General features: G+C 56.2%; 72 protein-coding genes, 3 tRNA genes and 3 pseudogenes. 53 read left to right on the top strand and 25 right to left on the bottom strand.

What is annotated here, in order from left to right; translation table 11 throughout:
* Positions 1-58: 58 nt before the first annotated feature.
* A pseudogene (locus BN1125_RS18515) lies at positions 59-421 on the bottom strand (integrase core domain-containing protein); the annotation flags it as partial.
* Positions 422-631: 210 nt separating this feature from the next.
* Between BN1125_RS18515 and BN1125_RS07685 the strand changes: the two are divergent.
* From BN1125_RS07685 to BN1125_RS07595, 20 genes and pseudogenes are all read left to right on the top strand, one after another.
* A complete protein-coding gene (locus tag BN1125_RS07685) occupies positions 632-1348 on the top strand; it encodes an SGNH/GDSL hydrolase family protein (RefSeq protein WP_084202281.1) in 717 nt (238 codons plus the stop codon).
* Positions 1345-2637 carry a hypothetical protein gene (locus BN1125_RS07680; protein ID WP_042011566.1) on the top strand — a complete coding sequence of 431 codons (1293 nt, stop codon included), beginning with the start codon at positions 1345-1347 and terminating at the stop codon, positions 2635-2637. Before BN1125_RS07685 ends, BN1125_RS07680 begins: the two co-directional genes overlap by 4 nt.
* 34 nt (positions 2638-2671) lie before the next feature.
* Positions 2672-3277 carry a hypothetical protein gene (locus BN1125_RS07675; RefSeq protein ID WP_042011565.1) on the top strand — a complete coding sequence of 202 codons (606 nt, stop codon included), beginning with the start codon at positions 2672-2674 and terminating at the stop codon, positions 3275-3277.
* A 122-nt stretch (positions 3278-3399) separates the two neighbouring features.
* Complete coding sequence (locus BN1125_RS07670; RefSeq protein ID WP_042011573.1) at positions 3400-4710, top strand: IS4 family transposase; 1311 nt, start codon at positions 3400-3402, stop codon at positions 4708-4710.
* 238 nt (positions 4711-4948) lie between these two features.
* Complete coding sequence (locus tag BN1125_RS19015; RefSeq protein WP_156993202.1) at positions 4949-6166, top strand: phospholipase D family protein; 1218 nt, start codon at positions 4949-4951, stop codon at positions 6164-6166.
* 87 nt (positions 6167-6253) lie between these two features.
* Positions 6254-6604 (top strand): annotated as a pseudogene (locus BN1125_RS07665) (transposase); the annotation flags it as partial.
* Between the two features lie 261 nt (positions 6605-6865).
* Complete coding sequence (locus BN1125_RS07660; protein ID WP_042011563.1) at positions 6866-7309, top strand: hypothetical protein; 444 nt, start codon at positions 6866-6868, stop codon at positions 7307-7309.
* A 153-nt stretch (positions 7310-7462) separates the two neighbouring features.
* Positions 7463-8062, top strand: coding sequence for a DUF1819 family protein (locus BN1125_RS07655; protein WP_042011562.1), 600 nt, complete (start codon positions 7463-7465; stop codon positions 8060-8062).
* On the top strand, positions 8059-8682 hold the full coding sequence (locus BN1125_RS07650) for a DUF1788 domain-containing protein (RefSeq protein WP_042011560.1): 624 nt from the start codon (positions 8059-8061) through the stop codon (positions 8680-8682). The genes BN1125_RS07655 and BN1125_RS07650 overlap by 4 nt, the downstream gene beginning before the upstream one ends.
* 98 nt (positions 8683-8780) lie before the next feature.
* Entirely contained in the window at positions 8781-12500 is a 3720-nt protein-coding gene (gene brxC / locus BN1125_RS07645; RefSeq protein WP_042011559.1) for a BREX system P-loop protein BrxC, read from the top strand.
* A 110-nt stretch (positions 12501-12610) separates the two neighbouring features.
* Entirely contained in the window at positions 12611-13888 is a 1278-nt protein-coding gene (locus BN1125_RS07640) for an AAA family ATPase (protein ID WP_042011557.1), read from the top strand.
* A 2-nt stretch (positions 13889-13890) separates the two neighbouring features.
* Entirely contained in the window at positions 13891-14652 is a 762-nt protein-coding gene (locus BN1125_RS07635; RefSeq protein ID WP_042011556.1) for a hypothetical protein, read from the top strand.
* 50 nt (positions 14653-14702) lie between these two features.
* Positions 14703-18302, top strand: a complete 3600-nt coding sequence (gene pglX / locus BN1125_RS07630) for a BREX-1 system adenine-specific DNA-methyltransferase PglX (RefSeq protein ID WP_042011555.1) — start codon at positions 14703-14705, stop codon at positions 18300-18302.
* Between the two features lie 155 nt (positions 18303-18457).
* The gene (locus tag BN1125_RS07625; protein ID WP_042011554.1) at positions 18458-19168 is read left to right on the top strand and encodes a DUF3944 domain-containing protein; all 711 of its coding nucleotides are present in this window, start codon (positions 18458-18460) and stop codon (positions 19166-19168) included.
* Between the two features lie 24 nt (positions 19169-19192).
* Positions 19193-20140 (top strand): hypothetical protein, encoded by a 948-nt coding sequence (locus BN1125_RS07620; protein ID WP_042011552.1) that lies wholly within the window; start codon positions 19193-19195, stop codon positions 20138-20140.
* Between the two features lie 352 nt (positions 20141-20492).
* On the top strand, positions 20493-21554 hold the full coding sequence (locus tag BN1125_RS07615; RefSeq protein ID WP_042011551.1) for an AAA family ATPase: 1062 nt from the start codon (positions 20493-20495) through the stop codon (positions 21552-21554).
* Positions 21551-22372 carry a DUF4435 domain-containing protein gene (locus BN1125_RS07610; protein WP_042011549.1) on the top strand — a complete coding sequence of 274 codons (822 nt, stop codon included), beginning with the start codon at positions 21551-21553 and terminating at the stop codon, positions 22370-22372. The genes BN1125_RS07615 and BN1125_RS07610 overlap by 4 nt, the downstream gene beginning before the upstream one ends.
* Before the next feature lie 17 nt (positions 22373-22389).
* The gene (pglZ, locus tag BN1125_RS07605) at positions 22390-25035 is read left to right on the top strand and encodes a BREX-1 system phosphatase PglZ type A (RefSeq protein WP_042011548.1); all 2646 of its coding nucleotides are present in this window, start codon (positions 22390-22392) and stop codon (positions 25033-25035) included.
* Between the two features lie 130 nt (positions 25036-25165).
* Positions 25166-27454: a protease Lon-related BREX system protein BrxL gene (brxL, locus tag BN1125_RS07600; protein ID WP_156993200.1), complete on the top strand. Its 2289-nt coding sequence runs from the start codon at positions 25166-25168 to the stop codon at positions 27452-27454.
* A gap of 180 nt (positions 27455-27634) precedes the next feature.
* On the top strand, positions 27635-29296 hold the full coding sequence (locus BN1125_RS07595; protein WP_042011546.1) for an MBL fold metallo-hydrolase: 1662 nt from the start codon (positions 27635-27637) through the stop codon (positions 29294-29296).
* Between the two features lie 210 nt (positions 29297-29506).
* On the opposite strand, the gene BN1125_RS19495 is transcribed toward BN1125_RS07595, so the two are convergent.
* From BN1125_RS19495 to BN1125_RS07560, 8 genes are all read right to left on the bottom strand, one after another.
* On the bottom strand, positions 29507-29698 hold the full coding sequence (locus BN1125_RS19495; protein ID WP_244268479.1) for a DEAD/DEAH box helicase family protein: 192 nt from the start codon (positions 29696-29698) through the stop codon (positions 29507-29509).
* Positions 29699-29818: 120 nt separating this feature from the next.
* Positions 29819-33052, bottom strand: coding sequence for a tyrosine-type recombinase/integrase (locus BN1125_RS07590; protein WP_042011544.1), 3234 nt, complete (start codon positions 33050-33052; stop codon positions 29819-29821).
* Positions 33049-35442: a hypothetical protein gene (locus BN1125_RS07585; RefSeq protein WP_052446094.1), complete on the bottom strand. Its 2394-nt coding sequence runs from the start codon at positions 35440-35442 to the stop codon at positions 33049-33051. The genes BN1125_RS07590 and BN1125_RS07585 overlap by 4 nt, the downstream gene beginning before the upstream one ends.
* The gene (locus BN1125_RS07580; RefSeq protein WP_010674957.1) at positions 35432-36016 is read right to left on the bottom strand and encodes a hypothetical protein; all 585 of its coding nucleotides are present in this window, start codon (positions 36014-36016) and stop codon (positions 35432-35434) included. The genes BN1125_RS07585 and BN1125_RS07580 overlap by 11 nt, the downstream gene beginning before the upstream one ends.
* Before the next feature lie 232 nt (positions 36017-36248).
* On the bottom strand, positions 36249-37481 hold the full coding sequence (locus tag BN1125_RS07575) for a J domain-containing protein (protein WP_042011543.1): 1233 nt from the start codon (positions 37479-37481) through the stop codon (positions 36249-36251).
* 151 nt (positions 37482-37632) lie between these two features.
* A tRNA-His gene (locus tag BN1125_RS07570) sits at positions 37633-37708 on the bottom strand.
* Between the two features lie 123 nt (positions 37709-37831).
* Positions 37832-37908, bottom strand: a tRNA-Arg gene (locus BN1125_RS07565).
* Positions 37909-37944: 36 nt separating this feature from the next.
* Positions 37945-38021, bottom strand: a tRNA-Pro gene (locus BN1125_RS07560).
* 213 nt (positions 38022-38234) lie between these two features.
* Between BN1125_RS07560 and folD the strand changes: the two genes are divergently transcribed.
* A complete protein-coding gene (folD, locus tag BN1125_RS07555; RefSeq protein ID WP_042011542.1) occupies positions 38235-39089 on the top strand; it encodes a bifunctional methylenetetrahydrofolate dehydrogenase/methenyltetrahydrofolate cyclohydrolase FolD in 855 nt (284 codons plus the stop codon).
* A 117-nt stretch (positions 39090-39206) separates the two neighbouring features.
* On the opposite strand, the gene cspD is transcribed toward folD, so the two are convergent.
* Positions 39207-39425, bottom strand: coding sequence for a cold shock-like protein CspD (gene cspD, locus BN1125_RS07550; RefSeq protein WP_005300025.1), 219 nt, complete (start codon positions 39423-39425; stop codon positions 39207-39209).
* Positions 39426-39655: 230 nt separating this feature from the next.
* Between cspD and clpS the strand changes: the two genes are divergently transcribed.
* On the top strand, positions 39656-39973 hold the full coding sequence (gene clpS, locus BN1125_RS07545; protein ID WP_005337111.1) for an ATP-dependent Clp protease adapter ClpS: 318 nt from the start codon (positions 39656-39658) through the stop codon (positions 39971-39973).
* A 59-nt stretch (positions 39974-40032) separates the two neighbouring features.
* Entirely contained in the window at positions 40033-42288 is a 2256-nt protein-coding gene (gene clpA / locus BN1125_RS07540; protein WP_042011540.1) for an ATP-dependent Clp protease ATP-binding subunit ClpA, read from the top strand.
* Positions 42289-42356: 68 nt separating this feature from the next.
* Here the strand turns inward: clpA and infA are convergent, their stop codons facing one another.
* From infA to aat, 3 genes are all read right to left on the bottom strand, one after another.
* On the bottom strand, positions 42357-42575 hold the full coding sequence (gene infA, locus BN1125_RS07535; RefSeq protein ID WP_005300033.1) for a translation initiation factor IF-1: 219 nt from the start codon (positions 42573-42575) through the stop codon (positions 42357-42359).
* A 68-nt stretch (positions 42576-42643) separates the two neighbouring features.
* Positions 42644-43360 (bottom strand): arginyltransferase, encoded by a 717-nt coding sequence (locus BN1125_RS07530; RefSeq protein ID WP_042011539.1) that lies wholly within the window; start codon positions 43358-43360, stop codon positions 42644-42646.
* Positions 43357-44064 (bottom strand): leucyl/phenylalanyl-tRNA--protein transferase, encoded by a 708-nt coding sequence (gene aat, locus BN1125_RS07525; RefSeq protein ID WP_042011538.1) that lies wholly within the window; start codon positions 44062-44064, stop codon positions 43357-43359. Before aat ends, BN1125_RS07530 begins: the two co-directional genes overlap by 4 nt.
* Positions 44065-44083: 19 nt before the next feature.
* Here aat and BN1125_RS07520 point away from each other — a divergent pair, with 19 nt between their 5' ends.
* Positions 44084-44554, top strand: coding sequence for an outer membrane lipoprotein (locus BN1125_RS07520; protein ID WP_042011537.1), 471 nt, complete (start codon positions 44084-44086; stop codon positions 44552-44554).
* Here the strand turns inward: BN1125_RS07520 and BN1125_RS07515 are convergent.
* The 3 genes from BN1125_RS07515 to ald form a co-directional block, all read right to left on the bottom strand.
* Positions 44548-45780 carry a diguanylate cyclase gene (locus BN1125_RS07515; protein ID WP_042011536.1) on the bottom strand — a complete coding sequence of 411 codons (1233 nt, stop codon included), beginning with the start codon at positions 45778-45780 and terminating at the stop codon, positions 44548-44550. The genes BN1125_RS07520 and BN1125_RS07515 overlap by 7 nt on opposite strands.
* Positions 45781-45878: 98 nt before the next feature.
* A complete protein-coding gene (gene trxB / locus BN1125_RS07510) occupies positions 45879-46835 on the bottom strand; it encodes a thioredoxin-disulfide reductase (RefSeq protein ID WP_042011535.1) in 957 nt (318 codons plus the stop codon).
* 196 nt (positions 46836-47031) lie between these two features.
* A complete protein-coding gene (gene ald, locus BN1125_RS07505) occupies positions 47032-48147 on the bottom strand; it encodes an alanine dehydrogenase (RefSeq protein WP_042011533.1) in 1116 nt (371 codons plus the stop codon).
* A 150-nt stretch (positions 48148-48297) separates the two neighbouring features.
* Between ald and lrp the strand changes: the two genes are divergently transcribed.
* The 14 genes and pseudogenes from lrp to BN1125_RS19010 form a co-directional block, all read left to right on the top strand.
* Positions 48298-48789 (top strand): leucine-responsive transcriptional regulator Lrp, encoded by a 492-nt coding sequence (lrp, locus tag BN1125_RS07500; RefSeq protein ID WP_005300047.1) that lies wholly within the window; start codon positions 48298-48300, stop codon positions 48787-48789.
* Positions 48790-48992: 203 nt separating this feature from the next.
* The gene (locus BN1125_RS07495) at positions 48993-51488 is read left to right on the top strand and encodes a DNA translocase FtsK (protein WP_042011532.1); all 2496 of its coding nucleotides are present in this window, start codon (positions 48993-48995) and stop codon (positions 51486-51488) included.
* 80 nt (positions 51489-51568) lie between these two features.
* Positions 51569-52177 (top strand): outer membrane lipoprotein periplasmic chaperone LolA, encoded by a 609-nt coding sequence (gene lolA / locus BN1125_RS07490; protein ID WP_042011569.1) that lies wholly within the window; start codon positions 51569-51571, stop codon positions 52175-52177.
* Entirely contained in the window at positions 52177-53514 is a 1338-nt protein-coding gene (locus tag BN1125_RS07485) for a replication-associated recombination protein A (protein ID WP_042011531.1), read from the top strand. Before lolA ends, BN1125_RS07485 begins: the two co-directional genes overlap by 1 nt.
* A gap of 304 nt (positions 53515-53818) precedes the next feature.
* On the top strand, positions 53819-55114 hold the full coding sequence (gene serS, locus BN1125_RS07480) for a serine--tRNA ligase (RefSeq protein ID WP_042011529.1): 1296 nt from the start codon (positions 53819-53821) through the stop codon (positions 55112-55114).
* A gap of 186 nt (positions 55115-55300) precedes the next feature.
* Positions 55301-55789 carry a CvpA family protein gene (locus tag BN1125_RS07475; protein WP_042011528.1) on the top strand — a complete coding sequence of 163 codons (489 nt, stop codon included), beginning with the start codon at positions 55301-55303 and terminating at the stop codon, positions 55787-55789.
* A gap of 21 nt (positions 55790-55810) precedes the next feature.
* The gene (gene purF / locus BN1125_RS07470) at positions 55811-57331 is read left to right on the top strand and encodes an amidophosphoribosyltransferase (protein ID WP_042011527.1); all 1521 of its coding nucleotides are present in this window, start codon (positions 55811-55813) and stop codon (positions 57329-57331) included.
* Between the two features lie 217 nt (positions 57332-57548).
* Positions 57549-58307: a tRNA isopentenyl-2-thiomethyl-A-37 hydroxylase MiaE gene (gene miaE / locus BN1125_RS07465; RefSeq protein WP_042011525.1), complete on the top strand. Its 759-nt coding sequence runs from the start codon at positions 57549-57551 to the stop codon at positions 58305-58307.
* A gap of 303 nt (positions 58308-58610) precedes the next feature.
* A complete protein-coding gene (gene adk, locus BN1125_RS07460) occupies positions 58611-59255 on the top strand; it encodes an adenylate kinase (protein WP_042011524.1) in 645 nt (214 codons plus the stop codon).
* A 98-nt stretch (positions 59256-59353) separates the two neighbouring features.
* Positions 59354-60328, top strand: a complete 975-nt coding sequence (hemH, locus tag BN1125_RS07455) for a ferrochelatase (protein ID WP_042011522.1) — start codon at positions 59354-59356, stop codon at positions 60326-60328.
* Between the two features lie 34 nt (positions 60329-60362).
* A complete protein-coding gene (locus tag BN1125_RS07450) occupies positions 60363-60755 on the top strand; it encodes an MAPEG family protein (protein ID WP_042011521.1) in 393 nt (130 codons plus the stop codon).
* A 187-nt stretch (positions 60756-60942) separates the two neighbouring features.
* The gene (locus BN1125_RS07445) at positions 60943-62247 is read left to right on the top strand and encodes an inosine/guanosine kinase (protein WP_042011520.1); all 1305 of its coding nucleotides are present in this window, start codon (positions 60943-60945) and stop codon (positions 62245-62247) included.
* Positions 62248-62427: 180 nt separating this feature from the next.
* Positions 62428-62790 (top strand): DUF2750 domain-containing protein, encoded by a 363-nt coding sequence (locus BN1125_RS07440; RefSeq protein WP_005337077.1) that lies wholly within the window; start codon positions 62428-62430, stop codon positions 62788-62790.
* A gap of 145 nt (positions 62791-62935) precedes the next feature.
* A pseudogene (locus BN1125_RS19010) lies at positions 62936-63049 on the top strand (IS110 family transposase); the annotation flags it as partial.
* 177 nt (positions 63050-63226) lie between these two features.
* Here BN1125_RS19010 and BN1125_RS07430 read toward each other — a convergent pair.
* The 3 genes from BN1125_RS07430 to BN1125_RS07420 all read right to left on the bottom strand — a co-directional run bounded on the left by BN1125_RS07430 (position 63227) and on the right by BN1125_RS07420 (position 66343).
* Complete coding sequence (locus BN1125_RS07430) at positions 63227-64549, bottom strand: Na+/H+ antiporter family protein (RefSeq protein WP_042011517.1); 1323 nt, start codon at positions 64547-64549, stop codon at positions 63227-63229.
* Positions 64550-64822: 273 nt separating this feature from the next.
* A complete protein-coding gene (rnt, locus tag BN1125_RS07425) occupies positions 64823-65500 on the bottom strand; it encodes a ribonuclease T (protein WP_042011516.1) in 678 nt (225 codons plus the stop codon).
* A gap of 99 nt (positions 65501-65599) precedes the next feature.
* Positions 65600-66343 carry a phosphatase PAP2 family protein gene (locus BN1125_RS07420; RefSeq protein ID WP_042011515.1) on the bottom strand — a complete coding sequence of 248 codons (744 nt, stop codon included), beginning with the start codon at positions 66341-66343 and terminating at the stop codon, positions 65600-65602.
* 252 nt (positions 66344-66595) lie between these two features.
* Between BN1125_RS07420 and BN1125_RS07410 the strand changes: the two genes are divergently transcribed.
* The 8 genes from BN1125_RS07410 (at position 66596) to BN1125_RS07375 (ending at position 75989) form a co-directional block, all read left to right on the top strand.
* Positions 66596-67741 carry a 4-phosphoerythronate dehydrogenase gene (locus BN1125_RS07410; RefSeq protein WP_042011513.1) on the top strand — a complete coding sequence of 382 codons (1146 nt, stop codon included), beginning with the start codon at positions 66596-66598 and terminating at the stop codon, positions 67739-67741.
* Positions 67742-67906: 165 nt separating this feature from the next.
* Entirely contained in the window at positions 67907-68923 is a 1017-nt protein-coding gene (locus BN1125_RS07405; RefSeq protein WP_042011511.1) for an aspartate-semialdehyde dehydrogenase, read from the top strand.
* A gap of 271 nt (positions 68924-69194) precedes the next feature.
* The gene (locus BN1125_RS07400) at positions 69195-71390 is read left to right on the top strand and encodes a FimV/HubP family polar landmark protein (protein ID WP_042011509.1); all 2196 of its coding nucleotides are present in this window, start codon (positions 69195-69197) and stop codon (positions 71388-71390) included.
* 189 nt (positions 71391-71579) lie between these two features.
* Entirely contained in the window at positions 71580-72389 is an 810-nt protein-coding gene (truA, locus tag BN1125_RS07395; RefSeq protein ID WP_042011508.1) for a tRNA pseudouridine(38-40) synthase TruA, read from the top strand.
* A gap of 119 nt (positions 72390-72508) precedes the next feature.
* On the top strand, positions 72509-73372 hold the full coding sequence (gene accD, locus BN1125_RS07390) for an acetyl-CoA carboxylase, carboxyltransferase subunit beta (protein ID WP_042011505.1): 864 nt from the start codon (positions 72509-72511) through the stop codon (positions 73370-73372).
* 2 nt (positions 73373-73374) lie between these two features.
* Positions 73375-74631, top strand: a complete 1257-nt coding sequence (folC, locus tag BN1125_RS07385; RefSeq protein WP_042011504.1) for a bifunctional tetrahydrofolate synthase/dihydrofolate synthase — start codon at positions 73375-73377, stop codon at positions 74629-74631.
* 74 nt (positions 74632-74705) lie between these two features.
* A complete protein-coding gene (locus BN1125_RS07380) occupies positions 74706-75500 on the top strand; it encodes an SPOR domain-containing protein (protein WP_042011503.1) in 795 nt (264 codons plus the stop codon).
* Between the two features lie 171 nt (positions 75501-75671).
* Entirely contained in the window at positions 75672-75989 is a 318-nt protein-coding gene (locus BN1125_RS07375) for a heavy metal-binding domain-containing protein (protein ID WP_042011502.1), read from the top strand.
* A gap of 157 nt (positions 75990-76146) precedes the next feature.
* Here BN1125_RS07375 and BN1125_RS07370 read toward each other — a convergent pair whose 3' ends face one another.
* A complete protein-coding gene (locus BN1125_RS07370; protein ID WP_042011501.1) occupies positions 76147-77742 on the bottom strand; it encodes a methyl-accepting chemotaxis protein in 1596 nt (531 codons plus the stop codon).
* Positions 77743-77996: 254 nt separating this feature from the next.
* On the opposite strand from BN1125_RS07370, the gene hutW reads away from it, so the two are divergent.
* Entirely contained in the window at positions 77997-79358 is a 1362-nt protein-coding gene (hutW, locus tag BN1125_RS07365; protein WP_042011500.1) for a heme anaerobic degradation radical SAM methyltransferase ChuW/HutW, read from the top strand.
* An 88-nt stretch (positions 79359-79446) separates the two neighbouring features.
* On the opposite strand, the gene BN1125_RS07360 is transcribed toward hutW, so the two are convergent.
* Both BN1125_RS07360 and BN1125_RS07355 read right to left on the bottom strand, forming a co-directional pair.
* On the bottom strand, positions 79447-80835 hold the full coding sequence (locus tag BN1125_RS07360) for a DEAD/DEAH box helicase (protein WP_042011499.1): 1389 nt from the start codon (positions 80833-80835) through the stop codon (positions 79447-79449).
* A gap of 182 nt (positions 80836-81017) precedes the next feature.
* On the bottom strand, positions 81018-81494 hold the full coding sequence (locus BN1125_RS07355; RefSeq protein WP_042011498.1) for a glutathione peroxidase: 477 nt from the start codon (positions 81492-81494) through the stop codon (positions 81018-81020).
* Positions 81495-81822: 328 nt separating this feature from the next.
* On the opposite strand from BN1125_RS07355, the gene BN1125_RS07345 reads away from it, so the two are divergent.
* Both BN1125_RS07345 and BN1125_RS07340 read left to right on the top strand, forming a co-directional pair.
* A complete protein-coding gene (locus tag BN1125_RS07345; RefSeq protein WP_042011496.1) occupies positions 81823-82431 on the top strand; it encodes a 2OG-Fe(II) oxygenase in 609 nt (202 codons plus the stop codon).
* A gap of 203 nt (positions 82432-82634) precedes the next feature.
* A complete protein-coding gene (locus tag BN1125_RS07340) occupies positions 82635-83624 on the top strand; it encodes a D-alanine--D-alanine ligase (RefSeq protein WP_042011495.1) in 990 nt (329 codons plus the stop codon).
* 162 nt (positions 83625-83786) lie between these two features.
* On the opposite strand, the gene BN1125_RS07335 is transcribed toward BN1125_RS07340, so the two are convergent.
* Positions 83787-84671 (bottom strand): fructose-specific PTS transporter subunit EIIC, encoded by an 885-nt coding sequence (locus BN1125_RS07335; protein ID WP_244268478.1) that lies wholly within the window; start codon positions 84669-84671, stop codon positions 83787-83789.
* Between the two features lie 40 nt (positions 84672-84711).
* Between BN1125_RS07335 and BN1125_RS19670 the strand changes: the two genes are divergently transcribed.
* Together BN1125_RS19670 and BN1125_RS19665 are read left to right on the top strand one after the other, a co-directional pair.
* Positions 84712-85122: a GntR family transcriptional regulator gene (locus BN1125_RS19670; protein WP_280136067.1), complete on the top strand. Its 411-nt coding sequence runs from the start codon at positions 84712-84714 to the stop codon at positions 85120-85122.
* Positions 85095-85430, top strand: a complete 336-nt coding sequence (locus tag BN1125_RS19665) for a UTRA domain-containing protein (protein ID WP_280136066.1) — start codon at positions 85095-85097, stop codon at positions 85428-85430. The genes BN1125_RS19670 and BN1125_RS19665 overlap by 28 nt, the downstream gene beginning before the upstream one ends.
* A gap of 116 nt (positions 85431-85546) precedes the next feature.
* Here the strand turns inward: BN1125_RS19665 and xseA are convergent, their stop codons facing one another.
* Together xseA and BN1125_RS07320 are read right to left on the bottom strand one after the other, a co-directional pair.
* Positions 85547-86926, bottom strand: a complete 1380-nt coding sequence (gene xseA / locus BN1125_RS07325) for an exodeoxyribonuclease VII large subunit (protein ID WP_042011494.1) — start codon at positions 86924-86926, stop codon at positions 85547-85549.
* Between the two features lie 87 nt (positions 86927-87013).
* The gene (locus BN1125_RS07320; protein ID WP_042011493.1) at positions 87014-87652 is read right to left on the bottom strand and encodes a cold shock and DUF1294 domain-containing protein; all 639 of its coding nucleotides are present in this window, start codon (positions 87650-87652) and stop codon (positions 87014-87016) included.
* Between the two features lie 656 nt (positions 87653-88308).
* Here BN1125_RS07320 and guaB point away from each other — a divergent pair.
* Together guaB and guaA are read left to right on the top strand one after the other, a co-directional pair.
* Positions 88309-89772 carry an IMP dehydrogenase gene (gene guaB / locus BN1125_RS07315; protein ID WP_042011492.1) on the top strand — a complete coding sequence of 488 codons (1464 nt, stop codon included), beginning with the start codon at positions 88309-88311 and terminating at the stop codon, positions 89770-89772.
* A gap of 84 nt (positions 89773-89856) precedes the next feature.
* The gene (gene guaA / locus BN1125_RS07310) at positions 89857-91446 is read left to right on the top strand and encodes a glutamine-hydrolyzing GMP synthase (RefSeq protein ID WP_042011491.1); all 1590 of its coding nucleotides are present in this window, start codon (positions 89857-89859) and stop codon (positions 91444-91446) included.
* The last annotated feature ends 478 nt before the right edge of the window (positions 91447-91924 follow it).

Here is a 91924-nt window from a genome sequence, read left to right as displayed (position 1 = left end):
CATGCGTGGGAATACGCAACTGCGGCGTTTTTCAAGATAGTTGTCGCGTAAACCTGTTTTAAGCCGCCTGTTTTTGCTCTGATTCGGACCGCTCTGGATTCAGCATCACGGCACAGATAGGCGTCCAGTTTCTCGTTGTTCGGCTCCACCTGGCTGGATGTCGTGCTCGGGCGGCCTGATACACTGCATCCCGTTTCTCCAGCAGCTCTTGATCCTCGCCCCGATGACGCTCGTTGGGGGTGACGAAGCGGATACCGCTATGCCGGTGTTCGTCGTTATACCAGCCCATAAAGTTGCGAACCCATTATCTTGCCGCTTCCAGACTAGCAAAGCCGTTTGATGGCCACTGCGGACAGTACTTCAGCGTCCGGAACAATGACTCCGAGTACGGATTGTCATTGCTGACCCGAGGCCTGCCCCGCGGCTGAGCTGGTGTTCAACCACCATGGAGGAGGGAGAGCAGGGACGGCTAACGCCGTAGCGCTATCCCTCCCCACCCTGAAAGGACGGGGTTTCTCGCGCAAAATCAGATGAGACGCCACCAAAATGAAGCATGTACCATTTTTCGACACTTACGCATTAATGCCAAGACAAGTACAGTAAGTAAACGTCTCGACAAGTGGAACAAACCATGAATCAAAAAACAAATGAACCAATGGCTAACTATTTACCCGATCAAATCGTCTTACTAGGTGATTCAATTTTTGACAATTCCCCTTATGTGAACACTGGAGAATCAGTTTCTGAGCAATTGGCAGAGTTAATCCAAAAAGAAGCAATGAAAACAGCTGCTGGAGTCAACTCCACTACAACACAGGTTGAATTACTTGCTGTTGATGGCCACGTCCTAGCCGACCTTCCAGGCCAAATTGCACGAGCACGCGCAAAGAAACATTTCAAGACACAAAGAGCTTACCTTTCATGCGGCGGAAATGATTTGCTTGGTTATGCTGCCTCAGGTTTGCTCGAGATCAATGTCAATAACATCGGTGAGGCATTAAGTTCACTTCACCAAGTAAGGGAGCATTTCCGCGAAAACTATCGACACATGCTGAATGTGACACTTAGAAAGTTCCCTATGCTCACAATTTGCACCATTTACGATGGGGTCCCCAATCTGTCTAGTTCTCAGGCCGTAGCATTAGGGATATTTAACGAGGTAATTTTAAGAGAGGCTGCCGAATGTCAGCTCCCCGTATTAGACCTTCGTGTTATTTGTAATCAAGTGGAAGATTACTCCCCCATCTCACCTATTGAGCCTTCAAAACAAGGTGCAGCGAAAATCGCGCAAGCTATCTTAAAGCAACATAACCAGTACAACCATAAAATCTGGGAGATCAACCAATGAGCCTAACCAAAGAATGGTTTGAACAGCGCGATAAGTTCATCGCTGAGCAGCAAGAACTTGGGAGCTACACCCTAGCAGCTGCGCTTGAAGAACTTAATACCAACGCCGCATATTTTTTTGATCTTGGTATTTTGACTCAACGTGAGTTTTCCACTTCGACCATAAATTTCACCCAATTAACAGGAATTGGTGGGCTATTCTTTGTTGAGCGGTGTCAGGCAATATTCATTAAGCCTGAAATGCTGGGTAAATTAAAGCTGGCACTTGAGGATTGGGATAATTTTTCTATTAATTATCCGTTGGTTCTATCTGACTTTACGGGAACGATATCTGTAAGAAATCAATCTTATTTCGAGTTCAAAGTCGATGCAAGGCTATTTCGGCATCGATTAACGTTCCGCATTAAAGATTCACGCGAGGAGTTCGCACAATTTGTGCGTGGTGAGGATTCAACGCAACTGTTAAATGTTTGGAATGACTTTTGCGAATGCGTTACTTTAATTGAAAATGAAGACATGACACCCACTAATATAGATATTGCTTCGGATAGTGATGCCATTAAAAAGCTTTGTTTTCCTTGGCATCCGATCGTCCAACGCTACTTTCGCAGCCGAATGCATCAGATCGGCTTTGAACACAATTTGAAAACTCTGAAGTGCGAAATTGAACAAACCTATTCAGTTCCAAACTCTGAATGGCATTCCCTTACTCAGTTTTTTGATTTAGTCAGACCAAATCGATTGAACAACATTACTAATGCACAGCTAAGTTCAATGGATGACATAGAGGTACAACTACTTACCTACAAAGACGTTAATGAATTTGGTATAGCAGGCTCAGACAAAGTAGAAAAGACAACAAAAAAAAACCGTAATTTGCATCGATATTGTACTGTCATGCCAAGAGACGTTTTGCTATTTAAGGATGTCTACAGAAAAAAAGTCAAAGTAGCTTACTTCCCTGGCGAAGATAAGAAAGCATTTCTTTGCTCAGATTTATTTACTGTGATACGTGCAAAAGCAGGAAGCCAATGGAATGGTGAGCGACTGTTTCTGTTTCTTACCTCACTAGTAGGTCAAACTTTACTTGAATACACCTTCTGTGATTTTTCCGTCAACGAACTGCAACAGGTTCGGCTCACTCCTCGACAACTGAGTAAACTCGAGATCCCGAAGCTTGACCAGAATCGTGCAAGTGAGCTTGACGACAAATACAGTCAACTCAATAAATTAATGCAACAGAAAGCTAATATTGAACAGCAAATCACCAATTTAATGAAGATAAATTAAGCATTCAGAACTCAAGCGATAACAAAGGAACTGTATGAATTACCCAGGACAAGCAGTAACACATGAAGAAGCCAAAGCCTTAGACAAGTTGGAAAACATGACCAATGAAGCAAAGCCAATGTACATAAAAATTGCGCCTACTTCTCCAGTATTACCTCAAATGCTGGATGATAATTTATCAGAAGAGCAAGAGCGGCAACTACTTTCAAAGTGCCCGAAGGTTCACCTATCCGCAAAAACCAGCCATGAACACATTACGACGTTTTTAATTGAGCTGTTCGCTTATTATTTCGAACTTCCTCAAGAGATGATTAAACCTAGCAGTGATCTGGCCGATGATATCGAGCGCATGGTATGGGCGCGAAAACTCGGTGTATCTTTTGAGGAGGTTACCTATGGCAGGATATTTTGTAGTAAAGATGAAAATGGCAATATAGTGGGAGGTATGGAAGACAAAGGCATCATGATCGTAATCATGTTTATGCTAGATTTTTCCGACCTTGTCGGTATCAAAGTGGTAGCTGATTCAGCCGAAGCTACACTTGAAACAATGAAAAATGAGTTTGGCAGCTACTATGACTGCGCAACGATTGGTGATCTGGCAGATTTGATTTATTCGGTATGTAAAAAGCTAAAATAAACCAAAGAGCAATAGCCAACCCTTCATACTGACTCTTATACACAAATATTGTGAACTGATTGGCACTTTTCCCGATTTCCAGGATCTGATCTCCTATGTGACTCCCGAACATGGTAACGATCATGCTAACTTTTGCTCTTCATCGTGCGGCCGATTGGGCTAAATGCGTTTTCTCTTTGGCTGCTCTGGGTGATCCGCGTCGCACCGCCCGCTTGGTCAGCGTCGCCACTCAACTGGCAAAATATTCTGGAAAATCAATCACACACTCATCTGAGGGCAGTGAAGCCATGCAGGAAGGTGCTCACCGATTTATCCGTAATCCTCATGTTTGCGCTGCGGCGATCAGAAAGGCTGGCGCCATGCGCACCGTCGAATTGGCGCAGGAATTTCCCGAGTTGCTGGCTATTGAAGACACGACGTCACTGAGTTATCGGCACCAGGTGGCCGAAGAGCTTGGCAAGCTGGGCGCGACGGAAGATAAGTCCCGCGGGTGGTGGGTTCACTCTGTGCTATTGCTGGAGGCCGCCACGTTTCGCACTGTGGGATTGCTGCATCAGGAGTGGTGGATGCGCCCGGATGACCCCGCCGATGCCGTCGAAAAAGAGAGTGGCAAATGGCTGGCGGCGGCGACAACCTGTCGGCAGCGCATGGGCAACATGATGAGCAAGGTCATTGCGGTATGTGACCGTGAGGCGGATATCTATGCCTATATGCAGGACAAGCTAGCCCATCAGGAGCGATTTGTTGTGCGCTCCAAGCATCGACGTAAAGACATCGGGTCCGGGCTGTGCCTGTATGACCATCTATGTCAACAACCAGAGCTGGGAGGATATCAGGTCGCCATCCCGCAAAAGAGCCTGGTGGATAAACGCGGCAAACGCAAAAATCGGCCTGCCCGCAAGGCGACGCTCTGCCTGCGCAGTGGCAGCATCACCCTCAAACAGGGGTCACTCACGCTCAATGCGGTGCTGGCCGAGGAGGTCAATCCTCCTGCGTGGAAAACCGGAGCGGGAGCTGAGCGGCAACGCATGGAGGAGCCTGATAACATGGAGCGCATGGTGTCGATCCTTTCGTTCGTGGCGGTCCGCCTGTTACAGCTCAGGGAAAGCTTCACGCTCCCGCAAGCACTCAGGGCCCAGGGGTTACTCAGGGAAGCAGAGCACGTAGAAAACCAGTCATGTGAAACGGTGCTAACCCAGGATGAATGTCAGTTGCTGAACTATCTGGACAAGGGAAAACGTAAACGTAAAGAGCGAGAAGGCAGCTTGCAATGGGCCTACATGGCGATAGCCAGATTGGGCGGTTTTATGGATAGTAAGCGAACAGGGATTGCAGGCTGGAGCTCACTCTGGGAAGGCTGGCAAACACTGCAAAGTAAACTGGACGGCTTTATTGCCGCCAAAGAGATGATGGCTTCGGGGATCAAGATCTGATCAAGAGACAGAAGTATCACATATAAAAACTTGACGCTTGGTGAACACATTGGGTTTCAAGAAAATCACATTTCTAGTTGCCAAGAAAAGTAATGTCTTATAAATTAACCACTGACTTTAACCCCCACCACACTGAGCTCCGCCTAGCGGCTCAAAGTCCACATTATGCCAGACTGGTGGCGTCCTATTTTTCTAAAATCTCAGACTATTTATTCAAACACTCTAATTTAGGTGAAATATGGAAGTGAAATTTCTTGACTCAAACATGGTTAACACTAGTTTACTGTCTTTAATGCAGCATTATGACGAGTATTATTGGGCGATTGCTTGGGCCACTGACAACGACTTAATAGAGCATTTTTTCCTTAACCATCAAAAGATACGAAAATTTATAGTTGGCATTGATTTTTTACATACCAGCCCAAGTGTTTTGGCTCGTTTACAACCTTACTCGACAACTAGAGTTGCACTGGATCATGAAAGTGCAACGTTCCACCCTAAAGTGTATTACTTCAAACATGGGAACGAGTGTGCTGCGATAGTAGGTAGTGCCAATTTTACTGCTGGTGGACTAGGACTAAATGACGAAGCCGCAATCCTTTTGACAGGAAATGTAGATGACGCTGTATTCAGAGATATAGAGACTGCAATAGAAACATGGTGGTCATCAAGCAGTTTGATCTCACAGTCTTTTTTAGATGCTTATACACAACGCTGGCATATAAGCCAAAGAACTTTACAATATTTGAAACGACCTTTTAGAGTAAGCACTCCCAGTGCAAACTCTCGATACCCAAAACTTTGCTTCATAGACTGGGACGACTATGTTATCACCTTAAACAACTCATACAACCCAAATATTGAAGAACGACTGGAGCTAATAAGAAAAGCGAAGGAGTTATTTATTCGCAGGGGCTCATTTTCTGCCATGAGTGAGTTGGAACGAAAAGCAATAGCAGGTTTTATCGGCACAATTGAAGTTGAACAGGATTCATTTTTATTAGGAACAAACTGGGGATGGTTTGGGTCTATGAAAGGAGCTGGCGTATTTAAAAATCGAGTAAATGAAAATGATGAGAACCTGAATGAAGCCTTGGAACATATTCCTACGACAGGGATGATATCGATTGGGGATTACATGAATTTCATTAACTCATTTAATGCTGCATTTGTAGGTGCAAGTCGTCAAGGCGGGTTACCTACTGCGAGCCGATTATTGGCGATGAAACGCCCAGATTATTTTGTTTGTGTCGACTCAGAAAACTTGGTAGAACTCGCTAGAGATCTTGGTTTTAAAAAGAGCAGTCTTAATCTAGACACGTATTGGAGTTTGGTGATAGAACCCATTATTGATTCTAAATGGTGGAATTCTCCGAGACCATTAGGGCTGCAGGGACATATATGGGATGCCAGAACAGCATTGTTAGATGTAATTTATTACAAATGGGATGAATGATTTTGATAGTTTCCCCCGGTGTCAGGATAGTTGTCGCCTGACCTGATTTGTTTAAAAGTGAAGACTGGGGGTGGAAAAGAGTGTCGAATGGCTCGTTATTCAAGTGAGCGAAAGGCTGCCTTGCTCAAGAAGCTGCTGCCTTCTATCAATATGTCGGTTGCCGAGTTGGCCCGTCAGGAGAACATCAGTGAGGCCACTCTGTATAATTGGCGCAAACAAGCCAAAGACGGAGGGGCTCCTGTGCCCGGAGACAACAAATTGACCGATGAATGGCTTGCCGAGGCCAAGTTCGCCGTGGTGCTGGAAACCGCTGCGCTCTCTGAGATTGAGCTCAGTGAGTATTGCCGCCGTAAGGGGCTCTACCCCGAACAAGTCCAGCAGTGGCGCCAAGCCTGCATCCTGGGTCAGCAATCGGCTCGAGCCCTGCAACAGGCTGAGGGCCAGCCCCAATCAGGTGTGGTCCTGGGACATCACCTACTTGCCGTCGCCGGTACGTGGCCAGTATTACTACCTCTATCTGGTTGTTAAGTGTGACGAGCGTATTGTCCGAAAAACAGGTGCTGATCTAGGGGGCGCTTACAGAATGGCGATGGTAAAACGCATTCCTGCCTGAAAACACGACATGTGCAAAACCCCAGTATCGAAGCTGCGCGGCAGGCCCGGTATAGTCAGCCGAGTTCACATCAGAGAGGGTATTCGATGAGTAACCAACCCGGCTTTTGGTTAGCGACACGCCCGTTGTCGTTGGCTGCTCTGCTGCTTGGCCTGCTGCAATCAACAGCATTGGCTGCCAACTGCACCTATCGAGAAGATGCATTGGGGCATACCCGCTACCGGTGTGACGATGGCAAGCAGGGCACCCTGCGTGAGGATGCGCTCGGCAACATCAAAGACACGGGAACGGGCATTACCTGGCGCAAAGATGCGCTCGGCAACCTCAAGGGCAGCGATGGCACCACCTATCGGGAAGACGCGCTGGGCAAGCTGCGCGGCAGCAATTCCAAAACCGGCGCAAGGGTGACCTGGCGTGAAGATGCGCTTGGTCAGTTGCGTGCATCCGATGGCACTGTCTGCCGCACCGATGCACTGGGGCAACTGAAATGCCGTGGGGAAAGCACACCACCCGTTTTGTTGGGGCAATGACCCTCAAAAAGTGGGGAAAAAGTGGGGAAGTAGTAGCCGTTCAGTGCATGCAAAAGGGATAACTGTGCACTGGGTTAAAGGCAATGCGGCTGGTTTCGCGTATGATAACCGCGTCTTGGAACCCATAGTCGAATTGTTGAATAGAGAGTAGTTATGACGGCCAAAGCATATCTGGGCGACATCATCGGAGGCAGCATCATGCTGCGCGAGAGCCGAATAATCAGTGAACTACTGCTACAGCACCCTGATGATGCAAGCTGGCACGAGGCGATTGTTAGCCACAACCTGTTGCAAAAAAACTCGGTCCACAGCGCCAAGCGGATGGCATCCACGCTGCGCAAAAGAGTTGAGCCGATGGGGCAGGATTTCTGGACTGCATTACTGCAGGTGTCTGATGACCTGGCAAAGCAGATGTTACTGCTGGCAACCCTGTGTCAGTCTCCCGTATTAGGCGATTTTATGGCAACGGTTGTTTCCGATGCTAGGCGCATGTATCGAGAATCACTGCGTAGTGATGACTGGCAGGATTTTATTTTGTCGCGGCAACGGGTTGTTGATGGCCTTGAACAATTTTCAGCGAGCTCAATTCAGAAAATGGGAAATAACGTCTTCAAGATCCTGGCCGATGTCGGGTATCTGGAGTCTGGTCGTTCGAAAAAATTGCAAAATATTTACCTGTTACCCGAAATGAGAGAGTGGTCGATGCGCTTGGGTTGTCCAAAAGCTTACGAGGCGATGGAGTCAGCACGATGAATGTGCACTGGGATAGTGAGCCGCAGCTTAAAGCCCGGTTGGAACAGATCGACGCACGCCTGCGAAGCGACAGTTTTTTGAATAACCGAGAATTGGGGGGGGAGATCGGATTTTATATCTTCGATTATCCGCCGCAGTTTGAATTGATCGTGCGTGAGTATCTCGAATCAAGTCTGCTTCAGGTGCGCAAGCAAGGGCTGCAATTTTTACACCTCAACTTGTTTGAAGAACTACTCGACATGTTGCAGGGAAGAAAGCTGTTAGAAAAAGCCTTTGAACTGGAGTTGAAAAAAGGCACGGATGAGTTGGCCAAAGCGTTGAAAGGCCCGCTCGAGCAGGGGCGTGTTGCCCAGCACCTGATGAGCAAAATTCAGCCGGCCAATCCGCAGTTTGTGCTGTTGTCCGGCCTTGGCCAATGCTGGCCATTGCTGCGCGGTCACAGCTTGCTTAATGCCCTTCACGCACAAATGGGCGCAATCCCTTTGGTGCTGTTTTATCCCGGACAATACAACGGCCTTGAGCTTTACCCCTTTGACCTGGATCGCGCCGAAGTGGCAACGGCCAATTACTACCGTGCATTTCAGCTAGTGCCACATGCCGCCAAATATCAAGGTGGATGAGTCGCCCGGGTTGTCAGCGATACGTCAATGGCGCAATAACCAAATCACCAAACCGCTACCCGAACGGTAACCTGCAAACAAGAGATATGGGATCATCGATGCAAATCAAAGAGCTATTTACCAAACAACTGGATCGTCCAATCAATGGCGTGGTGAAAGCCGAACAACTGGATGAGCAAATTATCTGGACTGAGTTGGATGAGTATGTGGTGACCCGTGAACTTGATCGCCATCTGCGCCATTTCTTCGAGACCTATTTGCCGGGCGTTACCCATCCTGATGATCCCAGCGTGGCGGGTAAAATTGGTATCTGGGTCTCCGGTTACTTCGGCTCCGGTAAATCGCACTTTATCAAGATCCTCTCTTATCTGTTGGGTAACCAGCGTGCTGTTCATGGTGAGCAGAGCAAAGCCGCGATCGATTTTTTCAAAGATAAGATCAGTGACACCCTGCTCTACAGCGACATTCACGCTGCGGTGAATCGCCAAACCGAGGTGATCCTGTTTAACATCGACAGTCGTGCAGATACTGAAGATAAAGAAGATGCCATCCTCAAAGTGTTCCTGCGGGTGTTTAACGAACGGCTTGGCTATTGCGCCGACCATCCGCATATTGCCCACCTTGAGCGGGAGCTGGATGCCCGCAATCAATATCACGCGTTCAAGAGCAAATTTGCCGAATTGAAGCGCTCCTCTTGGGAAGAAGAACGTGATGCCTATGGCTTCTGCCGGGATGAAATGGCGCAAGCCTGGGCACATGCCACCGGCCAGTCAGAAGCCTCCTCGGTGCAGAGCATGGAAAACCTCGAATCCATGTTTACGCTCGATATTAGCAACTTCTGCAAGTGGGTACGGGAGTATCTGGATCGCAGCGCCCAAGAGAGCGGCAAAGATGGCAAACGCATCGTCTTTTTGGTTGACGAAGTGGGTCAGTTTATCGGCAACAATACCAATATGATGCTCAAGCTACAGACCATCACCGAGAATCTGGGCACAGCATGTGGTGGGCGGGCCTGGGTGATCGTGACCTCACAAGAGGATATTGATGCCACCTTAGGGGATCTGGGGGCGAAAAAAGCGCAGGATTTCTCCAAAATCCAGGGGCGTTTTCACACCCGGATCTCCCTCTCATCCTCCAATACCAACGAAGTCATCCAAAAGCGTCTGCTCGAAAAAACCACTGCAGCCAAAGATGAACTGGCCGATCTGTTTATTCAGAAAGGCGATATTTTGCGCAACCAGTTGGCGTTTGATACCACCACCACCGCCGAGCTGGCGAACTATCGCGACAACGTCGAATTTGTCGATCACTACCCGTTTATTCCCTACCAGTACTTGCTGGTGCAGAAGGTGTTTGAAGCGATCCGCAAAGTGGGGGCAACCGGTAAACACCTCTCTCGGGGTGAACGTTCTTTGCTCGATGCGTTCCAGAATGCGGCACGTCAGCAAATGAATAAAGGGGTCGGTGTGCTGGTGCCGTTCCACGCATTTTACCCGGCTATCGAATCGTTTCTGGACACCAACGTCAAACGTATTTTCGAGCAGGCGGCCGAGAAGCAGAGTCTCGACCCTTATGATGTCAGCATCCTCAAATCACTGTTTTTGATCCGCTATGTCGATCTGGTGAAGTCCACCCTCGATAACCTGGTGACCCTCTCAATCGAAGAGATTGATACCGATAAAGTTGCCCTCAGAAAACGGATCGAAGCCAGCTTGCAGCGTCTGGAAAATCAGCTGCTGATCGCCCGCAACGGTGACGAATATGTGTTCCTCACCAACGAAGAGAAAGAAGTCGAGCAGGAGATCAAACACACTCAGGTTGAAAATACCGAAGTGACTCGCTTGCTGTCCAAATTGATCTTTGAAGAGGTGATGGGGAGTCGGCGCCAATATCGCTACCCCGTCAACAAACAAGACTACCCGCTTAGCCGCTTCTGTAACGGCCATCCGCTTGATGGCAGTGTACAAACCGACTTGGTGCTCAAGGTGATCTCGCCGCTTGATGCCAACTTTGATGGCTACCACGATCAGGGCTGCAAGGCGCTCAGTCTGGAAGGGCAGGGCAGCGTGGTGATCCGCTTGCCCGATGAAAAACGGCTCTGGGACGAATTTGATACCTGGCTTAAAACCGAGAAATTCCTGGCTAGCAACCGCAGCCAGCGACCGGAACAAGAGAAACTGTTGGCCGAAAAGGCGATGGAAAATACCCAACGCCGCAATCGTCTGAAGTCGCTGTTTGAGGATCTGGTCAAGCGGGCCCAGTTTTTTGCGATTGGTAACGAACTACAGACCAAGTCCGGCAGTGTCGTGAACATGCTCGATGAAGCCTTTAGCTACGTGATCGAGAACTCGTTCCAAAAGCTCAGTCTGCTCAAAAGCTGCGGCGCCAACCCGATGCAAGAGCTCAAAGCGGTGATCGTGGCTGATGACACGGCGCAGCTCAACATGCATCTTGGCGAGCAAGACCCGAACAGCAGTGCCAAGCAAGAAATTGAGTTTTATCTGAATGTGTCGGAAGAGGCCAACAAACCGGTCTACCTCAAAGAGTTGCTCGAGCGTTTCAGTGCCCGCCCTTATGGCTGGAACCGTGATGAAGTGATGCTGCAAGTCGCCCATCTGGTATTGCTGGGCAAAGCGGCGCTGTCCACTCCTAACGGCGATCTGCCGCTCAACCGCAGCTATGACCAGTTCACCTCGGTGCGCAGCCATACCAGCCTGCGGATCCGCCGGGTGCGCCAGCATAGCGAGCAGCAGATGCTCAAAGCCGCACGTCTTGCCAAAGAGATCTTCCAAAAACCGTTTGATAGCAGCGAAAAAGAGCTGGCGAACAAGCTGCAAGTCGAGCTGGGCCAATGGCAGAAATTGCTCAAAGAGTTCGAATTCAAGGCCAAACAGGGCCACTGCCCGGGGCAACATGTGCTGGAGAGTGGCAAACGGCTGGTGGCCGGCCTGCTGGAACTGGGCAATAACAGCTATGCCCTGATCGACGCGCTCTGTGCCCAAGGCAACGACTTGCAGGATTTTGCCGAAGACTTTGAAGAGGTCGAAGAGTTCTACACCCGCCAGTTTGACACCTGGCAGCAACTGCACCGCGCCTTGGGGGAACAGTTTCGCGCCAACCGTCACGCGCTGGAGCAAGACCCGGCTGCCGCCGCGCTATTTGCCCAACTGCAAACCATTCATGATGACAAGCAACCCTATGGCAAGCTGCGTAATGTCGCCGCACTGATTGAACAGATCAGCGCCATTAACCAGCGCTTGGTGGAGCAGCAGCGCATCCTGAGCCTCAAGGCTATCGAGCAAATTCAACATGGCATCCACTCCTCGGTCAGTGAATTGCCCGGCGATCTGCAACATCAGGCCATGCGCCCCTTTGTTTTGCTCAAAGAGCGGGTGAGCAAGAGCGTCTCGCTCCATGAACTGGTCAGTCTGGTCAAAGAGGCGGATGACGAAGAAGACAAGGTCATTGAGCTTATCAACCGCTTTAGTGAACAGCAGATGCGTGCACAGCTGCAGGCAGAACAAGCCCTTGCGCAAGCGGCCAGCCATGCTGGCGTAGCAACGCCGTCACAGGTGCAGGAGCCAGCCGCAGGGGCGAACAGCGCGAGCGCCCAAGCGACCGTTGAAAAACCGGTTGCCAAACCTCAAGCCGCACCCAAGCCTGCACCCAAGCCGATCGAACTAGTCTCCCCCACAGAGTTGCTGGGCGATAACCACCTCTTTATTGAAACGGAACAGGATATCGACGCCTATCTGGGCAAGCTGCGTAGCCGCTTGCAGCAGGCCATTGAGGGTGGCAAGCGGGTGCGGATCAAATAACCCACACACCCACGAGCAAGCAAACAAGCAAGCCAATCAATCACCCCCTTGTTGCCGCTACCAGCAACAAGGGGGGACAGAACAGATAAAAATCAAACAAGGAGCCGTGGATGCTGACCCGTTTTGAAATCGACAACTTTAAATCGTTGGTTGGTTTTAGCCTGCCGCTTGCTCGCTTTAACTGCTTGATTGGCCTGAATGGTGCAGGAAAAACCACCGTACTGCAGGCACTCGATTTTGCCGCCCATGTCATGAGTGGTGAGGTTCAAGCTTGGCTGGATGCCCGTGGCTGGACAGCCACCGATCTCACCAGTCGGCTTTCAAATGGCAAATCCAATATTGAACTGGCGCTGGAATTGCAAATTAATGGGCTCAACCTCCGTTGGGAGGCCACCTTTAATCGATCGCGCTTGGCCTGTACCCGAGAGTCGATTGTTGCGCTAAGTTATTCACTTAACGCGATAGTGGACAACTCTTTGGTTCTGTCACTGCCAGGTCGATTGGACACGCTCCCGCCCTTATTCGAGCTGCGTGCAGGCAAATATCGGCAATACAAACAGTTGCAAAACCAGCCACAAGAAAATCAATGGCAAGATATCCCCTTTATTTATCAGGGATCACTGTTCTCTCAGCTCAAAGACAATCAACTCTCGCCACTGCTGCGGGCACTGCGTGAGCGCATCAAGGCCATTCGTTCGCTCGATCTGCTCTCGCCAGAGCAGTTGCGCCACAAGACCAAACTCAGTGAACTGCGCGATGACATCGGCAGCGGCGGCCAGCAGCTGGGCGCGTTTATTCACCAATTAAAACCCGCAGAGCGCGCGCAACTGCTGCACAACGTGCAACGCTACTACCCGCAAGTGACCAAGATCCACACCAGCGTATTGCGCGGTGGCGCGATCAAATTGGAATTACATGAGAGCTATCAAGCGACTGCACAAGATGGGCAGGAAAGCTGGTTGACACAAGACATGGTCACCGAAGCGCGCCATATCAACGACGGCATGCTGCGTCTGTTGGCCATCCTGGCTCAGCAATTTAGCCCCTATGAATTTGTGCTGTTTGATGAAATTGAAAACGGCGTCAACCCCGAGATCACCGAAGCACTGGTCGATGCGTTAGTCAGCTCACCCAAGCAACTGCTGGTCACCACCCACAGCCCGCTGGTGCTCAACTATCTGCAAGACGAGATCGCCCGCCAGAGCGTGCTGCTCATCTACAAGCGCCCCGATGGCATCAGCCGCGCAATCCGTCTGTTTGACGTGCCCATGGCCGCCGAGCGGCTGGAATGTCTCGCACCGGGCGAAACCATGCTCGATCTGTCGCTGACCCGTATTGCGGAGCTGGCAGAACAACAGAGTGACACTGGCGCCCAAGGGGAGGGGTAACCATGTTGCAATCCTTACTGGTCTACGGCGAAGGCCCGACCGATATGGGCGGTAGCCGCAATGCCCAAGCCTATGCCCATGGCGTCGATCTGCAAGTCGGCCCCATGTTGCGGCTGGCGCATCGGTTGTTGGGGCGTCATTTACCAGACTGGAATGCTGACCAGTTCGACTGGCAGCAGGAGCACGCCATTCCCTCGGTATTGGTGGCCAAGGCCGAGATGGCAACCAGGACCAGAGCCGGTAAGTTCAAGCTGCTGAGTAAAGACGTCAAACAAGGCTACCTTATCCACAGCAAACGAGCTGCGGTGTTGGGTGAGTTGGCGCAGCAGACCGGTTCATTCACCGAGGCCCAGCTGGCGATCTACTTTCACGACACCGACGGTACCAATCGTGATCCTCATGACCCGCACGATCTAGTGCAGGCCGTGAATGAAGGGTTTCGCGCCGCAGGCTTTGCGGGTCGAGGCGTTGCCATGGTGCCGCAACCGACGTCAGAAGCCTGGCTTATCTGCTCGTGCAAGCCTGATGCCTATCAGCACTGCGCCCAGCTGGAAACCCGACTATCAGGCAATGATCGCTCACCGGATCGCGCCCCCAAGCTGGTGCTGGGGCACCATTTGAGAAACACCGATTATCACCGAGGTGATCTCTTACCTGTGGTGAATGCTATCGAACTCGACCGGTTGGATATGCCGACCTTTAACCAGTTTCGAGATGATTTAAAGCAAGGGATCCGCAATCTGTGCGGGGTGGTAGATGACTAAGCTCGTCACCAGCTCGCACACGTTGCTCAAATAAAAATAATGAGAAAACGATGAACACCAACAACCTGAAAAAAGTCGCGCCGCGGGCGCGCACTGCGTTTATCAACGCCATGATGGCCCGAGCCGGTGAATTTGGCATCACAGCGCAAGGGGTCAGTGTTCCCACTGTCAGTGGCGATGTGCTGCAGGTCGCGGGTTACACCCATCCGGCCCGGGTCAGCGCGCCGCTTAAGCGCTTGAACCAGCGCATTGCCGATGAGGGCTTTAGCGCCGTGATCGAGCAGATGGCCTACACCTGGTTTAACCGTTTTTGCGCTATCCGTTTTATGGAGCTCAAAAGCGAAGAGGGCTATCTTGAGCACGGCGTGCGTATCTTATCGCACCCCAGCCAGCCCCAAGGCTTTGAAGTGCTGGATCGTGCCACCGAGGTGATCGACTCGTTAATCAGCGAAGGCGTTGCCCTTGATAAACCCGCGCTGCTCGACTTGATGCTGGCCGGTAACGAGCAAGAAGCCCTGTTCCGTGAACTGCTGCTCGGTCAGTGCCACCGTCTGCATCAGGCGATGCCGTTTTTGTTTGAAGCCATCGACGATGAAACCGAGCTGCTGCTGCCCACCAATCTCACCCGCACCGATGCCTTCTGGCGCGAGCTGGTGGACGGGATCCCGGAGGCTGACTGGCAACAGGTCGAGGTGATCGGCTGGCTCTACCAGTTCTATATCAGCGAGAAAAAGGATGAGGTGATAGGCAAGGTGGTCAAGTCCGAAGATATCCCGGCCGCCACTCAGCTGTTTACCCCTAACTGGATCGTGCAATACCTGGTGCAAAATTCGGTTGGCCGCCACTGGCTGCAAACCTATCCCGACTCCCCCTTGCAACAGACTATGCCCTACTATGTGGCCCCCGGCGAGCAACCCCCCGAGGTGGTGGCTGAGCTTGCCCGCCTGATCCCGGCCAGTATCGAGCCCGAATCCATCAAGGTGCTCGATCCTGCTTGCGGCTCCGGCCATATACTGGTGGAAGCTTATAACCTGCTCTATCGCATCTATGAAGAGCGCGGCTACCGCAGCCGCGAGATCCCCGAGCTAATCCTTAAACACAATCTGTTTGGCCTCGATATTGACGATCGCGCCGCCCAGCTCGCCGGGTTTGCCCTGCTGATACGTGCCCGTCAGGATGATCGTCGCCTCTTCTCCCGCGACCTCACCCTGCATATCCACGCCCTGCAGGAGAGCCGTCACCTCGATATTCCCAAGCTCTGGCAGGCACTCAATCTCAATGCCGATTGGGATCGCGGTCAGGTACAAGATATGTTTGCAACGACCCCCACCACTCTGGCCGGCAATGATCCGCGCCTGAGCCTGCTCACCGACTTGCACCAGCGCTTTGTCGATGCCAAGACCCTGGGCTCCCTGATCGAAGTCCCGAGCGAGCAAGCCGCTGCCATTGCCGAGTTATACACCACCCTGCAGGGCTTGAGTGTGAGCGGCGATGCAATGCAAAAACCTGCGGCTAGGGCGCTGTTGCCGCTGCTGGCGCAGGCTGGCGTACTGGCCCAGCGTTACGACGCAGTCGTCGCCAACCCGCCCTATATGGGCAGTAATGGGATGAATACAACGCTCAAGGGTTTTGTTGCTAACTTGTATCCAGGCAGCAAGGCAAATCTCTTTGCCGTATTTATGGAACGTACTTTTGGCCTGCTAACTTCAAATGGTTTTAATGCGCAGGTTAATCTTCAAACTTGGATGTTTTTATCTGGTTTCAGTAATGTGAGAGAAAGAATTATTAAAGGGAATTGTATTATCTGTTTAAACCATATTGGGTTGAATAGTTTTCCGGAAATGAACTCTAAAGTTGTCCAGTGTTGTGCATTTGTAGCTGTAAATAAAAATCCGCCTAAATATATATCTACATTTAGTGATTTAACTCGATCTGCCCCATCTTCTGATAAAAATCATGTGTACTTGAACCTGACAGATGAACAGGTATATAAGATTGACATTTCTCGTTTTGTGAATGTACCCGGAGCTCCATTTTCTTACTGGGAAGATTACTCTCGGCTCTACGCTAAAGGCATTCTTTCTGATATTCTTGAGTCTGGAGGTCGATGCAAAACTCATAATGATGAAAAGTATGTGAGGTGTTGGTGGGAAGTTGAATTTGATAAACTTGGGTCTGAATGGAAGTTATATGAAAAGGGAGGGGATTATAGGCCATGGTTTGGAAATCGTGATTTTGTTGTAAATTGGACAGAAGCAGCTAAGAATGTTTATGACTATCATGGCGGGCTCACACAAGAAAAATTTTGGAGTAGAGAAGCTATCACTTGGTCCGCAGTGACAACCTCCAGAAATGCATTTAGGTTAAAATCGGATGACTCAGAGTATTCATCAGGTTCACCTTGTCTATTCGGTGTGGGTTCATTAGATGATGGGGTAATTTATAATTACTTAGGGCTGCTTAACTCTACGACATCTCACTCTTTGCTGAAAATTCTATGCCCTACGATTAATGCCAATCCAGGTGATGTATTAAAAATGCCCAATTTGGCTATTGATGTTTCACATGAGGTTAAAACGTTAATAGATATTTACAGGGCCGACTGGTGTTCGCAAGAACAACGTGTTGGATTTGATGGGCTTAGCTGCATTAATATTAGGTGTGATAGAGTCAAAGATTCTTTTGATAACGTTTTTTTAACTGAAAACAATATGGTTGATGAGGCTCTAACCGTAGAGAATTTGGTCGATAAAAAGTTCTCCGATGCTTTTGGTTTACACTACGAAATAAAAACAAGAAGTGATATTGCATTATCGTGCAATTTTTTTTATAAACAAAGTGATTTAGATGAAGCTAATAAAATAAGAAGTTCAAATACTTTGCAGCAAGTAATTTCCTATTCGATTGGCTGCATGATGGGCCGCTATTCGCTGGACAGAGGAGGTCTGGTCTACGCCCATGCCGGTAATGAGGGCTTTAAGGCGCTGGTGGAAGAGGGGGCCTACCAGAGCTTTGCTGCTGATGGCGACGGCATCTTGCCACTCACCAGTGAAGCCTGGTTTGAGGACGATGTAGCTGCCCGGGTCGAGCAGTTTGTCCGCACCGTCTGGGGCGCAGAAACCCTGGAAGAGAACCTCACCTTCATCGCCGACAGCCTGTGCCTGAGTGCCCTCAAGCCGGTCAAAAATGGTGGCGAAACCGCCCGCGAGACTATCCGCCGCTACCTCTCGACCCAGTTCTTTAAAGACCATTTGAAGACCTACAAGAAGCGCCCCATCTACTGGCTCTTTAGCTCGGGCAAGGAGAAGGCCTTCGAGTGTCTGGTCTATCTGCACCGCTACAGCGAATCGACCCTGCCACGGATGCGCACCGAATACGTCACCCCGCTGCTCGGCCAAATCGCCAGCCGCATCGAGCGCAAACGGATGGAGCAAACCGAGGCCAGCACCGCGGAAGCCAAGCGCATTGGCAAAGAGATCGACAGCCTCACCAAGCAGCTCAGTGAACTGCGCGCCTTTGACGACCAGCTTAAACATCACGCCGATATGCGCATCCGGCTTGATTTGGATGACGGGGTTAAAGTGAACTACGGCAAATTCGGCACCCTGCTCAGTGATGTCAAAGCCATCACCGGCGATAAGGGCGAGTGATCGACCTATCGTCCATCAAATCAAGGCGAGAGCTGCAACTTGTGCGGCAGCTCTCATTTTGCTTATTGCCGTTCAAGATGGCGGGTTATCCCTTGGACTTGGCTGGTGCGAGCGTAGTATTTTATTGATATTTATCATTAATCGGTGGCGTGAATATGGATATTAATATTGCAAGCAGATATTACAAGTACAGAGAAGATGAAGACTTGGCATTTATTGCTCACTGTACCCATGAGCAACTCGCTCCACTGGTCAGTTATTTGACCATTGATCGTGATGGCAAGCCGAGATTGGCTGAAACATTGACCAACAACTCCGAATTTAAAGCAAACAAGCATGATTTTTCTCGGGCATGGCAAGCCATCTGCACTGAACTGCAAACATATGGCAACTCGACAGCATTAAATATCGTGACCAGAAAGGGGGCCGCGTATAAGGATATTGTGCAGTTCACTGCTAAATCCGTTGGCTGCGTGATAGACAAGCAGAGTGATGTGCAGACCCTCGAGCAGGCGATAGTAGCCAAAGTGCTGGAGTTGCAGATGGATAAGATGACGCAGGCTGAACGGGAAGCGTTCATTAAAACCATGAAGAATGACTATCAAGTGAATAATATCGATCCTTTAAAGTGGACGGTCAGGGATTTTAGTGTGATATCGGGCGTACTGGCGGGTGCATTCGGTGGGGCTGCTGCGGCTGGAGCTATGCTGCTGCCAAGAGCATTATTATTTTCTAGTCCACTTGGGCTCGTCGGTGGATTATTCAGTGCTGTGGTAGAAGGGCCTGCACTGCGAGTCACCTTGCCGTGCGTTATCCATATCACCATGTTGCGTGAGTTCCATCGCCACGGTAACCCGTTCAACTAATTCTGACAACACAAGGAGCTTGTCATGCTTGAAGAAGCGATCAAAGTGATTATGGTGCCAGATTGGGATAAGGTTGACCCTGAAATTATTGAATTGCTCCAAACTGGCCATATGCATCTTCGTGAAGGCGTCATTTATTGGGCCAAGGGTAAAAAACTATCAGAGGGGGCGGGGAGTATTGTCAAGCACCTTCCCTTTAAAGAGATGACAGTAGATGTCAGCCAGGGCGTTAATGTCGAGCAGTTGATGAAAGCCACCGCCGCCATGCAGAAAAGCATCGGCTTGGCGGTTGGGTTATCAACCGGAATTATTCTCGCTGCGATAGTGATTCAAACCGCCTATCTCTCTCAAAAGCTCAATAAAATCCAGGCGTCGATAGATAAAATCGCTGTTGAAATTCAAACTCAAAATCAGCTTTTTTATCTTGAAAAACTTTCATCGTATATGGGTAGCATTATGGCGGCCCATGAGATGTTGGCGGTTTCTAAAGAGAGCGAGGCATACCCTGAGGTGATTGCACCATTATTGGCAACACTTGCTCAGCAAAGAAATGAATTAAGTACATTCTTGATGAATCTGATTGGCTGGATCGACCACAGTAAAGCAATCGAGAATAAAATTACCGATGAACATGCTGCATTGATTGTTGATTTTGTGACAAGCGTATTGGACGTCATGCCAAAATCGATTTATGTGGAGTCTGCACTTTATACCACTCTTGGTAAATATCATCATGCAGATGCACTGGTTGAGTCGGCAGCAATAAAATACAAGTCTGTTTTGAACTCTTATCGGTTATGGGCAAAAGATGGTTATGATAAATGGTTAACCGGCAAGGCCAGTCGCAGTAGCCATCTGCTGGTTAATAAATTTGAAGATATTAACAGCCTGTTACGTTCTATCGAAAATCAGCTGCTGCTGGGCAACAGTCAGCAATTATGCAAACAGCAATTGGAGTGTGTTGCAGTGTAGTGACATCACACGGGGCGATCCGAGGTTATCAAAAGTAGAGGCAGGTGGCTCACCTGTCTCTTTATGCCCGGATCACAGGTGGGGTATGTCGACGTACACCAGACGATGACTCCAAGATCTACGTACAGATCAGCATCCCCCAGGATCTCGATCATGGGAGCAAGGTTAACTGCGGCTCCTTGTTCAACGATGTGAAAACCATCACTGCTGATAACAATGACCGTTTGATGTTCAGGCGTCAGTTCGCTGACGCCTGCTTGCGTTACTTTTCGCTGTGGCCAGGGACGCTGTTACAGATACGGACGAGCAAACACGTTAGAATGGCGCTTCGGATTTTGGAGGACCACAACCTATGCATATCACCCATCTCTACCTGAACGGTGTCGGGCCACTGACGCATTCACACCTCGATCTGCGAGATGATTGGCGGGGTGGCGCACATTCTCAGGTGTTGCTTACCGGCCCCAATGGTTGTGGTAAATCAACCGTGTTACGGGCGATAGCCATGTTGTGGGAAGCTGCAGGCTGGTGGCTCGAGCATCGTAAACATTTGCCAGCCAAACATGTAGCCAGTGTTTGGTTGCAACGCTGGCAGGGTGTTGCGGTGATTGTTAACAAGTTGGAGCCTTTTACTACTGAGCCAGTTGGTTTGGTGTTTGGTGCAGCGTCATGGGTCGATGAGTTGCTTGAAAAACATCCTGACGTGCAATGGTTGGGCGAGTCATTCGAACACACGAACAGCTCGAAGATTGTTAAACGCAGTCTGCTGTTATCCGAAGTGCACTGGCTCGATAAGCTAACCGAACAGCGCAGGCGTATGTTGCTTAGCTACGATAAGGTTGACGTGCCCAATCTTATCTATCTCGATGCAGAAGAGCGGCGCTGGGTTAATCCAAGACGCAATGTTGGGTCACCTGAACCAGACCTGCTGAGTCAGCGCTGGCTGACCCGTTATCAAGTCAGCGAGGATTGGAAGGGGCAGTTAGAGCCCTCTTTGATTGCCCTTAAAACCACCCAATTGCATAAATTCCATGAAGTGCTGCGTAATCTGAACCTGTTCTTGCAAGGCAAGGAGATCGAGTCGGATATGGTCCCGGGTGAGAATCGTCTGAGTGTCAAGATCAAGGGGCAGCGCGGGGCACGTCATTCGCTCGATGAACTGAGTGCTGGTGAGCATCAGGTATTGATCCTCGTCTATCTCATCAGCCGCTGGTTACAACCCGGTGGTATCGTGCTTATTGATGAACCGGACCTTTATCTGCATCCCTCACTGGTCAGCGGATTGCTGGCCAATCTTGAGAAGCTGGTAGCAGACAGGCAGGGACAGCTCATTGTGACTTCCCACAGTGTCGATATCTGGCAGCGTTATGAACAGCAAGGACTGCGGATTGAGCTGCAGGGGGAACAAGCATGAGTCGGCTGGATAACCTGCAGACCAAGATTAAACAGCAATATGTCGGTGCAACCGGCAAGCGGGTCTTGTTGGTTGAAGGACCCGATGACATTCAGGCTTTCAGTGCCTGGTTGGGGAAAGTGGATGTAACCTGGGAAAACAGCTGGGTCGTTGCCGACGCGCAGAAGAAGGCCAACGTACTAGAACTGCTGGCACGTGAGCCCAATTGGATTGGTGTGGTTGACCGCGATGAATGGACTGCAGAGGTGATTGCGGACAAGCAACGCGCACTCCCGAATCTCTGGATTCTTCCACGATTTTGTTTGGAAAATTATCTGTGTGATCCTGAAGAACTCTGGGCAATGTTGCCACCTGGACAGCAGCAGAAAATCGAGGGTGGCTATCAGGCATTATATTCGGCCATTACAGATAATTTGCCTATATGGCGCCTGCACGGGGCACTATGGCAGGTGATCAACCCATTGTGGGAAGGACTGCGTGCGCTGGGCTTTAAGGAGCGGTTACTCGATATTCAACAGGCGGGAGATGAGCAAGCCATCCGGCAAACACTGAATGAATGGCATCAGTATTTATCGCCTGAGCCAATATGGGTTGACTACCAGGCCCGCTTAGCGGAGGTGATGGCTTGGCCAGTATCACAGCAATTTCAATGCGGGGTTCATGGTAAGCAGTTCTTCCCGAGCGTAGTCCATGAATCCTTAACTCAATTGCTCGGTGAGCAAGCCAAGGCGAATGAGCGTCAGAATCGTCTCTTACAGAGCGCTCAGCCCCCAGCAGATCTTCGCCCTCTTTGGCAAAAAATGGGCCTGCTTCAATAAATTTTTGAGATGTATTGATGGATATCACCCAACTACAAAACGGGCTTAACAAGAAGTTTCAGCAAAGTCGGATCGTCTTTTGGCATGATCCCGAGCAGAGCTTTACAGCACAGCTGGCAGAGCTTGCCGATCCCCAGGCCGGTTTGACCCGCGAAGGCCAGCCTGTGGTGGTGCTCAACATGTCACAGCACTCCCAATTACAGGTGAGAAGGCGCATAGAACTCGATGAGCCGACCACGCCATTTCTGCTCTACTGGCCAAGCCTTGAGCCTGCAGCAGCCAAAGATTGGCTGCTCGATATGCGCCGCTATAGCGCGACGTTTTATGCCGATGCGGCGTCAATCCTGCTCAATGAGCTGGGGCTGGCCAATATGGCGCTGCGAGATTATATCGCGTCGCGCCGGCGCTTTTTTGCCAGCAAGGAGCGCACCACCGCGCTCAAGCGTCGTCTGGATGGGCGCAGTGGGGTGGAAGATGCGCTGTCGCTCGATCTCAAGATGATCAGTGTGTTGCTGGGCTGCCATGCCCAGCTGGCCGAGGTGGTCAGGGAGCTGGGCGCTCGCCTGTTGGATACTCACCTTGAGCCCGCAGATGCTCTGGCACCACTTGAGCAACATGGGTTGCTGCCGAGCCTTTGGCAGTGGTTAGAACGGGATTACGGGTATCAGGTCGCCGACGGCAATACCCCTTCGTTGCGGGAGTTTATCCGCAAGCTGTTTGCCAGTGAGAGTTATGAGTTGCTGGCGGTGACCAAGCAGGAGCAGCGCCCGGCTTGGTTGCAATCGCAGTTGCTGGCGACGCCAACCGGCCGCGCCAACGCCATGGCCTTGTTGGCGGGCTGGCACGATTCTGTGCAACACCGGGGGGCGTTTGCCCAGCTTTCACACGAGGTGGCGACCCAGCTTGAGTTGTCAAACCGCTTGAATAGCCTGACGACTCAAGAGGTCTGGTGTTGGGCAGAGGTGACCAGTTTTGAGGCGGTTGAGCAGGCGGTGATCCGAGAGTTGGTTGCTGGATTGATGGGGGGCGATCTCGGTTTGAGTCGCAGCGACTTTAGTCAGCTCATCTCGCGCCGTCGTCAGGGCTTTTGGCCCGGGTTCGACCCCAAGTATGCCTATCTTTATCAGGCGCTGCAGCATGCTGAAAATCTGTTGGAACTGCGCAGACACTACCCGGATGGTTTTCATTTTTCATCGTCAGGTGCCATGTATCAGGCGTATGAAACCGGGCTGTTCCAGTTTGATGCGGCCTATCGCCTCTTCAATGAGGCATTGCTGCATGTACAGGGGCAGGCTGTCGAGGTGTTGGCCACCTTGGCCGACAAGATCGAAGAGCTCTATGTTAACTGGTACCTCTACCAGCTTGGCTTGGCATGGGATGGATTGCTGGCCAAGCAGCAACTGCTGGCACGCTGGGAGTTGGGCGTACCAGTACAAGCACGATTCTACGATACCGTTGTTAAGCCGCGTTTTGCCCAGGCTGGGGTAAAGCGGCAGTTTGTGATCATCAGTGATGCGCTGCGCTATGAGGTTGCCCATGAGTTGCAGGGGCAGATCAACGAGGCCAAGCGTTTTGCCGCCAAGATCACTAGTCAGCTGGGTGTGTTGCCCAGTTACACTCAGCTCGGGATGGCTGCCCTGTTACCCCATCAGCAGATTGATTATGCGCAAGGGAGTGCGACCGTATTGGTGGATGGTCAAAGTAGTGCTGGATTAGATAATCGCAGCGCAATTTTGGCCAAAGTGGGGGGCATTGCGATATCAGCGAAGTCGCTGCAAGGTTGGACCCGCGCTCAGGCCAATGAAGCGATTGGCGATGCTCGGGTGATCTATGTCTATCACGATGTGATTGATGCCATCGGTGACAAGCAGGCGACCGAGCAGCAGACATTTGCGGCAGTGCGTAAGGCCATCGATGAGCTCAATAATCTGGTCAGCAAGATCATCAATGGTTTTGGTGTTACCCGGGTCATCGTCACGGCAGATCATGGGTTCTTGTTCCAGCGTGAGGCGCCGGAAAGTGGGGTCAAAGCGCAACTGCAGGCAGAGCCTGCTGGCACGCTTGAGGCCAAAAAACGCTATCTGATCGGGCGGCAGTTGCCTGTTAATGATGATGTCTGGCAGGGCCGGATCAGCGATACGGTCGGCGGAGATTCCGATGTCGGATTCTGGCTGCCCAAGGGGGTAAGCCGTTTCCATTTTGTCGGCGGTGCGCGTTTTGTGCATGGCGGGGCCATGTTGCAGGAGATCTGTGTGCCGGTGCTTGAAGTTCAGGAGCTCCGTGGCAAAAAACAGGCACAACATGAGAAGAGCAAGGTGAATATTGTACCTGCCTATCAGCCCATCAAGTTGGTCAATGCCATCGACAAGATCCGGTTTCTGCAGACCGATGCCGTGGATGATCGACATAAGCCGCGCACGGTGCGTTTTGTGGTGATGGATGCCAATGGACAGCGGGTATCCGCTATCGAGAAGCTCAGCTTTGATGCGACTTCCGGCACCCTTGAGCAGCGCCAACAGGATGTTCGCTTGAAACTTACCGGTACCGATTTTGACCGCAAGGCGCACTATTTGTTGCTGCTGGAAGATGATGAGGATGGCATTGAGCTGGCCCGCTACCCGGTGACCATTGATCTGGCGATCCAGAACGACTTCGGTTTTTAATGTCGGACGTTGTTGAGACGATTTGTCAGAGACGATTTGTCAGCGACTATTTGTCAGTGATGATCCCGAACGTCTTGAACTTTTATTGATGAAATAAGGCATGGCTCAGGCCATGCCTTGGAGTGACCCGATGCCACACGATGAAATGAGTGCCACTGAAGGCGAATATATCGGTAAAGAGAAACCGGAGCAGCCAGCCACCTCTGTTACCCATATCACCAACAATGTGTTGATCCAGCAGATGGATGTGTATCCGGGCGGTGAGCCAGGTGATGATGAGCGCCATGTTTATGACAACAGTGCCGAGCCCGGTTTGATATCTGGTTATCCGTTTGCCGATGCGGCCGATGCGGCCGGTGCGGCAAGTGCGGCAGATGAGCTGGCGCAGCATGCCAGCCTGGATCTCGATGCGCGCCTGAATCGCTATTTCAAAGGCAAAGTAGTGCGCAAGGATCTGACCAAACAGCTCAAGGAAGGGGCCAATGTGCCTGTCTATGTGCTGGAATATTTGCTCGGCATGTATTGCGCCTCGGATGATGATGAGGTGGTGCGCGAGGGGTTGGAAAACGTCAAGAAGATCCTGGCCGAGAATTATGTGCGCCCCGATGAGGCAGAGAAGGTCAAGTCACTGATCCGTGAGCGGGGCAGCTTCAAGGTGATCGATAAGGTTGGGGTCAAACTCAATCAGAAAAAGGATGTTTACGAGGCGCAGCTCTCTAATCTGGGCATCAAGGATGCGGTGATCCCGGCCAATATCGTCAAGCAAAACGAAAAACTGCTGACCGGCGGGATCTGGTGCATCATCACCCTCAATTACTTCTATGAGGAGGGACAGAAGATCTCCCCCTTCTCCATTTTTACCTTAAAGCCGATCCAGATGCCCTCTATGGATATGGAGGAGCTGTTTGCCGCACGAGCTCACTTTAATACTGATCAGTGGCTGGATGTATTAATCCGCTCCATCGGCATGGAGCCGACCAACTTGCAGCAACGGGTTAAGTGGCATCTGCTGACCCGGATGATCCCCTTTGTTGAAAATAACTACAACGTCTGTGAGCTGGGGCCGAGGGGGACGGGTAAAAGCCATGTCTATAAGGAGTGTTCACCCAACTCCTTGTTGGTCTCCGGTGGGCAGACAACGGTAGCTAACCTGTTTTACAACATGAGTTCGCGCCAGGTTGGTCTGGTGGGCATGTGGGATGTGGTGGCTTTTGATGAGGTGGCGGGGATCACCTTCAAGGATAAAGACGGCGTACAGATCATGAAGGATTACATGGCCTCTGGGTCCTTCTCCCGTGGTCGTGATTCGATAGAAGCCAAGGCATCCATGGTCTTTGTTGGCAACATTAACCAGAGTGTCGAGACCCTGGTCAAGACCAGCCATCTGCTGGCGCCGTTCCCGGAGGCGATGATCGATACGGCCTTCTTTGATCGCTTCCATGCCTATATCCCCGGTTGGGATATTCCCAAGATGCGGCCGGAGTTTTTTACCAACAGTTATGGCCTGATCACCGATTATCTCGCCGAGTATATGCGCGAGATGCGTAAACGCAGTTTCTCGGATGCCATCGATCGCTTCTTCAAATTGGGTAATAACCTGAACCAGCGCGATGTAATTGCGGTGCGTCGTACTGTGTCCGGGTTGTTGAAACTCCTGCATCCCCATGGCGTGTTTGATAAAGAAGATGTGCGCCGTTGTTTGACCTATGCGCTGGAGCTTCGTCGGCGTATCAAGGAGCAGCTCAAGAAACTCGGTGGTATGGAGTTTTTTGATGTGCATTTCAGCTATCTCGATAATCAGACGTTGGAAGAGTTTTTTGTCAATGTACCGGAACAAGGTGGCAGCCAGTTGATCCCGGAGGGATTGGGTAAGCCCGGGGTGGTGCATATGGTCACCAAGGGCGGGGCAGGGCAATTAGGCCTTTATCGTTTTGAAACCCAAATGACGCCTGGCAATGGCAAGCATTCGACCTCAGGCCTGGGTTCCAATACGCCAGCGAAGGAGGCGATCCGGGTCGGTTTCGATTACTTCAAAGGCAACCTGAATCGGGTCAGCGCAACGGCCAAATTCTCCGAGCATGAGTACCATTTGCATGTGGTCGAACTACATAACTCCGGCCCCAGCACCAAAACCAGTCTGGCTGCGCTGGTGGCGTTTTGTTCCATTCTGATGGGCAAGCCGGTACAAGAGCAGATGGTGGTACTGGGTGACATGACGCTAGGCGGTGTGGTCAATCCGGTTGAGGATTTGGCCGGTAGTCTGCAACTGGCGATGGACAGTGGCGGAAAACGTGTATTGCTGCCGATGGCGTCTGCCTCGGATATTCCAACCGTACCGGCGGAGATCTTCTCCAAGTTTCAAATCAGCTTTTATGCTGATCCGGTGGATGCCGTGTATAAAGCGCTCGGGGTGCAGTGAACCGTCATGGCTGAAAAAAGGCGAGCAGGGTGCTCGCCTTTTGATTAAATATCATATTAATGTGTGATCCCTGCCAAGGTTTTCCATAAGGGGAAACTGAATAATAGTAAAGTTTAACCCGATAACATCGCCTGTTTAGGCAGGTTTTTATCAGCAACGTATCTATGGATGGATAGCTGAATGTTAAAAGTTAATTTTGTTGGGGCCGTTAATAGTGTTAGCGGATCTTGCTCATGGTTGCATCATACGGCAACCAATACACAATTTTTGGTAGACTGCGGAGCTTATCAAGGAGGGGATGAACCTCAATATTGTGATGTGGATAAAAACTACTTTCCTTTTCAACCTGAACAGATTAACTTTGTTTTACTGACGCATGCACATCTCGACCATTGTGGTTTATTGCCAGAGATGGTTGAGCAGGGTTTTACGGGCAAAGTCTATGCGACCAGGGCAACCAAAGAAATTGCAGAGGTGATGTTACGTGATGCCTTGAAAATAAATGGTGGTGATCTGACCTTGCTCAATGGTATTTCATGGAGCGTGGTCGATGAGCAACCATTCAAATGGGGACAAACGCTGTCACTGACTGATGGTTTAAAATTCACTTTCCTGCGCAGTAGTCATATTTTAGGTGCGGTACATATTTCGATAGCCTGGAAAGAGCCGAATCATCCCGAAGATCCCTGGCGTACTATTATGTTCAGTGGTGATATAGGTTGTAATATTGATGGTCATGAATATTTACCGCTGTTAAAGTCAGAGCATTATCCCTATCCCCAGACTGATTATCTTGTGGTTGAATCCACCTATGGCAGCAGACCCAGAGACGCGATGTTAAAATCAAGGGCGCAACGTCTTGCGGCATTATGGCGCGTCATTGATGAGGTCTGCCTTGTTGGGGATGGGATATTACTTATTCCCGCCTTCTCATTACATCGAACCCAGGAGTTGATGTGTGATATATGGCAAGCTATCGAATTAAACCGGCATGCCGTTTTTGATGAGCATGGAAAACCAAGACGTTTTGAATGGTGTGTCCATTCACCATTGGGGCATAAAATCTCAAAAATTTATAGCGAGAGATTGTTCGATAAGTCGTCTAATAATAAACATATGTATTTGAATGACGATCTGCTGCAGTCATTGGGTTTTATAGAGAATGAACGCTTGCAACAATTTTTTGCCGATCGAAACATAGTGACTGATCGTCAAATAATGAGAAAAATTGATACTGGCATAAAAATGAAAATAAAAACGCCAGCAGATTCGATCACTACCCATAAAATTATTATAGCCAGTTCAGGGATGTGCAATGCAGGCCCGGTAGTCGAATACCTTGAGTTATTGAAAGACAATCCCCAAAATGCAATTTTGTTGACTGGATATCAGGCGCAAGGGACCGCTGGTCATAGCCTGTTACAAGCAGCAGGGAAGAACCAGGGCAGTGCCAGGCTAATTGATATGTCAGGCTATTATTCCGCTCATGCTGACCAGAGCGGTTTGCTCGATTTTGTTCTGAATCCGCAAAATGAAAATCTGAAAAAATTTAGTCCTTTGACCGTTTTCATCAACCATGGTTCTGATGAGAGTAAACTGGCACTGCAAGATAAGCTGCGTGATGCTCAATCGCCATCAACCAGAAAAATTAATAATACATACTTGGCCAAGCCACAGTGGTTTGATCTCGATGCAGGCAAATTTTTATCGGATGAGTTGTTGCAAGAGGTTGAATTGACACTGGAACAACAAGTTGCATTGCTAAGTGATGAATTACGGGATATCAAATCACTCCTTAGGCAGGTATTGCGGAAACTACCTGCAGGGACTGACAGGGCGTAGAGACCACATCATTCACGCAGTGAGTAAAATATTGGCCATGGCTCGGGGTAAAAATGGTAACTAAATAATCCTACTCGGATGCATGGCCATCATCGGTGAGCCAGTCAAACGAAGCTGAAAGGAGTGCTCTAATAGCCAAGCCAGTTCGTGCGCCACGGCAAGGCGGTATAGTCGATGGTGTCATCAAGGATGCAGTGATAGGCCGCGGGACTAAAAATGTTGTTCGATGGCCTCGGCAAAGTGGCATGCAAAAACCTGATTGTTATCACACAGAGAGAGAATATCAGCATGATCGGTGCGCTCCGGCGAGGCGGTCAAACCCAGCAAGAAGCGGGGTTGGAAGTGATCCAGTAGTCGCCGAGAGGTATCCGCAGCGGCATGATGAAACTCATCGACTACGATGTAATCGAAATGATCCGGCGCAAACGCCGTAAATGGTGACGCTTGCCTAAGGTCTGGATCGAGGCAAATAACCAGTCAGTCTGATCTTGCTGCTTCCCCTGATTTTTGGCATCCATAAACCTATCGCGCGTCTTTCTGACCGCGCTGATCGCGGGTGTCATCCTTGCCCCACCCCTCAATCTCCTCCTGGGTAAACAACTGTAAACTGATGACGTAGGCGAGCAGGATCAGCACCGGGCTGCTGTAGTGCTCAAAGCGGGCCCCCGGGCCTGATTTGGCCTGCTGTCTGGTGAGGATGCCGTGTTCATCCGGGTGCCGTACCCGCAATATGGCGCGGTTGCGCTGCTGGGGTGTACCGGTTGGCTGGTGCTGGGTGATGCCTTTGGGTAGCCCTCGTTGCCAGGTGGCGAGATCGGCCGGTTTGACGTGCAGGGTGACCTCCAGCCGCTGGGCGGGCAGCAGCCGACAGGTGGTGGCAATAAACGGCTGCAATTGAGCGGGGTCACTGAAGTGGATCCCATGTTTGCTGGTGGTGGTGTGCAGCAGCAGGTAGCGCAACCAGTGGCTTAATGCCACGGGTTCACGGCGATAGAGGCGGCGCGCCGCACTGACCAGTTTGGTTAATGCTTGCTGCTCTGCATGGCTGCGAGGGGCGCCGGGCAGCACCGGTCGTTTGCGATGCTCGGCCAGCAGCCGGGAGCGCTGGCGGCGGGTGCGCAGTTGCCCCAGCGCCCGGGCTTTGCCCAGCCATTCGCTGATCTGGGCGGGCGACAGGTCATAGCCAGCCAGCAGGCTTTGCAGGTTTTTGCCTTGCTCCACCTGGCGCAGTGCATCGACGATGACAAAAAAGTCGATCTTGCGTTTGGGTGGGGGCGGCAGCGGCGAGATCTCGCTGTGCTGCACGGCCAGCAGGTGGAGGTGGCGACGCATCTTGTGTTGCAGCAGTGGCCAGCAGCGAGGGTAGCTGAGCGACCCTTGCCCGAGCCCGCTTTCGCGTAACTGGTTATCGCTCAGCCCGGTGAAGTAGCGGCGCTGGGTGGGTGTCCAGTCAAACTCGGCCTGCTGCAAGCAGCCCGCGCTGATCCAGTCGCACAGGTGCAGGTAGCTGTGCAGGGTGGTGTCTGGTCCCAGGTGACCGGCACATTGCGCCAGTGCCCAATAACTGCTTGGGGCGTGGTCTGCGGTGATGGCGGTCACAATGGCCCGGCACTGGGCAGCGTCCCACGGCAGCACATTAGGCCATAAGCCGACCGGGTGATGATGCAGCGCCAGTTCATGGTGATGCAGCGCCAGCTGCAGCTTGCCTAATGCGCTGTGGCGCAAATGGTGAAACACCAGGTTGTGGCCGCCGCAGGCACGCAGCAGGGTGATGATCGGGGTGGTGATCTGTGAGGGGGTGAGCGGGATCTGGCTGCCCTCGTGGCTGGCAAACAGCAGGGCTTGCGGCGCCTTGGCATAGCGGTTGTGCATTTGATGCACATATTGCTGCAGTCGCGCCGCTTCACTCTGGGTAAGCAGCACGCTGATCGGAATATTGCGCCGGGCACTGGGGCTCTTGCCATCATCGAGCGGGGTATTGCGGACTCGCAGCCAGCCCTCGGGGTGATCATCGATATCCTGCACCCGCAGTTTGATCAGCTCCGACAGCCGCAGCCCGGCGCGCCCGGCCAGCAGGGTGATCATGATCAGCTGTTCTCTCAGGCGGTCATTGAGGCCGGGGTGGGCGGCCAATGCCTGCAGCAGGGTGTTAAATAGCGGTTCGCTGATCAACCCGGCGCGCACATGGGGGTGACTGCGTACCCCATCGAGCAGGCTCTCGGGCAGGGGCGCCAGACCATGGTGCCTGACCCCGTATTGATGCAACTGGGTTAACCGCTCGGCGACATAGCTGGCATGCCGGGTTAAGGTCGCTGGCGAGTCGGTCGCAGGGGGGCCATCCGGGGTGGGGTGATCGAACTGACCCGGGGTAATGGCCGGGTTACGATACTCCTCCAGCAGGGCGTGATAGTGAGCCAGCCAGGTCTCGCCCGACCACTGGCCAATGTCGTGACCATGGCAGCGGGTCAGCCACTGTACCCCGCCATTGGCGAGGTAGGTACGCAGGCTGGAAGGCTTGTTGCGGCGATGTTCAAGGGCATGGCAGCACCAGCCATGCAGGATCAGCTCCGCCAACCCCAGCGCCCGGGTGTCGATGGCGCGCACCGCCTGCAGGCTGGCGGAGGCGGTCATCTTGGTGGTCGCGCTGGCGCGTTCGGCCAGGGCGCGGCGCAGGGACTCCAAAAAGGGCGAAAAATGGCGCCCCCGTTGCCGTTGTGAGGCGGGGGTGGCCAGCTCATCCGGATCTGCCGGCGCAGTCAGGGGCAGCTGGCAGAGGTCGCTGACCGAGGGCAAGTGGCTCTGATGCAGGGCCTGCCAGCTGGCGTGGGGCAGGCTGGTGGCACTCAGGCTGCCGTTGGCCACCCCCACCAGGATCTGCGGCCAGGCCACCCCCGGTTGGCACTCGGCGACGAGGGTGCCAAAGCGCGCCAGCTTATCGAGGGAGGGCAGGGGGTGGGCCAGCCGGGGTCGCAGCCAGAGGTCAAAGCCAGCCAGATCAGCGGGCAAGGCACACTGATGCTGGCCCCGATACCAGCGCCAGAGCAGCCCCAGGGTCGGCAGCGCCGGGAAAAAGCGCCATTCACAGCAAGGCTCATGGCCTGTTGTGGCGTTGGTGGGATGAGGGCGCCCGCGGTCACTGAACGCCAGCCACAGCTGCTGGCCATTGTGCCAAAGTGGCGTGCGCTGGTTGACCGCCAGGGCCAGCTGATAAAGGCGGGCCGCACTGTTGAGCCCGCTGTGCATGGCGGCACTTTGCACAATATCGACCAGCAACTGCTCGCTATCGGGAGTGTTACGTTGGTCGATGCGTGTCAGCCACTGTTGCTGGGCGGCCAGGACTGCGCTGCCGTGTTGTAGCCAACTTTCGCTCTGGCGTTGCGGTCGGCGCTGCACCGTCACTGGCAAGGTGGGCAGGGGCAGCGACCAGCACTGGCGGGTATTGCCCAGATGGAGCAGTTTCACCACCACCATCAGCGCGGCCCGATAGTGCGCCTCGCTGCGGCAGGCCAGCCCCAGCCCCTCGATAAAATGGGGCCACAGGATGCTGAATTGACCCACCTCCGGGGTGGGATGAAATAGCTTGGGCAGGTATTTTTCCAGCGCCGTGAGGGCGATCCGTTCGATCTGTTGCTGCGCTAACCGTCGTCTCTTGCTGCGGGCCTGATGGCCGTGGCGGGGGGCGTCCTCGGTTGCCTTGCGCAGCCGTTCCCGAGCCTCCCACAGGGGATTGCCGTTTAGGGTCTGTGGCCCATTCATCGGCAGCCCCAGCCCGCCAGGGCGGTCAAGCCGAGTGCCTCCAGCCACGTCTGGATCAGCGGCGCCAGTGTCCGCAGGCTTTGCAAAGAGGCGCCACTGAAGGGATGGCCAAACTCCTGTCCCATCTCCTCATGACCGAGCATGGCGTTGATCAGATGGGTAGGCTGCGCGCGTGCCAGCAGCTCTGAGCGCAGGGCGTGGCGGTGCCAGTTGGCGGGCAGGGGTAAGAGTGTGTCGAAGTGATCGCACATCGACTGCACCGTGATGGGGGCGACCTGCCAGGGGATGGTGCTGTCGGTGCTGTCGTCACGTTCAAGCCAAAACAGCATGGGGCGCTGATTATCCCGTGCGGCCTGCGCCGCAGTGGCGGCAGCCTGCAAGCCCGGTGCACGGCTCATCGCCAGCTGGGCCAGGTGATCATCGAGCGCCTGTAATTGCGCCAGCGCCAGCGGGGGCAATGGCACCAGCCGGGCCGCACTGCAGTCGCGGGCTTCTTTGTCGGTCAGCAGCATCACGGCGAGCCGCGGATCATAACTGCGACGCTCACCATACATGTCGGTCACCGGGCGGGCCCCGGTGGCCAGATTGAGGATCAGCAAGGTGTGGCGCACCAGCAGGTTGTGATAACGCGGGTCATACTGGCGGCGCAGGGCGACTATCTCAGGCTGGCTGAGATAGTGCTGATAGGGGGCCAGCAAGGTGCGCAGTGTCGCACTGTCGGGATAGAGCCGACTGCCGATTGCGGTGTCCGGTGCCGGGGTGGCGTCGGTGGCACAGCCCAGCTGGGCCAGATAGCTGTGCCACACCCTGAGCACCGCCTCATGCTGGAGGTGGCTGTAGGCCAGCGGCGCGCATTGCTGGGCGGTTTTCCCGCGCAGCAGACCGCTGATCGCCTCATCCACCTGATGGCGTTTGAGCCACTGAGCCAGGTAACGGCTGAGCTGGGCCAGGGTCAGGGTGAGGCGGTAGCGCTGACACAATTCGCCAAGCGTCTGCTGCAGCATCTGGCGGGTCACCGGCTGCCACCGATCATCGACAATCAAGGGGCGCAGCTGCTCTGGGAGCGGCAATAACAGGTAAAAATGCACCTTGGGCAGCAAGGCGTTCAAGCCCCGGTGCACCTGACTGTTGGCCACCTGATGCCAACGCTGCAGCGCAAAGTGCGTTTCCAGGCACCAGATCCCGTTGTCATTGAAGTGCTCCTCATCCTTGCCAAAGGCACGTCCGGGGCCAGGCCACTTGGCAGGCCCCCGGGTCCACACCGGTAACTGGCCAAGCGCTGGCCAATCGAGCCCCAACACCAGCATCGCCAGCAGTGCCAGCATGGCGGGTTGATGCGCCGCTCCTTTGCACAGTGCCTTGACCAGGGTGGTGATATCACGCGCCTGCGCGCAGCCCGGATCACAGGGCAGTAACTGCGCGCGCAGCGACATGCTCAAGGCCACCGACTGACTCTGCTGGGCGCGAGCCTGCCAATCCATCAAGGGGGGGACCGCTTCGAGGTCATCGCCTTGCTGGGTGATGAGCCAAGTCTCTTGATCGGTTGGCCTATCGCGCTGAATTTCCAGCTCCCCGTCGCTGAGCCCGCGCCGTCCCTGATGGGTGAGCAGGGCACTGATGCGGGAGATCTGCACCTGATCCTCGGCCAGGGTCAGTGGACTGAACTCCAGTTTTTGATTGGCATGCTCACGGTGGGCACCGCCCCCCCGTTGCTGCTTGACGCGCTGCTCGACCAGCCGCTCAAGTACCCGCAGCAGGGTATCGACCTGACCGGTCAGGGTCTTGTTGTTGGCAAATTCGGGGCGTTGATCCTCGATCGCCGTGATCAGGGTGTCGAGTGGCAAGGTGAGATCGAGCTTGGACAGAAACACCAGCAGCGAGCCGCGGCGCTGATCGGCCGCCAGACGGACATTGCGCAGGGCCGCATCGATGGACCCATCTTCCCGGATCTGCTCGCTCAGATTCAGGCGAGTGAGGGTGATCGCCGCCAGCAAGGTCAGCTTTTTGAAGAGGGCAAACAGCGTCGCATTGAGGGTCACCCCGTGCTGCAACTCGGCCAGCACACAATCGACAAAATAATATTTACTGAGGGTTTTTTGCTGTTTGAGCTGACCACGCAGGGCCCGTGCCGCACTGTCTTGCTGTGTTAACGAGCACGGTGGTTGCATCGCATCCGGCTGCACTGACTGTGCCATGGCATCGAGCCGCTGCGTCAGCCACTGCCGATCCGCTGCCAGCAGCTGATCAAACTCGCGGCCCAGGTCGATATCTTCGGCAATTGCCTGGCACAGCTTATGAGCGATCAGTGAATGGTCGCGGGTCAACGCGACCGGAAATAGCAGCTGCCAGACCCGTTCGGCAGGATCAAGGGGCGCCGGATCAATGATCACACTGTGCCGCTTGCCACTGGCTGAAAAAAGCCGGCTCTGCCACGGGGTCTTCCCGGTGGACACGGCCCTGCGTCAGGTGCCTGGCCTGATGGGCCAGTTGAGCACGGCTCAACCCCAGCCAATCGGCAACATCCTGTTGCGACAGCTTGCTGGTCTGACCGAACAGCCGCTGGCGGGCGGCCTGATCCAGCGCCTGGTTGAGGACGCGGCGTCCCCACTCAGGCACCGTCCCGTCGGGGGATAACTGCATATAGCGCAGCAGTTCGGCGCACAGCATGGCCTCTAGTTTGTCATCAGTTAACGTGACCTGGGTCAGTGGCAAGCCGGCGGGGGGCTGATCGAGCGCAGGCCACCACAATAGCGGCAACAACGGGCCGAGCAGGGTGATCTGATGGCCGCGCTGATCGGGGCGTTTGCATCGCTCGCTGACCAGCAGCGGGGTCAGGCTGGCGATCCGGGTCAACGGCGAGGGACGTCGCAGGGCGTCATGCAGCGGGTATGAGCTCGCCAGCGTCGCAAAGCGGGCGAGCATGGGGTGCAGGGTAAAGGCATCATACTGGGTTGATAAATGCATGCGTCCAATCAGCGTGAGGCAGATAGCCCCTACATTAGGGAGCCAAGCGAATTTGGCTAGTCGTTCGACGGGGAGGATGGGTAAAAAATGATGAGATTGCGGAGGTGATCACAAAGCGGGGTGGGGCGTGTTGCCAGCGCGGTCACATCCTAACTACGGGCTCTTGTCGGCGGGATGTGGTCAAGGCCCATGGCGGTCCCTGACCACAACCGGTGTTAAGTCAGCGAAACTGTCAGCGAAACAGCGAGTCCAGATCGAAGCCATCATCCCAGAAGGCGTCTTGCTGCGCATTCAAGCGGGCGGACAGATAGGGCTTGAGGGTCTGCAAGGAGCGGATCTCGGCCAAATGCTGCTGGAGGTCGTCAATATCTTGCTCCAGATAGGCACGATGCTCGGCAAACGCCGCCTCGGTCTTTTTCTTGGAGCGTTGTTTGAACCGTCTGAGCACCACCGCCAGCAGGCCCTGCTCCGTCTCGAGATAGTACTGACGTTCGAGGTCGCGCAGCCGCCGTTTGAGCAGCGGATTGATGTAGGCCAGATTGTCGGCACTGAGCAGGCTCTCCGACTCAGGCAGATGGGTATGTGCCAACTGCAAGAGGGTGAACATCTCCTGATGCTCCCAGGCGTGGCTAAGCTGACCCATCAGCTGGTTTTTTTCCTCACGTTTAACCGGATCTGGCTCGCGATCGGGGTGCAAGGCCATGGCCAGCTTGCGATAGAGCTGCTTTAAGCTGGATTTATCAAACAGCGCATCGACCTGGCCGGCGGCGTGCTCCGGTTCATCGTCTTCGAATGCGTGATCAGCAAAGGGATTGTCCTCGTCCTCGTCCTCATCGATCCCCTCGAGATCCCAGTCAAAGGAGACGTCATCACCTTCCTCACCCGCGTCGCCATCGTCTTGGTCGGCGGAGTGCGCCTGGGCCCGAGCATTGAGCATGTAGTCGCGCAGCTGGTGCGGGTCGCGTACGAATGCCCGCAACTGTTCCCGGTCGTCGGGGGCGTGGCCGCAGGCCTCCATCAACATGGCGTACATCAAATCGCACTGCTGCTCGATCATCTCCTCATCCATGAGTGCGCTGCTGTTGGCCTGCAGGTCGATGGCGATGGCTTCAAGATCCAGCTCCCCGCGAAAAGGGTTGGACTCGAGGTAGCTAAACAGCTCGTGGATCCAATCATGCAAGGTCTCGCGCTGCCACTGGGTAAAGCTCTTGCGCGCAGTGAAGGTGGTGAGGCGCTGGCAGAGCTGATAGATGAGGGCACACTGCTGGCGCTCGAGCGGTTCGATCTCGTGGCAGAAACGGTCATAGATAGCACGCCCGTCGCTGGCGAACTTGTCCATTTTGGCTTGCTGCTTCTCGATGGCGTGCCAGTGACGATGAAAGAGGTCGAGCGCGGGGTTGGCGCTGGCGCGAGGAGGGGATGCACGGCGAGAGGATTTGTTGCTGCGTGGCTTGATCAGGGACATACAGGTCGCCTCCTTGGGACACTGGTGTGATCGCGTTAAAAACAAAAAACCGGCACAAGGCCGGTTGGAGTTGTGCGAGATAGCACAGTGTCAGCGAGGCTGACGGGCTGACGGTTATGACCCCGGAGGAGCAGAACGCAACAGCGAAAAATGGGGTGGCTGATGGGGCTCGAACCCACGACAACCGGAATCACAATCCGGGACTCTACCAACTGAGCTACAGCCACCACAGAAACTTTTGCCATCAGTGTGTGCCAAGGGCTTGCCAAGGCGAACAAGGGTGAGGATAGCGAACGGGGTGAAATCACCAGTTAACACGCCTAACCACTTGATTTACAACACATAATTAATGGCACGCCCTACAGGATTCGAACCTGTGACCCACGGCTTAGAAGGCCGTTGCTCTATCCAACTGAGCTAAGGGCGCTTTGTATTGATTTGTCGTAAAACAAATCAATGAACTTGGTCGGTGATAAAGGATTCGAACCTTTGACCCTCTGGTCCCAAACCAGATGCGCTACCGGACTGCGCTAATCACCGAAAATCCCTGACCAGCATATCGACATGCGTCGTACTGGGCAACGGGCGGGCATCATAGCCAAGCGTAAGGGGCAGCGTCAATGACTTTTTCCCCCAGTAAATTCAAGTGTCTACTTATTGCCCGCTACAGGTCTGGCGTGCGTCTGCCGCTAACATCCCGGCTAAAAAAATGCGACAATGCGCGGCAGTTGAACACATGGTGAGTGGAGAACGATGTCTGCCAAAATCATAGATGGAAAACAGGTTGCGCAAACGATTCGCAACCAGGTCGCGGCGCAAGTCCAACAGCGGTTGGCAGCAGGGAAACGGGCTCCAGGGTTGGCAGTCATTCTGGTGGGGGCGGATCCCGCCTCTCAGGTTTATGTCGGCAGCAAACGCCGGGCCTGTGAGGAGGTGGGTTTTCTCTCCCGCTCCTATGATCTGAGTGCCACTGCCAGTCAGGAAGAGCTGCTGGCGCTGATTGACCAGCTGAATGCGGATAGCCACGTAGATGGCATTCTGGTTCAGCTGCCGTTGCCTGATCACTTTGATACTACTCAGGTGCTGGAGCGGATCCAGCCTGACAAGGATGTAGATGGATTCCACCCGTATAACGTCGGCCGTCTGGCCCAACGTATTCCGGCGCTGCGCCCCTGCACTCCGAAAGGGATCATGACGCTGATCGAGACCACCGGCGTGAAGACGCACGGTCTGCATGCTGTCGTGGTGGGGGCGTCCAACATAGTGGGGCGTCCTATGACCCTCGAATTGCTGCTGGCGGGCTGCACGACCACGACCTGTCACCGCTTTACCCGGGATCTGGAAGATCAGGTACGCCGTGCCGATCTGCTGGTCGTCGCGGTTGGTAAAGCCAACTTTATTCCGGGCGAGTGGATCAAGCCCGGGGCGCTGGTGATCGATGTGGGCATCAACCGCTTGGCGGATGGCTCGTTGGTCGGGGATGTGGAGTTTGAGACGGCGCGCTGCCATGCCTCTTTCATTACCCCGGTACCCGGTGGCGTTGGCCCGATGACGGTGGCCAGCCTAATGGAAAATACCCTGATCGCCTGCAGTGACTATCACGACTGATCATGGTTGGTGATAACCCTTTTATCCCGTGAGGAGGCAGGGTTCGCCAGAAATCTGACAATAAAAAACCGGTTGCTCACAGAGGAACCGGTTTTTTATTTATCCAACGGGTGTTATTTACATATTTTGTGCTTCGTTTGGCACAATCACAGAGGCGTGATTTCCTTTCGGCCCCTGTTGCAGTTCAAAATTGACGGCCTGACCCGCTTTCAGGGTCTTGTAGCCCTCCATTTGAATCGTGGAGTAGTGAGCGAAGATATCCTCACCGCCTCCTTCCGGACAGATAAACCCAAATCCTTTTGCGTTGTTAAACCACTTAACTGTGCCGGTTGCCATACTTCTACATCCTTATTATTGATTACCCAGAAGTCGTTGAGTAACCTGCGCCAGCCCATTATAACTAGGGACATGAGCCCATAGCAGACGGGCACAGATTAGCAAGTAACCAATCTAGTCTAACTTTTGAGCGAGTCAAGGAGTTGTTAACAGCTCATGTGATCTGGTTAACAAGTCTATTGACAACCTTGTGTTAGACGGTAGTAATCTAGAGGTACCAAAGCGCGATTATGAGCAAGCAGAAAGAACTCTTTGCTAATGAAGAGATTGCAGAAGCAGAGAAAACAAAGCTGCAGCCGCCACCCATGTATAAGGTTGTGTTGAACAACGATGACTACACACCCATGGAGTTTGTGGTGGAGGTGCTGCAAAAGTTCTTTGGTATGGATTTGGACAAGGCGACTCAGGTCATGCTGAGTGTGCATTATAGTGGTAAGGGTGTCTGCGGCATGTTTACCGCAGAGATCGCCGAAACCAAGGTTGTCCAAGTCAACACCTATGCACGTAACAACGAACATCCACTGCTCTGTACTATGGAAAAGGCTTGAATCTGATGACTTGATGGCGAGTGTGACACCACATTGTAGCTGTACTAGGGGAGGTGCCTATGTTGAATAAAGATCTAGAAAAGACGCTGAACGAGGCTTTCAAACTGGCCCGTGACGAGCGCCACGAATTCATGACCGTCGAGCACCTGTTGTTAGCCCTTCTGGATAACAGTTCAGCCCATGAAGCGCTGAGCTCCTGTGGTGCCGATGTCGAGCAGATGCGCAAGGAGATCCGCGCATTCATCACTCAAACAACCCCGCTTATTCCACGTGATGACGAAGATCGTGAAACCCAGCCGACACTGGGCTTCCAGCGCGTGTTGCAGCGTGCCGTCTTCCATGTGCAATCCTCCGGCAATACCGAAGTCAGCGGTGCCAATGTGCTGGTCGCTATCTTCAGTGAACAGGAGTCACAAGCTGCCTATTTCCTGAAAAAAGCCGAGATCAGCCGTCTCGACGTCGTCAATTTCCTCTCCCACGGGGTGCGCAAGGACAACAAGCCGGATCTCGGCAACAATAACAATCCCGAGTCTGATGATGATGTCTCGGCCGCACAGATAGAAAGCTTTGCCACCAACCTGAACCAGCTGGTGCTGGAAGGACGCATCGATCCGCTGATTGGCCGCGATCAGGAGCTCAACCGTACCATTCAGGTGCTCTGCCGCCGTCGCAAGAACAACCCGCTGCTGGTGGGTGAAGCGGGCGTGGGTAAAACCGCCATTGCCGAAGGTCTGGCCTATCGCATCGTCAAGGGGGATGTGCCCGAGGTGATTGCGGGCAGTACCATCTATTCGCTGGATATGGGGTCTCTGCTGGCGGGCACCAAATATCGCGGGGACTTCGAGAAGCGCCTCAAGGTACTGCTCAAACAGATTGAGCGTCAGGAAGGGGCCATCCTCTTTATCGACGAGATCCATACCATCATTGGCGCCGGTGCGGCATCCGGTGGTCAGCTGGATGCGGCCAACCTGATAAAGCCGCTGCTCTCCAATGGTTTGCTCCGCTGTGTGGGATCCACCACTTATCAGGAGTACGCCCAGATCTTCGAGAAAGACCGTGCGCTGGCCCGTCGCTTCCAGAAGATCGATATCGTCGAGCCGACTATCGATGACACCACTCGTATCCTGATGGGGCTCAAGAGTCGCTATGAAGCCCACCACGGCGTGCGCTATACCGCCAAGGCGATCCGTGCAGCTGCCGAGCTCTCTGCCAAGTACATCAATGACCGTCATTTGCCCGACAAGGCGATCGACGTGATCGACGAGGCGGGTGCTGGTCAACGGTTGCTACCTGCGAGCAAGCGCAAGAAAGTGATCAATGTGCAGGAGATTGAGTCCATCGTAGCCAAGATAGCCCGCATTCCTGAGAAATCTGTCTCATCCTCTGATAAAGAGGTGCTGAAGCACCTGGAGCGCAATCTCAAGATGGTGGTCTTTGGTCAGGACAAGGCCATTGAAGTGCTGGCTGATGCCATCCGACTATCACGCTCAGGACTTGGCAACGAGCGTCGCCCGGTTGGTTGCTTCCTGTTTGCCGGTCCTACCGGTGTCGGTAAAACAGAGGTGACCCAGCAGTTGGGCAAGGCATTGGGTGTCGAGATGCTGCGCTTTGATATGTCCGAGTACATGGAGCGTCACACTGTTTCACGTCTGATTGGCGCGCCTCCCGGTTATGTCGGTTTTGAACAGGGGGGGTTGTTGACCGATGCGGTGATCAAGCATCCCCACTCGGTGGTGTTGCTCGACGAAATTGAGAAAGCGCATCCGGATGTGTTCAACCTGCTGCTGCAGGTGATGGATAACGGTACGTTGACGGACAACAACGGGCGCAAGGCCGATTTCCGTAACGTGATTCTGGTGATGACTACCAACGCCGGTGTGCAGGAGACCCAGCGCAAATCGATTGGTTTCCAGCAACAGGATTTGAGCCACGATGCCATGGCGGTGATCAACAAGACCTTCAGTCCGGAGTTTCGTAATCGGCTTGATCACACCATCTGGTTCAACCATCTCGATATGACGGTGATCCATCAGGTGGTCGACAAGTTCATTGTTGAGTTGCAGGTTCAACTGGATGCGAAGGGAGTCTCCCTCGAGGTGTCCGAGCGTGCCCGCCACTGGTTGGCGGAGAAGGGATATGACAGAGCCATGGGCGCCAGACCGATGGGTCGGGTGATCCAGGAGCACCTCAAGAAACCCCTGGCCAACGAGATCCTGTTTGGCGCACTGGTTGACGGGGGGATTGTGAAGGTTGAGTTGGTAAATGACAGCCTCAGCTTTGATTTTCAGGTCAATGTTGAAGCTGTTTCCCACTAAGCGTCAGTGATCAGAAAACGACAAAAAACCCCAACCGAAAGGTTGGGGTTTTTTGCTGAATTCCTGGCTTAGCGAGAGCGGAAAACAATACGTCCCTTGGAGAGATCGTAGGGCGTCAGTGCTACCGTTACTTTGTCTCCAGTCAGGATACGAATGTAGTTTTTGCGCATCTTGCCGGAAATATGAGCGATAACCACGTGACCATTCTCCAGTTCCACACGGAACATGGTATTGGGCAGGGTTTCGAGAATAGTGCCCTGCATCTCAATACTGTCTTCTTTAGCCATTGAATCCTCTTGATAAGCCACAACAAAAAACCGCTGGATCATGCCGGATTTAAGGCTATGTGTAAAGTTTACTCGGTCTTGCTATCGATATTTTTCCATTCCCCCTGGAACAGCACCTCATGGGGAAGGTAATTACGTTTGTAATTCATCTTTCGGCACGCCTCCACCAGATAGCCGAGATAGAGCCAGCTACGTCCGGTGCGTTTGGCCAGATCCAGCTGTCTCAGTATGGCAAAGGTGCCGAGCGAGCGGTCGGCATAGTCGGGGTCGAAAAAGGTATACATGGCGCTCAGGGAGTGGGGAAGCAAGTCTGTGGTGGCCACGCCGACAAGGCGTCCCTCCTTGCGCATCTCCAGATAGAGAGGGGGCATCCAGTCACAGTGAAGGAAACCGCGGTACTGTTTTCGATTAGGTGGATACATACTGCCATCCTGATGACGTTCGCGGATATAGCGTTCATACAACGCATAATATTCTGGCTTGTCATCGTAGCTCAGGACGATCTCGATATCCCTGTTCAGCTGGCGGATGCGTTTTTGCCCTCGGCTCGGGCGAAACGCCTCGCTGTGAATACGCAGTGACTGGCAGGCATGGCAAGCGGGGCAGTGTGGCCGGTAGATGTCGTTGCCGCTACGGCGAAACCCTGCTGTCAGTAGACGCTCATAGCCGCTGGCATTGAGCAGGCTGTGATCCATGAGCACCAGCAATTGCTCCTGCTCATGGTCCAGATAGCTGCAGGGATGTTTGGGGGTGAGCCCAACCTTGAGGATCACTTCTTCGGTCATAACCAGATCTCTCCCTCTTGCCAGCAGGAATCCAGCAGTGGTTGATGACTCAACTGCGCCAGTTCAGCCAGAAAACGCCTTCTCGGCCACTCTTCGATACCCAGCGTTGCCAGAAATGGATTCTGCATCTGACAATCAATGAGTGCTCCACCATGGCGTGAAAAGTGACGACAGAGTGCTACCATGGCCAGCTTGGCGCCGTTATCAATCCGGCTGAACATGGATTCACCGCAAAACAGTCGGCCGATAGAGAGGCCATACAGCCCCGCTTGCAGCTCACCCTCCTGCCAGATTTCGATAGAGTGGGCATGACCCAGCCGGTGCAGTTGCTGGTAGGCTTCGATCATGGGTTGGCTTATCCAGGTGCCATCAGCGGTGCGACGAGGGGCGGCGCAGGCGGTGATGACTTCATTAAAGGCGCGATTGACGGAAATATCGAATGGGGTTTTGCGGATAATCTTCTGCAAGGTACGTCCAATATGCAACAGGTCTGGACGTATTACTCCACGGGGGTCCGGTGACCACCAGAGCGTCGGCTGGTGGGGGTCATTCCATGGGAAGATCCCCTTGTGATAAGCTGCCAGCAAGCGAGCAGGTGAGAGATCTCCCCCGATCGCCAACAGACCATTGGGCTCTTCCAAGGCATGCGAGGGGTCGGGAAACCAGCAGCGCTCATCATCCAGTTGGGTAAGATAGCGAGACATAAGGCAACGAGGTTCATAGATGAAGGCCATTATCCTGATAGTATCCAGCTTGCTCTGCTTTGTCACTGCGCCCGCCGGGGCGGAGGTTTACCAGCGCAATACCGCGCGGCCGGTCAATCAGGTGGTGTTTGGCCAGGTTGAGACGGTGCGCAATATCACCCAGCGCCAGATCCTGGAGTCCGAACACTCCGGTTGGAAGACGCTCGGCGGTGCTGTACTGGGTGGCCTGCTTGGCAACCAGTTTGGCGGCGGTCATGGCCGTGAAATTGCCACCGCCGTCGGTGCGCTGGCGGGGGCTGCGGCCATGCAGCAATACCAGTCAGGGGGGAGCGTTGTGGAAAATAAGCTGGTGGAGCTGCTGATCCGCAACGAGCAAAATGCCCTTATCAACGTGATCCAGGATTATGATCCCGCCATGGTCTTTGCCAATGGTGACAAGGTACGTATTCTCTATTTCGATGATGGGGTGCGGGTAGATAAAAGCTATTGATGCTCTCGCTGCATGATGCAGTTGCGGCCAGCGTGTTTGGCCTGATAGAGCAGCTGGTCGGCATCGTTGAGCAGAGTGCCGATCTCCTCTGCAGGGCTGTTGGTGATACCAAAGCTGATGGTGATCGAAAAAGTGGTGCTGTCTACGCGGATCTCTTCCCGTGAAATCGCCACTCTGAACAATTCCAATTGCTCAAGCAGGTACGAAAAACGCGTCTGTTTAGTGATAATGCAGAACTCTTCACCGCCGAGCCGGGCAACCAGATCTTCCTTGAAGTATTCCCTTAACTTTTCCGCGACCAGTTTCAAAACGATGTCACCAACCTGGTGGCCGTACTGGTCATTGACGCGTTTGAAGTGATCGATATCGAGTACGCAGGCGGTCAGCTGAGATTGCTGTTTCAACCATTTATTGGCGTGTTCAAATAGAAAGCGGCGATTGTAGAGGTTGGTTAGATAGTCACGATTGGCGGTATCGCGGATGGTATCCATCAGCTCCAGCGTCTCCAGATTATGGTCAACCCGGCAGTAGAGCTCCTCAGGGGTGAAGGGTTTGCTCAAAAAGTCATTGGCTCCCAATTTGATGAAGCGGGCCGAAAGGGTTTTGTCTTCAGAGCTGGAGAGGCCAAGAATGGCAAGCGACTGTTTATCGAAGAGCTCCCGCAATCGGCGGATCAGTTCTATGCCATCCATCTGCGGCATCAGATAATCTGTTACGATCAGGCGAATAGCGGGATGTTCTCTGAGCAGTTGCAATGCCTGCTGGCCAGACTCTGCTTCAAAAACGGTCAACAGCTGGCGACGTAGCAGGTTGGCAATGTGGTGGCGTGACATCATGGAGTCATCGACTACCATGGCTTTTATCGTACGGTTATTGGAGAGGCGTCGCACCATGCTGACAGTGTATTGAGCACTGAAGCGGGAATCCTTGATGATGTAGTCGAGAACGCCTTGCTCGAGCCAGTAACGTCTGGAGTCCTCTGATAGGTTGGCGGTCAGGATGATGACAGGCACCCCGCGAGTCAGTAATGCGCTGGCGGCTTCACCATGAGGTGCATCGGGTAATGTCAAATCGACCAGCGCCACAAAATAGTCATCATGGCGTTTGGCCAGACACTCGGCCAAGGTATAGACGGCATCGACTTCCAGATTGATATGTTGGCGGATAGCTTGGGCCAACATACGACTGATGGTTTGGCTATCTTCCACCAGAAGAATTTTGTTCATTACGCGAGTTCCCTACCAAGATATATTGTCCAATATGGCAAAAGGTATACCAGATAATACCTTTTGCCACTCATCGCTCTGTCGTAATGGATAAGCGCTTATTGCGCTTGCGCGTCGAGGTAGCGTTCGGCATCCAGGGCTGCCATGCAGCCGGTACCGGCGGAGGTGATGGCCTGACGGTAGTTGTGATCGGCCACGTCGCCGGCAGCAAACACCCCTTCAATGCTGGTCTGGGTGGCAAAACCGTCGAGGCCGCCACGTACCTTCAGATAGCCGTTTTGCATCTCCAGCTGGCCATCGAAGATCTGGGTATTGGGCTGGTGGCCGATGGCGATGAAGACGCCCATCAGCGGCAGCTCGCTGGTGCGGTTATCCTGAGTGTTGCGCAGGTGCACACCGGTGACCCCCATCTGATCGCCCAGCACTTCGTCCAGGGTCTGGTGGGTATGCAGCACAATGTTGCCGCTTTTGACCTTGTCGTGCAGACGCTTGATCAGGATCTTCTCGGCACGGAACTCGTCACGACGATGAATGAGGTGCACCTTCTTGGCGATGTTGGCCAGATACAAGGCTTCTTCAACGGCGGTGTTGCCGCCGCCGATCACGGCCACTTCCTGATTGCGATAGAAGAAACCGTCACAGGTGGCGCAGGCGGAGACGCCACGTCCCTTGAAGGCCTCTTCAGAGGGAAGACCCAGGTATTTGGCGGAGGCACCGGTCGCGATGATCAGCGCATCGCAGGTGTATTCACCATTGTCCCCCTTGAGGCGGAACGGACGCTGGGTCAGCTCGACGCTGTTGATATGATCGAACAGAATGCGCGTATCGAACTTTTCTGCGTGGGCTTTCATGCGCTCCATCAGCGCCGGGCCGGTCAGCCCTTCCGGATCGCCGGGCCAATTCTCTACCTCTGTGGTAGTGGTCAGCTGGCCACCTTGCTGCATGCCGGTAATGAGCAGCGGATTGAGGTTGGCACGGGCGGCGTAGACGGCAGCAGTATATCCGGCTGGGCCTGACCCTAAGATCAGCAATTTGCTGTGAATGACTTGGCTCATGATGTGATTTCCGAGACGTGATGAGTTTGCGAGATTGTAGGTAATTCGTGATCCGGGGTCAAAGGCCAGTGAGTCGATTGTTTCAATCGCCTTCCTGCATCGCGGTACAGTCCCGTTGGGCATAAAAAAGAGATAAAAAAACCGCCCATCGCGGGCGGGTTTTCACTCATCGTTGACTGGCTAGCGCCAGCGCGGATCAGTTCAGCAGGGTAAGGGGATCCGTATAGGCAAGGCCATGAGCTACGGCAACTTCCTTGCAGGTGAGCTTGCCCTCCATCACGTTGAGGCCATGACGCAGGTGTACATCTGACGACAGGGCATCGCGGTAGCCTTGCTGGGCCAGCTTGATGATAAAGGGGAGGGTGGCGTTGTTGAGTGCCACGGTCGAGGTACGGGCCACCGCGCCCGGCATGTTGGCAACGCAGTAGTGCACTACGTCGTCGACGATGAAGGTGGGATCCTCATGGGTGGTGGGGTGCGACGTCGCCACACAGCCACCCTGATCGATCGCCACATCGACGATGGCCGAACCCGGCTTCATACGTGCAATGTGGTCACTGCTGACAAGTTTTGGCGCAGTAGCGCCAGGTACCAGCACACCGCCGATGACCAGATCGGCCGCCAGCAGATGGCGCTCCAGCGTCTCGCTGTTGGAGTAGACCACCTTGGCCGCACCCTGAAACTCGTTATCGAGACGACGCAGGGTCTCGACGTTGTTGTCCAGGATGGTCACATCGGCACGCATACCAATGGCCATGCGGGCTGCATTGGAGCCGACCACACCGCCACCGATGATCACTACCTTGGCCGGTTCGACACCGGGTACCCCGCCTAGCAGCATGCCGCTGCCGCCACGGGATTTTTCCAGCGCTTGGGCACCAGCCTGAATAGACATGCGTCCGGCCACTTCCGACATGGGGGCCAGCAGGGGCAGACCGCCACGGCCATCGGTCACGGTCTCGTAGGCGATGCAGATGGCCCCGCATTTCAGCAACGCCTCGGTTTGCGGCAGATCCGGTGCCAGATGCAGGTAGGTGAACAGGAGCTGGCCCGGTCGCAACATGGCACATTCGACAGGTTGGGGTTCCTTGACCTTGACGATCATCTCTGCCTTGGCGAATACCTCGACGGCAGAGGTCAAAATTTCGGCGCCGGCAGCCGTATAATCTGCATCGCTAAAGCCAATGCCATTTCCGGCACCGCTTTGGACGAAAACAGTGTGGTTTCGTGCTGTCAGTTCACGTACACTGGCCGGAACCATGCCTACGCGATACTCATGGTTTTTTATCTCTTTAGGTACACCGATAATCATGCTATCCCTCGTCTATCGATTGGTGGTTTATGTTGCTGAAATGTTAGGCAACATTTGCGCCTAGTATATTCAGGTATTGACAGGATTTGTGACCATAATTATAAAATGAACGGTGATTCTTACCAAAAAATAGCCAAAGGATGGAATTAAATGATGGAAGCTAAGAGTCGGCTAAAGGATTTGGACAGGATTGACCGCAACATTCTCAATGAACTGCAAAAGGATGGCAGGATCTCGAATGTTGAGTTGTCCAAACGAGTTGGTCTGAGTCCCACACCGTGTCTGGAACGGGTTCGTCGTCTCGAGCGACAAGGCTATATCGAAGGATATGCCGCGATTCTGAACCCTCATTATCTGGATGCGTCGTTGCTGGTTTTTGTTGAAATTACCCTCAATCGCGGGGCTCCTGATGTGTTTGAACAGTTCAACAAGGCTGTTCAGGTACTTGAAGAGATCCAGGAGTGCCATCTGGTATCAGGGGATTTTGACTATCTGCTCAAGACCCGAGTCAGCGATATGTCGGCTTACCGCCGTCTGTTGGGGGAAACCCTGCTGCGTCTGCCCGGTGTCAACGACACCCGCACCTACGTGGTGATGGAAGAGGTCAAACAGAGCAGCCGTCTGGTTATCAGCACCCGATAACGCAGATTATGCCGTAGTATATTTTCCATACGAGACACCATGACAGTCAGAAACGAGCGGCCAGTCCGCTCGTTTCTTCTTGTAAAGAAGCGTGCAAATTTAGCCCCGCCCCATCAGAGACTGGCTGACAATCGATGGGCTTTTCGGGGATACTGGGCCCCCTTATTTTCCTGCATTACATGTTCTCAGAAAGGAGCCGGAGTTTGGCCGATAAAAAGCTGTTTACTCCTTTATCAGGTACACAACGGATCTTCGAAGCCGTCTTGATCGCCATCACCCTGATGGCTGCTTATCTTCTGCTCGCCCTGCTGTCCTATCATCCCGCCGATCCCGGTTGGTCCCAGACTTCCTGGCAAGGGGAGGTGAAGAACCTCGCCGGTAGTGCCGGGGCCTGGCTCGCCGACATGACCATGTTTACCTTTGGTGCTTTCTCCTATCTGGTTCCACCACTGATGGTACTGCTGGGTTGGAGCCTCTTCTGGCGGCCAAGCCGCCTGCTCGATGTGGATTACCTCACCCTGGGGGTGCGGATCATCGGTTTTATTCTGACCGTGCTCGGCATGTCCGCCATCGCCAGCATGAACTTCAACGATCTGCAAAACTTCTCTGCCGGCGGGCTGGTGGGGGATGTGATTGCCTCTGCCGTGGTGCCGCTGTTTGGTGGTGTCGGGGCCAACCTGATGCTGCTCTGCTTCGTGGCGACCGGTATTACTCTCTTCACTGGTTGGTCCTGGCTTACCATCGTCGAGCAGATCGGCGCGGCCTGTACGGGTTCGGTCAGTGCCGTTTACCACCTCCCGACCACCCTGGGTCGCTGGCTCACCGGTGGCTGGCGTCAACCTCGCAACGAGGGGCCGGATCCCCTGCTGGAGGGGGGCGTTGGCGCCATCGCTCTTGATGATGAGGATGAAGACGAGCCTCACAATAACTGGGGGCGTCGCGCCAAGGGTAAAAATCAGAAAGAGTCGCAGGAAGAGTGGCTGCCGGAGCTGGACGACGACACCTTCGAATTTGATCCTCAGTTTGATGACGAGCCGGCTCCTGTGGTAAAGGCCAAACGGGCCGCGCCCGCCAGCAATCGTCGGAGTGCCCTTGCCGATGACGACGATGAAGAGCTCGATCTGCCATGGGCAGAGGGTGAGGATGCTCCGGTTGCCCCTGTCGTCCCCATGGCGGCCAAACCCAAGCGCCGCGTGCAGGCCAATCTGCCGCCACTGCCTAGCCTCGAGCTGCTGGATCGTCCACCGGCCAAGACCCAGATGATGACCAAGGATGAGCTGGAGCGGATGGGGCGTTTGGTGGAGGCCAAGCTCGCCGATTACAACGTTCAGGCCAAGGTGGTCGGCGTCTATCCGGGCCCGGTCATTACCCGCTTCGAGCTGGATCTGGCCCCAGGTATGAAAGCGAGCAAGATCACCAATCTCTCCCGCGATCTGGCCCGTTCTCTGTCGGCCAGCAGCGTGCGGGTGGTGGAGGTGATCCCTGGCAAAACCTATGTGGGGATCGAGTTGCCCAACCGGGTGCGTCAGACCGTCTACCTGCGTGAGACCCTCGACTGCGATGCGTTCCGCGATAGCCGCAATCCGCTCACCATGGGCCTGGGTCAGGACATCGCCGGCGAGCCGGTGGTGGTCAACCTCGCCAAGATGCCGCACCTGCTGGTGGCCGGTACCACTGGCTCCGGTAAATCGGTGGGGGTGAACACCATGATCATCTCCATGCTCTACAAGTCATCGCCGGACGATCTGCGCTTCATCATGATCGACCCCAAGATGTTGGAGCTGTCGGTCTACGAGGGGATCCCTCATCTGTTGACCGAGGTGGTGACCGACATGAAGGACGCCGCCAATGCCTTGCGCTGGTGTGTGGGGGAGATGGAGCGTCGTTACAAGTTGATGTCGGCTGTCGGGGTGCGCAACCTCAAGGGTTACAACGATAAGGTACTGGCCGCCATCGAGGAGGGTGACCCCTTGCTCGATCCGTTATGGCGTCCGGGCGACTCCATGGATCAGACACCGCCAGAGCTGGAGAAGCTGCCCCATATCGTGGTGGTGGTGGACGAGTTCGCCGACATGATGATGATCGTCGGCAAGAAGGTGGAAGAGCTGATTGCCCGTATCGCCCAGAAGGCACGGGCAGCCGGTATCCACCTGATCCTGGCGACCCAGCGTCCGTCGGTGGATGTCATCACAGGCCTTATCAAGGCCAACATCCCGACCCGTATCTCGTTCCAGGTGTCGAGCAAGATCGACTCGCGCACCATCATCGATCAGGGTGGTGCCGAATCTCTGCTCGGCATGGGCGACATGCTCTACATGCCGGCCGGCACCTCCAACCCGACCCGGGTACACGGTGCCTTTGTCGATGACCACGAGGTGCATAAGGTGGTGGCGGACTGGAAATTGCGCGGCGAGCCGAATTATATCGAGGAGATCCTCTCCGGTGAGTCGGGCGGCGAGGGCGGCAGCAGCGAATATGGTGGTGGAGATGACGAAGAGCTCGACCCCCTGTTCGACGAGGCGGTCGCTTTCGTGGTGGAGTCCCGCCGTGGTTCGACCTCCAGTGTGCAGCGCAAGTTCAAAATCGGTTACAACCGGGCCGCTCGTCTCATCGAGCAGATGGAAAATCAGGGCATTGTGAGCGCCCCGGGTGGCAACGGTCAGCGCGATGTGCTGGCACCGCCGCCGGTGCGGGACTAAGGCGCCCCCTTTCACTATTATCCTGGCCATGCCCCCTGTGGGCGTGGCCTTTTATCGAGATGGTCGTTATGAAAAGCATGATGAAAAAACAGCTGTTGATCGGATCCATGCTGCTGGTTGCCAGCAGCCAGGTGTGGGCCGATGCCGCCAGCGATCTCAAACAGAAGCTTGCCAGTGTCAGCCTCTTCTCTGCTACGTTTTCCCAGACGGTCTACGACAGCAAGGGCAAGGAGCTACAACGCGCCAGCGGCGATCTGGTGGTGCAACGCCCCAACCATTTCAATTGGCACACCACTGTCCCTGACGAGAGCCTGATCGTGGCTGATGGCAAGGATGTCTGGGTATACGATCCCTTCGTCGAGCAGGTTACCGCCCTCAACATGAAGGATGCGGTGCTCAACACTCCCTTTGTGCTCATCACCGGCAATGACGACAAGCAGTGGAAGCACTACGACGTGACCCGGCAGGGGGATGTCTACACTGTCACCAGCCGTGACCCGAGCGAGCTTATCTCCTCCTTCCGCGTCACCTTCGATCGCGACAACCACATCAGTCGTTTTGATGTGAAAGAGGCGCAGGGGCAGTGGACCGAATTTACCCTCAATAACTTCAACCGCAAGCCGGTGCTCAAGGGTAACGAGTTTGTCTTCAAGATCCCGCAGGGGGTCGAGTTGGATGATCAGCGCTGATGAGCAATCTCTCGCTGGATTTCTCGTCGGACTTTCGTCCGCTGGCGGCCCGGATGCGGCCGCAAAATCTCGACCAGTATATCGGTCAGCAGCATATCCTGGGGCCTGACAAGCCCCTGCGCAAAGCGATCCTGGCAGGTCACTGCCACTCCATGATCCTGTGGGGACCACCCGGTACCGGCAAGACCACACTGGCGGAGCTGATGGCTCACTACTGTCAGGCGGAAGTGGAGCGGCTCTCGGCGGTGACCTCCGGCATCAAGGAGATCCGTGCCGCTATCGACAAGGCCAAAGAGAACAGTTGGCGCGGGGTGCGCACCATCCTGTTCGTGGATGAGGTGCACCGTTTTAACAAGAGCCAGCAGGATGTGTTCCTGCCCCACATCGAAGATGGCACCATCACCTTTATTGGCGCCACCACCGAAAACCCCTCGTTCGAACTCAACAACGCGCTGTTATCCCGGGCCCGGGTCTATCTGTTAAAGCGACTGGAGGAGGAGGATATCCTCGCCATGATCGATCAGGCGATGCAGGACCCCCGCGGCCTCAATGATCCGGCGCTCACGTTTACCCCCGGCGTCAAAGAGGCACTGGCCAAGGCGGTGGACGGCGACGGGCGCAAATCCCTCAACTATCTCGAGCTGTTGGCCGACATGGCCGAAAGCGATGGTACAGGGGCGCGGGTGATCGACAGCACCCTGCTCGCCGCCGTGGTGGGGGAGCATGTGGCCCGTTTCGACAAGGGGGGGGATCACTTCTATGACCTCATCTCGGCGGTACACAAATCCATTCGCGGCTCGGCGCCGGATGCGGCGCTCTACTGGTATGCCCGCATGGTGAGTGCCGGTTGCGATCCGCTCTACATCGCCCGCCGCTTGCTGGCGATAGCCTCGGAAGATGTAGGCAATGCCGATCCCCGTGCCATGCAGGTTGCCCTGTCGGCCTGGGATTGCTTTCATCGCATCGGCCCGGCGGAAGGGGAGCGAGCCATCGCCCAGGCGATCGTCTATCTCGCCTGTGCCCCCAAGAGCAATGCGGTCTACACCGCCTGGAAGGCGGCGCTTCATGATGCCAAAAACCAGCCTGACTTCGAGGTGCCGGTGCATCTGCGCAACGCGCCGACCAAGCTGATGAGCGATCTGGGCTATGGCGCCGAGTATCGCTATGCCCATGACGAGCCGGGTGCCTATGCCGCCGGCGAGGAGTATTTCCCGCCCGAGCTGGCGGGCAAACGGTACTATCAGCCCACTGATCGCGGCCTTGAGAAGCAGATCGCCCAGAAGCTCGATTATCTCCATGATCTGGACCGTCAGAGTCCCCATAAACGGCGCCCCTGATCCTTGCGGGAAGAGATTGTCTGAAAATTGGCCAACCCCTTGAATAATCTGGCCCCCTTGGCGTGATCCGCCGCGAAAACGAGGCAAATAGTCCCTGTTCGGGCAGGGGGGCGGTCTGCTACACTGCCCTCCTGACCCCGTTTGTCTTGGCTTGGTGCCATCTTCCTGATTTCGACGACCCGCTCCTCCGGGGCCGATTCTGAAGACGATTGGGGTATGCCAACCGATGTTAACTTCCGGATCTGTTTCCAAGCCCGTCATGATGACTCAGGCCCAGATCCCATTTTAAAAAAGTAGGTAAACCATGCTGGATCCCAAATATCTGCGCAGCGACATTGAAGAAGCTGCCGCTCGTCTGGCGACACGTGGCTACGTTCTGGACGTAGCGGCTGTCAATGCTCTGGAAGAGAAACGCAAGGATCTGCAGTCCCGTACCCAGGAGCTGCAGGCCGAGCGTAACGCCCGATCCAAATCCATCGGTGAAGCTGCCCGTCGTGGTGAAGATGTTGCCCCCCTCAAGGCCATTGTTACCAAGATCAACGAAGAGCTGGAAACCAGCAAGGTCGAGCTGGAGGCCCTGCTGGCCGAGCTCAAGACTATCGCCGATATGATCCCCAATCTGCCGAGCGAGACTACCCCGGTCGGTCGCGATGAGAACAACAACGTGGAAGTGCGCCGCTGGGGCACCCCGCGCGAGTTCAGCTTCCCGGTACGCGATCACGTGGATCTGGGTGAAGAGGTCAAGGGCATCGACTTCCAAAACGGCGTCAAGCTCTCCGGTGCCCGTTTTGTGGTGATGAAAGGCCAGATAGCCCGTCTGCACCGCGCCCTGGCCCAGTTCATGCTGGACTTGCATACCCAGCAGCATGGCTACACAGAGTGCTACGTGCCCTATCTGGTCAACCCGGACAGCCTCTATGGCACCGGTCAGCTGCCCAAGTTCTCCGAAGACCTGTTTAACACCGGCATCGGTGGGGAAGGGGAAGATGAGGGCAAGGTGCGCAAGTTCTCCCTGATCCCGACCTCCGAAGTGCCGCTCACCAACATGGCACGCGACGAGATCTTCGACGCGCAAGAGCTGCCAATCAAGATGACCGCTCACAGCCCCTGCTTCCGCTCCGAGGCGGGCTCCTACGGTCGTGACACCCGCGGCCTCATCCGTATGCACCAGTTCGACAAGGTCGAGATGGTCCAGCTGGTTCACCCGGAGAAATCCTGGGAAGCGCTGGAAGAGATGGCGGGCCACGCCGAGAAGGTGTTGCAACTGCTGGAGTTGCCGTATCGCGTGATGGCGCTCTGTACCGGTGACATGGGCTTCTGCGCTGCCAAGACCTACGATCTGGAAGTGTGGCTGCCAGCCCAGAACACCTATCGCGAGATCTCTTCTGTCTCCAACTGCACCGACTTCCAGGCACGCCGCATGCAGGCCCGGGTGCGGATCGATGGCAAGCCGCAGCTGCTCCACACCCTGAACGGCTCCGGCCTCGCGGTGGGCCGCACCCTGGTGGCTGTGCTCGAGAACTACCAGCAGGAAGATGGCCGTATCGCCATCCCGGCTGCCCTGCAATCCTACATGGGTGGCCTGACCCACATAGGGTAAGCGTTCGTTGCAGACAACAACGCCATGGCCATGCCATGGCGTTGTGCATTCTGGCGCCAGCCAACCGTTTTGGTGGCGAAAAAATCAGCGCCAATCGCAGGCTTTCAACAGTTAACACAATTTTATCAAGCAATGCGCAATCGTTTTTGTTAGACTGCGCCGCAATTTCGCAGGACATCTTTTTCTATGGTCTGGATTGATTACGCCATCATCGGTATCGTCGGTTTTTCTGCCCTCATCAGCCTGGTACGCGGCTTCGTCAAGGAGGCCATGTCTCTCGTCACCTGGTTCGTCGCCTTCTTTATTGCCAGCCACTTCTATCCCGATCTTGCCGTCTATTTCACCTCCTTCTCCGATGCCCTGGTACGCAATGGATTGGCGATTGCCGCCCTGTTCGTGGTGACCCTGATCCTCGGCAGTGTGGTCAACTATGTGGTGGGCTTGTTGGTGGACAAGACGGGGCTCTCGGGTACCGATCGGGTGCTGGGAGTCTGCTTCGGCGCAATTCGCGGGGTGCTGATCGTCAGTGCCCTGCTTTTTTTCATGGATACCTTTACCAGCCTCTCCCAGAGTGACTGGTGGGTGGCGTCCAAGCTGGTGCCGGAGTTCAAGCCGGTTATTCAGTGGTTCTTCGGGTTCATGTTGAACTCATCGAGTTTTCTTAAACAGGTATAGTGACTTCGAGGTAGCAAAGACATGTGTGGTATTGTCGGTATAGTTGGCACCACCCCCGTCAATCAGGCCCTCTACGACGCCTTGACGGTGTTGCAGCACAGGGGACAGGATGCCGCCGGGATTGTGACCATTGATAGTGGAAACTTCCGGCAACGCAAGGCCAATGGCCTGGTGAAGGACGTGTTTGAAGTGCGCCACATGCAGCGACTGAAGGGGCATATCGGCATAGGACATGTCAGATATCCCACCGCAGGCAGCTCCAGTGCCGCTGAAGCCCAACCTTTTTACGTGAACTCTCCCTACGGCATGGTGCTGGCCCATAACGGCAACCTCACCAACGCCAAGGATCTCAAGGAGCAGCAGTTCAAGGTGGCCCGCCGTCATATCAACACCACCTCGGATTCCGAAGTGTTGTTGAACGTGCTGGCTCACGAGCTGGATCGCTGTGACAAGATGGCCCTGCGCCCCGAAGATATCTTCGCTGCGGTGCGCAAGGTTCATCAGCAGATCCGCGGTGCCTATGCGGTGGTTTCGCTGGTGATAGGTCATGGCCTCATCGGGTTTCGCGATCCCAACGGCATTCGTCCGCTGATCCTCGGTCGTCGTCAGGACGAGCAGGGGCAGGTGGAGTACATGCTTGCCTCCGAGAGCGTGGCGCTCGATGCCATCGGCTTCGAAACGGTGCGCGACATTGCACCGGGCGAGGCCATCTACATCACAGAGCAGGGTCAGCTCTTCTCCGAGCAGTGTGCGGAGAACCCGCAGATGAGCTCCTGCATCTTCGAATATGTCTACTTTGCTCGTCCCGACTCCTGTATCGACAAGGTCTCGGTCTATGCTGCCCGCCTCAACATGGGTCGCAAACTGGGTCAGAAGATTGCCCGCGAGTGGGAAGATCTCGACGTCGATGTGGTCATCCCCATCCCCGAGACCTCCTGCGACGTGGCGTTGGAGATCGCCCACACCCTCGACCTGCCATACCGTCAGGGCTTCGTGAAGAATCGCTACATCGGCCGAACCTTCATCATGCCGGGCCAGACCCAGCGCAAGAAGTCGGTACGTCGCAAGCTCAACGCCATCAGCTCCGAATTCAAGGGCAAGAAGGTGTTGCTGGTGGATGACAGCATAGTGCGCGGTACCACCTCCGAACAGATCATCCAGATGGCCCGTGAAGCGGGAGCGGCCAAGGTCTACTTCGCCTCGGCGGCACCGGAAATTCGTTTCCCCAACGTCTATGGCATCGATATGCCTACCGCCAACGAGCTGATCGCCCACGGCCGTGAAGTGGAAGAGGTGTGCAAGCTGATCGGTGCCGATGGCCTCATTTTCCAGGATCTGGAAGATCTGGAAGCGGCAGTGCGGGAGATCAACCCGGACCTGCGTCATTTCGAGACCTCGGTGTTCAACGGCCACTATGTCACCTCCGACGTGGATCAATCCTATCTGGATCACCTCAACGCCCTGCGCAACGATGACACCAAAGCGGTGCGTGAATGGCAGGAAGGCACCAGCAATCTGGAAATTTTTAACGAAGGCAGTTAAACGTTTACGGGTTTGCCGGATGGGATAGCGAAATGGGGGCCAGTGGCCCCCATTGTCGTTTTTGCGCGTTTCGGGTCGAAGGCGAGAAGATATCTGTTTGATAAGTATTCACTTATCTTGCCGGATATGGGCACGGCCAGCAGGATCCGCTAGCATAGGCGGCAACGTGTATGACCGATACGCTTTTAACCGACGTGTTTAACAAACGAGAGTTCAGATGGATGATCTGCTAGCCCCAGTGCGCCAGTTTTTGCAGTGCGAGACGCCCGATGAGTGGGTGGCGATGGCGCGGGATCCCGCCCACCTGCCGACCCTGCTCATCGATCACGCCAACTGCGAGACCAAGGCCGCGCTCACAGCCCACAGTCTGGTGCGTCGCTACTGCCTGCCCAAAGGAAAGCGCCATTTGCTGCCCAAGCTAGAGTTTTATCGCGAGCTGGATGCCATCCCGGAGAAGGCCGAGATTTTGGGCAAGCGCACCATGGGGGAGTCTGATCGTACCGTCTTTGCCGAACTGGCGCGCAATCCGCTGCTGTTTCCCATGGTACGGCTTATTCAGGAGGAGCTGCATCACTTCGAGCAGGTGCTGGAGATCATGCAGGCCCGCGGCATCGAGTACGGGCCGGTGACCGCTTCCCGCTATGCCCGCCAATTGATGCAGCATGTGCGCACCCATGAGCCAGCCACCATAGTCGACAAGATGATCATCGGCGCCTACATCGAGGCCCGCTCTTGCGAGCGTTTTGCCAAGCTGGCGCCCCATCTAGACGAAGAGCTGAGCCGCTTCTATGTCTCTTTGCTGCGCTCCGAAGCGCGCCACTATCAGGACTATCTGGCCTTGGCCGAGCAATATGCAGGGGAGGATATCAGCGAGCGGGTGGCCTTCTTTGGCAAACTGGAAGCCGAGCTTATCTGCTCGCCAGATCCCCAGTTCCGGTTCCATAGCGGCCTGCCTGTCACATCTGACAGTTGTTGACGTTCAGGGGGTCAACTACTATTGCCCTGTTCCTACTACGAGCGACAAGTAGTTACTTTTGAGCGCAATTCCCGGCCTAGAGCCGGGATCTTTTTTTCTGCCACACGCCTTTCCTGCATATGGCGCTCTATGCTGAATCCTTGGCTTTTTTTGCGTCTTCCCCTTGCGATGAAATCCTGTTCGATCAGCCGGTTGTTGTGGCGATAAAATGCTCATTCAGGTGGCTCACCCTTGTAGAAACGGGTGAAACCGTGTACTTTTTTGCCTTCGCAAGATTTGAATAATCAATCAATAGGAGCGTGTATGCGCATTGTTCTGTTGGGGGCTCCGGGCGCCGGCAAAGGTACCCAGGCTCAGTTCATCATGGAAAAACACGGTATTCCCCAGATCTCCACCGGCGACATGCTGCGTGCGGCGATCAAAGCGGGCACCGAGCTCGGCCTGAAAGCCAAAGCTGTGATGGACGCAGGTCAGCTGGTCTCTGACGACATCATCATCGGTCTGGTCAAGGAGCGCATCGCTCAGCCGGATTGCGCCAAAGGTTTCCTGTTGGACGGTTTCCCGCGCACCATTCCTCAGGCGCAAGCCATGAAGGACGCCGGTGTCGTGGTTGATTTCGTGCTGGAGTTCGATGTGCCGGACGAAGAGATCGTCAAGCGCATGAGCGGTCGTCGCGTGCACTCCGGCTCTGGCCGCACTTACCACGTGGTGTTCAACCCGCCGAAAGTGGAAGGCAAGGATGACGTGACCGGTGAAGATCTGGTGATCCGCGCCGACGATGAAGAGACCACAGTGCGCAAGCGTCTGGATGTATACCATCAGCAGACCGCGCCGCTGATCGGCTTCTATGGTAAAGAGGCGGAAGCGGGCCACACCCGTTACGTCAAGATCGACGGCACCCAACCGGTTGATCTGGTCAGCAAGCAGCTCGTCACCATTCTGGGCTGATCTTTGCTGCCGGAACCGTTTCCCGTGCCATCAGGTAAATAAAGAGAAGGGCCCTGCGGGGCCCTTTTTGCGTAGTGACAGATAGACAGGAAGCCAATGTGACCACGAAAACCGGAATATTGCTGGTCAATCTGGGTACCCCAGCCGCGCCGACCACCGCAGCCGTTAAAGCGTTTCTCAGCCAGTTCCTGCACGATCGCCGGGTGGTTGATCTGCCTCGTTATCTCTGGTGCCCGTTGCTCCACTTCATCATCTTGCCGACCCGATCGCCCAAAGTGGCCAGGCTCTATCAGCAGGTGTGGACCGAGCAGGGCTCGCCGCTGATGGTCATCAGCCAACAGCAGCGCGCCGCGCTGGAGCAGGAGCTCAAGCGGGAGGGGGTCGAGGTGCCGGTGGAGCTGGCGATGACCTATGGTTCCCCATCAGTGAATGATGGCTGGCAGGCGCTCAAGGCCAAGGGGGTCAACCGGGTGATCCTTTTACCTCTCTATCCGCAATATTCGGTGAGTACCACGGCTTCCGTGTTCGATGCCTGGGCCAAGGCGATGAAAAGAGAACGCAATCTGCCGGTGGTGCGGCTCATCCGCGATTACCACGCCCATCCGGAATACATCCAGGCGTTGGCCATGAGCGTGCGCCGTCACTGGGAGCAGCACGGCCAGGGGGATCACCTGCTGATGTCTTTTCACGGTATTCCCGAGCGTTACGAGAACGAAGGGGATCCCTATGGCCACCAGTGTCGCCATACCGCCACCCTGCTGGCCGAGGCGCTCGGGCTGCAGGCCGGGCAGTGGACGGCCAGTTTCCAGTCCCGCTTTGGCAAGGAGGAGTGGCTCAAGCCCTACACCGACGTGACCATTGCAGGCCTGCCGACCACCGGGATCAAGCGGCTCGATGTGATTTGCCCTGCTTTTGCCGCCGACTGCCTCGAAACCCTCGAGGAGATCCAGGTGCAGAACAGGGAGATCTTCATGGAGGCCGGTGGCGAGCAGTTTGAATATATTCCGGCCCTCAACAGTGATCAGGCCCACATCAGGATGATGGTCTCGCTCATTTGCCGTGAATTGGCATGAGTGACCGGCAGTCAGTCAAACAAGGAGTTGAGTCATGGTACATATCACGCTGATTTACGCCGGCCTGCTGGGGCTGCTGTTTCTGGGGCTCTCCTTCTGGGTGGTCAGACGCCGCGCCCAGTTCGGGGTGATGATAGGGCAGGGGGAAGCCCCCGAGCTGCTGGCTGCGATCCGGGCCCACGGCAACTTCGCCGAGTATGTGCCGTTGACCCTGCTGCTGATGGCGCTGTGCGAGCTCTCCGGTGCCGGTGCGTTCTGGCTGCATGCTGGTGGCGCTATGCTGTTGGTCGGCCGCATCCTGCATGCCATCGGCATCCAGATCCCCAAAGCCCCCAATGTGCCCCGTTTTCTGGGCACCTTGCTGTTCTGGCTCGCACTCGGCCTCTTCTCGGTGCAGGCCCTGTTGCAGGGCATGGCGGCCGCCTGACAATCGACGCTTTTTTGTGCTAGGGAACCACCCCGGGCGGGGTGGTTTTTTTTATGGTTAAAAGGCAAACGTTTTTCCTTGCAGGCCTTGTCTATACTGACTCCATTATTTAAACAGGGCGACTTTTCGGGACGGTGGATTGTGTTAAAATCCCGCCCCTCTTTCCCCCAGAGCACAGAACATTGCCATGAAATTTCCCGGTCAGCGCAAGTCCAAACACTACTTCCCTGTCGACAGACGCGATCCCCTGGTGCCGCAAAATCCCCTGTTAACCGAGCTGGGCAAAGCCTACGTCGTCGGGATTGATCAGACCCTGGTTGATATCGAAGCGCATGTGGATGAAGACTTTCTGATCCGTTATGGCCTGAGCAAGGGGCACTCCGTCGTCATCAATGACGAGGTGGCCGAACGTATCTATGACGAGCTCAAGACCAACAACATGGTAGTGAGCGAGTTTGCCGGCGGCACCATAGGCAACACGGTACACAACTACTCGGTATTGGCCGACTCCCACTCCATCCTGTTGGGGGTGATGAGCCAGGATATCCGCATCGGCTGCTACGCCTACCGTTATCTGTGCAACACCTCTTCCCGTGTCAATCTGGACTATCTGCAGCCAGTCGATGGCCCCATCGGTCGCTGCTTCACCTTTATCACCGAGTGTGGCGAGCGCAGCTTCGGCATCAACGCAGGCAAGATGAACCAGCTGGATGTGCAGCACATTCCGGAAGAGGTGATCAAGGGGGCGTCTGCACTGGTGATCACCGCCTATCTGGTGCGCGGTGACGATGGCGACCCGATGAAAGAGGCTGCGATGGCTGCCGTCCGTTATGCCCGTGAGGCCGGAATTCCTGTAGTGCTGACCCTGGGCACCCGTTTCGTCATCGATGAGAACCCCCAGTGGTGGCGCGACTTCATTGCCGAGAACGTGACCGTGCTGGCGATGAACGAAGATGAAGGTGAAGCCCTGACCGGCATCGCAGATCCGCTTGGTGCGGCCGACAAGGCACTCGATTGGGCCGACATGGTGCTCTGTACCGCTGGTCCCATCGGCCTCTACATGGCGAGCTACACCGACGAGGACTACAAGCGCGAGACCACTCATACTCTGCTGCCCGGCGTTATCCCCGAGTTCAACATGTATGAGTTCAGCCGCCCGATGGCCCGTGCCAAGTGCCGCAAGCCTGCCCGTATCTACTCCCATATCTCCCCGTACATGGGTGGCCCGGAGAAGATCAAGAACACCAACGGGGCAGGGGATGGCGCACTTTCCGCCGTGTTGCACGACATGGTGGCCAACTCCTATCACCGGATGAATGTGCCCAACTCCGCCAAGCATATCTCCGAGTTCCTGACCTACTCCTCGCTGGCCCAGGTGTGCAAATATGCCAACCGCGTCAGCTATGAAGTGCTGGCCCAGAGCAGTCCCCGTCTCTCCCGCGGTTTGCCGGAGAAAGAGGACAGCCTGGAAGAGGTATACTGGGAGCGTTGATCTCCTCGGCTTGTTACACGCCTCCTGCGGGAGGCGTTTTTGCAGGCAAACAGGGGGTATCTCGGCTTTTTTCCAGTAATAACCCCAATATGCTTGAGTCCATGCCGCTTTTGCGACACCATTTGGCCATCGTATTGTCGTCCGACAATGCCGCAGCACCCGAAAGAAAGAGAGAGCCCCATGAGCATGCTTAACGACAACCTTGACGCCAATTTCCAACTCTTTATCGAACAAGTCCGCGAGTCGGGGCAGGTGTGGGGTCTGCGCTATGGGGAAGACTGGGTGGTCTGCCGCTCCGCCGAATTTGAAGATGCCGATGTGATGCCGCTCTGGTCTGCCGAAGAGGATGCCCGTCTGCACTGCGTCGACGAGTGGGCCGATTACGAGCCGGAAGTGATCGATCTGGAAGAGTTCCTCGATATCTGGATCAACGATCTGGATGAAGACGATGTGCTGGTCGGCCCGAACTGGAACGCCGACCTGGAAGGTCAGGAGCTCGAACCCATCGAGCTGGCCAAGGCGCTGGTTGAACTGGACGCCTGAGCTTGCCAGTTGCCTGCCATTTGATGGGCTATGATGACGCCAAGGCCGGCACTCTCGGGAGTGCTGGTTTGAGGTGATGGGCAGCCAGACCCCACAGCCCAGCAGGCTACGCGTGCTGGGCTTTTCTTTTCTACTTCAGAGCATCATGGCAACTATCACACTCTATGGCCTCGACATCGGTAAACACACCTTTCACCTCGCCGGGCAGGATGTACATGGCGCCCCCGTCTTCAAACGCCAGTTCACTCGTTCTAGCCTCACCCCCTCCTGAGACGCGAAGCGCCAAGGTGGGGAGGATGTCAAGTGGCCCAACAAAGAGCCTCTCCTTTCGGAACCATATCCCGGTGAATCAGGGGAGTGGGTATAAAGAAGGCGACCATCAGGTCGCCTTCTTGCTTTGCATTGTGAAGTGCACAGGTCGTAGCCGGAGGGGCGATCAGAGCACCATGGCCGCAATCCAGCCGAACATCACCAGCGGGATGTTGTAGTGGATAAAGGTGGGCACCACGCTGTCCCAGATGTGGTCGTGCTGACCATCGGCGTTGAGACCCGACGTAGGGCCAAGGGTCGAGTCGGAAGCCGGTGAGCCCGCATCCCCCAGAGCACCAGCAGTACCGACCAGCGCGATGATGGCCATCGGCGAGAAGCCGAGTTGCAGACAGAGCGGCACATAGATGGTGGCGATGATGGGCACGGTGGAGAAGGAGGAGCCGATCCCCATGGTGATGAGCAGGCCTACCAGCAGCATCAGGAAGGCGGCGATGCCCTTGTGCTGACCGATGCCGGAGGCAACGATCTGGACCAGGCTGTCGACCCCGTGGGTCGCTTTCATCACGGCGGCAAAACCGGCAGCGGAGATCATGATGAAGCCGATCAGCGACATCATGCGCACCCCCTGGGTGAAGGCATCCTGACTCTCGCGAAACTTGATGACGCCACCGCAGGTGAAGATGACAAAACCGGCCAGCGCACCCAGCACTATGCTGTTGGTCATCAGTTGCAGACCAAGCGCCACGCCAATGGCCAGCAGGGCGACCCAGATATGAGTGAGATTCAGCTCGACGCTTTCCGGCTCGGCTTCCAGGATCTTGCTCATGTCATACTGGCGCGGTTTGCGGTAGCTGATAAACACCGCCACCAGCAGCCCCAGCACCATGCCGGAGACCGGAATGGCCATCGCCAGCGGGATCTGGCTGGTGGTGATGGGCACGCCGTTGTCGATCAGGTTCTTGGCCAGAATATTGTTCAGGAAGATGCCACCAAAGCCGACCGGCAGCATCATGTAGGTGGCTGTCAGGCCAAAGGTGAGCACGCAGGCCACCTGGCGACGATCGACCTGCATCTGCGCCATCACATGCAGCAGGGGCGGGATCAGGATGGGGATAAAGGCGATATGGACCGGGATCAGGTTCTGTGACGAGACGGCCACCGCCAGCACGGAGCCGAGCAGCAGCGTCTTGACCCACATGATGCGGGTGCTGCTGGCATCCTTGCCCAACTGGCTGATCACCTTGCGGGCCAGCAGGTCGGTGATCCCGGAGCGGGAGATGGCAACCGCAAAGGCGCCCAGCATGGCGTAGGAGAGGGCAATCTCGGCGCCACCGCCCAGGCCACCGCTGAAGGTGGTGAGGGTATCGGTCAACGACAGCCCGCCGACCAGGCCGCCAGCAATGGCCCCCAGCGCCAGCGAGACCACCACATTGATCCGCAGCAGACTGAGCACCAGCATCAGCCCGACTGCGATAACAACTGGATTCATTTGATTTCCTTATGGTTTGTTATTGCTGTCTGTCATGTGAAGGGGAGTTAGTTTGCGAAAAATGTGACAAATGTCGAGAAAAAAATCGGTCAACCCCCTCATATCGCAGCAGCATGTGGCACAAGGTTGCTCAACATGAGGGTTTGTGACCGGTTTGTCTCTGTGCATCTGTCGCGCAGCGGTTGATAGTGACGTTGATGGCGATTTCCGGTGCGCCGTGCGATCAACCACTGCCCAAAAAAGCGAAGGCTGCCAGTGGCAGCCTTCATCCGTTTATTCCTGTCCCTCATCGTTGGCAGAGACATCCGGTGTGTCGTCATCCGGATGAGCCGGCGGCCAGCCCCCCATGCTCTTCCAGCGATTGACGATATGACAGAAGAGCTCTGTGGTGCGCTCTGTGTCATAAAGGGCGGAGTGTGCCTCTTTATTATCAAACGGGATGCGGGCGCTCTGGCACGCCTTGGCCAGTACTGTCTGGCCGAGGGCCAACCCGGATAGGGCGGCGGTATCGAAGGTGGCAAAGGGGTGGAACGGATTGCGCTTGAGCCCGGCCCGCTCGGCGGCGGCCATCACGAATCCGTGATCGAAGGTGGCGTTGTGGGCCACTATGATGGCGCGGCCGCAATCCTGCTCCTTCATCCCCTTGCGGATCCCCTTGAAGATCTCGGTCAGTGCTTCTTTTTCTGAGACAGCGCCACGCAACGGGTTGTAGGGGTCGATGCCGGTGAACTCCAGCGCTGCCTTTTCCAGATTGGCCCCTTCGAAGGGCTCGACATGAAAGTGAAATATCTGTTCGGGAACGAGCCAGCCCTGCTCATCCATTTTCAGGGTGTAAGCCGCGATCTCGAGCAGAGCATCGGTCTTGGCATTGAACCCGGCTGTTTCAACATCGATGACGACGGGGTAAAAACCACGGAAACGGCCCTTGAGGGTATGAACTGCGTCGGTCATGGGATCTCGGTCGGGGTAAAATGAGGCGGCATTATGGCAAAAAAGCGCAGGCTTGTCCTCCCATCCCACGCAGGATGCCGCGGCAAGATGGCGCTGGATTCAATATCTGTGCAGCCACCAGCGGGCGGCCATCAGCGCCGTGACGGTGCCAAGCAGGGCACTGGCAAGCACATCCATCGGCCAGTGCATGCCGAGTATCATACGTGACAGTCCAATCCCCAGAGCCAACAGTGGCAGCAGCCAGACGCCAGCCGGGGCGCGGGCCAGCCAGATCAGGCCGAAGAACTGGGCCAGGCTGATGGCGGCGATGCTGTGGCCGGAGGGGAAGGCATAATTCACCCCCTGCTGCCAGTGGTTGCCGAGCCATTCTGGCAGGGCCAGCAACTGGCTGGCGGCGTGTACCTGCTCGCTGCGCACATCGACTGTGCTGGCGTAGAAGTTCTTGATGGCCGGGATCAGCGCCTGACTCTCCAGCCAGAGCAGGTAGGGTCTGGGCTCTTCGGTCAGGTATTTGATCAGGCTCTTGAATACCCAGTCGCTGGCGAGCAGAGCCGCCAGTACACATCCCAGTGCCAGGAAAGGGGTCCACGCCAGTTTCAGTTTGTAGCGGGTCAGCAGTAGCAAAAGAGCGCAACTTACCCCGATCCCGGGAATATCGACCATGCGGGTGAGGGCATAGGGCCACCATAACCAGTCGGATTGCAGGGCACCGGTCAGAAACGGTTCCCAGGGCAGGCTGGCCAGCAGCAACAGGGGCAGGATCAACAGAGCACTGAATCCGAGCACCTGACTGCGGGTGAGTGAGGAGAGGGAGGTTGAGAGCGACGGTGTGTGTGGCAGCATGCTGGGTATGGGCGATCGCGAAAAAAAGAGGGGCATTATGCCATCGCGACATGCCAGGACCAAGCCGAGCAGCGCGATTCTTACCTCTGCTTACACATTTTTTTGTGGCGACATCCTCTGTCTGAACAGCTGGATAGAGTGGCCGCTGCGCAATGTGGCCCCTTTCGCGCCTGATTGCATCACAGGCTGAAATCTCGGGCGGCTTTGCGCTAGAATGGCGCCCCCGTGGCGGTTGTGACCAAAGAGAGCCCGATGCAAATAGTCGTTGATGAGAATATGCCCCATGCCGTGGAGCTGTTTGCCGAATTTGGCGAGGTGGTCGCCCTGCCCGGACGGCAGATGCAGGCCCGTGATCTGCTGGATGCCGATGTGCTGCTGGTGCGCTCGGTCACCCGCGTCAACGGCGATTTGCTGGCGACCAGCCCCAAGCTCGGGTTTGTCGGCACCGCTACCATAGGCACTGACCATGTGGACAAGGCCCTGCTGGCAAGTCGCAATATTCCCTTCTTCAGCGCCCCCGGTTGCAACAAGTATTCGGTGGGGGATTATGTGCTCTCCGCCCTGCTGGTGCTGGCGGAGCGCTATGAACTCGACCTCTCGGCGATGACCCTGGCGGTGATTGGCGCGGGCAATACCGGCGAGTGCGTGGCCGTCAAGGCCCAAGCACTCGGCATGCGGGTGCTGCGCTGCGATCCGCCCAGGGCGCGTGATAATCCCGCCGGCGGCTTTGTCGATTATCACACTGCGCTGGAGGCAGACATCGTCAGCTTCCATGTGCCCATTACCCGTGAAGGGGTGGATGCCACCTACCATCTGCTGGATGCCGAACAGATTGCTGCACGTCCTGCCGGGCAGATCCTGATCAACGCCTCCCGTGGCGAGGTGTGGGATAACCGCGCCCTGCTGGCACGTCAGCTGAGCGATAAGTCGTTGCGACTGGTGATGGATGTGTGGGAGAACGAGCCCGAGCCACTGGCAGCGCTGGTGCCCCATACCGAGCTTGCCACCCCCCATATCGCCGGTTACAGCCTGGAGGGGAAGGCACGGGGCACCTGGATGCTCTATCAGGCGCTCTGCCAGCAGTTGGGGCGTCAGCCTCGTCAGGATTTGAGTCAGCTCTTGCCAGCTCCCGACGTGCAGGCGGTGGTGCCGGGCCGCGCGCCGGATCAGGCGCTGATCAAGCAGCTGGTCCATCTGGTCTATGACGTGCGCCGGGATGACGCCCGCTTCCGGGCCCGACTCGGCTTGCCGGGCAGCTTTGACGAGCAGCGTAAACGCTACCCCGAGCGCCGTGAACTATCCTCCCTGCTGATCGAGGGAGCCTATGCCAGCCAGATGTTGGGTGCGTTGGGATTTGCGCTGCCCCCCCCTGAGTCGGGGCGAATCGATGGAAGATAACCGGATGGTGTGAGCCGCATTGGTCATACAGTCCCTTTTTTACTGAACCTGCGCGGGCTTGAGTGCGCAGGTTCAGCCATATCAGGCAGCGTCATCTCGCAACGCGAGAGCCTGCCGACCATGGCGCCAACCGGTGCCATTGCAGCATTATCAGAGGAGAACAGAATGAGCCAGCAGTTTAACGTAGCGGTATTGGGTGCCAGCGGCGCCGTGGGTCAGGCGATGATCGAGATCCTGGAAGAGCGCGAATTCCCGGTGGCGACCCTCTATCCGCTGGCTTCCAGCCGCAGCGCCGGTGATACCGTGCGTTTTGGCGGCAAGCACCTCGAGATCCTCGATGTGGAGGAGTTTGACTGGAGCCAGGTGCAGATCGCGCTCTTTTCAGCCGGTGCCGAGGCCTCTGCCAAGTGGGCGCCGATTGCTGCCGAGCACGGTTGCATCGTCATCGATAACACCTCCTGTTTCCGTTACGACGAAGATATCCCGTTGGTGATCCCGGAAGTGAACCCGGATGCGCTGGCCGATTTTCGCAATCGCAATATCATCGCCAACCCCAACTGTTCCACCATCCAGATGCTGGTGGCCCTCAAGCCGCTGCACGACGAAGTGGGGATCGCCCGCATCAACGTGGCCACCTATCAATCCGTGTCAGGCTCGGGCAAAGAGGGGATCAGCGAGCTGGCGGGCCAGACCGCCCACCTGCTCAACGGCCGTCCGGTAGAGCCAAGCCTCTACTCGCAGCAGATCGCCTTTAATCTGATCCCGCAGATCGACAGCTTCACTGACAACGGCTACACCCGTGAAGAGATGAAGATGGTATGGGAAACCCAGAAGATCCTGGGGGATGCCACCATTGCCGTGAACCCCACCTGCGTGCGGGTGCCGGTCTTCTACGGCCACGCCGAGGCGGTACACGTCGAACTGCACCAGCCGCTCGATGCCGAACAGGTCAAGGATCTGCTGCGCAGCGCCCCCGGCGTGACCCTGTTTGATGACGAAGGGGACTATCCGACCCCGGTGCGCGATGCAACCGGCAAAGATGAGGTGCTGGTGGGTCGGGTGCGTCAGGATATTTCTCACCCGAGTGGTATCAATATGTGGATCGTGGCCGATAACGTTCGTAAGGGCGCGGCAACCAACAGTGTACAGATTGCCGAGCTGCTGGTTCGCGACTATCTGTAAGGCTGGTCAGATGCCACAGATGCGCAGCAGGGAGTGCTGCGCATCCGGCCTGTGATCAAACCGGGGTGTGACCCATGCCGCACTCCGTCACTTCAAGATTCTGTTGCGATATCAACTGATTAAGTTTTTTCCTACACTCAGGGTCAAGTTGGGTGCTAAATGTGTCGGACTGCTGGCTTGCCAGGCGAGCCTGATTTATATTGAACCGATTGTTTTGGGGTAACTATCCAGATTTTTCAATGTGATAGGGCCGTCATACGAAGGAACGAATATGGGACATTCCCGCATAACATTGGCAACGCTACTCGCATTGGGTCTGCTGGGCACCGTCCATGCTGAAGACTCGGCGCAGGAGCCTTTTTTTGTCGAGCTAAAAGGCCCTGACGAACCCGCACCTCCTGTCGTCAATTCTCAGCCGCTGGCGCAACCGGTTGCCAGACCTGTGGCGCAACCGGTACGTGCAACCGCCCAGCCGGTGGGGCGTCAGGTTACTGCCAATGCCGGTAGCTATGGCCCTGTTCGTCCGACCGATACCCTCTGGAGCCTGGCGAGCAAATATCGCCCTTCCAATCGAGTCAGCGTCTACCAGACCATGGTGGCGATCTACGAGAAAAACCCCCGCAGTTTTGCTGATGGCAACATCAACCATATTCTGGTGGGGTCACGCATTCTGCTGCCCACCGTGGCCGAGGCGAGCGTTATCACCGATGCCCAGGCCCGCGCCAAGTTCCGCAGCGACAACGCCAGCTGGAAGGGGCTGAGCCCCAAGTATCTGGCTGACAAGCAGGCCCACACTGCCAAGCCGGCTGTCGCCAGTCCTGCGAAGGTTGAGTCTGCCAAGACCGAGCCGGTGAAAGCGGCACCTGCGCCGCTGCCAGTTGCGAACGCTGCCCCCATTCCTGCCCCGGTTGTCGTACCACCACCGGCGGCTGAAACCCAAGAAGTGACCAAGGTGAGCGAGCCTGCGCCGAAAGAGGCGGTGGCACCAGCACCGTCGCCGAGCGCCGCTGAAGGCACCACACTTGCGCCTTTGCCATCCGATCTGGATAAACCGGTGGGCAAACCGGCCACCGAGATGGCGCTGGCGCTGGAAGATGCCAACGCCCAGCTCGGCCAGGTGACGGAAATGAACCACAGACTCAAGCTGCGTCTGCAATCCCTGACCGAAGAGGTGGAGACCCTCAAGGCCCAACTGCAGGATCAGACTGCGCTACAAAAAGAGATTGCCGAGCTCAAAGCCCAACCGGTCCCACCGGTGGTGGCTGCGCCCGAGCCCAAGCAAAACTGGTTGATGGATCTGCTCGCCTCACCGCTCAACCTCGCCATGATCATCCTGCTGCCGGTGCTGCTGGTGTTGGCACTGGTGACCCTGTGGCTGCGAGCCCGTGCTCGGCGTGAGCTGGAAGAGCAGGAGAAGAGCCTCTCCGAATCCACCGCCATGATGATGGATCAGGGGCAGAGCGAGTTTGATGATCTGCTGAGCGTCGATGTGACCGACAACGTCCCGGTGCGCCCTGTCCCGGATCTCAACACCCCCGATGGCTTTATGCCGATTGCGTCCGATGAGCTGGCTAAAAAGCAGGATGTTGATCTGGTGTTCACCGACGATGACGAGATGGGTCTGCAAGGTTTCGAGCCGGAGCGGATGGCTGCCCAGCCTGCCAGTCGTGATCCGGATCTGGTGCCGGATCTCGATCTCTCGCTGGATGAGCCCGTCGCGTTGGCCAATGAGCCCGCCATGGATCTGGCCAGCGATTTCAATCCCAAGTCCAGGGCACCTGATGAGCTCATGAGCGAAGAGGAGCTGCAGGCAGCCCTGTTTGCCGAGCTTGATGCGGATCTGTCGGCTGATCTGGAACCGGACTTGAGCACCAGCAGCAAGAGTTCGGCTGCTGATGATCTGGCCAGTTTTGATCTGGGCGATATTGAAAACGAGGTGGATGAACCGGCTGCGGGCAGGGGTAACAATGCCATCGATTTAAGCATGGATGGATCGGCTGATGATATGTTGGCCGAGTTGGGGATTGAGCCAACCAAAGGTACGGAGACCGAGCTTGATCTGGAGTGGGATCCCAGCGAGCTGGCGCTCTCCGATTTTGAAGATGCGTTCGCCGAGGTTGAATCTCATCCGGCAGATCTTCAACCCCGTGAGCAAGCACAAGAGAGCGGCTACGTCGAGATCGACAAGCTGCTGGCCGAAGCCGATACTACCGCACCGGAGCAGGAGCCGTATCAGGGCTTCTCGCTGGATGTGGGGCTCGATGGCTTCCCCGAGGTGTTGCCTGAATCCAACGGCTTTGACGTGGATGCTGACGATGGTGGTGTGGGGGCCAAGCTGGATCTGGCTCGCGCCTACCTCGAGATTGACGACAAGGATAGCGCCCGCGAGCTGCTGCAAGAGGCAGCGGAGCAGGGCAGCGATCACCAGCGCGCTGAAGCCGAGAAGTTGCTCAAGCGGTTGGGCTAAAGCATCTCCCATCACGGGATCAGCAAAACGGGGGCAGCCAGTGGCTGCCCCCTTCTTTATGGCAATTTGCACTGGGTGAGTTCCCCGCCCGAGCAAGCCAATCAGGTGGTTTGTGGGATTTTTCGAGTTGAGCGCGTATAATCCGCCCCGTTTCTTTCACTGCGTTTTCACAACAAGACAAGTTTATCCATGCGAATTGCCCTAGGTATTGAATATGACGGCAGCCGGTATTTCGGCTGGCAGCGTCAGCGTGAAGTGATCAGCGTGCAGGCTGAACTGGAGACGGCGCTGAGCCGGATCGCCAACCACCCTGTCTCCATCCAGTGTGCCGGGCGTACCGATGCCGGTGTCCATGCGACCGGTCAGGTGATCCACTTCGATACCGAGGCGAACCGTGCCGAAGGGGCCTGGACCCTGGGGCTCAATTCCAACCTGCCGCCAGATATCGCCGTGCGCTGGGTCAAGGAGGTGGACGAGAGCTTCCACGCCCGCTTCAGCGCCACCGCCCGTCGCTACCGCTATGTCATCTACAACCACAACTTCCGGCCGGCGATCCTCGGCAGTGGCGTCAGCCACTACCACGAGAACATCGATGCCGAGTTGATGCACCAGGCGGGCCAGAGCCTGCTGGGGGAGCACGACTTCAGCACCTTCCGTGCCGTTGCCTGCCAATCCAACACCCCGTGGCGCAATGTGACCCATCTGTGCGTCAGCCGTCAGGGGCCCTATATCGTGCTGGATATTCGCGCCAATGCCTTCCTGCACCATATGGTGCGCAACATCACCGGCTCCCTGCTGCTGGTGGGGCAGGGGCTCAAACCGGTGGAGTGGATTGCCGAGGTGCTGGCGGCCAAAGATCGCAATTTGGCCGGGCCGACCGCCAAGGCGGGGGGCCTCTATCTGGTCGATGTGGATTACCCGACGGAGTTTGCCCTGCCCCGGTTGCCGCTCGGCCCGCTGTGGCTGCCGGACTCGGCACCGGGTACGACCAGTTTTTAGTAACTGCGCCCGAAAAATTGTGGTTTAATGACCCGTCATTTGTTGCCATCGAGCTAGTAAGTCATTGAACAATCTAGGCTCGATGCGTTTTGTCAGGCACAAAAGCATTAAGGAATTCCATGAGCTGGCTTGAGAAGATTCTTCCCAAGAGCAAGATCACTGCGCCCCGTCGTCACAACATTCCGGAAGGGGTGTGGACCAAGTGCAGTGCTTGTGAACAGGTGCTCTACCGGGCAGAGTTGGAGCGCAACCTCGAAGTGTGCCCCAAGTGTGATCATCATATGCGCATCAGCGCGCGGGCCCGTCTCGAGAGTTTCCTCGACGAGCAGGGTCGTACCGAGATTGGTGCCGAGCTGGAGCCGCAGGATGTACTGAAATTCAAGGATTCCAAGCGCTACAAGGATCGTTTGTCTGCCGCCCAGAAAGCGACGGGAGAAAAAGATGCGCTGGTGGTGATGAAAGGGACCCTCAAAGGGGTGCCGGTTGTCGCCTGTTCCTTCGAATTCTCCTTTATCGGTGGCTCCATGTCCTCCGTAGTAGGTGCCCGTTTCGTGCGCGCCGTCGAGGAGTGCATCAAGGAGGGTCGCGGTCTGGTCTGTTTCTCCACGTCAGGTGGTGCCCGCATGCAGGAAGCCCTCTTCTCCCTGATGCAGATGGCCAAGACCAGTGCGGCACTGGACCGACTCACCAAGGCGGGCCTGCCCTATATCTCGGTGCTGACCGACCCCACCATGGGTGGTGTCTCTGCCAGTCTGGCGATGCTGGGTGACATTAACGTGGGCGAGCCCAAGGCGCTGATTGGCTTTGCCGGCCCGCGCGTCATCGAGCAGACCGTACGCGAAAAGTTGCCGGAAGGCTTCCAGCGTTCCGAGTTCCTGCTGGAGAAGGGTGCCATCGATCTCATCATCGATCGCCGCGACATGCGTAACCGTCTGGCCAGCCTGCTCGCCAAAATGCTGAATACTCACGTCATCGAAGAGTGAAGATGAGTTCAAACATGCAACAATCCCAAAGCCGGTCGCTTGTCGACTGGCTTTCTTATTTGGAGCAGATCCATCCGGTCAATATCGACATGGGGCTGGATCGGGTCGGTGCTGTCGCCCGTCGTATGGGGCTCACCCGGCTGCCGTTCAAGGTGATCACGGTGGCGGGCACTAACGGCAAGGGTTCCAGCTGTGCCATGGCGGCCAGCATTCTGATGGCCGCAGGCTACCGGGTCGGTGTCTACTCCTCTCCCCATCTGCTGCGCTTTACCGAGCGGGTACGGATTAACGGGCAAGAGCTGCCCGACTGTGACCACTGCGCTGCCTTTACCGAGGTGGAAGCCGCTCGCGGCGAGATTGCGCTCACCTTCTTCGAGTTTGCCACGTTGGCGGGGCTGTGGCTGTTTCGCCGCGCCGCGCCCGATGTGCTGCTGCTGGAAGTGGGGTTGGGCGGTCGGCTCGACGCCACCAATGTGGTGGATTCCGATGTGGCCATGATCACCTCCATTGCCCTCGATCACTGCGACTGGCTGGGTGATACCCGCGAGGCAGTGGCGGTGGAGAAGGCCGGGGTCTATCGGGCCGGCAAACCCGCCATCAGCGGGGAGCCCAACCCCCCTGCGACTATCGCGAGCGAAGCGGCGCACCTCGGTGCCTGCCTGCGTCAGGTGGGGGTCGATTTCTCTGGCAAAGAGCATGAGAGCAGTTGGGATTACCAGGGCCTCAACCAGTGGCGGGATCTTCCGAAACCGGCGCTACCGCTGATGAACGCGGTGACCGTGCTGGCGGCGCTGGAATCCCTTGGCTTGCCGCTGCCGGAGTCCGCCATTCGTGACGGGCTGGCCAATGCCCGGCTGGCTGGCCGGATGCAGCAACTGCAAAGTGCGCCGCTGGTGATCGTCGATGTGGCCCACAATCCCCATTCGGCGGCCTATCTGGCAGCTCAATTACGTAAAATGCCCTGCACCGGTATGCGCCGCGCCGTGGTGGGCATGCTCAAGGACAAGGACATGGCGGGGTCGCTTGCCGAACTAGATGGCTTGATTGGCGAGTGGTATCTGGCCAGTCTCACCGGCCCGCGCGCCGCCACCGCTGCGCAGCTGGCTGCGGCGCTGGGGGAGAGCAGGCCAGCCAGGGAGTTTGATGATGTCAGCGCCGCTTATCAGGCAGCGTTGGCCGCATCGAGTCCTGACGATATGGTCATTGTGTTTGGTTCGTTTTACACTGTCGCCGACATTCTGGCGGGTGTCGCCGTCTAGGGCACACCCCGGCTCCCCGGCCCCCGGGTGGGGAGCCAAATCGCATATTGAGTTACGTAAAGGTAGGATTCAACTTGGCCTCGAAGTTTCAAAACCGTCTGGTGGGCACCGTCATCCTGGTGGCCCTGGTTGTTATTTTCCTGCCGGACTTGCTGGATGGTCACAAGCTGGCACAAAAGGAGGAGGCCTTTGCCAAGATCCCGCTGCGCCCCGAGCTCGAGCCTGCCAAGCCTGCGCTGCAGGTCTCGGCAGCCAGCAGCCTGCCAGCCGATCATCTGGCCAGCCAGCAACAGGCCTCTGCGGCCCAGCAGTGGCAAGTGGAAGAGGTGGCTGATCCCATGACCCTCGCCGGTCAGGGCAACGGCGCGCAGCCGGTGACAACCCCTGCTGAACCGGTACAGTCGCAACCGAATGCCCAACCCAAGCCACAGCCCAAGCCGGAAGTGGTGGCCAAAAAGCCGGTCGAACCGCCCAAGCCTGCACCCAAGCCGACGCCAGCCAAACCGGTTGAAGTGGCCAAGGCGCCCGCGCCGGCCAAGCCGCAGGCGGGTCAGATCAAGTCCCTCGACGATCTGATTGAAAGCAAGATGACCCAGCCGCCCACACCCGCTCCCGCTCCCGCACCGGCGCAAGGTAGCTGGATCCTCCAGCTTGGCGCCTTCAAGAACGTCGACAGCGTCAACGCGCTGGTGAGCAAGCTGCGGGCGGCGGGCTACTCTGCCCACACCTCGCCGCGCACACCGGTGCAGGGTCAGCTCAACCGGGTCTTTATCGGGCCGGATGTCTCCAAGGCCAAGCTGCAGGGGATGCAGGGACGGATCTCCCAGATGACCGGCCTCAGTGGCTCGGTGGTCTCTTACAATCCGTGACGGCGTTGCCGTTGGCCATGGCCCTCTGAAACAAACACCGCGCCCCGTGCGCGGTGTTTTTTATCTGGCCGTCGCGATGTTCAAGAGCGGCGCCGCGCTGGCCACTACCCGGTTGGGATTTGCGGGCAGTTGGGGTAGTCTGAGCTCTTCTGCTACTCACAGGAGTTCAAGATGATCCTCTCGACGACCCCCACGCTGGAAGGCAAAAGCATTCGTGAATACCGCGGCATCGTAGTTGGCGAAGCCATTCTCGGCGCCAATATTTTCAAGGATCTCTTCGCCGGGATCCGCGACATCATCGGCGGCCGTTCAGGCGCCTATGAAAAAGAGCTGGCCCGTGCCCGCGAAATAGCCTTTGATGAGCTGAAAGAGCGCGCCGCCGCCCTTGGCGCCAATGCGGTGGTCGGCATCGATATCGACTACGAAGTGGTGGGGCAAAACGGCAGCATGCTGATGGTCAGCATCAGCGGTACCGCCGTGGTGGTATAACGCGCCACGCCAACGGCTGCCGACAACTGCCGTTGCAGGCAGGGTCGCCAAGCTAGGTAAAGTAGCCGAGTAGCTCTGGATCCTTAACCTTGATGCGGGCACCTCGTCGCTCAGACGAGTGGCGGTGTAGCCCCGGGTTTCATTGCAGTTGGCGGGATTACCAGCGGTAGGTTTTCAGCAAGGCTTCCAGTTTCTGACACTGCTCGACCAGCTGAATACTGGCGAGGTTGGCGGCATGGGCCTGGCCCAGGGTGTCATTGGACGTATTGCGAATGTCGCTGACCGAGTGATCCACTTCGCTGCAGACCCTGTCCTGCTCTTCGGCTGACTGCGCCATCTGGGCGTTGAGGTCGTTGATGCTGGCGATGCGTCCGATGATGTTTTGCATGGCCGCCAGGGTCGCCTCTGTCTTGCTGATGCTCTCACCGGCTTTGCTTTTTGCATCCCCGATCACCACAACGGCGCTTTGGGCCTCTTTTTGCAGGGAGGCGATCATTTGGGAGATCTCCTCGCTGGCGGCACGACTGCGGTTGGAGAGGGCCCGCACTTCATCGGCCACCACCGCAAAGCCCCGGCCTTGCTCGCCTGCCCGAGCCGCTTCAATGGCGGCGTTGAGGGCCAGCAGGTTGGTCTGATCGGCAATCCCCTTGATCACCTCGAGTACACCGTCAACCGCAAGACAGCGACTGTCGAGCTGCTGGATAACCTGATCCACCCGATCAATCTCTGCCGACATCTCGCCCATGTCGGTGATGGAGTGCTGGGCGAGGCGGCTGGTGTCGGCCGCATCCTGATTGGTGAGGGCGGAGAGTTCGGCGCTGTGGCGGGCATGTTCGCGCACTTCATGAGAACTGGCGGCCAGCTCGCTCACGGCGGCGGCAACCTGAGTGGTCATCCCCTCTTGTTGGCGGGCCGAGTTTTCAGTCTGGGTCGCGACCTGACGGATCTGGTTTGACTCCTGATAGAGCTGGTGGGTTGCTCCTTCCACCTCCTGCAGGCTGTGGCGGAAGCCCTGCACCATGTCATTGACGGCGCGGGTCATCTGGCCCAGTTCATCCCGGCTGTGATTGACCAGGGGGAGGGAGAGGTTGCGCTCTTTGGCCATCTGGATCATGGTGAGCTGCAACTGGCGCAGGGGGTGTTTCACGTAGCGTTGCAACACCCACCAGAGCAAGCCGAAGCCGAGGCTGAAGATGGCGGCCAGGCTACCGCTCAGGATCAGGTTATTGTGGCGGATCTCGCCGAAGGTGTGACTGAGGTCATAACTGATCCGCACTGCCCCCATCACGGTCCCCTCATTGACCTGGTGACAGGTGAGGCACTGGGTGCCGCGATACTCCTTGTAGGCTTTGAACGGTTTGATCAGGGTGAGCCGGTTGCCCTGCTGCTCCAGAATGGCTTCGCCCTGATTGATGGCACGTTCATCGAGGGGATCCTGCGCTTTCTGATCCGGATGACCCGGACCAAACAGGTTGCTGACGGCCGGCGCGCGCACCAGACGGGCCTCAACGATACCCGCTTCACTCTTGAGTTTGGTCTGAACTATCTGCCGGTTGGCCATGCCACCTGTCATCATCAGCACGTTCACCTGATCCATATAGGTGTTGGCCATGCTCTCAACCTTCTCCTCTGCCAGCCGGATGGCGAGATCCCGTTGCAGCCAGGCGGAGAGTTCGAAGCTGATGCCAAAGGTGGTGCTGATGACCAGCGCAAGAGGGAGGAATATTTTCCAGTTCAAGGAGAGGTTATGCATTTTGGGCAAGTTCCATGCGCTTGGTATTGTTATGTGATCCCGTATCATCTTGATCGTAGACGAAGAAACGGCGGGAGATGGTTCTCTATCGGCACACAATAACCACTCTTGAGTAAATAATCTGTTAAGCAGATCGGTAATGCAGGTTGCCAAAATGACCTTCGGGAGGGGCGTTGCTCTTCGGGTTGATCCAGAACAAATTTAATGTAACGATAATCGTTATCATTGGTGTTATTTTCTGAATAGTGACCACCATGAATCTGACCCCTTCAATGACCGGCATTGCCTCGCCTGATCCCCTCAAGTTTGCCTTTAGCGCCAAGACCTCGGCTCACGCCAGTCGGGGAGGGATGCGTCCCTTCCCGCTGGATGAGGCTGGCTGGCAGAGCTGGTGGCAGCGAGAGAGTGAAGCAGAGGAGCGAGCCCTCTACATCCACATTCCGTTTTGCCGCAAACGCTGCAGCTTCTGCAATTTCTTTGAAAATGGCGCCAACCCGGCGCGGATCAACCGCTATGTCAACGCCTTGTGCGCCTCCCTTGCGCAGGCGGCTGACACCCCGTTGGCTCAGAGCATGCCGTTTTCAGCCGTCTATGTGGGGGGTGGTACGCCGACCGACATGAGCGCCGACGAGCTGGCCATGCTGGCTGCCGTGATCCGCCGTTTTCCGTTGACGGCCGATGCCGAGGTGACGCTGGAGGGGCGCCTCAACGGCTTTGATGATGAGAAATGGCAGGTGGCGCTGGCGGGGGGCTTCAACCGTTTCTCATTCGGGGTGCAGAGCTTTGATACCCGGGTGCGCCAGCAGGCGGCCCGTTTCGATGACAGGGAGACCCTGCTGACCCGTCTGGGTGAGCTGACCCAAGATGATGCGGCTGTGATCGTGGCAGACCTCATCTTCGGGTTGCCCGGTCAGGATGATGCCGTGTGGCGCCAGGATATCCGCGATGTGATGGCGAGCGGTGTCCACGGGGTCGATCTCTACCAGCTGATCGCCATGCAGGGCACCAATCTGGCGCGGGCAGAGGAGAAGGGGTCGTTGGGCTGGGTGGCGGATGGCCAGCAGCGTGCTGCCATGTATGCCTATGGCAGCGAGCAGTTGGAAGCCCACGGCTGGGAGCGCCTCTCCTGCAGCCACTGGCGGCGCAGCCCGGCCGAGCAGAGCCGCTACAACCAGATGGCCAAGCGCGGTGCCGAAATCCTGCCCTTTGGCGCCGGTGCCGGGGGCAGCATCCTTGGCCACGGCTTGATGTATGGGCGAGATCTGGCCCCCTGGCACGACGCGTTGGCCAGTGGCAAGCGGGCGCCAGGGATGGTGATGGGGCGCAATCCCAATGCAAGGATGGATGGTCTGCTGCGTGGCGCCCTCGACAGCGGCGTGCTGGCGCTGGATCGTCTGCCAGCGCCTTTGCTGACCCATCTGATGCCGCTTTTTGCCGCCTGGCAGCAGCACGAGCTGGCCGAGATCGAGAGCGCACGGTTGCAACTCACCCTCGCCGGACGCTTCTGGAACGTCAATATGCAGGCTGGCTTGTTCGAGTTCTTGCAGCTCAACCCATTGGAGGGTTCAACGCCACCCGGCAATGGCACCGCAGCGGTGCGCCATGCACGGGTCTGATCCTTGCGCGAAGGCGCACCATCCATCACGAAAGAGGGAGCCATTATGGCTCCCTCTGTGGGCTTGGCAGTAAGCGCTGAGTGCGAGCTTACTCGTCGTCGCTCTCCTGATAGCTGTCGCGCTGCGCCTTGGGCAGGCGCCGCATCGGGGTAAACCCGACATCCTCGCCCATCACTTCCCGCTTGCGGGCCGGGGCAGGCTTCTTGGCGGCATCACCCTTGGCTTTGCCCTTGCCAGCGGCTGGCTTGCCCTTGGCATTGCTGCTCTTGGCGTTGGCATGGCCGCGAGCCCGAGGCGGGTTCTGCACCGGCTTGCTGCCCGGCAGAGTCTGGCGACTCGGCTTGCCGCTTGGCTCATACCCTTCCAGGATCTCCACGGTCAGGGATTGGCCGATCAGGGCTTCGATAGCCTTGAGCTGACCCAGCTCGTCCTGACTGACCAGCGAGATGGCCTCGCCGCCACGACCGGCGCGGCCGGTACGGCCGATACGGTGGATGTAATCCTCCGCCATCTGGGGCAGTTCGAAGTTGATTACGTGGGGCAGTTGATCGATATCGAGACCGCGGGCGGCGATATCGGTTGCCACCAGCACCCGCACCTCGCCACTGCGAAAATCGGCCAGCGCCCGGTTGCGGGCACCCTGGCTCTTGTCACCGTGGATGGCGACGGTGTCGAGCCCATCTTTTTGCATCTGCTGGGCGAGGCGGTCGGCGATCTGCTTGGTGCGGACAAACACCAGCACCCGCTGCCAGTTGCCACGGCCAATCATGTGGGAGAGCAGCTCGCGGCGGCGTTCCCGATCCACCTGAATGATGCGCTGGGTTACCTGCTCGGCGGCAGTATTGCTGGGGTCCACCTCGATGATTGTGGGGTCGTTCAGCAGATCATCGGCCAGCGCCTTGATGTCGCTTGAGAAGGTGGCAGAGAAAAGCAATGTCTGGCGCTCTGCAGGCAGCGCCTTCATGATGCGGCGGATGTCGACGATAAAGCCCATGTCGAGCATGCGATCCGCTTCATCCAGCACCAGCACTTCCAGCTGGCTCAGGGTCAGGGCGCCCTGGGTCAGCAGATCCAGCAGACGGCCCGGGGTGGCGACCAGAATGTCAACCCCCAGCTTGATGGCGTCCAGATTGGGCTTGATGCTGACACCGCCATAGGCGATCAGAGTCTTGAACGGCAGGTGGTGGGCATACTTGATGATGCTCTCGCCCACCTGTGCCGCCAGTTCGCGGGTCGGGGTCAGTACCAGGGCGCGCACCTGACGACGGCCACGGCCGTGGTTGGCCAGCAGCAGCTGCAGCATGGGCAGGGTGAAACCGGCCGTTTTGCCTGTACCTGTCTGAGCGCCGCCGAGCACATCCTGACCGGCCAGAATGGCCGGAATCGCTTGCTGCTGGATGGGGGTTGGCTGTTCGTAACCCAGCTCCTTGACGGCCCGCAGGATGTGCGGGGACAGACCCAGTTCGTTGAATGACATGTTCGAGAGAAACTCCTGAGATGAGCCTTTGGCTCAACGGGTAGCCAGCGCGTTGGGGCCAGCCACGGTATGGAAAAGAGAGTGGGGCAGTAATATAGCAAAAGAGCGGCCGCTGCGCAGTAGCTGTCGAACAGGCCGCCCTATCATCGCTCAATGATGTGGCGTAAAACGGATCGGACGGGTCAGAGCAGCTCGCTGATCTGCCCGGTTAGACTCTCTGGCTGGGTGGTAGGGGCAAACCGCTCCGCCACGTTGCCGTCCCGGTCGATCAGAAACTTGGTGAAGTTCCATTTGATATTTTCGAGCCCCAGAAAGCCCGGTTTCTGTTGCTTGAGCCACTGGTAGAAGGGGTGGGCATGCTCGCCGTTGACATCGCACTTGGCCATGATGGGGAAGCTGACCGGATAGTCGAGGGAGCAGAAGCGGGCGATCTCGTCCGCATCCCCCGGCTCCTGATTGCCGAACTGGTTGCAGGGGAAGCCCAAAATCACCAGCCCCTTGGGGCCGAGTTCCCGATAGAGCGTTTCCAGCCCTTCGTATTGAGGAGTAAAGCCACATCGGCTAGCCACATTGACCACCAGTACCACCTTGCCCGCCAGTTGAGCCAGCGGGTAGGGGCTTCCATCCAGTCGTTGCAAAATGAGGTCGGGCAGAGCCATAAGCAGATCCTTTTAGTGATTGTCGGTGGGGGGCCGGTCGACAGTGACGCCAAGTACCGGCCCAACGGCAAGATGGCTACGGTATCGGCTGGCTCTTTTTACGGCAAGGTGAGAACAAGGCTTCATCCCATTGATTGCAAGGGGCATCACAGTTTCGACAGCCAATACGCCGGTGAGTGGTGCGAGATCACAACGGGCGACAAAATGCTGACATACCGGGGACAAAATGCGTATTGATGGTGGGACTTCTCAAGAGAAGCAAACCGGTTTGTACCTTTGCCGGTTAATCGCTAAAAAGCGCCATCTTTTTATACATTGCGAGCCACGATTGGACTATCAAGCTGTCATGGATGCTATCTACACCCGCGGGTGGGCGATAGTGGACGATTTTCTCACCGCCGCCGAGGTGGATGCCCTCAGGGGCTGTCTACCGGGCGAGTGGCAACCGGCCGGGATCGGCCGCGATACCCTGCATCAGGACAACCGTGACATTCGCCGGGATCAGATCCACTGGCTGGAGCCTGACCTCGGTGCGCCGGTGGCCGATTACCTGGCCCGAATGGAGGCGCTGCGCCTGGTCGCCAACCGGATGTTGATGCTGGGACTGTTTGATTACGAAGCCCATTTTGCCCGCTATCGCAGCGGGGATTTTTACGCCACCCACCGCGATGCCTTTGCCGGTCGCTCCAACCGTCGTCTTACCACCGTGTTCTACCTCAACAACGACTGGCGGCCCGAAGCGGGTGGGATGCTGCGCATCTATGACGACAAGGATCAGTTTCTGATGGATGTGAGCCCGAGAGGGGGGCGGCTGGTGATCTTCCTCTCCGAGGAGTTTCCTCACGAGGTATTGCCTGCCAACCGCGAACGCCACAGCATCGCCGGCTGGTTTCGGGTCAATGGTTACGGCATGGGGCGGGTGGATCCCCCGCGTTGAGCCATTTTTGATGGGGTTGCGCAGATTGGGCGGCCTTTTTCGTCGCCAGATATGGCTGGAGGGGCCCCATCAGCTGACAAGGGTTGATCTCCCTTGCTACACTGGCGCGCACTTATGTTCGTATCTGGCTTCGTCCGGTTTTTATGGTGGTTGGTTTATCAAATGGTCATGACGAGGCCGCTTTTCCCAAGGGATCACATCTAATGAAGAACATGCATGTCTTGCTGCTGTGCGGCGGCGGTGGCTCCGAGCACGAAGTTTCTCTGCGCAGTGCCAATTTCCTCGAGCAACAACTGGGCCTCCTGCCCGGTGTCGAAGTGACCCGCGTCGAGATGTTCGCCGATCGCTGGCTCAGTGCCGATGGCCGCGAGTGCAAGCTGGGGCTCGACAAGCTGCTCTCGTTTGACAGCGTGGCCCGTCCGGTGGATTACGTGGTGCCCTGCATCCACGGTTACCCGGGTGAGACCGGCGATCTGCAATCTTTCCTCGAGTTGGCCGGATTGCCTTATCTCGGTTGCGATGCCGAGGCGAGCAAGATCTGTTTCAACAAGATCAGCACCAAGCTGTGGCTCTCCGCCATCGGCATTCCCAACACCCCATATCTGTTCCTGACCGAGCAAAATGAGGCGGCGCTGGCCGAGGCGAAGGCCGCGCTGGCCAAGTGGGGCAAGGTCTTTATCAAGGCGGCCTCCCAGGGCTCTTCCGTTGGCTGCTACTCCGCCAGCAACGAAGCAGATCTGGTAAAGGGCATTGCCGATGCCTTCGGTTACTCCGAACAGGTTCTGATCGAGAAAGCGGTCAAGCCGCGCGAGCTGGAAGTGGCGGTTTACCAGTATGGTGACGAGCTGGTGGCGACGTATCCGGGCGAGATCTGCGTGCCGCAGGACAAGTTCTACACCTATGAAGAGAAGTACAGCAGCGCCAGCCACACCGAGACCAGCCTGACGGCAGCAGGGCTGACTCAGGCGCAGGCCGATGCGATCCACGAGTATGCCCTCAAGGCGTTCCGTCAGCTGAAACTGACTCACCTCTCGCGCATCGACTTCTTCCTGACCGAGGAGGGGGAGATCCTGCTGAATGAAATCAACACCTTCCCGGGCATGACCTCCATCTCCATGTTCCCGAAACTGCTGGAGCATCACGGTCACCGCTTCGCCGACTACCTTGAGCAGATCCTGCGCAAGGCCAGCTAAGCGGGGCGTTCTCGCTGACGGGCGTTGATACCGTTCCAATAAAAATCCCCGCCAACTGGCGGGGATTTTTTTTATTTCTTTATCAAGCGGGGTAGGCCTGCTTGAAGGGATAAGCAGGCGGGGAGGAGATGGTCCTCTCCCGCCTGTTGCTACCTGTGGGTGTTACCGGCGGTTAGCCGCGAGCCACCCGAAAGCGCACGCTACGGGAGTGGCATGGCGCCAGCTCGCCAAACTCGCCAGCGGCCAGTTCAAGGGGCAGGGGGGGCCCACCAGCGCTGCACCGAGCCAGACGGCGGCAGCCATCAGGGCGCCGTGGCCGCCATCATGGAGCAGGAAGAGGGAGAAGATGCCGGCCCCCGGGGTGGAGAGACCAGTCCCCATGGCTCCCACCATGGCGCCGGTGACCACCGAGCCTGCGAGGAAGGAGCCGATCACCCGGATTGGATCTTCGATGGCCATCGGAATGGTACCCTCGGTGATCCCCGCCAGCCCCAGCAGCCAGGTGGACTTGCCGGTCTCGATCTCGAAGGTCTGGAACAGGCGCGGCGCCAGCAGGGTAGAGGCGGTGACGGTAAAGGCCGAAACCATCTTGACCGCGCCGAAGATGGCGTAGGGGCCGTAGACCCCGTTGGCCATGGCGCCGAGGTAGAAGGCGTAGGCTGCCTTGTTGACCGGGCCACCCAAGTCAAACGAACACATAAAGCCGAGCAAGGCGCCCAGTACCAGCGCATTGGTGCCGGAGAGGCCGTTGAGCCACTCGGTGAGGCTGTTGTTGAGCCAGGCCACCGGTTGGCCGATGACAAACAGCATCAGGCTGCCCGCCACCAGGGTGCCGATCACCGGATAGAGGTAAAAGGTGAGAAAGCCGTTGAAGTTGGGGCTAAGGCGCACATGCTGTTTGACCCAGCGCATCAGGTAACCGGCGATCAGGCCACCGACCACGCCGCCGAGAAAACCGGAGCCAATCATGTTGGCGGCCAGTCCCGCCGCAAAGCCCGGGCCGAGCGCCGGTTTGTCTGCCGGACAAGTGGGGTAGAAAGGTGCCACTTCTATTTATCATGGTGCAGAGCCGACGAGGTGGCCTTTCGTGTCGAAAAAACCCATGTATCGCCAGATAGCCGACACCATCCAGCAGTGGATTGCCCAAGGGGAGCTGGCCCCCGGCGATGCCCTGCCCACCGAAGCCGAGCTGCGCGAGCAGTTCGGGGTGAGCCGGGTGACGGTGCGCCAGGCCCTCAAGCAGCTGACCGAACTCAACGTCATCGAGAGCATTCAGGGCAGCGGCAGCTACGTGCGGCAGGAGAAGGTGAACTACGACATCTATCAGCTCACCAGCCTCTATGAGAAGGTGACCGATCCAGCGGCCGAGACCCACAGCGACATTCTCGCCTTCGAGGTGATCAAGGCAAGCAGCGTGCTGGCCGAGCGGCTCAATCTGCTGGAAGGGGCCTGGTCTATTACGTCAAGCGGGTGCGCTTTATTCGCCAGATCGCGGTAACGCTGGAGGAGACCTGGATGCCGCTCGCCCTCTTCCCCGACCTCAGCTATGCGGTGATGCAGGGCTCCAAGTACCACTACATCGAAGAGGTGAAGCAGCTGGTGATCGACCGCAGCGAGCAGGAGATCATGCCGGTGCTCCCTTCGGCGCAGGTGGTGGAGGCGCTCGGTATCGATCCCGCCAAACCCATTATCGAGAAGGTCTCCCGCGGCTTCTTGCAAGATGGCACCGTGTTCGAGTTCAGTCGCAACTTCTTCAAGAGCGATGATTACAAGTTCACCCTGGTCGCCCGCCGCGCCAAGGGGTGAGCGGTTGCCAGCACCCGAGATAAAAAAGGCCACCACCCTGTTTGCGGTGGTGGCCTTTGTTTTTGGCTGATTGCCGGGCTGAATAGCCCGTTGGATGGTTGTTTGACTCAGCCGTTCTACTGCGCGGCGTCTTTGATGATTTCCTCGACTCGAACCTGCAGGCTCCCTTGTGCCAGAGTGGTGACGAGCTGGTCGCCACTGCTGACCTGATCGGCGCGGCTAATGACTTCGCCGCGCGGGGTGCGGGTGATGGAGTAGCCGCGACCCAGGGTGGCGAGCGGGCTCACCCCGTCGAGGCGGGCGGTGAGCATGGCGAGGCGGTGGCTGGCAAGGTCTTGCCGCTTGGTAATCAGGGCATAGAGCCGCTCCTCGGCCAGCTGGTGGCGGCGCTTGCCAGCGGCCAGCAAGCGCTCCGGGCTCTTGCCCTGCAGGCGCAGCTCAAGGTTGGCGAGGCGCCGTTCACCCTGATGCAGCCGCAGGCGCAATAGCTGCTGCAAACGGGTGGAGAGCTCGTCGAGGCGCTGGGACTGCTGCTCCAGCCGCCGTTTCGGATCCTGATGATCGAGCCGCTTTTGCAGCAGGATGAAATCGTGGCGGGCGGCGGTCTGCTGGCGGCTCATCGCCTGCAGCAGTCGCTGTTTGAGGTGAACGAGACGCTGGGCTCGGGCGCTCTGATCCGGCGCCACCAGCTCGGCGGCAGCCGACGGGGTAGGGGCGCGCAAGTCGGCGGCAAAGTCGCTGATGGTGACATCCACCTCGTGGCCCACCGCACTGATAACCGGGATGGCGGAGTGGGCAATGGCGCGCGCTACCGCCTCTTCGTTGAAGCACCAGAGATCTTCGAGTGAGCCGCCGCCACGCCCGACGATCAGCACATCCACCTCGGCGCGCTGGTTCGCTTTGGCGATCGCCGCGATGATCTGGCTGATGGCGGCGCTCCCCTGTACCTGGGTCGGGTAGATAAATACCGGCAGATCAGGCGCACGCCGTTTAAGCACCGTCAGCATATCGTGCAAAGCCGCGCCGGTGGCGGAGGTGATGAGGCCCACTGCCCGTGGCTCACGGGGCAGCGGCCGCTTGCGGCTCTCGTCAAACAGCCCCTCGGCACCGAGGCGGCGCTTGAGCTCTTCAAAACGCAGCGCCAACACGCCGTCGCCTGCAGGCTGCATCGACTCGATGATCAACTGGTAGTCGCCGCGCGGCTCATAGAGCGAGACCCGCGCCTGCACCAGTACCTGCATGCCATCCTGCGGGCGAAAGGCCACCCGCCGGTTGTTGCCCTTGAACATGGCGCAGCGCACCTGTGCCGACATGTCCTTGAGGGAGAAGTACCAGTGGCCGGAACTTGGCATCGCCAGATTGGAGAGCTCGCCGGTCAGCCACACCAGCCCCAGATCCTGCTCCAGGATCATGCGCACGGCGCTGTTGAGGCGGGTGACGGTAAAGACCTGCTGCTCGCGGCCGCTTGCCGCACTGGGTGGAGTAAATCGGTTCAATGGCGTACCTGTGGTCTGCTCCGGCGGGCCGGAATAAAACGATGGCCGCTATCTTACCCCAGAGCGCGGCTGGAGCCGAGCCCGGACTCAAGCCCAAGGAGCGATCAGACGGAGGCTCTCTGTTGTGACAGTGTCCAAAATGGAACGACCCGGAGCTGTTATGGTTAACCCGCACAATAGGAGCAGATTCAGGAATACGGTGACCCAGAACACTTGGCGAAATTCCACTTTGGCTGATTTATGCCTGAGTAACTGTTGGGCAGAAAGGGCGCCAGGCCAACCACCTAGCAGGGCCAGCAGATGCAGGGTGCTCTCTTGAGTACGCCAGTGGTTATTTTGGGCTGCATGTTTGTCAATTGCATAGGCAATAAAGGTCATCACACTCAGGGAGGCATATACGATGAAGAGGAATACCGGGATACGCTGAAACAGGGTGAGCGCCAGCAGGCTTGACATAAACAGCAACGGCCATACCAGACTGATATTACTTCCGCTTCTCTTTATTGTGTTGGACCGTTCATGTGGATACGAGACATTAATGGCATTGCTGCGTTGCCGATTATCTTTCGCTACTTCGTAAATAACCAGATCGCCATTGATGGGGCGCCGCACTTTTGATTTGAATGACTTGATATGAATAAATGTCCGTTCGCCGCCGCCATTGGGTTCGACAAATCCATATCCTTTGTCATCATTCCACTCAGAAATCTTTCCCTGAAATCTCATATATGTTCCCGCTTTCCTTGATTGAAGTGATTTATGGCATGTCATATTGCCATTAATAATTTTTTGAGGCTTGTTGTGAATATATTCTCAGGCAGTATCAATATATCGGAAATACATTTTTCAATTCAGCCTATACCCCGCCCGTTTTTTGCTGTCAGCCTTTCCCTGGAGCTGTACGAGCCAGTGGGAGGGCAGCAAGAAAGGTGTTTGGAAGGGTATCTTACGAGACCAGACCTTTAGTCGGCCACTACTTTTTTCATTCCGCTGTAACGGTAAATGTGTCAATCATGGCGTTCGCGTCACAACTGCAACACAGTGGCAGACGCATAGTGGTGACGGTGCGTTGCTAACGCATGTCATGTTGGGCGGTCTCTGCCTGTTTTTATTGGGGGCGAGCGCAGGGGAGTGGGGATTGTGAAACCGACATTCGGGTTGCGAGAACAGGGGGCTTTCTGCATAAAATTCCACGTGTGCAACTCTTTTGCCCCGAAATGGCGGTTTTCGTACTGATAATCTTGGTTTTTTAGCCTCTTGGCCACCTAAAAGAGGGCTACGCCATAAAAAATTCAAAAAACATCTTTACCAGTGACCAATCGGTGAGTAAACTTCGTCGGCAATATTTTACACCCCCACTTCCTCAACGGTGAGATATTGCCATGCTCAGGATTGCCAAAGAAGCGTTAACCTTCGACGATGTACTGTTGGTTCCCGCCCACTCCGACGTTCTTCCCAATACTGCCGATCTGCGTACCAAGCTGACCTCCGCCATCAGCCTGAACATCCCGATGATCTCCGCTGCCATGGACACAGTGACCGAAGCCCGTCTGGCTATTGCACTGGCCCAGGAAGGCGGTATCGGCTTTATCCACAAGAACATGTCCATCGAGCAGCAGGCTGCCGAAGTGCGCAAGGTCAAGAAGTACGAGAGCGGCGTGGTCACCGACCCTGTCACCGTACGCCCCGACATGACCATTGCCCAGATCAAGGAGCTGAGCCACAAGAACGGCTTCGCCGGTTACCCCGTGGTGACTGACGGTAATCAGCTGGTCGGTATCATCACCGGCCGTGACGTGCGCTTCGTGATTGACCTCTCCCAGACCGTTGAACAGATCATGACCCAGAAAGATCGTCTGGTCACCGTGCGTGAAGGGGCCCCTCGTGAAGAGGTGGTTGCCCTGATGCAAAAGCACCGTATCGAAAAAGTGCTGGTGGTAAACGGCGACTTCAAGCTCAAGGGCATGATCACCGTTAAAGATTTCCAGAAAGCCGAGCGCAAGCCGCACGCCTGTAAAGATGACAAGGGTCGTCTGCGGGTGGGCGCTGCCGTCGGTGCCGGTGCCGGTAACGAAGAGCGCGTTGCAGCGCTGGTGGAGGCGGGTGTGGACGTGCTGCTGATTGACTCCTCCCACGGCCACTCCCAGGGCGTGCTGGATCGCATCAAGGCCACTCGTGACGCCTATCCGGATCTTCAGATCATCGGCGGCAACGTGGCAACCGCCGCGGGCGCCAAGGCGCTGGTCGCCGCTGGCGTCAACGCGGTCAAGGTCGGTATCGGCCCGGGCTCCATCTGTACTACCCGTATCGTGACCGGTGTGGGCGTGCCCCAGATCACTGCCATTTCCGACGCCGTTGACGCGCTGGAAGGCACCGGTATCCCGGTGATTGCCGACGGCGGCATCCGCTTCTCCGGTGACGTAGCCAAGGCCATTGCCGCAGGCGCCAGCTGCGTCATGGTGGGTTCCATGTTCGCCGGTACTGAAGAGGCTCCGGGCGAGATCGAGCTCTATCAGGGTCGTTCCTTCAAATCTTACCGCGGCATGGGTTCCCTGGGCGCCATGTCCAAGGGCTCCAGCGACCGCTACTTCCAGACCGACAACGCCGCCGACAAGTTGGTGCCGGAAGGGATCGAAGGTCGCGTGCCATATAAAGGTCGCCTCAACGAGATCATCCATCAGCAGATGGGTGGTCTGCGCTCCTCCATGGGGTTGACCGGCAGTGCCACCATCGACGACATGCGCACCAAGGCAGAGTTCGTGCGCATCTCCGGCGCCGGGATGAAAGAGTCCCACGTCCACGATGTGACCATTACCAAAGAAGCCCCCAACTACCGGATGGGCTGATACAAGACGGGGCTGCGGCCCCGTTTTGACACCGTTTTTATCCCCATGCTTTTTGTTACAACATCAGCCTGATGCAGGAATAAAATGACTAAAGACATTCACCAGCACCGTATCCTGATCCTCGACTTCGGTTCCCAGTACACCCAGCTGATTGCCCGCCGTGTGCGCGAGATCGGCGTTTACTGCGAACTGTGGGCCTGGGATGTGACCGAAGAGCAGATCCGCGAATTCAATCCGAGCGGTATCATCCTCTCCGGCGGCCCCGAGTCCGTCACCGAAGCGGGCAGCCCGCGTGCCCCCGAGTATGTGTTCAACGCCGGTGTCCCTGTGTTCGGCATCTGCTACGGTATGCAGACCATGGCCGAGCAGCTGGGTGGCAAGGTGCAATCCTCCACCGAGCGTGAATTCGGCTATGCCCAGGTCGAAGTGCTGGGTCACTCCGGCAAGGCCAGTGCGCTGCTGCGCAATATCGAAGATGCTATCGCCGACAACGGCAACGCCCTGCTTGATGTCTGGATGAGCCACGGCGACAAGGTCACCACCATCCCGGCCGACTTCACCACCATCGCCCAGACCGCCACCTGCCCCCACGCCGCCATGGCCAACGAAGCCAAGCGCTTCTACGGCGTGCAGTTCCACCCGGAAGTGACCCACACCCGTCAGGGTGCCCGCATGCTGGAGCACTTCGTTAAAGACATCTGCGGCTGCGAGTGCCTGTGGACCCCGGCCACCATCATCGACGACGCCGTTGCCCGCATCCGCGAGCAAGTGGGTGACGACGAAGTGATCCTCGGCCTCTCCGGCGGGGTCGACTCCTCCGTGGTCGCCATGCTGGTGCACCGCGCCATCGGCGATCGCCTGACCTGCGTCTTCGTCGACAACGGTCTGCTGCGTCTGAACGAAGGCGAGCAAGTGATGGAGATGTTTGGCGATCACTTTGGTCTCAACATCATCAAGGTTGAAGCCGAAGAGCGCTTCCTCTCTGCCCTGGCCGGTGAAGACGAGCCGGAAGCCAAGCGCAAGATCATCGGCCGCGTCTTCGTTGAAGTGTTCGACGACGAAGCCAAGAAGCTGAAAAATGCCCGCTGGCTGGCGCAGGGCACCATCTATCCGGATGTGATCGAATCTGCTGCCAGCAAGACCGGCAAGGCCCACGTCATCAAATCTCACCACAACGTCGGCGGCCTGCCGGAAGAGATGAAGATGGGTCTGGTCGAGCCGCTGCGCGAGCTGTTCAAAGACGAAGTGCGCCGCGTCGGTCTGGAGTTGGGTCTGCCTTACGACATGCTCTACCGTCACCCGTTCCCGGGCCCGGGTCTGGGCGTGCGCGTCCTTGGCGAAGTGAAGAAAGAGTACTGCGATATTCTGCGCCGCGCCGATGCGGTCTTTATCGAAGAGCTGCGCAAAGCCGACCTCTACAACCAGGTCAGCCAGGCGTTCGCCGTGTTCCTGCCGGTGCGCTCCGTTGGCGTCATGGGCGATGGTCGCAAATATGACTGGGTCATTGCGCTGCGCGCCGTTGAAACCATTGACTTTATGACTGCTCACTGGGCCCATCTGCCCTATGACTTCCTGGGTCACGTCTCAAATCGCATCATCAACGAGATCAACGGTATCTCCCGCGTGGTGTACGACGTCTCCGGCAAGCCGCCTGCAACCATCGAATGGGAATAAGTGGCTCGCGCCCTTCTGCCCTTCGAGCATAAAAATGCCAAAAAGACGCCCTTGCGGCGTCTTTTCTTTTTTCAATCGTTTGCGCCACAATTTTTCACTCTCTAGCCGCTTTCTCGCCTCCCTGCCTCTGTCAGATATGATAGGGGGGTTATGGATCTCGCACTAGGCTCGTCCATGCCAATTGAGACCGACTTCGTGAGGCGGCGGTCGTGGCAGCATGGGAGGGTGGTGACAGTAAAGCCTTCGTGTGCGCTGTCGACACTGGACGTACCGGGCGCTGTTCCAGAGCCGTATTGGTGGCAAGAGTTATACTTATTTAAGGTTATTGGAGTAAGGAGCTTGCCATGGATAACCATGTATTTTCCTCACTTCTGCGGTCTTTTTCCCAACTTGACCCCATACGACTGGAACGAGCTCAGGAACACCTTCGGCACCATCTGCAACGTGATCTACTGCACCGTAAGCGCCCCTAGATCAG

The sequence above is a fragment of the Aeromonas fluvialis genome (assembly GCF_000819885.1).
GTDB lineage: Bacteria > Pseudomonadota > Gammaproteobacteria > Enterobacterales > Aeromonadaceae > Aeromonas > Aeromonas fluvialis.
Note: the sequence above shows the minus strand (reverse complement) of the source record. Positions and strands in the feature narration are given on the sequence as shown.

Excerpts from the sequence above, each read along its gene's own strand:
- BN1125_RS07685 (WP_084202281.1), top strand. The coding sequence starts at position 632 with ATGAATCAAAAAACAAATGAACCAATGGCTAACTATTTACCCGATCAA.
- BN1125_RS07680 (WP_042011566.1), top strand. The coding sequence starts at position 1,345 with ATGAGCCTAACCAAAGAATGGTTTGAACAGCGCGATAAGTTCATCGCT.
- BN1125_RS07675 (WP_042011565.1), top strand. The coding sequence starts at position 2,672 with ATGAATTACCCAGGACAAGCAGTAACACATGAAGAAGCCAAAGCCTTA.
- BN1125_RS07670 (WP_042011573.1), top strand. The coding sequence starts at position 3,400 with ATGCTAACTTTTGCTCTTCATCGTGCGGCCGATTGGGCTAAATGCGTT.
- BN1125_RS19015 (WP_156993202.1), top strand. The coding sequence starts at position 4,949 with ATGGAAGTGAAATTTCTTGACTCAAACATGGTTAACACTAGTTTACTG.
- BN1125_RS07660 (WP_042011563.1), top strand. The coding sequence starts at position 6,866 with ATGAGTAACCAACCCGGCTTTTGGTTAGCGACACGCCCGTTGTCGTTG.
- BN1125_RS07655 (WP_042011562.1), top strand. The coding sequence starts at position 7,463 with ATGACGGCCAAAGCATATCTGGGCGACATCATCGGAGGCAGCATCATG.
- BN1125_RS07650 (WP_042011560.1), top strand. The coding sequence starts at position 8,059 with ATGAATGTGCACTGGGATAGTGAGCCGCAGCTTAAAGCCCGGTTGGAA.
- brxC (WP_042011559.1), top strand. The coding sequence starts at position 8,781 with ATGCAAATCAAAGAGCTATTTACCAAACAACTGGATCGTCCAATCAAT.
- BN1125_RS07640 (WP_042011557.1), top strand. The coding sequence starts at position 12,611 with ATGCTGACCCGTTTTGAAATCGACAACTTTAAATCGTTGGTTGGTTTT.
- BN1125_RS07635 (WP_042011556.1), top strand. The coding sequence starts at position 13,891 with ATGTTGCAATCCTTACTGGTCTACGGCGAAGGCCCGACCGATATGGGC.
- pglX (WP_042011555.1), top strand. The coding sequence starts at position 14,703 with ATGAACACCAACAACCTGAAAAAAGTCGCGCCGCGGGCGCGCACTGCG.
- BN1125_RS07625 (WP_042011554.1), top strand. The coding sequence starts at position 18,458 with ATGGATATTAATATTGCAAGCAGATATTACAAGTACAGAGAAGATGAA.
- BN1125_RS07620 (WP_042011552.1), top strand. The coding sequence starts at position 19,193 with ATGCTTGAAGAAGCGATCAAAGTGATTATGGTGCCAGATTGGGATAAG.
- BN1125_RS07615 (WP_042011551.1), top strand. The coding sequence starts at position 20,493 with ATGCATATCACCCATCTCTACCTGAACGGTGTCGGGCCACTGACGCAT.
- BN1125_RS07610 (WP_042011549.1), top strand. The coding sequence starts at position 21,551 with ATGAGTCGGCTGGATAACCTGCAGACCAAGATTAAACAGCAATATGTC.
- pglZ (WP_042011548.1), top strand. The coding sequence starts at position 22,390 with ATGGATATCACCCAACTACAAAACGGGCTTAACAAGAAGTTTCAGCAA.
- brxL (WP_156993200.1), top strand. The coding sequence starts at position 25,166 with ATGCCACACGATGAAATGAGTGCCACTGAAGGCGAATATATCGGTAAA.
- BN1125_RS07595 (WP_042011546.1), top strand. The coding sequence starts at position 27,635 with ATGTTAAAAGTTAATTTTGTTGGGGCCGTTAATAGTGTTAGCGGATCT.
- BN1125_RS07590 (WP_042011544.1), bottom strand. The coding sequence starts at position 33,052 with ATGAATGGGCCACAGACCCTAAACGGCAATCCCCTGTGGGAGGCTCGG.
- BN1125_RS07580 (WP_010674957.1), bottom strand. The coding sequence starts at position 36,016 with ATGCATTTATCAACCCAGTATGATGCCTTTACCCTGCACCCCATGCTC.
- BN1125_RS07575 (WP_042011543.1), bottom strand. The coding sequence starts at position 37,481 with ATGTCCCTGATCAAGCCACGCAGCAACAAATCCTCTCGCCGTGCATCC.
- folD (WP_042011542.1), top strand. The coding sequence starts at position 38,235 with ATGTCTGCCAAAATCATAGATGGAAAACAGGTTGCGCAAACGATTCGC.
- cspD (WP_005300025.1), bottom strand. The coding sequence starts at position 39,425 with ATGGCAACCGGCACAGTTAAGTGGTTTAACAACGCAAAAGGATTTGGG.
- clpS (WP_005337111.1), top strand. The coding sequence starts at position 39,656 with ATGAGCAAGCAGAAAGAACTCTTTGCTAATGAAGAGATTGCAGAAGCA.
- clpA (WP_042011540.1), top strand. The coding sequence starts at position 40,033 with ATGTTGAATAAAGATCTAGAAAAGACGCTGAACGAGGCTTTCAAACTG.
- infA (WP_005300033.1), bottom strand. The coding sequence starts at position 42,575 with ATGGCTAAAGAAGACAGTATTGAGATGCAGGGCACTATTCTCGAAACC.
- BN1125_RS07530 (WP_042011539.1), bottom strand. The coding sequence starts at position 43,360 with ATGACCGAAGAAGTGATCCTCAAGGTTGGGCTCACCCCCAAACATCCC.
- aat (WP_042011538.1), bottom strand. The coding sequence starts at position 44,064 with ATGTCTCGCTATCTTACCCAACTGGATGATGAGCGCTGCTGGTTTCCC.
- BN1125_RS07520 (WP_042011537.1), top strand. The coding sequence starts at position 44,084 with ATGAAGGCCATTATCCTGATAGTATCCAGCTTGCTCTGCTTTGTCACT.
- BN1125_RS07515 (WP_042011536.1), bottom strand. The coding sequence starts at position 45,780 with ATGAACAAAATTCTTCTGGTGGAAGATAGCCAAACCATCAGTCGTATG.
- trxB (WP_042011535.1), bottom strand. The coding sequence starts at position 46,835 with ATGAGCCAAGTCATTCACAGCAAATTGCTGATCTTAGGGTCAGGCCCA.
- ald (WP_042011533.1), bottom strand. The coding sequence starts at position 48,147 with ATGATTATCGGTGTACCTAAAGAGATAAAAAACCATGAGTATCGCGTA.
- lrp (WP_005300047.1), top strand. The coding sequence starts at position 48,298 with ATGATGGAAGCTAAGAGTCGGCTAAAGGATTTGGACAGGATTGACCGC.
- lolA (WP_042011569.1), top strand. The coding sequence starts at position 51,569 with ATGAAAAAACAGCTGTTGATCGGATCCATGCTGCTGGTTGCCAGCAGC.
- BN1125_RS07485 (WP_042011531.1), top strand. The coding sequence starts at position 52,177 with ATGAGCAATCTCTCGCTGGATTTCTCGTCGGACTTTCGTCCGCTGGCG.
- serS (WP_042011529.1), top strand. The coding sequence starts at position 53,819 with ATGCTGGATCCCAAATATCTGCGCAGCGACATTGAAGAAGCTGCCGCT.
- BN1125_RS07475 (WP_042011528.1), top strand. The coding sequence starts at position 55,301 with ATGGTCTGGATTGATTACGCCATCATCGGTATCGTCGGTTTTTCTGCC.
- purF (WP_042011527.1), top strand. The coding sequence starts at position 55,811 with ATGTGTGGTATTGTCGGTATAGTTGGCACCACCCCCGTCAATCAGGCC.
- miaE (WP_042011525.1), top strand. The coding sequence starts at position 57,549 with ATGGATGATCTGCTAGCCCCAGTGCGCCAGTTTTTGCAGTGCGAGACG.
- adk (WP_042011524.1), top strand. The coding sequence starts at position 58,611 with ATGCGCATTGTTCTGTTGGGGGCTCCGGGCGCCGGCAAAGGTACCCAG.
- BN1125_RS07450 (WP_042011521.1), top strand. The coding sequence starts at position 60,363 with ATGGTACATATCACGCTGATTTACGCCGGCCTGCTGGGGCTGCTGTTT.
- BN1125_RS07445 (WP_042011520.1), top strand. The coding sequence starts at position 60,943 with ATGAAATTTCCCGGTCAGCGCAAGTCCAAACACTACTTCCCTGTCGAC.
- BN1125_RS07440 (WP_005337077.1), top strand. The coding sequence starts at position 62,428 with ATGAGCATGCTTAACGACAACCTTGACGCCAATTTCCAACTCTTTATC.
- BN1125_RS07430 (WP_042011517.1), bottom strand. The coding sequence starts at position 64,549 with ATGAATCCAGTTGTTATCGCAGTCGGGCTGATGCTGGTGCTCAGTCTG.
- rnt (WP_042011516.1), bottom strand. The coding sequence starts at position 65,500 with ATGACCGACGCAGTTCATACCCTCAAGGGCCGTTTCCGTGGTTTTTAC.
- BN1125_RS07420 (WP_042011515.1), bottom strand. The coding sequence starts at position 66,343 with ATGCTGCCACACACACCGTCGCTCTCAACCTCCCTCTCCTCACTCACC.
- BN1125_RS07410 (WP_042011513.1), top strand. The coding sequence starts at position 66,596 with ATGCAAATAGTCGTTGATGAGAATATGCCCCATGCCGTGGAGCTGTTT.
- BN1125_RS07405 (WP_042011511.1), top strand. The coding sequence starts at position 67,907 with ATGAGCCAGCAGTTTAACGTAGCGGTATTGGGTGCCAGCGGCGCCGTG.
- BN1125_RS07400 (WP_042011509.1), top strand. The coding sequence starts at position 69,195 with ATGGGACATTCCCGCATAACATTGGCAACGCTACTCGCATTGGGTCTG.
- truA (WP_042011508.1), top strand. The coding sequence starts at position 71,580 with ATGCGAATTGCCCTAGGTATTGAATATGACGGCAGCCGGTATTTCGGC.
- accD (WP_042011505.1), top strand. The coding sequence starts at position 72,509 with ATGAGCTGGCTTGAGAAGATTCTTCCCAAGAGCAAGATCACTGCGCCC.
- folC (WP_042011504.1), top strand. The coding sequence starts at position 73,375 with ATGAGTTCAAACATGCAACAATCCCAAAGCCGGTCGCTTGTCGACTGG.
- BN1125_RS07375 (WP_042011502.1), top strand. The coding sequence starts at position 75,672 with ATGATCCTCTCGACGACCCCCACGCTGGAAGGCAAAAGCATTCGTGAA.
- BN1125_RS07370 (WP_042011501.1), bottom strand. The coding sequence starts at position 77,742 with ATGCATAACCTCTCCTTGAACTGGAAAATATTCCTCCCTCTTGCGCTG.
- hutW (WP_042011500.1), top strand. The coding sequence starts at position 77,997 with ATGAATCTGACCCCTTCAATGACCGGCATTGCCTCGCCTGATCCCCTC.
- BN1125_RS07360 (WP_042011499.1), bottom strand. The coding sequence starts at position 80,835 with ATGTCATTCAACGAACTGGGTCTGTCCCCGCACATCCTGCGGGCCGTC.
- BN1125_RS07355 (WP_042011498.1), bottom strand. The coding sequence starts at position 81,494 with ATGGCTCTGCCCGACCTCATTTTGCAACGACTGGATGGAAGCCCCTAC.
- BN1125_RS07340 (WP_042011495.1), top strand. The coding sequence starts at position 82,635 with ATGAAGAACATGCATGTCTTGCTGCTGTGCGGCGGCGGTGGCTCCGAG.
- BN1125_RS07320 (WP_042011493.1), bottom strand. The coding sequence starts at position 87,652 with ATGAGATTTCAGGGAAAGATTTCTGAGTGGAATGATGACAAAGGATAT.
- guaB (WP_042011492.1), top strand. The coding sequence starts at position 88,309 with ATGCTCAGGATTGCCAAAGAAGCGTTAACCTTCGACGATGTACTGTTG.
- guaA (WP_042011491.1), top strand. The coding sequence starts at position 89,857 with ATGACTAAAGACATTCACCAGCACCGTATCCTGATCCTCGACTTCGGT.